The following is a 115,343-nucleotide window of genomic DNA, read 5'->3' on the forward strand; positions in this document are numbered from 1 at the left end:
TATAAATGATCTCCCAGTAACTGGCGCCCATCGCTTCGGCGGCTTCAATCACACCAGGATTGACTTCACGAAAAGCAATTTCCACCATCCGAGCATAAAACGGCGCAGCCGATAAAACTAATGCTGGGATCGCTGCTTTTGCCCCTAGGAACGAACCGACTAATAATGTTGTAAACGGAATGATCAAGACCATCAAAATCATGAATGGCGTTGAGCGAAAGGCGTTACTGATGATGGAAACCACATTATAGAAAATGTTGGCTCCCGCCGTTTGTTTACGCCCTAGTGAATAAAGCGCCAATCCTAGAAGCAAACCGATCACAACCACTAAAACCATTGAGAAAAAAGTCATAAACAAAGTGTCCAGAGTGGCTTGCTGCATGTTGGTCCAGTCGACTTTTTCAAAATTAAAATAGGTTTCTACAAATGACTTATCCACGCTCAATCACCTCCACGCCTACTTGCTGCTCTTTGAAAAAGGCGATCGCTTTTTCGACCTCACTTGCTTCACCTGTCAATAAGACCGTCAAGCCGCCAAAGGATCCTTCATTGGTTTGTTGGATCTTTCCGTAAACGACATTGACATCGATCTGAAAGCGGCGGATCGCTTGTGAAATGACTGGTTCATTGGCGTTGTCTTGTGTAAAGGTCAAGGTCACTAAATGCCCTTGCGGATTTTCTCGTAAGAAGGCTTGCCGTAGTTCTTCAACATCTTCTTCTGGTTCCAAATCTTGCTGAACAAAACGTTTGGTCACTTCTTGCTGCGGGTTACGGAAAACCGATTGTACTGATCCTTCTTCAACGATCTGCCCATGCTCCATCACCGCGACCTTGTTGCAGATTTTGCGAATGACGTTCATTTCATGGGTAATCAGCACGATCGTCAAATGCAATTTTTTATTGATAGAAAGCAAGAGATCCAGCACTTCTTCTGTTGTTTGTGGATCTAACGCACTCGTTGCTTCATCACACAGCAAAATTTCTGGTTCATTCGCTAATGCACGAGCAATCCCGACTCTTTGCTTTTGTCCGCCAGACAATTGTGCCGGATAGGCAGTTTCCCGTCCTTCCAACCCAACTAACTTGATCAGCTCTTGCGCCCGTTGCCGTCGTTTTGCTTTTTCAACGCCTGCCAACTCCAATGGCAATTCGATGTTCTCCGCCACCGTTCGAGACCATAATAGATTAAAGTGCTGAAAAATCATGCCGATTTTTTTACGGAAGTTTCTCAATTCTTTGTTTTTCAATGCCAAAATATTTTGACCGTTAATGACTACATCTCCTGCTGTCGGCAATTCTAAGCCGTTCAACAAACGAACTAATGTACTTTTCCCAGCACCAGAGTAGCCAACGATTCCATAGATATCGCCTTTTTCCACTTGCAGTGAAACATCATTGACGGCGTGGACAGCCGTTTGCTTTTTGCCGAATGACTTTTTTACATGCGACAATTCGATTAATGCCATGTTATTCCCATCTTTCCTCTTTGGTTGGTTAAACACAAAAAAAGCTTTCATCCTCTGTACATTATACTGTTACAAAGGACGAAAGCACAACTTCCGCGTTACCACCTTGATTTACTGTCGATTCACATCAACAACCTCGCTCAGTACTTGAATTGCTTCGCATACTGCTGCACTGTAACGGGTGCCTCCCGTGATAGGCTTGTTTCCACTCACCTATCATGCTCAAAGACCATCTTCCATCCTCTCTCCGTCGCCCATTTACACCAAACAGGGCTCTCTGTGTACGTTAAGAACATGTACTCTTCTTTTCAAAGCATTCATTTATTGAGCAAATTATAGCAACGTCTTATCCGACTGTCAATTCTTTTTGAAAAAATAGTCGTTTTTACAGATTTGACTTACAAAGCTTCAAATTGACTTGGGTCAACCTCTTTGAAGCTGACCAGCCAAGCATTCATTTCGTCTTCATCATTTAAGGTATCAATGGATTGATCGATTTTTTCATTTACGGAAGAAATCACGCCCGTCAATGGACTTGGAAATTCACTGACTGCTTTTTCCGCTTCTAGCTCAACAAGGGTCTCTCCTTGTTTTAAAGCAGTTCCTGCTTTTTGAATCGAAGCAAACGTGACCGTACCAAGTTCTTCTTGCGCTTCTTTTGTTAAACCGACACAATATTCTTTCCCGTTAAACAAAACCCACAAATTATCTTTTTTTCTTAAGCATTTCTTTTCCATGATTCTAGTAAGACTCCTTCATATTCATTTTCTTTAAATCCATTAATCAAAAAGCGGTCGCCGCTAACTAGCAGTGGGCGCTTGATCAACATACCATCGGTTGCCAGCACGTCGGCTGCGTCTTGGGCAGTCATGGTCGGCACTTTTTCTTTTAATTGCAATTCACGGTATTTCATGCCGCTTGTGTTAAAGAAACGGGTTAACGGTGCTTCGCTTGATTGGATCCAAGCCAGCAATTGTTCCGGTTGAGGCGGTGTGGTCACCATATCGATCGCTTCAAAGGGAATCTCGTGCTCTTCTAACCAACGCTTCGCATTTCGGCATGTACTGCATTTTGGGTACCAATAAAATGTAATCATGTGAACTCCTTAAAGTGTTTTTGGTGCGGTCTCAGCTTGATAGCGCATCGATAAAATCAAACCGATCCCAATCATATTGCTTAATAGGGCAGATCCTCCTTGGCTAATAAACGGCAGTGGAATCCCCGTCAACGGTAAGAGACCGATGTTTGCGCCAATGTTTTCAAACACATGGAAGAGAATCATCATAATGATCCCAGTTGCCAAGTAAGCATAAAATTCATTGTTGGTATCGAAACATACGCGGATCATCCGGTAGATCAAAATAAAATACAATAAAATGACAAACGCGCTGCCAATAAACCCAAAATTCTCACCGATCACTGAAAAAATCATATCGGATTCTCGGACTGGTACATACACATCGCTGACATTAAATCCTTTCCCGAACATCCCGCCAGATGCGATCGCCATCAGAGCGTACGCCAATTGGAAGGATTGCCCTTGGGTATCATGAAAAGGATCTAGCCACGAATCGATACGGGCGAACTGATACTCTTTAAAGATCCCTGTATTGTACAGCAACTCACGACCAACATCGGTGGTCACTAAGAAAATCGTTCCGCCACCGAGAATCACGAATGCCGCAATCACTGGCACAACGATTCGCCAAGAGATCCCCGACATCAAGAAGACCCCACCGAAAATCGCCAGAAAGACCAGCATCGTACCAAAGTCGTTTTGCAAGGTAATCAGGATCAGTACTGGAATCGTGACGGCCAACATTTTCGCAATCAGCAACCCATCTGTTTTCAAATCCCGTTCCCGATGCTTGACATTGTGCTGCGTGACGACTAACGCCAACATCATAATATAGGCAATCTTCATCAACTCTGAAGGCTGGAGGGTAAAGGGACCAAAACGGAACCAGTTTTTTGACCCTGTCGAGGTAGCCATTGTCCGGTCATAAAATTTCAACAGCGCCAACATGACGGCTAATCCAGCTCCATAAATATAGGGAGTCAATTTCCAGAGCCATTTTGATTTGATCTGCATGATAATAATCACCGCAATAATACCTAACACATACCATAAAGCTTGAAACCCTAAGGTTCGCCACATATTCGGGTTATTTGGATCATGCGTCAACGCCACATACAAGGACGCCACACCAATCAGACATAATAAAAATACGGGTAGAATCACACCGTAGTCAATTCGATTATCGTTCGTTTTTATTCGTGAATTTTCCATGTCCACACTCTCTTCTGTAGAATCTTTATCCATTATAGTGATATTTGAGGAGAAAAGAAAGGATTGTCCATGAGCATTCACAAAAAATTTAGAAACTTTAATGATTTTCGGGAAAAGAGGGTTAAAAATAATTCAAATTGATAAGAATTACAACGAGAGCGGACCTAACTTCTGATTCATATCTGATCAATCAGAGTATAATTACAGTATATCTATTAGACAGGAAGTTCAGAAGCATATTTTTCTATTAAAACTCGCTGAATACGTCTATATCTTATTAGTAATAAATCACTTCATTTCAACTATTCTTCTTTATTTTGATTATTCTTTGCTCAATGTAACCGAAGTAACCGAACAAAGCAACTTTAACTCAGTCAAAAATTGCCACCCTATTTTCATTTCAAAGAAATAGCAACCCGTGACTACTTCTCTTAAGCTGCTCAAAATATAAATTGATGCACGACGAGCCTAATTTACCACATTAATGTGGTAATGAAATGTTATTTACGCCACCACATAATTTCACTAGAATACAATTAAGGAAGCGCTTCCGGAGGTGAACCAATGATTTTAAATGATCGAGAACAACTACTGTTGCAACTACTATTAGAACAAACGGAGTTTCGCCCTGCCTCTTTTTTTCAAAAGCAGTTAAATGTATCCCAAAAAACGGTTTATAACAATTTAACGACTTTAGAAAAGAAACTAAAAGATTCGGGACTAGCTATCAAAAAAGTACCAAGAAAAGGAATCTTTTTATCTGGTTCTGAATCAGCAAAACAGAATGGTTATCGATTGTTAGCAAAAAAAGAGACTAAACTCGAACTATTTTCACCTAATTATCGTAAAATCTTTATTTTCGCTAACTATCTGTTTTCAGTAAAACCAATGCATTATCAGGAATTCTCTGAATATTTTTATATTAGCAACCAGTCAATAAAGAAAGATGTTGATGAAATCGTTGCTTTCTGTCGATTCCATCAAGTATCAACAAAAATGACTACTAGCGGACTCAAGCTAACCTCAGTTGAATCTGCTGCTCAAAACGTATTCAAATCTTTTTTAGAGAAGTATACCGACGCCAAAGCCAGTGAAAATCTTTTGGTCAACAATCTCTTTGACTCTAAGGTTCTCGATTTAACGAAGAAATTTGTCTCAGACATGACTCAAACAATCGGCCATCCAGTCAATAATTATTCTATTGAATCCTTGAAGCTTTCATTGCGAATTTTTCTTTCAAGACTTCTTATAGATAAACACATTGAAAAACAAGAGCAGCTAGTATTTGACGAACTTAGACGAATGAAATTCTATATGATCGCGGTTGATTTTTCTGAAATGATCCAACAGCAACTACCTGTTCAATTTAGTGATACAGATATTCAATATGTATGTTCCTTGTTATTAGCACACGGCATCGAACCTTTTGGTCAAATGGATGAGCCTCACGAATCTACTATCACAAATTGTACGAAACAAATTATTCAAAAAATGTCACATATGTTAAACGCAGATCTGACACAAGATAAATTATTACTGCAAACATTGCTGGCTCATATCGTTCCCATGATCCATCGATCAAAGACAGGAATTTTATTGAAAAACCCACTGATAAAAAGTATCAAAAAACAATACTCAACAATGTATACATTGACCAAATATGCAATTGGAGATTTAGAGGAGCGATTTCAAATCTTATTAACAGAAGACGAAGTTTCTTTTCTGACGATCCATTTTCAGCTAGCCTTTGAAAAGATAAAAATTACTAACCATATACTAATTGTTTGCCAATCTGGTTTTGCTACATCGGAGTTGATTTTTAACCGTATCAAACAGACGATCGCTGCTGATACCGTATTGGAGATCATTCCTTTGAGTAAACTGGCCAGTACATCTCTTGAGGCTGTTGATCTGATCATATCAACTATTCCATTGGACATTACAGCACCGCCAGTTATTTATATTTCGCCGCTTCCTACTACCGAAGAAATAGGAAGAATCTCAGCAAAGATATCTAATCTTAATGAGAATGAGAAAAATTTTTACTCAAAAAAATACCAGAAAACGACTTTATTACAAAAATATTTAGATCCTACTTTCCTTTTTGTCAAAAAAAAGTTTCGAGCAAAAAAAGATGTACTGGATTTTTTAGCAGATGATTATCTGAAAAAAAAGCTTGTTACAACAAAATTTAAGCATTCTCTATTTGAACGAGAGGAACTAGGAAGCACGGGCTTAAAGACGGGAGTAGCCATTCCACATGCTGATCCACATACAGTGAAAGAAACAAAACTTGCTTTTCTCACCCTCGATGCGCCAATTACTTGGGGAGACACAAAAATCCAACTAATTGTTTTGCTTGCGATTGCTGAAGAAAACATGATCGAGGCAAAAGAGTTGATCGCTTCGATTTACGGATTGTTTAACTCAGCCGAAGAAATTCAATGGATCGTTAATAGTCAAACGCAAGAAGAACTGTATCAAAGATTGTTAAGAGGAGGAAATTGATCATGTTTTTTGATCACCAAATCGTGTTACTTGAAAAAGATTCTAAAACAAAAGAGGAAGCTTTTCGACTATTAGCAGACGAACTCATCAAAACTCATTGTGTAAATGATCAGTTCTATCAAAATATCGTACAGCGAGAAGAAACCTTTCCTACAGGTTTAAAAATTAACGGCATTGGGGTAGCGATCCCACATACGGACAGCAAATTTGTTTTACGATCCCAAGTCGCTTTTATGTCACTTGCCTCTCCCCTTTCATTTATTGAAATGGGTTCGCAAGAAAAGAAAATCGATGTATCTCTGTTGTTCATGCTTGCATTGAAGGAACCACATGAGCAATTGGGTATGCTACAAAATCTTATCTCTATGTTTCAAACACCAGGGGTTTTGGAAGCCCTATCCTCAGTAACGACTAAAGAAGCGTATCTTTCGATTATTGAAAAAAATGGACTGCAATAAAAAGGAGGAACAATTATGTTAAATGCATTACAGTGGTTCGTTGATCTAGGTTCAATCGTTGTTTTGCCTATTTTAATTTTTATTTTTGGAATAATTTTGGGAACCAAGCCTGGCAAAGCCTTTACTTCAGCCTTAACTGTTGGTGTCGGGTTTGTTGGATTGAATTTGGTGATTGACCTTCTAAGCAGCAGCTTGGGTCCTGCCGCCCAACATATGGTTGAACGTCTAGGATTAAATTTGACAACGATTGATGTCGGATGGCCTGCCGCAGCGGCAATTTCTTACGGGACGATTTTAGGAAGCCTTGCGATTCCGATTGGTGTGGTCCTAAATGTTTTACTCATCATTTTAGGGCTGACTAAAGTATTGAATGTAGATATTTGGAATATTTGGCACGCAGCCTTCATCTCTTCTCTGATTTATGCCCTCACTGGAGACTTTGCAATGGGGATCGCGGCCACCGTCATCTATTTGATGATGATTCTTTTAATGGGAGATATTTTAGGTCCGATCATTAATAAGTTCTACGGATTTCCTAATATCACTTTTCCTCATGGTACCGCCGCACCCGGATTCATCTTTGCACTACCGATGAATTGGCTCTTTGATCGTATTCCGGGACTAAAAGATTGGAAAGCAGATCCAGAAACCATTCAGAAAAAATTTGGTGTCTTTGGCGACTCCACTGTTATGGGCTTTTTGATTGGTCTCATCATGGGAATACTTGCCGGATATGACACAGCAGGTGTCGGCCAATTAGCCGTCCAAACAGGCGCTGTGATGGTTTTGATGCCTAAAATGGTTGCTTTACTGATGGAAGGACTAACACCTATTTCTGAATCTGCAAATGAGTTCGTCAAAAAACGGTTTCCTGGAAGAGAGCTTTACATCGGTATGGATGCAGCATTATCAGTTGGTCATCCAGCTGTCCTTTCTTCCTCATTGCTGCTAGTTCCGATCACTATTTTGTTAGCCGTAGTTCTACCTGGCAATACGACCTTACCTTTTGGTGATTTAGCAACCATTCCCTTTCTGATTTGCTTGATGGCTGCTGTTTTTGGAGGAAACATCATTCGAACAGTAATTGCTGGAACGATTTATATGGTAAGCATTCTCTATATTACTTCGTGGGCAGCACCGCTTGTCACTACTGCTGCTCGATCCGCAAACTTTGATCTACAAGGAAACTCTATGATCACTGCTATGGCTGAAGGTGGTTTATGGACCACATTCCTTTATGTCGGCTTAACCAAAATATTAAGCTGGGGCGGTTTAGCCATAATTGGTGTCTCTGTTTTGTTTGGATTGATTTATGTAAATAAAATTCGTCCCAAGAAACAACTATCAAAATAATAGGAGGAAATGATAATGAAAAAACTATTGATTATGTGCGGCACAGGTGTTGCAACTTCAACAATTGTAACAAACAAGGTAAAAGAATGGCTGAAAGAAAAAGGGATGACTGATCAAGTGAAACTGTATCAATCCAAAGTGGCAGATGAGATGAATAAAATTGATGACTATGACATCGTGGTGAGTACAACGGTTGTTCCAGACTCAATCAAAGATCGCGTAATTATGGGGCTGCCACTCTTAACAGGGATTGGTACAGAAGAAATGTACGCGGAAATCGAAAAGAAAATCAAAGAATAAGGAGAATGCCCTATGTTGGTCACAACAAAAGAACTATTCGCACATGCAGAAAAACACAATTATGCATTACCTGCAGCAAATTTTTTCGACTTAACTAGTGCAAGATCATACGCGGAGACTGCTGAACGTTTAAACAAGCCTTTGATATTGGCCTTCGCTCAGTCCCATATGAACATGTTGACTTTAGAAGAGGCTGCCATGATTGGAAAATTTTTGGCAAAGAAAAGCACTGCACCTATCGCTCTGCACCTAGATCATGGTACCGATGAAGAGGTCATCAAAAAAGCCATTCATTTAGGTTTTACTTCCGTAATGATCGATGCTTCTGAGGAGCCATTTGAAGAAAATGTCCGCCGATCAAAGGAGATCGCCGATTACGCTCATAAAAATGGTGTCGTTGTTGAAGCCGAAATCGGGCACGTCGGGTCGGAAAACAGTCTGGAATCAGCCGGAAATAGTCAATCTATTTACACAGAACCTTCTGAGGCTGTTGCATTTGCCAAATTAACCGGGGTTGATTCGTTGGCAGTTTCTATTGGCACCTCTCACGGACATTATCAAGGGATTCCCAAAATAAATTTTGACGTTTTAAAGGAAATACACCATGCTGTCAATGTTCCTCTTGTTCTGCATGGCGGATCCTCTTCTGGCGATGAAAACCTTGAAAAATGTGCCTTAGAAGGTATCCGGAAAATAAATATTTTTACTGACTTTGTCACTGCTGCTATGAATGAAATTCACAAAAATCAACCAAATGACTATTTCGATTTACTTCATTCAGCAAGCAATGGAATGTCCAAGACACTCGAGCACTATTTTACAGTCTTTCATACCAAACCTTATCGTGAAGGAGAAAGCTAATGAAAAAAAGAACTTTAAGAACGCCATTCTTTGTCATCAATCCCAAAGCCTATCTTTATGGAAAACAAGCATTGGCATTGGCAAAAGCTGCTGATGAGTTGTCATCTTTGTATGACATCGACATTCTATTTACTGTTCAGCATGCAGACGTTTCTTTAATTAAACAGGCAACAACACATTTATTCGTCACTGTCCAACATTTAGACGGAATCGAAATTGGTCGTGGAATGGGCTATGTTTTACCCGAAGCAGTGGCAGAAGCCGGAGCTGAAGCTACCTTTTTAAACCATGCTGAACACCCCATGACATTGCAAGAACTGACTAAAGCGATTCAGCGCTCAAATGAATTGGGTCTCTTAACAATTGTGTGTGCGAATTCATTGACTGAAGCGAGAGCCGCGGCTTCCCTGAAACCGGATGTGATGGTTTGCGAGCCAACCGAACTAATTGGGACAGGACAAACCAGTGATCTTCAATACATGACGGAAACAAATCGTGTTGTTCGGGAAATTGATCCAGAAATCCTGATTTTGCAGGCTGCTGGTATATCTAGTGCGGCCGATGTTGAAAAAGCTTTGTCGTCAGGTGCTGATGGTACCGGAGGGACAAGCGGCATTGTGCAAGCAGATGATCCCGTTCAAACCCTTACAGAAATGATCAAACAAGCGGTGAAGCATAAAAAGGAGGATTAACACTGTGAAATTTTTAAAAGAGCAACTGACGTTAACTTCTAACGGGAATCGAGTGTCTTACCACAACATCACAGAAGAAGTGAAAACGATGGTTGAAAAAAGCGGAATTTCAAATGGAATCTGTCTCGTACAGTCTCCCCATACGACCTGTTCTGTTATCTTTGAAGAATACATGCATGATACAGACTTTAACGGAGATGAATTTCTTCAAGTTGATTTAAACCGAATTCTCGATAAAATTATTCCTCGTGAACTATCAGAAAATACCGATTATCGTTATCCTGGACCAAAGCATTTAGAATTTTTGATGAGTCTGGACGATCCAAACTACCCAACAGATCCAGCAACGATTTTAAACGGCGATGCCCATATTCGCTCGAGTTTTTTCGGTGCAAGCGAAAGTTTTATTTTAAGTAACGGCAAGCTAGAGATCGGCTCTGTAGGCTATATCTATTTTGTTGATTTCGATCAAAATCGTGTGCGAAATAGGACATGCCATGTAATGCTAATGGGCGAATAAGAACAGTTATCGGGTAAATCAGGAAAAATTGAGATTACTTATCACCTGCAAAAGAAAAACCATGAATCCTCTAAAAGAGGATTCATGGTTTTTCATTTCTTATGCCAGCTGCAGGATTCGAACCTGTGACCTACGCGTTACGAGTGCGTTGCTCTACCAACTGAGCTAAGCTGGCGTTGTATGGCACAAAGAAAATTATATGCAAAAACGGTTGTTTTGTAAAGAGGTCTGCTGAAAAAAATCTACTTACTGAAATTTTCCGAAAATTGTGATATAATAGAAGTATCAAGGAGGTTTTTACATGGCAACATTTGGTAAATTCGAAACAACAATTGTCCCGTCACAAGAAGGTTCAACGTTTGAGGTCGCTACTCCTGTCATGTTCACGTTCCATGGGAAGAAACAAACTGGTACCATCACAAAGCAGTTGAAAAACTCTGCGGTGGTCGAGCTGAACGAAACCCCAGAAAACCAGAAATTAGTTTCGCAAAGTAATGGTGTATTGATCATCAATTACAAACAATTAACCAAACTATAACCCGTTTAATGCAAGGAGAAAATCAGTTGATTTTCTCCTTTTTTCATTGTCTGATTTTATGAAAAGCTAAAAAAAGCCATGGATAACCGATCGAACCGTTTTGGCAGTCGATCTTCTTCCATGGCATCATTGACGAGGCAAAACTTGAAGCAGTTGCCTTTGTCTTATTTGTATTGATTTATTTTGTACCGAATAGACGGTCACCGGCATCGCCCAAACCAGGAACGATATAGCCGTGTTCATTTAGGCGTTCATCAAGATTTGCAGTGTAGATATCAACATCTGGATGGGCATCTTGCAATGCTTTCACGCCTTCTGGTGCAGCAACTAAGCAGACGAATTTCATGTTTGAAGCGCCGCGTTTTTTCAGTGCGTCGATCGCCATGATCGCTGAACCGCCCGTAGCTAACATTGGGTCAACGATAAATAATTGACGTTCATCGATATCTTCAGGTAATTTTACGAAGTATTCGTGTGGTTCTAGCGTTTCTTCATCACGGTACATCCCGATATGACCAACTTTTGCGGCTGGGATCAATTCAAGGATACCATCAACCATGCCTAGACCTGCGCGCAGGATCGGAATGATCGCTACCTTTTTACCAGATAGTGTTTTTTGTGTTGATTCTTCAATTGGTGTTTCAATCACTAGATCTTCAAGCGGCATGTCGCGAGACACTTCATACGCCATCAACATTGCGATTTCATTAACAACTTCACGGAAAACCTTTGTTCCACAGTTCTTGTCGCGGATCATTGTTAATTTGTGTTGGATCAGCGGGTGATCGATTACTTGAAATTTACCCATTTAAAAAAATCTCCTTTGGTTTTTCTCTTATTTTAAAGCAAATCGGCTCTTGTTACAACCATCTGCCACAGGCAATACTGCTTTTCCTCAAAAAAAGGATTGTGTTAGAAGGAAGGAGACAAGACGGCATGTAACACGCCTCTACGTTCATTCTAGCCCCTTTTTCACTTTTGGTGATCAAAGGAGCTGGAGCGTAGGAAAAACGCGTGAGACGTCTTGTCTGACCTTAACTTCTGTCACAGTCCCAATTTATTTGTTTTTGTAAAGTGGATAGTTGTCCGTCAATTCTTTGACTTGCGTCGCTACTTCTGCCAAGACGGCTTCATCATTTGGTTTTTCTAAAACTTTGACGATCAATTTCGCCACTTCGACACAATCTTCTTCTTTAAAGCCACGACTAGTGATCGCTGGTGTCCCCACGCGAATCCCACTCGTTTTGAAAGGACTTAATGATTCGAAAGGAATAGAGTTTTTATTGACGGTGATATTGACTTGATCCAGCAATGCTTCTGCTTCTTTTCCGTTCAAATCAAAGCCACGCACATCGATCAATAATAGGTGATTGTCTGTTGCACCAGAGACCAACCGGGCTTGTGGTGCTTGGTTGAAGACTTTCGCCATTGCTTGCGCATTGCGAATGACTTGTTCAGAGTACTCTTTGAACGACGCATCTTGTGCTTCTTTAAATGCAACAGCTTTCGCTGCAATCACGTGCTCTAATGGGCCGCCTTGAATACCAGGGAAAACGGCACTATTGATTTTTTTCGCTAAATCTTCATCATTTGTTAAAATCAAGCCGCCTCGAGGGCCGCGTAATGTTTTATGGGTCGTAGAAGTCGTGATGTCCGCATAAGGAACTGGGTTTGGATGAAGACCAGCCGCTACTAAACCAGCGATATGCGCCATATCCACCATCAATTTTGCGCCAACTTCATCAGCGATTTCACGGAACTTCGCAAAATCGATCGTACGTGAGTAAGCACTGGCACCGGCAACGATCAGTTTCGGTTGATGCTTGCGCGCCAAAATACGAACGACATTGTAGTCAATGACTTCTGTTGCAGGATCAACACCATAACTAACAAAATTATAGGTCTTGCCGCTGAAATTCACTGGTGAGCCATGGGTCAAATGACCGCCTGCGGAAAGATCCATCCCTAATACTGTATCGCCTGTTTCGATCAACGCTAAATAAGCTGCTGTGTTGGCTTGAGAACCAGAATGCGGTTGAACATTGGCATATGCCGCACCGAAAATACTTTTCGCCCGTTCAATTGCTAAGTTTTCTACCACATCAACAAATTCACAGCCGCCATAGTAACGACGACCTGGATAACCTTCAGCGTATTTATTTGTCAAAATACTACCTTGCGCAGCCATTACACCTTCTGAAACGATATTTTCAGACGCAATCAATTCCAAATTGTTTTGTTGACGATTCGTTTCTTTTTCGATCGCTTGCCACAATTCGGGATCAAACGTTTGATAATCCATGCTTACAACACCCCTTTACCTTAATGGTAGCATTGTATCACATTTCTTCATAAGCTACCTATAATGAATTCTGGTTTTTTGCTAATTTTCTTGAAAGAAACTTTGATTTGCAGCTTTTTTCAACCGATTCATATAAGCAGCCCCTAAGCCGCTTTCTGGAAACGTGGGTGCGAATAAGACATCTAGCTCAGCAATCGATTCATCTAACGCCCGTAACCCCGCAAACAGCCCTTTTGTCGCAGCTTCCACACTGTCATCAAAAAATAAATAGATGGCTGCAGCTTCGAAGCGGACCTGCTCGGCGATCGTCGGTCCAGCTAAAACACCTACCTTAAGCTGCTGTTCTCTCGCCCAAGCCATGGCTGCCGACCAATCTTGGTCATTGACCATCATGACATTGGTATTCGGTGCATAGTGCTTGTATTTCATGCCTGGCGCTTTGGGTGCTTCACTTTCTGTTACTAAATGCTGATCGACGAGGACTTTTGTTTGTAAGACTGCTTCAAGCTGTTCTTTAGAGATTGCACCAGGGCGTAAGATGATCGGCGGTGCCGTTGGGTCACTCAAATCTAAGACCGTTGATTCGACACCGATCTGTGTCACCCCATCGTCCAAGATGCCAGCGATTTTGCCTGCCAGATCATGCTGAACATGCGCAGCTGATGTTGGGCTTGGTTTACCAGATGTATTTGCGCTAGGACCAACCAATGGCTGTTGGGCTTGTTTGATCAACGCTAACGTCTTGGTGTTGTTGGGCATCCGAAACGCCGCTGTGGATAAGCCGCCAGTAACGATGCTAGGTAAGCTGTCTTTTTTGATCGAAAAGATCAAGGTTAGGGGCCCAGGCCAGAAAGTTTCCATCAATTTATCAGCAAAAGGATGCTTGTTATCCACAAACGGTTCCAACTGCTCTGGCTCGGCAATATGAACGATCAAAGGGTTGTCACTAGGTCGTCCTTTGACTTGATACACTTGCGCAACAGCTTTTGGCAAAAGCGCGCTAGCCCCTAGTCCATAGACAGTTTCCGTCGGGAACGCCACTAATCCCCCCTCAGCTAAGATAGCTGCTGCTTCGTTTAACTGTGATTGATCAAAAATTTTTGTTTCCACAATTTATCCACATCCTTTTTTGAGAAGTTTCCACACTTATCAACATTTTCTCGTTTCTTATCCACATTTTGTGGATAAGTCGTTTGTCAAGTGTGGATAACCTTGTTTATAACTCCATTTATTCCCAAATTGTTCATTTCATAAGGTTTTTGCACTTTTTCTGTAGCAAAAAAAAATTATTTATCCACATCTTGTGGATGACTGACGAACACCATCCGATCTTGACCCGCAAGATCTTTTACTACGGTAACTTCTTTGTTGGAAAAAGCGGCTGCAAAAAGCTGTTGAACAGCTTGTCCTTGCTGGAAGCCGATTTCCAGCGCCATTTGCCCACTTGGTGCCAAACACTTCGGTGCTTGCTGTGCTAATTGCTTATAGATCGCCAATCCTTGTTCTTGAGCAAAAAGCGCCATTTTAGGCTCTTTTTCCCGTACACTGATATCCATCAGCGGCCACTCTTCAGCGCTGATATACGGCGGGTTGGAAACGATCAGATCCCATTGCTGATCTGCCACAGGCTCCAAGGTATCTCCTTGGAAAAAGCGGATCTCTGCACCTAAGGCTGTCGCATTTTCTTTAGCAACGGCTAACGCCTCTGCTGAAAGATCCACGGCACTTACCGACCACTGGGGACGTGCCAATTTTAAGGCAATGGCGATCGCTCCTGTACCCGTGCCAATGTCAACGACTCGTAGCGGCTGATCTGCTGGTAGTTTTGCCAGACAGTTTTCCACCAGCTCTTCGGTTTCTGGACGCGGGATCAAGGTTGCAGGGGTCACTTTTAAGCGATGACCATAAAATTCTTCATACCCCAATAAATATTGCGGGGGTTCATGCTGTAGCAACTGTTCAAGATCTGCTGCGATCTGTGCCTCATCTTCCCTTAGGATGGGTTGGTCCATCTGCAGCAGCCAATCGAGTTGCTGCCAGTTTTTTCGCTGTAAAAACAGGTATTGGATCGCATACCCGTCCAGTCCTTTCGTTTCTAAAAAAGAAGAAGCCCGTGAAAGGACTTCTCGATAGGTTTTAGCCATTTTGCATCTCATCTAATTTTGATGTTTGATCGTAAACGATCAGTGCATCAACAATTTCATCGAGTTTTCCAGCTAAAATTTGATCCAATTTTTGAATAGTCAACCCGATACGGTGATCTGTTACGCGGTTTTGCGGGAAGTTATAGGTCCGGATCCGTTCAGAACGATCGCCGGTACCCACTGCTGATTTACGGTTTGCATCGTATTCGCTTTGTGCTTCTTGCTGCATTTGGTCATAGACCCGTGCCCGCAAGACTTTCATCGCTTTCTCACGGTTTTTCAGCTGTGAACGCTCATCTTGCATCGCAACAGCGATCCCTGTTGGCAAGTGAGTCAAACGAACAGCAGAAGCTGTTTTGTTAACGTGCTGACCACCGGCACCAGAGGCATGGTAAATATCGGTACGAATATCTTTGTCTGCGATATCGATTTCGACTTCTTCTGCTTCAGGCATAACCACGACCGTTGCCGTAGACGTATGGATTCGGCCTTGTGATTCGGTAGACGGTACCCTTTGCACTCGGTGGGCGCCGCTCTCATATTTCAATTTTGAAAAGACGTTGTCGCCAGTGATCATCATGATGACTTCTTTGTAGCCGCCGATCCCAGTGACGTTGGCATCCATGACTTCGACTTTCCAGCCTTGGTTTTCCGCATATTTTTGATACATATTGAAAAGATCGCCAGCAAATAAGGCTGCTTCGTCGCCGCCTGCTGCACCACGGATCTCCATGATGATGTTTTTGTCATCATTCGGGTCTTTTGGCAACAACAAAATCTTGATGCGTTCTTCTAAAACGTCTTTTTCTTTTTTCAAGTCAGAGAGTTCTTCTTTGGCCATCTCAGCCATTTCTGCATCTAGGTTTTCCCCAAGCATTTCTTCAGTGTCCTTGATTCCTTCAACGACTTCTTTGTAACGGCGGTAGACTTCCACCGTTTCCCGTGTATTGGCTTCTTCTTTTGAAAGCTGCATGAAGCGTTTGGTGTCAGAGATCACGGCTGGATCACTTAGTAATTCGCCTAATTCTTCGTAACGGTCTTCGATTGCTTGTAACTGATCGTACATTGATTATTCTCCTTCTTTTTTCATTCCCGGGTGAAAGTAATGCTTGCGGCAAACTGGATAATACGCTTCATTGCCGCCGATTTGTACTTGATCGCCCTCGTAAACGGGTTTTCCGTCGATATAGTGCAAGTTCATGGTTGCTTTTTTATGACAGAACCAGCAGATGGTTTTCATCTCTTCGATTTTATCTGCGTAAAGCAGCAAGTATTTTGAGCCTTCAAATAATTCATTGCGGAAATCATTTTTCAAGCCAAAGGCCATTACAGGAATACCTAACTCATCCACGATTTTGGTGAAAGCCAGCACGTGATGCTTCTTTAGGAACTGTGCTTCGTCGATCAAAATACAATAAGGTTTATAACCGAGGTCTTTGATCAAATGAAATAGATCCGTTTCATCAAAAATCGGGATCGCGTCTCGCTCTAAGCCGATGCGACTCGAAACATTTCCCACGCCGCTTCTCGTGTCCAATCCACTTGTCATGATCACGACTGGTTTGTCTTGTTCTTCATAGTTGTGAGCAACTTTCAGTATCTCGATCGTTTTCCCACTATTCATTGCGCCATATTTAAAAAAAAGCTGTGCCATCTCGCCCATCCTTCCTCATACTCCTTTGGTATTATACTTGAAAAAGGAGAATTTTTACAGACTTAAATTCGACACACGCCGCCTTTTACGCAAGAGTTTTACGAAAAGTTAACGGATTTTTTGCTGCCGGTACTTCTTAATCATTTCTGGCTTTTCTGGCCACTTCTGCCAATACTTGACAAGCCAGTGGATATTCTGGATTTTCATTCCCATTGATATCCGTTGCAATGATCACAAAACCGAGCTGCTGGTAGAGCTTGATTGCTGCGTGGCTCCACGTTTGCGTATGAAGATACATCGGCTCGTTGGCTGCCTCTAAGACAGAAACGACTTGCGTGACCAAGCCGCGAGCGATCCCTTGACGTTGAGCTTGCGGCATTACTGCTACCCAATGGACTAGCGGAACCGGTGTACCGTCTTGCTTGGCTTTTTTCCAAGCGGTAGCCGTGCCGACCGGTGTACCTGTTTGATCAATGGCAAAAAACATTCGCTGTCCTAGCTGTGCTTGCTCGGGCATAAATTCTTTTTCAAAATACGCCAATGCCTCTTCCTCATTGTCAAACTCTCCGACGGATGTTTCGATCCGTGCCCAGTGCCTTTCGTCTCCTGCTTGGTAGCTGCGTAGCGAATAGTTATCGGATTGAATGGGCTGGATCGGTGTGCTTTTGTGTGCTCGCTTCATCCAGATTTCTGCATATGGAATTGATTTATCTAACATTGGTTGTGCCTCTCTTTCATTGGTTTCGTCCTTGTTCAACGGTTTCTTTGGGATTCAATCACGTAATTTCTTTACTAGAAAAATTTCTGTTAGCTGATTTTGCGTATGGGCGATTCTCCCGATTTCTTCATAGCCCACTCGCTGATAAAAATCTGGTGCTTGGAAATCAAAAGTCGCCGTCTGGCAATTTTCACAGCCAAATGCTTTCAACTGCTGTTCAAGATCCGTAAGAATCTGCTTGCCATACCCTTTTCCCCGCTCGGATGCTTTGACCCACAGGGTGTCAAGATAGCCGATATGATACATCGAGGCGTAGGCAATGCCACCAGCAATCACCACACCCTCTTTTTTGATTACACTGCTAAAGTTCTGATAGGTCTCTGTTTGTGTAAATGGTTTTTGATGCTTTGTGTATGCTGTTAATGCTGTTTCTAACGCAGCCAATTCTTGGTCTGTTCCTTGTTCAATGATTCGCGCCATATTCAATCACTCCTTCTTGTTTCTTGATAATCTGCGATGATCTGATCGACCGTTTCTGCTATCGTTAGGCCTTCTTTGATCAGTCTTTCCTCTGAAGATCCTTTTGGGAAAAGCAAGTCTCGCTCAAGCCACCATTTACGCATCGCTTCCTCGGATAAATAGTCTCGCTGCATTCGGGTCTGATGTCTTTTGACCGTTTCCTCGAAAGAAAGATCAAAATAATAAACTAGCTTTTTTTGGGGAAAGAGTTTCATTAGAAAGTCGAGAAAGTCTTGGTATTTTTCACGAGAATAAATCCCCTCAACAAGTATCATCGGCACTTTCCCCTTCGCATATAGGACAGCTTCTTTCATCAAACCGCTGGCTAAATTATTAGGGGTATCTTTGACACAAAAAATTTCTCGCCGAAAAACATCTTGTGAAATCAGCACTGCCTCTTCCCCAAAAACGTGCTGAACAGCTTTGGCAATAGTGGTTTTTCCGCTGCCAGAATTCCCCCGTAGTAAAATTAACATGCTTTCCATGGGCGGTTCCTTTCTTCGTTAGTAAGTTATCTAAGCATATCTCTTGTTTTTCTCTACTAGAAGCATACCATAGAAGCAAAGGAGGAATACCTATGAAAGATACGGCAATTTTTGCTGGTGGTTGTTTTTGGTGCATGGTGAAGCCTTTTGATTCACAGCCAGGCATCCTCAAAGTGGTTTCGGGCTTTACTGGCGGCCATGTCCCTAACCCAACCTACCAACAAGTAACGACAGGTACCACCGGTCACACCGAAGCAGTTGAAATCACCTTTGATCCTGAAGTCATCTCTTATGAAGAATTAGTTGCCATCTATTGGCAGCAGACAGACCCCACGGATGCGTTTGGTCAGTTTGCCGACCGTGGTGATTCCTATCGTCCAGTGATTTTTTACAATAGTGAAGAACAAAAAGCGATTGCGGAAAAATCAAAGGCGCAGTTGCAAGCTAGCGGCCGCTTTGACCGTCCGATCGTAACGAAGATCGAACCAGCAGAACCTTTTTATCCTGCAGAAGATTATCATCAAGATTTTTACAAAAAAAATGCAGCCCATTACAATGCTTATAGCGAAGGCTCCGGTCGAGCCGGCTTTATTCGCCAAAACTGGGCTTAACATTTTGGAGAACGTTCCTTACAATTCATCACTAACAGCCGATCTGCCTCGTCAGCAGATCGGCTGTTTTCTGTTTTTTCCCAAAAAGGAAATTGACAGTCAGGGCATTTTCGCGCTACACTGATTAGAAAATTCTGACGATTATAAAGGAGTGTTTGTTTGATGTTAGCTAATGAAGTCCGTCCAGGTCCAAACCGTTATATTACGGGCGATGGGGTCTTAACTGATTTGCCGGAGTATTTACGAGAGTTCCAAGAGGTAGCAGTAATTACTGGGGAGCAGTCATTCGATGTGTTTTCGAACTATTACCCTCATTCATTTGACTACCCGATCTACCGCTACGATGGATCATCGAGTTATGAAAATGCGCAAACCTTAGCTGAAGCGATCCAGCAAGCAGATGCCGTGGTGGCAATCGGCGGCGGCAAGGTCGCTGATACAGCAAAAATCACCGCCCAAACCCTTGGCGCAGAGCTGATCGTGATCCCTACATTGGTTTCCAACTGTGCGCCCTTTACCCCGGTGATCGTCGCCTATTACCCCGATCATACGATTTGTAAAATCGACTATGCCAAAAAAGGTGCCTACATGACGATCGTCGACACCCGTTTTTTACTAGCCACACCTGTTGATTACTTTATCGCAGGGATCGCTGATACCTTAGCCAAATATTATGAAATGGAAGCCATCGTCCGCAACATGGCAGAAGACGACAAGACTGCCTTAGTACGGCTAGGTTTCCAAAGCGCTCTTTTGATCAAAAACTTGCTGATTGCCGATGCGATCCAAGCTGTCAAAGACCTAGAAGCTGGGCAGCTGACACCCGCCTTTGCCCGCATCACCGACGCGATCATTGCTTTGGCAGGCGAAGTTGGCGGTTTTGCAGTAGAGTTTGGCCGCACGTCCGGTGCGCATGCGCTGCATGACGGCTTGTCTTATTTGAATGAGACCCATAGTGTCTTGCACGGCAATAAAGTCGCCTACTGCATTTGGGTCCAGCTTGCCTATACCAATGATTTTGATGTGATTGAAGAATTACGGCCGTTTTACGAAGCTTTGCACTTGCCGATGAAGCTGAAGGATCTCCACGTGACACGCCTTGATCGGGATTACTTCGCCTCGGTTCTGACCTATGCTGTCAAGGAAGAAGAAACCTTTATTTTGATTGATCCTGCGATCACACCCGAAAAAGTCTATCAGGCGATCGAAGCAGTAGAGGCGCTGTAAACCGTACAAATTGCTAAACAACTTTATATCAATAAAAAACTGTTTCCCTAATGCATTTCGGAAACAGTTTTTTTATTTGATCAAACTGACACGCAGTAGCAATCCTGGCTGCGCATGTTCTTAGCGGGCAACAGCAACTGACGCATTGCCCATCACTGCACGGCTTCACCCAGCAACCCGTTTTCTAAGCAGTATTGATAAATACCTTCCTCGGCTACGTGACCAATCACTTCGTCAGCGATCGCTTTTAACTCATCCGAAGCATTGGCCATTGCTAGACCCCAACCAACTGCCTCCAGCATCTCAATGTCATTGTTGCCATCCCCAAAGGCAATGGCTTCGGATTTATCCAAGCCATAGTAAGCCAGCATTTTGGCAATGCCGCTTCCTTTCCCGCTGCTGGCTGGAATAATATCGACTGCCCGATCCCACCAGGCGGTGATTTTCGCCTCTGTAGTATTTGCCATCACTTTGGCGTAGTCTTCTTTCCCTGAACCTAACATCACTTGGAAAATGTCTTGCTGTTGGATCAACTCTTCAAAATCTTCTGCCACGATCACTTCTTGATGAGCAAAGGAAAAATACTCAACTAAATCAGCATCTTTGCCATTGGCAACGGTACGATCCTTCGTTGCGATTGCTACTGGACGCTTGAGCGCCGTCGCATTTTCTATGATTTGCTGAACATCTTTTTTAGGAATAGGGTTTTGGTGGATCCCCTCGGCTTGATTAAAACAATACGATCCGTTAAAGGTCAAAAACGCATCGAAGGTCACGCCTTCAAATTGCGGCAACGCGATGGGACTTCTGCCAGTCGCAATGCACAACAGGATCCCTTGCTTCTTCAAGGTTTTTAATGTGGCTAACATTCTTTCAGAGATTTGCTTTTTGTTCATGTCGATCAGTGTGCCATCAACATCAAAAAAAATAATTTTCACGTTCTTCATGATCTTCCCCATTTCCGTCTCGATTTTCAAAAAATTGATGCGCTTTTCTCTCTATTGTTCCGTGCGGATCGTCGCTGTTATCTTTTATTTCTTTTATCTTCTCATAAATTGCCAGCGTTTTCTTCTGAAATCGTGAAAATTGATCGGAATACTTACCTATTTTTAAGAATCTTAAAGAACGCCTAGACTATCGGGAACAGCTGATCCAATGTGACTAATACTCCATCCTCATCATTTGAGGGACAGACAGCGGTGGCAACGGCTTTGACGTTTTCTGGCGCATTGTCCATCGCATAGCCTCTCTGGCAATAGGCTAACATTTCCAAATCATTGCCGCCATCGCCAAAAGCGACACATTGCTCAGGAGTGATCCCCCATCGCTCTACCAAGCGTGCCAATCCTGATGCTTTGTGGCAGTTAGGCACGATCAGATCCACGGAACCATGCCCACTGCCTGTTGGCACTAGCAAACCAGCTAGTTCTTTTTGAAATAGTTCCGAATAATAGGCCGTTTTTTCGACAGGAACGGTTGGGGCAAATTTCAGGATCGTGTCCTCTACTTGGGCAAAGTCATCGACCCATTGCAATTTGTGGTAATACTTATTTGTTAATTCAAAAAAAGCATCACTGACCGTTCCCCGTTCACAATAAGCACTATTGAGCCCACACATTACATTTTTAACTTCGGAGTATTTTTTACATAAATCTAAGGTTGCGAAAACCGTTTCTCGGGGAATGTCCGCTGCAAAAAGCACTGTTTCTTTGTCTTTGACAAGTGCTCCGTTTTCTGCAACAAAACTCAGCTCGTGATCATAGCCGGGAAATTGAGCCCGCAACTGGTAATACTGATTGCCGCTGGCAACGACAAACTGACAGCCGACTGCTTTCATGCGGGCCAACACGACCTTGAAGCGGGGAACATCATACGTATAATCCGTGCGCATAAAGGTTCCATCCATATCGACAGCTACTAACTTGATATCATAAGGGTTGGCATTCATCTACTTCTCTCCATTCTGGCTTTCTTTATTAAAGAAAGCGTTTTTCTCACATTATTATTTTAACATGTATATACAACTTCCGCATCCTTTTTCTTGCTAAAAAATCGATTGAAGGGATAGTGCCTCTCAAAAAAGAGACTACTGCTTTACACCATTCAATCGTGCCTACCTTTTCAAAAATCCTTACAATGATTGAAGATCATTCAAAGGCAGACCATCGCTGCCAAACACAAGGATTGATTGGCGGCTCCTTTGCCCGAATGAAAAGAATCACTCCAGAAACGTTTCCTTGCGCAATTTCTGCCCCACATAAATTCTATCCTGCTTTCTTTCAAATCTACTTGGTTCTTTGGTATACTGGGGATAGTTTAATTAGTGAGGGGTTTTTGTTATGAACTTTACCCGCTTTGCTCGCTTGACGCAGCGCAGGAGCAAGACGTTTATTTCCCAGAATGTATCTTCAATCCAAGTGATTGTTTTTTATTATATCGTGATGACGGTGGTCTCTTTGGGGCTTTTTTCACTTCCCTTCTTTCGGGAACCGGGCTCTCATGTCGCGTTTATCGATCTGTTCTTTATGGCGGTCAGCACGGTCAGTGTCACAGGGTTGACTACCTTCCCGATCAATGACGTATTTAACGACCGCGGGGTCATTTTATTGGAAGTCCTCTTTCAAGTTGGTGGTTTAGGGATCATGATGATCTCGACCTTTTTTGCGATCGTTTCACGGCGCAAAATCAGTTTAAAGCAACGCCAATTGATCATGACAGATATGAACCAGCCAAAGCTTAGCGGGATCGTTCGGATGATTCGAACGACGTTTACCATCATTTTAGTTTGTCAGTTGGTAGCAGGTACGATCTTCGCTGTTTATTTTCATCTTTACGGGTATTATGACAATTGGCGTGACGCGATCTTTTATGGGTTTTATCAAGCGATCTCTGCTGTGACCAACTCAGGGTTTGATGTGACGGGCAATTCCATCTTGCCGTTTTCCCATGATTATTTCTTCCTGACGTGTATCATGATTTTGATTTTTATCGGGGGGATCGGATTTCCAGTGATCATGGACTTTCGGGAATGGGTCCTTTTTAAAATGAAAAAACAACGCCGCCGCTTGCCGTTTCGCTTTTCTTTATTCACAAAAATTGCTGTTTTGGCTTTCGTGATCCTCTTTGTCGGCGGTACATTAGCGATCTTTTTCCTTGAGAAAGATTATTTATTCAAAGATTACAGCTTTAGTGGTATGTGGATGAACAGCATGTTTTATTCCATGACAACGCGGAATGCTGGCCTGCAGATCCATGACTTAGGCAACTTCCAAACCACGACGTTGATCGTTTTCTCCTTGCTGATGTTTATTGGTTGTAGTCCCAGCTCTGTTGGTGGGGGGATTCGGACGACGACCATTGCCATCATTGGGCTGTACCTCTATGCCTTCTTGAAAAGTGAGGACAATATCAATATCTTCGGTCGCCGCATCGATCAAGATGACGTCCGTAAATCAGTGGTGGTCTTCATGCTTTCGATGGGCATGTGCTTCTTTTGTGTCTTATTCTTGACCGCCATCGAGGATATCCCTTTGATCGCCATCATTGTTGAAGTTTCCTCGGCCTTTGGAACCACAGGGCTTTCTTTAGGAATCACGGGCGATTTATCAACCATCGGCAAACTCGTGATTGCTCTTTTGATGTTTATCGGCCGTGTCGGTATGCTGTACACCTTGATGTTATTCGTACCAAAAGAAACACGTGACTTAGGCTACGAGTACCCAACGGAAAAAATCATTATCGGTTAAAGCAGCAGCAAACCTGGCAGAAGGTTTGCTGTTTTGCTTTTCAAGCCTTTGATCATCGCAAGTAAAAGAGCCATTTATCAGAATGGTCTTTGTAGAAATTTAAAGAATCGCAAAAGCAATTTAACCTTTTTCTTGGTATATGGTATGATAAATTGAATTTGCACAACGAAAGCATTCGCTCTAATGGAGGGTTACATTATGGGAATACGAAGTCATCTGGCTGTTTCAGTCGGTAAGACCTCTCAATGGGTATTAAAGAACTTTTTCAAAGGTGGCTCAAGCCTGCCTGGTAAATTAGCATTAAAAGTTGATCCACATATATTAGATCATTTGGCGAAAGATTACCAAGTCGTCGTGATCACAGGCACCAACGGCAAAACATTGACGACTGCCTTGACTGTCAATATTTTGCGCCAAGAATTTGATGAAGTATTAACGAACCCCACCGGCGCCAATATGGTCCAAGGGATCGTTTCAACCTTTCTATCGGCACGCCCTAAAAAAGGCAAAAAATTTGCGGTTTTAGAAATCGATGAAGCCAGTCTCAGCAAAGTAACGAAGTACATCAAACCGGAATTGTTCGTTTTCACCAATATTTTCCGCGATCAAATGGACCGTTATGGCGAGATCTATACGACCTATAAAATGATCGTTGAAGGTGCCGCAAACTCACCGGAAGCAACGATCCTCTGCAATGGGGATTCGCCACTGTTCAATTCGGTGGCAACTGTCAATCCGCGGAAATACTATGGATTTGATCATTTGCCAGATGAAGAGCAGATGGCCCATTACAATACGGATGGCGTGTTGTGTCCTGAGTGTCATCACATTTTGCATTATAAAATGATCACCTATGCCAATCTTGGGAAATACTACTGCCCAAATTGCGGCTTCCATCGACCAGAATTGGATTATAAACTGACGGAAATGACTGCAATGGACAACACCTCTGCTGCTTTTGTGATCGATGGCAATGACTATCGCATCGAAGTTGGTGGGATGTACAATGTCTACAATGCGCTGGCGGCAACTGCGGTTGCGGAATATTATGGCGTAGCACCTGCAAAAATCAAATCTGGTTTGGCCTATGACGAAAAAGTCTTTGGCCGCCAAGAAGTGATCCGCATCGGGGACAAAGAATGTACGTTAGTTTTAGTTAAAAACCCTGTTGGTTTGAACCAAGTCATCGATATGATCAGCCTGTCGCCCTATCCTTTCTCACTAGTCAGCTTGTTGAATGCCAACTACGCAGATGGGATCGACGTCAGCTGGATTTGGGATGGCGACCATGAAGCGTTTGCCGATATGGGGATTCCTCAAGTGGTCGCTGGTGGTGATCGTCACAAAGATATGGCGTTGCGGTTAAAAGTTGCGGGGATCCCTGAAGAGAAAATCATTGAAACCCCTGAACTTGATGACGTCATCAAGCAAATTGCAGACTTACCAACAGAAAAAGTCTATATTTTAGCGACTTACACTGCAGTCCTGCAGCTACGCAAAAAGCTTGCGGAAAAAGGCTATATCAAAGGAGGAATGAGTCGTGACTAAGTATCAACTGAATGTTGCCCACTTGTATGGAAATCTTTTGAATACTTACGGCGATAACGGCAATCTCTTGATGTTGCGCTACGTGGCCGAAAAACTAGGCGTGACCTTCAACGCAGAAGTCGTCAGCATTCACGAGTCCTTCGATCCTGAAAAATATGATCTCGTCTTCTTCGGTGGCGGACAAGATTTTGAACAAGTGATCGTTTCACAAGATATCCAATCAAAAAAAGAAGCCCTGACCAGCTATATCGAAAATGATGGCGTGATGCTGGCAATTTGCGGCGGCTATCAATTGCTGGGTCATTACTACATCGGTGCCAACGGCGAGAAAATCAAGGGGATCGGTGCCTTGGATCATTACACCTTAAGCCAAGAAAACAACCGTTTCATCGGTGACATCGTGATCCACAATGAAGAATTCGATGAGACCTATTATGGCTTTGAAAACCATAATGGCCGTACTTTCTTAGGTAAAGGGGAAAAACCATTGGGGAAAGTCATCCAAGGACAAGGAAACAATGGCGAAGACCAAACCGAAGGCGTGGTTTACCGCAATGTGTTCGGCTCTTACTTCCACGGACCGCTTCTCGCAAGAAATGAGCATTTGGCAGAGCGCTTGATCCGCACCGCCCTTGCCAATCGTTATGGCAACGTCGAAATTTAAATACACGTACTTAGCAAACAAACCTGTTTTTCGCAGGTTTGTTTTTTTATGGGAAATTTCCCCGCAGTTGCTACCTTTTCTCTTTGTTTGCTTCTACGTTCCTATGCCACCTCGCTTTATTGTAACCGCTATCTTTCTTTTCTATACTGAGGTTGTAGTAAAAATTGAAAGGAGATGTTAAGAAATTATGATGGAAAAAGTTCAGCGGTTTGGCGGTGCGATGTTTACCCCGGTCCTCTTGTTTTCATTTTCGGGGATCATGGTCGCGCTGTGTATTATCTTTAAAAATCCGATGCTTGTGGGGAGCATCGCCACTGAAGGCTCTACTTGGTTCAACATTTGGACGATTATTGAAAACGGTGCATGGACGGTCTTCAACCAAATGGAATTACTATTTGTTATTGGATTACCGATCGGTCTCGCAAAAAAAGCCAATGCGCGAGCGGCAATGGAAGCCTTTGTCGTCTATATTACTTGTAATTATTTTATTTCTGGCATGATCGAATACTTTGGTCACTTCTTCGGTGTCAACTTTGCAGCTGATCCCGGCGGTGAGAGTGGCTTGAAAATGATCGCCGGCATCAAAACATTAGATACTGGTATTATCGGAGCAATTTTTATTTCGGCGATCGTCGTCTATCTTCACAACAAGTTTTTCGATACGAAGCTGCCTGATTTTCTCGGAATCTTCCAAGGCTCTTCCTTTGTCGTGATCCTTGGATTCTTTTTGATGTTGCCAGTCGCTTTCTTGATTGCATTGATTTGGCCGAAAGTCCAAGCTGGCATTGGGTCCATGCAAGGGTTTCTAGCAAGTGCTGGGGTCTTTGGGGTCTGGCTCTATACTTTCTTAGAGCGAATATTGATCCCCACAGGTCTCCATCATTTCGTGTATACCCCCTTTGTTTTTGGTCCTGCTGTCGTCGAAGAAGGAATCTCCAAATACTGGATGGCACATTTACAAGAATTTGCCCAATCCACCAGACCATTGAAAGAGCTTTTCCCTGAAGGGGGCTTTGCTTTACATGGCAATTCTAAGATCTTTGCTGCACCGGGGATCGCTGCTGCTTTTTATTTCACAGCCAAGCCTGAGAATAAAAAGAAAGTCTTAGCGATTTTGATCCCTGCCACTTTAACTGCCGTTTTAGCTGGTATCACTGAGCCATTGGAATTTACCTTCCTCTTTATCTCACCACCCCTCTTTGCGGTGCACGCTGTTTTAGCAGCGACCATGGCGGCAACGATGTTTGCCTTCGGGGTCGTTGGAGATATGGGGGGCGGCTTGATCGATCTGTTAGCGAAGGTCTGGATTCCGCTATTTCAAAATCATCGCAGTATGATCTTCACGCAGTTGGTGATTGGGTTAGCCTTTACTGCGCTTTATTTCCTTGTTTTCCGCTTCTTGATCCTCAAATTTAAGTTGGCCACACCAGGACGGGAAGAAAACAATAGCGAAGTCAAACTATACACCAAAAAAGATTACAAAGAAAAACAAGCCAACACTGGAACTCCAGTGATTGCCGGTGCCAATCGCTACACCGAACAAGCCGCAGTCTACTTAGAAGGGTTTGGCGGTCGCGACAATATCGATAAAGTCACTAATTGTGCCACTCGCCTAAGAATCACCGTCAAAGATCAAGACCAAGTGCTGCCAGATGACATCTTTAAAGGCGCTGGTGCCCATGGTGTCGTTCGCAACGGCAACGCCTTCCAAGTGATCGTTGGCCTGGATGTGCCACAAGTGAGAGAACAATTCGAAAAATTATTAGCTGTATCAGACTAAGGAGGAAACAAAAATGAAAAAATTTTCAATCGTGATCGCTGGAGGCGGCAGTACCTTTACCCCTGGAATCGTCTTGATGCTTTTAGAACACTTGGATCGTTTCCCGATTCGCCAAATCAAGTTTTACGACAATTTGGAAGAACGACAAGAAAAAGTGGCACAAGCTTGCGAGATTTTATTGAAAGAACGCGCACCCGAAATCAGCTTTTTAGCAACCACTGATCCCGAAACCGCGTTTCAGGATGTCGATTTTGTGATGGCGCATATCCGAGTTGGCTTGTATGCGATGCGCGAAAAGGATGAAAAAATCCCTTTGAAATATGGTGTGGTCGGCCAAGAAACTTGTGGTCCTGGCGGGATCGCTTATGGGATGCGTTCTATCGGCGGTGTATTGGAGTTAGTCGATTATATGGAAAAATATTCCCCTGATGCGTGGATGTTGAATTATTCCAATCCTGCAGCGATCGTCGCAGAAGCGACTCGTAAATTGCGCCCTGATGCTAAGATCATTAATATTTGTGATATGCCAGTGGGAATCGAAGAACGGATGGCGCAAGCGATCGGTTTAGCTTCTCGCAAAGAATTGGTCGTTCGCTATTATGGCTTGAATCACTTTGGCTGGTGGACAGATATACGAGACAAAGCTGGCAATGACTTGCTGCCGGAGATCCAAGCGCATGTAGCAAAATACGGCTATTCATTGCCAGAAGAAATCGAAGCGAGCCAACATGCTGATGCCAGCTGGATGCACACCTTTGTCAAAGCAAAAGAAGTGTACGAGGTTGATCCATCCACTTTGCCAAATACCTACTTGAAGTATTACTTTTTCCCTCAAGATGAAGTGGCGCACACCAACCCATCTTTTACACGGGCAAATGAAGTCATGGCTGGCCGCGAAAAACACGTCTTTGGTGAATGCCAACGCATCGTAGAAAACCAGACAGCGACTGACACCACGCTTGAAGTGGATGAACACGCCAGCTACATTGTTGACCTTGCACGAGCGATTGCTTATAACACGCAAGAACGAATGCTGTTGATCGTGCCTAACGAAGGAGCGATCGTCAACTTTGATGAACAGGCAATGGTGGAAGTGCCTTGTATCGTCGGCAGTAACGGGGCAGAACCAATCACACAAGGCAAGATCCCTCGCTTCCAAAAAGGATTGATGGAACAACAAGTCGCCGTAGAAAAATTAGTCGTGGAAGCTTGGGCAGAGGGTTCTTACCAGAAGCTGTGGCAAGCACTGATTCTTTCAAAAGTGGTCCCAAATGCCCGTGTAGCCAAAGAATTACTCGATGAATTGATCGAAGCAAATCAAGCCTTTTGGCCAGAATTACACTAGCCAGCGTTCTTCGCCTCCCCTCCTGGCTTTTCAGCTATACTTAATCAATAAGGAGGGGTTTTTGTGAAATTACAGTATTTGATTCAACAGCACCAAGCAGAGTTAAGTGAACTTGATCGTGGCATTCTGAACTATATTCTTTCCAACGGCGCCACCGTTCTATCTATGGGGATCGTCGAGCTATCCGAGCAGGTTCACGTCTCAAAGTCTTCTATTTTACGGTTGACGAAAAAACTTGGTTTTTCTGGCTATTCCGAGTTCAAATATTTTCTACGGCATCAGCAAGAACAGGCAACAACGATTTCGCAGCAAAAAACGATTTTTGAAAAACAACAAGAGGATATTTTCGCCACCCTCAACTATGTAAAAACGGTAGACTTAGCTGTCCTCAACCGCTTGTTTGACCGCAGCAAAACCATCTACTGCTACCCAACTGGGTTTTCCCAAAAGAAAGCACTGGAGGAGTTTTCCAAAATGATGCTTTCTATGGAAAAACGAGTGATCGTATTGCCGAACAAAACGGAATTTGATATGGTCATGCCGATGATCACTGCCGAAGATTGTGTGATCATCGCCTCACTCAGCGGCGAAACAGAAAACGTCAAAGAGAATCTGACGACTTTTGCGATTCGTCAGATTCCCGTTTTGACATTGAGTGCGCCAGGAGATAATTATTTTGCTCGCCATTCAACGTTTCACCTGACCTATTATTGCGATTTTTTTCAAATCGGTCGCAAGAAAATCCCTAGCCAGTCTTTGATCGGACTGAGCTGCTTGATTGATTATTTGATCCGTTCCTACGGACTATTCACTTTACAGGAGGGCAACCATGACTAAACGAAAATGGGCGTTTCCATTGATTTTACTGAGTTATTGGCTTTTGATCGCCGGTGCTTACTATCTTTATCTTTCCTTGACTGCCTTCAACCATGGGATGACCTTTGCCCAGTACCTCAACTCGCAACCGTTAGCCGCTTTAGGGGTCTTGTTAAGTAGTCTCCTTTTGCTGCAAGGGGCTTGCCTGTACTTTATTCAACGGTTTTCCATGAGTAAAAAAGGCCTTTTGGGACAGTATTTATTCCTGATCTTCTTCCAGCAGTTACTGACAGCGAATGTCATCGGCGCAGGACTCGTCTTTTTTACAAGAAGAAGTCTTTCGAGTCAGGAGGAAAACGCAACCTGGGGCGAAAAGAGTTTTACCTATGGGACATTAGCATTCATTCTTTTATTGAGTTTATTCTTTTTCCTCCTTGTTCGATCAGCGATTTAACTTCCCCAAAAAGAAAAGCAGTGCCGGTTGGCACTGCTTTTTGCTGTCGCTCATGTTAGTTTGGATCTGTTTTTGAAGCAAAAACCACTTTGATTCCAAAGTGATCGCTGACGATTGGAGTACGCGTTCCGTCAAAAACGACTTCATATTCCGTTGCTTGCAGGTCTTTTGATGCAAAAACATAATCGATCCGCAACGCTTCTCGATTGTCTTGCCAGCCATCAATGGCTTTAACGACAGAGGCTTCCCCAATCGTTTCGGTAGCCGTTAAAAAGCTGTCTTGCAGCTGTAAGGAGCTGTCAAGGACGAGTTGATGACCAGAACTGGCCGCATCGTTGTTGAAATCTCCTAGAATCAATAAGGTATCTGCCCGTTCTGCTAAAAATGCTTCTGTCTGTTGCCACTCGTAGGCAAATTTACCGTCTTGCCACCAAGAAAAGTGACAGCTAACGACTTGTACGATCTGCCCATCGGCTTCAGTCACGCCGCTCAGGTTTTTGCGCGTGGTATGATCCCAGACATCCGTGGCTTGTGAAGCAAGATATTCTTTGGCAATGATGGGCTGTTTGGACAATAAGGCATTGCCTTCGTGGTAAATGTCATATCCTACGTGACTGTAGGTCCATGACCAATAGTAGTCACAGTCTAACAGTTGCAGTTCTTCCACTAGGCGTAAAGCAAAATTGTCCTCCTTGATTTCCACCAGCGTATCTGTCGGGCAATAAAGCCCATCAGGAACGATGGTTTGAGCAGCAATCGTTTGGTTGACTTCTTGCAAGGCGATGATGTCATAGTCGCCTGTTGCAATTTCTTGTGCGATCATTTTGCATTTTTCTAGCTGATTTTCTTCTAACCAGCTATGGGTGTTCAAAGTTAATACCTTCATGAATAAGGCTCCTTCTCTCGATTTGCTTGTACGATTCCTTTTAAAAATAAAAGAGAGCGGGTCAACAAAAGAGTCGACCCGCTTGTCATTTTATTATAGTTTTACGATTCCAACAACTGCGGCTGCTTGTTGCTTGCCGATTTGGGTCAATTCAAAGGAATCGATTTGATCGCTGTTGGTCAACACTACAACGATGGTGATGTCTTTGCCAGCAGCACTTACTGCAGCTAGATCCATCTCCGCTAACTTGTCACCGACCGCCACTTGTTGACCTTCAGTGACAGCTACCGTAAAGGGGGCACCGTTTAAGTCAACGGTATCTAACCCCATGTGAACCAATACTTCGATGCCTTCGTCAGAAAGCAAGCCGATCGCATGTTTCGTTGGGAAGATGTTGGTGACTTTCCCGCTGATTGGTGCGACAACTGTCGTCTGCTCTGGACGTATACCATAACCGTCACCCATCATTTTTTCCGCAAACACTTGGTCTTTGACAGAAGTGATCGGCATCACTTCTCCAGTGGCAACGGCAGCTAGTTCAGCTGTCACGCCTTGGCTTTGATGGGTAGTGCTTTCTACGGGTGCTTGACTAGCAGTCGGTTCGGGAATCGTGACACCAGAATCTAAGATATCTTGAATGTCTGATTTTAAGACATCTGCTTTCGGTCCATAGACTGCTTGCACGCCATTGTCTTTTACGATCAAGCCTAACGCCCCTGCGGCTTTCCACGCTTTTTCATCGCCGACCGCTTCTCGATTTTTCACAGAAACTCGTAAACGGGTCATACATGCATCAACGTCGGCGATATTTTCACGTCCCCCTAATAAATGAATGATTTTCACGACTTGCGAATCTGGGTTCAAGTTGCCATCCGCCGAAGCAGTTGCTGGCGCATCGCTGGCCCCTTCTGTTTCATAGTTGCCGTTTCTGCCTGGTGTTGCAAAGTTGAATTTTTTGATCAAGAAGTTTGCCAAGAAATACATCCCGACACCAAAGACGATGGTCACTAACACAAAGTTGATCAAATCCTGTCCTAAGCCGGCATTGATCGCCATTGGGGTACGGGTCAACAACTCGATATTCCCAAAAGAATGGACCCGTAAGTTGACGATATCCGCCATCGCAAATGCCGCCCCTTGTACGACTGCATAAACGATGTAAAGCGGTACGGCAGCAAACATAAACATGAACTCCAACGGTTCTGTTACCCCTGTCAAGAAGACAGCGATGGCAGCTGATAAATACATAGAGGTATATTTGTGCCGTTTGTCCGCATCGACATTGCGGTACATGGCATAAGACAAGCCCATCAAGATCCCAGATGAACCAATCATTTGTCCAACTTTAAAGCGGGCAGGAACAAAGTTTTCCAATAAAAATTGATATTGTGACGTATCGCCAGCATTGCGCATATTCACTAGATCCGTTGCCCAAGCAAGCCATAATGGGTCTTGTCCAAAGACTTGGGTGCCGGCTTGTGCCCCAGAAAGAATCGTGTAGGTTCCACCTAATTCGGTGTAATTGATCGGGATCGTCAACATATGATGCAGCCCGAATGGTAAGAGCAGCCGCTCCAAGGTTCCAAACAAGAACGGTGCTAAAACGGGCGCACTTTCTTGTGATTGCGCGATCCATAAACCGAAGTTGTTGATGCCGGCTTGAATGTAAGGCCAAACGATCGATAATACTAATGCGACGACTACTGAACGGGCAATCACCACGAAAGGGACGAAGCGTTTGCCGTTAAAGAAGGAAAGCGCATCCGGTAATTTGCGGAAATTATAGTATTTGTTGTAAGCTGTTGCCCCCACAAAACCGGCGATGATCCCGACAAAGACACCCATGTTCAAAGCAGGTGCTTCTAATACACTAGTAAAGAAACCGTCGATCATGATCTTTGTCCCAAACAACGTATGGGTAAAGGCGCCTTCTTCGGTTAACATCGCGCTCGTCACGCCAAAGATCGAACCAGTGATCCGGTTGATCAAAATAAAGGCGATCCCGGCAGCAAATGCCCCACCAGCTCGCTCTTTAGCCCAACTACCACCAATAGCTAATGCAAATAATAAATGCAGGTTACCAATAATTGCCCAACCAATGTTTTCAATGACGCCTCCTGTGGTGATCAAGAATGCCCAGTCGGCATTAATCATTGGGATCGTTTTCCCAATACTGATCATCAAACCAGCGGCTGGCATAACAGCGACAACCACCATTAGCGCTTTTCCGAATTTTTGCCAAAATTCGAAGCTCAATAATTTTTTCATCTTCCTTCTTCCTTCCCTGAATCGATTTACGCAATCGGTTTCTTAATAATTTCATTCTAACGGAGAAAAAAGATTTTGTAAACCCAGAAATATCAAAAGGGATTCTATTCGCTTTTCCACCTTTATATAACTGAATCTTTCTTTCTCGATGTTTCCTAATAGGAAATTCTTTAAACGCAACAACTTTCACTTGACGATGCAATCGTTTGCGCTTATGATAGAGATATCAAAAAGATTCTGGAGGGACTTTCATGAAAAAAATCCAACGATTGTTCGAGATCGATCCATGGAAAATCGCGACATCTACCTTAGATAAAGAAAATCGTCGACTGCAAGAGTCGCTAACAAGCATCGGGAATGGCTACATGGGAATGCGCGGCAACTTTGAAGAACAATACAGCGGCGATCATCACTTAGGTACCTATATCGCAGGTGTCTGGTACCCAGACAAAACCCGTGTTGGCTGGTGGAAAAACGGCTATCCTGACTATTTTGGCAAAGTGATCAATGCGGTCAACTTTATTGCAATGGACCTATTTGTCAATGACCAATTAGTCGACTTAGCAAAAATCAGCCCAAGTGATTTCCGTTTAGAACTAGACATGGAAACCGGGATTTTACGCCGCAACTTTACTGTCACTTTGGCAGGTGCAACGGTTAAATTCTCTTTTGAACGCTTCTTGAGCATCGTAAAACGTGAACTTGCCCTCATTAAGATGGATGCTGAGATCATTGAAGGCGACGCTGAGATTAAAGTCGTTTCTAAACTAGATAACAACGTCCATAACGAAGACAGCAACTACGATGAACGTTTCTGGGAAGAATTGGCTCATGGCCAAACCGAAACCTTCCATTACTTGACGACTCGGACCGTAGAAAATAACTTTGACATTGAACGCTTTACTGTCACTTCTGCTATGCGTCATAGCCAAACACCGACTGATTCCGTGAAAAGCGAACTTTGCGTCGCTGATACCTTTGCCTTTTCTGGGGCAGCCGGTGACACCTTCTCATTGATCAAAGAAGTCTTGATCATTACGAGTCGTGATGTTCCCGCTCATGATCATCCAGCAAAAGTCACCGAATTAGGCACTTTATACAAAGCAGATTATGATGCGTTGCGTGCAGAACAAGTCGCTGCTTGGAAAGCCCGCTGGGATTTAGCCGATGTGATCATTGAAGGCGATGCTGCGGCGCAACAGGGGATTCGTTTCAACCTGTTCCAATTGTTTTCAACCTATTATGGCGAAGACGAGCGCTTGAACATCGGACCGAAAGGCTTTACTGGTGAAAAATATGGCGGTGCGACTTACTGGGATACCGAAGCCTATGCAGTCCCATTGTATTTGGCATTAGCAAAACCAGAAGTGACCCGCAACTTGTTGAAATACCGTCACAACCAATTGCCGCAAGCCCATATCAATGCACAAAAACAAGGCTTAGCAGGTGCCCTTTACCCAATGGTGACCTTCACTGGGATCGAATGCCACAATGAGTGGGAGATCACTTTCGAAGAAATCCACCGAAATGGTGCCATCGCTTATGCCATCTACAACTATACGAATTATACTGGCGATACAAGTTACCTGAAAAAAGAAGGATTAGAAGTGTTAAGCGCGATTTCACGTTTCTGGGCAGATCGTGTCCACTATTCAAAACGTCAGCAAAAATACATGATCCATGGCGTCACTGGACCAAACGAATACGAAAACAATATCAATAACAACTGGTACACCAATAAAATGGCTACTTGGGTCTTAGCTTATACCTTAGCCAGCTATGAAGCCTTCAAAGACGAAGCGACTGTCACGATCTCTGACGAAGAGCAAGCCAAATGGCAAGACATCATCGACAATATGTACTTCCCAGAAGACCAAGAGCTTGGAGTCTTCGTCCAGCATGATACCTTCTTAGACAAAGACTTGATGCCCGTTTCCGATCTTGATCCAAAACATTTGCCGTTGAACCAAAATTGGTCGTGGGATCATATCTTGCGCTCTTGCTTTATCAAGCAAGCCGATGTTTTGCAAGGGATCTACTTCTTCGGCGATCAATTCAGCAAAGAAGAAAAACAACGGAACTTTGATTTCTATGAGCCGATGACAGTGCATGAATCTTCCCTTTCTCCAAGTATCCATGCGATTTTAGCAGCGGAATTAGGCATGGAAGAAAAAGCGTTGGAAATGTATGAGCGGACTGCTCGTCTTGATTTGGACAATTACAACAATGATACCGATGATGGCTTGCACATCACTTCTATGACCGGCAGCTGGTTAGCGATCGTTCAAGGCTTTGCTCAAATGAAAACCGATCACGACCACTTAGGGTTTGCGCCATTCTTACCTAAAACGTGGAGCCGCTATGCCTTCCACATCAACTATCGTGGACGTCTGCTCTTTGTTTCCGTCAATGAGTCGACGGTGACTTTGAAAAAAATCAGCGGTGAGGCATTGCCAATCAAGGTGTATGGCAAAGACTATGTTTTAGAAGACGAAATCAGTACAGCGATTAGCTAAACAAGCCTTCTGAAAGAAGAAATGTCTGCATTTCTTCTTTCTTTTGATTGGCTCTACCCTTGTGCCGACACTTTGTGATACTATAAGCTAAAAAAGGAGGGAAATCAGTGAGCATTACGGTCAAAGATGTCGCCAAAAAGGCTGGCGTCGCTACATCCACGGTTTCTCGTGTCGTAAACGATCATCCCAGTATCTCTGAAGATACTAAGAAGAAAGTGCGCAAAGTAATGGCAGAAATGGGCTACGTCCCCAATCTTGCGGCTCGAAATCTCGGCAAACAGATATCTAGTGCCATCGGCGTGATCTTGCCGCCCCTTGATTCGAAAGAACGACTAGGAAACCCCTTTTATTTAGAAACGATCGAAGCCATCAATGAAGAGGCCCGCCATCATCAAATGACGGTTGCCGTTGCCTCCGCCCGTGACTTTGCTACATTACTAAAAAACGTGGAACGAATGCACCTGCAAAAACAAGTAGATGGCTTTATCTTGGTCTATTCCGATGAAAAAGACCCCATCATCGATTATCTGGTCGAAAAAGAAGTCCCCTTTACCTTGATTGGTCAACCATACAGCAATGAAGACAAAATCGTTTTTGTCGATAATGACAACCAGTTGTTAGGCAAGCAAGCAACCGAGCATCTGATCGCCCAAGGGCATACGAAGATTTTATTTGCTACTAATACGACCCATGAAAATCTGTATTTCGAGCGTTTCTTCGGCTACCAAAAAGCCATGATGCTGGCAAATCTCCCCTTTTATCCAGCATTGACCTTTGAAAAAGCGGAAGATTACGTCACGTTTGAAGAAACGATCAAAGAATCCCAAGCAACGGCCATCGTCGTGATCGATGATCTGTTCGCTGTGCGGATCATTCAATTAGCGACGATGTATGGCTACAAAGTCCCCGACGATTTATCCATCATCAGTTTCAACAATTCGATCTTTGCTACTTTGACACATCCGTATTTGACTAGTATCGATATCAACGTGTTGTCCTTAGGAAAAATCGCTACCGAACGGCTGATGGCGCAATTGAATCATGAAGATTCAAACGGCGTACAGCTGGTCGTACCACATAAGCTGATCAAACGAGAAACAGTCTTGAACCGCAACCAGTTGAACTGATCCGCTGTGTCTGGTCCACTTCCCCCACACGCAAAAGCACCCGCTGTCCCTAGGGATAGCGGGTGCTTTTCATATTTTTATTTATACTCTTTGCTTTCCAGGCGGAACAATGGACTCATTGGTGTATTTTCGTGAATGCGGCGAACGGCTTCCCCCATCAATTCAGCACAAGAAATGTAGTGCAGTTTTTCTGGATGGCGTTCTTCGCTGGTCCAACAAGAATCGGTGACACAAATCCTTTCAATCGCTGATTGATCCAAAATTTCTTTAGCTGGCGGCGAAAGTAAGGCGTGAGACACACAAGCATACACTTCGCTGGCACCAGCTTCCTTCAACAAGTCTGCCGCTTTTGCCAATGTATGGCCGGTATTTAAAATGTCATCAACTAAAATACATTTTTTCCCAACGACATCACCAATCACATAGCCGCCATCGGCTTCATCTTGATCGACGATCGCGATCGCTGTATCTAAGTATTCTGCCAAACTACGGGTCCGTTGGACACCGCTGTTTTTTGGTGAAACAACGACATAGTCGTCACCAGTCATTTTTTGTTCGCGATAATAATGGGCAAACAATGGGATCGTAAAGAGATTATCCACTGGGATGTCGAAAAATCCTTGAACTTGGACGGCATGCAGATCAAGCGTCAAGATCCGAGAAGCCCCTGCTTCCACCAGCATATTGGCAATCAATTTTGCAGTAATCGGCTCATGCGGGTTGGCGGTTCGGTCTTGCCGCGCATATGCGTAATAAGGCAAAACGACATTGATGGTCTTCGCACTAGCCCGTTTCATCGCATCGATCATGATCAGCAACTCTAAATAATGATCATTGACGGGTTCATTCGTCGATTGAATGATATAAATATGGTCGCCCCGCACACTTTCTTCAATATTGATGGCAATCTCTCCATCACTAAACTGTGTCACTTTTGACTTCCCTAGTTCTGTACCGAAAACTTTCGCAATGTTTTCTGCTAATGGTAAATTTCCATTTAAACTAAAAATTTTCAACGAACTATCTTTATAACTTTCGCCCATGATTGCCTCCAATGAATGTGGTTGTTTTCTTCTATTCTAGCACAAAGTGACTGTTTTTTTAACCGTCTCGTTCAAGGAAGTGTGACGGTACCGTTTACCCAACTGGCGGGAATTACTTTTTTGTAGTTGCCCCAGTTGTCATGAACTTTAAAATAGCGTTCTCCGCTGGCGGTTTCGGCGTAGGCGTAAGCCACGACCCAATGATTGCCATATGTGCTGCCTAAAGGCTTCAAAATACCGATGATCACCGGTTTGCCTTCGTCGATTCGTTTGCACGCTCGATGCCAACCGCCAACAACGGTCGCACGTCCGCGGTAAGGCAATTGGAATTGATCGAAAAACCGAGTCAAACCATGACTGACTTGCCAAGCGATCGTCGGCAACCCATGAGGCTGAATCAGCACACGCAGCATTTCCGTCACTACTGTCAGATCCCGCTGTTTTTTTCGACGAAACGCTTTCGGGATGATCGTTTCATCGATGTAATCTTGATAGTAGGCCAAAAAGACGGCTGCCGCATAGGTGCCGCATAAATACCCTGAAGGAGTGACCCACTGCTTATACGGACGAAACCGCTCTTCGGCGATCCCTTTCCACTCTACTTGTTCCATCTCGTTCACCTGCCTTTTTTCTTATTATACCTTAGATTCTCCTCCTACTTGGATCAAAACCCTTTTTCGTCTAGAAAACTTTTCTTTGCGTCCTTACAGATTTTGTTTCATAATAGTAGAAAGCGAGAGGAGCGAAAGACATGACAACCTTGTTAAAAGATGATTTTTATGACTATGTAAATGGCGAGTGGCTGGAGACCGCTGTTATTCCAGCAGATAAACCCGCTACGGGTGGATTCCAAGATCTCGTTGACGGAATCGATTCCTTAATGATCGCAGAATTTGAAAATATGGCACACGATCCCCATGCTACGCCAAAAGGCCGCATGAAGGATGCTGTGGCTTTTTACCGCTTAGCCAGCGATTTTGCCCAACGAGAGGCAGCTGGCGCTACTGAAGCAAATGCACTATTAGCAAAAATCGAAGCGTTGCGTTCTTATGAGGAATTGAATCAGCAACTGGCAAGTTTCGTTTTAGATGGCATTGCCTTGCCTTTCCAACTGGATGTCGATGCAGACATGAAAAATGCGCAAATGAATACTTTGTCGGTCTATCCGCCTGCTACTATTTTGCCGGATAAAACCTATTACACAGAAAATCCCCAAGCAGGCGAAATGCTGCAAGTCTACTTTGAGATGGCCGTCAACGTTTTAGTTGCTTACGGAAAAGACCAAGCAGAAGCGGAATCGTTGGTAGAGCAAGCGATCGCATTTGATAAATTGATCGCCCCTCACGTCCGCAGTGCGGAAGAAAGTGCGGATTATAGTAAAAACTACAATCCTCGCTCCTTGGAGGAATTTGCAAAGCAAGCTAGCAAGATCGATTTTACACAACTCTTGACAGCCCTTTTACCAGGTACACCAGAAGAGCTGATCGTAACGGAACCCGCTTACTTTGAAGCCTTTGACATTATTGTTTCTGATAGCCATTTTGAACTCTTGAAAGGCTGGATGATCGTCAACCAAAGCTTGCGCTATACTAGCTATCTGAGTGAAGAATTGCGTCAGTTAGGCGGAACCTACAGTCGCTACTTATCAGGGATCGATGAAGCGGCTCCCCAACAAAAAGCGGCTTATTACTTAACGATGGGTCATTTTAGTCAAGTGATCGGTGATTATTATGGACGCAAGTACTTTGGGGAAATGGCGAAAAAAGACGTCAAACACATGGTGGAAACAATGATTGCTGTCTACCAAGATCGTTTGCGCAACAACACGTGGTTAAGTGAAGAAACCCGCCAAAAAGCGATCATCAAATTGAATCGTTTAGGCATCCATGTCGGGTACCCTGATCAAGTTCCTGCTATTTATGATCAATTGCATACCGATGAAGAGAAAAGTCTGCTGGCAAATGCCCTGCATTTCAATCGTTTGTTCCGAGAAGATGGCTTCAAAAAATGGCAGCAGCCCGTGGATCGCGAGGAATGGGAAATGTCCGCCGCTACCGTGAATGCCTACTATCACCCATTTAAGAACGTGATCGTTTTCCCAGCCGCAATCTTACAAGCGCCCTTTTATAGTTTGGAACAATCCACCAGCGCAAATTATGGGGGGATCGGCGCGGTCATTGCTCATGAGATCTCCCACGCCTTTGACAACAACGGGGCAAAATTTGATGAATATGGTAATTTAAACAATTGGTGGACAGAAGAAGATCTGGCCCACTTTGAACGCTTAGCTCAAGCGATGATCGACGAGTTTGATGGCCTGCCCTTTGCCGGCGGTACCGTCAACGGAACATTGACTGTTTCTGAAAACATCGCCGATGCAGGCGGACTAAGCTGTGCGCTAGAAGCAGCGCAAAAAGAAAGCGATGTTTCTTTAACAGACTTCTTCACCAATTGGGCGAAGATTTGGCGTACAAAAGCCAAAGAACAATACCAACAGCTCTTACTGGCGATCGATGTCCACGGACCAGCGAAACTACGGGCCAATATCCAAGTCCAAAATATCGATGAATTCTATACAACCTTTGATATCAAACCTGGTGACCCTATGTATCGTGCACCAGAAGATCGTGTGCAGATCTGGTAAACAAAAGCGTAAGAAAAAGACAAACCATAGATAGCTAGGGTTTGTCTTTTTGCTATGGATTTTTTAGAAGTGATAGATGAACGAGACAACTAACGAAAGAACCCCCAGGAGAATATGAATGATACCTATGCCTACGAAAAAACAAAGCAAGACATGGTACATCCTGCATTTTCTATCTTCATAATAAAAGGCTTTATAATAGTCGAATGCCAATACACACCGCAGTAAAACATAGAACATCATAAAAAAATGAAGAAAGTAGAGCCGTTCCAGATGATAGGTGATTTTCTCTAACGGTATCGTTCGAGATAGTAAACCAATCAAGGGATCGGCAGTGAAAATCAAGATAAAAAAACCGGCCAAGAAGAAGAAAACGTGCTCAATTCCAGCGAGATGCTTTTTGTATTCAGGAACAAGCTCATGACGGTTTAAACTTGAAGTTGTATTCCAGGCTAGCAAAAGTATCATTGCGGTTACTGCTGTCAACCCAATCGCGCGAATATCTGAATTTCCAAGAGTTCTTATAGGTCTAATCGAGAATCTACGAGGCCAAATTTGGGAGCTATGATATGCTTCAAGTAATATTGCAGCCCCCATAATTATATGATCAATAAGAGAATAGATCTTCCCTTTTCGCTGATAACTATCAAGGGGTTGATATCTTTTTTTCAAAACATTAAAAACCTCCTCACAATTTAAATGAAGCAATCCTGTAACAAACTTATGCGATTGAAAGACAATCTTTTAATCACCTAAAGCTTATCTTTTGCTAATGGATTCTTCTTTTAGAAGGGTTGAATAAATGAGACAAATTAAGTAAGAGCTGCACGAAGAATACGAATGACACCTACTCCCACGAAAAAACAAAGCAAGACATAATACATCCTGCATTTTTTATCTTCATAATAAAAGGCTTGATAATAATCGAATGCCAATACACACCGCAACAAAACATAGAACATCATAAAAAAATGAAGAAAGTAGAGCCGTTCCAGATGATAGGTGATTTTCTCTACCGGTATCGTTCGCGATAGTAAACCAATCAAGGGATCGGCAGTGAAAATCAAGATAAAAAAACCAACCAAGAAGAAGAAAACGTGCTCAATTCCAGCGATATGCTTTTTGTATTCAGGAACAAGCTCATGGCGGTTCAAACTTAAAGTTGTCTCCCAAGCTAGCAAAAACACCATTGCGCTCACAGCCGACAACCCAATCCCACGAATATCTGATCTCCCACGAATTATAGGTCTAATTGGGGAGCTATGATATGTTTCAAGTAATATTGCAGCCCCCATAATTATATGATCAATGATGGAATAGATTTTTCCTTTTCGCTTGTATAACGTCACTTGATCCGTTTTCCCCAATACAAAGCCCCCTATTCTATTCATAACTGAGTATATTTTTGAAAAAACTTTTCCTATGGCAATGAGGTATGGACGTAAACTCCGAAGACACTATTTGCGAAATAAAAAGTTTATGGACATGATCCACATATAGAAGAGTGCACCTCCTACTAGAAATAAAAAGCTGTATACATAAATATAGCCCATGTAGCATTTTCTTTTTTTGTAATAAAAGGCTTGATAGTAATCAAAAGCGAATAAACACCGTATCAAAGCGAACAGTAACATAAGTAGATTGAGAAAATACAATCGATCTAAGTGATACATAATCTGTTTCAAAGGTAATTGGTTTCGAAAAAGCAAATGATTAATTAAGCTTTCTGATCTGAATAAAAGCAAAATAAAAGAGACGAGTAAGCCGAGAAAAAAACTGATTTCTATACTATGTTTTTTTTCTTTAGGAATGTTTTTATGCGCATTCAACAAATAGGTCTTATAAAGAGAGTAGGACATTAATACGCTAAATAAGCCACCTACCATATACTCGTTCGTCCCCGGAATATGTAAATACTTAGGAATCGTAAGCGGAAAAGAATGATATGCACTAAAACAAAGGGCTGAGGTGATCACTAGATAATCAATCAAAGCATACAATTTTCCTTTAGTTGTATCATCGTCGAATATCTTGAATTTTTTCACTTCCCTCCTCATTTAGCAATCAAGGTTATCTGCTTAGGGATACCTCCAAAAATTAAGACGAAATAACTAATCCTACATTTTTTAAACAAATTAATCAAATTTAGATAAAATAATTCATTTTTGTATTTTTATATGATAAATTTAACTTGTATAACACGTGTTGTCAAACTTTAATTATGAGGAGGAATTGAAATGAAGCAAAAATATTCAGTTATATTGTTACTTGTCGTTTTACTGAGTGGTTTTTTCTCACCAATCACGGCATATGCTGTCAGTGAGAGTGGCAATTTTGCAGATGTTCCTGATGACCATTACGAAAAAGCGAATCTATTGGTCGCCCTTGAAGAAGAGCTAGTAGAAATCGGTTTATCTTTGGAAATCTTTGCTAATACGAGTATCGATTTTGAAAATTTACAGTACCAGTCACTATTGCCAGCAGAGGAGCGTTCAGAAAGAAGTCTACCAGCTGTTACGCCGGTCGTTCCTTTTGAGTTTCCTAAAGTCAAACAATTTGCCACTAGAATTTACGGGAACAATCCCACCAATGATCAACTTATGCACACATTTATGCTTTATTATTTTGATGTGCATGATTATGATCGCAATGCTGGGCTGGTGGGTGACAGACTTCCCCTTCGTTACTACCCTGAGTATTACACCTTCAATGACACCAATGCTTACAATGCCTTCCTTAGAACCACTACGGGAACCAAGTACTTGAATTTCGCGTTATCATCTTATGATACGGTAATTAGTCTTAAAGATTATTTTTCAAATCTAGATATCTATAACCTTAAAAATCATGTCTCTAATGTAAAAAAATCCATTGCGGGTTACAAGACCTTAGAACATGGAGCCTCTTTCATTGATGCTATTCATAAATATTTCACTGAAGAAAAACCTTCATTAGAATCCATAAACTCCCCAGAAAAATTCATGGAAGAAATTTCCAAAATAATCGATACACAAGAAACCATCGACCAAGCTTCGAAAAAAGCTTTAAAAGGGATGTATGACACCGTTTTAGACTCTGTCTTTCTTCTACTTATGGGTGCAAATCCAATTGGGATAGCGGGAATCGCTACCATGTATGTTACCGCTATGGCGACAATGTACGTATCTATTATTGATCTTGCTGCCATCAATACTTTAGCGGGTACACGAAACAGCCGTCTAAACTTTAGACAGCTTAATAACTGGGGTATGTGGTAGCAAATAAAAATCAATTTGTTACCTATCCCCACCACTTACTATATGAAGAAGGAACCTTCGGAAATCAGTTGATTTTCGAAGGCTCCTTCTTCTATCGTTGTTTATTTCTGTAAAGCTTTTTTCATCATACTAATCACAGAATCGAATTGAGAATGCTCATTGACGACTTTATCGGCTTTTTGTCGATTGGGGCGGTCTTTTAGAAAGTCGAAGATTTGGTTTTCATTCTGGATTCCTAGTTTAGCCATAAACTCATCCAAGTTCTGAAAATCTGTATACTTTTGTAAGAAGTCATTGTTCAACAACGCCTTCACATCAAGATTCCCTTTTTGATACGCTTGATAAAGGCTAGTCAGTTCACTGAAACTGAAATTTGCTTTTAATTGATCCATCCATCCCATTTATGCTTCCTCCTTCGCAGAAATGATTTTCGCACCAAGGGTATTTTCAAAATGGCGTAGTGCCCATTCATGTCCGACCGCGTCAAAGCTGGCAACGGTATCTGCATCGATCACCAGTTGGTAGCCTAAATTATAGGCATCCACTGCTGTATGCAAGACACAGATGTCGGTACAAACGCCGGTCAGGTACAATTCCGTGATCCCTCTTTCCCGGAGTCGGATGTCCAAGTCGGTACCACTAAACGCTGAGTAATGGCGCTTGTCGATCCAATAGACATTTGGCGCTTCCTGATAGGTTTCATAAAGCGGGGCTAAACGACCATAAAGATGTCGCCCCGCACTGCCCGCAAGATTGTGGGGTGGGAACAAGCGGTTTTCAGGATGATAGTTGTCTGTTTCCTCATGACGATCAATGGCAAAAACGACATACTCACCGGCTTCGATAAAGGCTTGCGTCCGAGCCACTAAGGCAGCTTCAATCGCTTGCCCAGCAGCACCCGTCGTCAATCGTCCCTCATCTGCAACAAAATCAAACGTATAATCAATGGATAGTAATGCTCTCATGCTTCCTTCCTCCTCTTACGGATCGGCTCTCCTGTTTTTTAAGTTACTTTAATGTTTCAACGAATGCCAAGACCATTTCAGCGGAACGCTTGCCAGCTTCTAAGATAAACTCATCAAAAGAGACGGTTGCTGCGTGGTCGGCGGTGTCGCTAATCGCGCGCACGATTAAGAAAGGAATATTGAATTGCTGCGCAGTCTGTGCGATCGCGGCTCCTTCCATCTCACAAGCCAAGGCATCTGGAAAATGTCCTAAAATCTCCTGTACTTTTTGCGGGTCATGAATGAAGCTGTCACCAGTAACGATCAGTCCCTTTTTCACGGTATGATGGGTCGCTTCTGCGGCTTTTGTCATCTCACTGATCAAATAGCGGCTGGCTTCATAATACAAAGGCATCCCACCAGGCAACTGGCCATATTCATAACCAAAGCCCGTCACATCGACATCAAAATAGGCCACTTTATCTGAGATCACTAAATCCCCTACTTGTAAACCGGCACCGATCCCACCAGCTGATCCAGTATTGATCACCATATTGACCCCGTATTGTTGGATCAGTAAACTAGTGGTGATCGATGCCAGAACTTTACCAATACCTGAACGAACGACGATCACTTCATGATTGCCGATACTTCCTGAAATAAATAGTGCGCCGCCGCGTTCCCAAGAAAGCGGTGAAATCAACTGTTCCCGCAACGCCTTGATTTCTTCCTCCATTGCACCAATAATACCAATTTTCATGTGTTTGCCTCCTGCTTCTCGTTTATTTTTCATCCTTTAAAATGAAAAACAACAGAAATTCCCACGTATCTACTGACGTGTTTTTTCTCCTTTCATGATAAACTAGTTTTGACGAAACGAACAGTTTTTTGTCATTATCAAAGGAGGCACTTATGTCTGAAATTTTCAACGCCATGGCAGCAAAATACGATACCCCTGAACGGATCGCGTTAGCACAATTAGTCACCCAAACCCTTGAACCTTATTTTAAAGACAACCAGCACCAAACTCTGATCGATATCGGCGGCGGTACCGGCCTAGTAAGTCTGCCCTTAGCAGCTTATGTCCAGCACTTAGCCATCTGGGATACTGCCCCTGGCATGATCGAGGTTTCTGAAAAAAAAATCAACCAACTGCAGCTGGCCAATGCTTCTGCAACTGTCCACGATCTGCTGCAAGAATCCTTACAAGCAAAAGCAGACGCTGTGCTGCTATCCCTCGTCTTGCTGCATATTCCTGACACAGCCGCTATGATGGAAAAACTATACGCCTTGCTGCAGCCAGGAGGAACCCTTTACCTAGTGGATTTCCTCAAAAATCCCGCCGTGTCTCACCCGCTGGTTCATAATGGGTTTGACCCTGCTGCATTGACTCAACTGACAGAGGCGATTGGGTTTACCGACACTTCCTTTACCGTTTTTCATGAAGCGGATCATTTGTTCATGAATCAGCCAGCGGCCATATTTTTAGCTATTTTGAAAAAGCCGACCGAATAACAAAAAAGCCGCACTTGCAGAAGATGCAGGGGCGGCTTTTTCTTAGTACTAGATGAATCACAACAAAAAGATCGCCAAACCGACGACGACTAACAATAAAGTGACGATCACAATGGCTTTCATTAAAAAACGGTTCAGATCCCGAGATTTTTGGTTCTCACCGGCACGGGTCTTCGTGATTTCTTTGTTTTTCTTGCGCACTTTTCGGTAGTGGTTATCGATTTGTTTTTCTTTTTGTTTCCATTCTTTCTTGCTTTGCTTTTCTACGATTTGCTGATTACGTTCAGACGCCGCTTGTTCTTCTTCGCGTCGGCGTCGAAGTTCACTGCGGGTGATCAATGGTTCTTTAGGCAAGTCCGTTCCTCCGTTTCAATTCCAGCAACTCCCAAAATTGGATCGCAAACACGGTCTTCGCATCACAGATCGTTCCATCAGCGATAGCGGCTTGTGCTTGATCTAAGCTCAATTCATAGACTTCCAGCACTTCGTCTTCGTCTTGCGGTAAGGGATTTGCCACTTTTTCCAGCTCTTTCGCATAATAGACGTGCAAGATTTCATTCGCAAAGCCTGGTGAAAGGTACATAGAAGAAACATGCTCTAGCGTTTTTGCGCGATAGCCAGTCTCTTCTTCCAATTCCCGGGCGCCAGTCAAATCTGGACGTGCGCCTTCTCCTGGATCGATTTTGCCTGCTGGTATCTCTAAAATCACTCGCTCTAATGGCTTTCTGAATTGGCGAACGAACAGCATTTTGTTCTCACTCGTCAAGGCGATCACGGCCACCCCACCTGGGTGGAAGACTAGTTCGCGTTTACTGGTTCCACCATTGGGCAAGGAGACATCATCAACCACCACATCAATGATTTTGCCATGGAAAATTTCATTCCGTTGGATCGTTTTTTCTTCAAAATCTTTAAATTCTAACATCTATCGACACCTAACTTTCCTCATACGTCTTATCTATCAAACACTTTAGCATAATTTAGAAAAAATATCTTCTTAAGAAATAGCAAGAAAGCTTATGAATTTACTAAAAATCGGAAAATCCACCCCAAGTCTGATATTTTTCTTTTAGTGAACATGCTAAAATAAAGATGTCGAATAACCCAATCTACTTGTCCAAGAGATTTTTAGGAGGAGGAAAAATGAAAAAAAACATCTGGCTGATCGTTGGTGCGATCGTCCTCATCAGTATTATTTTTAACGTAGTAGGCGATTCATTTGCGAGCCTATTATTAATCGTCGGTGCGATTTTAGTCTACGTCGGTATCAGAGGACGTAAAGTTCCGGCAGCGGATCCACAAGTTTTGCCTTCTTTAACGAGAGAACGAGAAGCCCATTACTTGAAAAGCGGAATGACTGCTCGTGAGATCGAATTGTTCCGTGAAACGATGAATCAGACGAAACACCAAATCGATAAATACCAAAAAAATATCACTAGCAATAACAAGTTAAAAGCCATTGACTTGCGTCACGATGCCTTGCGTGCCTCAAAAGCTCTTTTCAAAGAACTCGTAAAAGAACCAACTAAACTGCCTTTGGCAAGTCATTTCCTTTATACCCACTTGCCCAATATGGTCGATTTGACCGATAAGTTCATTGAAATCAATAGCCATGAGATCAAAAGTCGTGAGACCTATGATAAAATCGAAGAAAGCACACAAATTATCGAGCAAATGGCTTCCTTGATCGCCAAAGACTACTCCCAATTTGTAGCAGACGATCTTGATGACATGGATATTGAGTTATCCATTGCCAAACAAAGCATAAAACGAGATAATGAATAGGGATAGATTCTGATTGGCAACAAAAAAAGAATCTAAAAAAAAATCTAGCCCAGGCTAGATTTTTTTCGAAAGCAGACAATTATTAGGAGGAGTTATTATGAGTGACACACCAAATCAAGTAAAACCCGTAACGGATACGCTTGACGATTTATTGAACAACCCATTTTCAACCCCTGTCGACACTTTGACCACTACTCAACAAGCGGAGATCAGTCAGCTGAAAGAACAGCAAACAGCACCGCGTTTGATTGACAAATTACCGCCAGAGCGTCAAGCACAGGCCCAAGAATTAGCCAGCAAGATCGATGCAACTGACCAGCAAGCAGTCATCACCTATGGTGCAGCTGCCCAAACCAAACTTGGGGAGTTTTCCCAATCTATGTTGAACCATGTCCAAGCAGCTGATATCGGCCCTGTGGGCGACTCATTGACTGAGTTGATGTATCGCTTGCAAGAAGCTAATCCAGATGAACTGCGTGCAGGTGAAGGCAACTTATTCAAGCGGATGTTTGGTAAAGTAAAACAATCCATTTTTGAAATCACCGCTAAATACCAAAAAATCGGTGCCCAAATCGACAAGATCGCCGTCAAATTGGATAAAGAAAAAGACGGTTTGCTAAAAGACAACCTGATGTTGGAACAGTTGTATCAAAAGAACAAAGATTACTTCGATGCATTGAACATCTACATTGCCGCTGGCGAGTTGAAGATGCAAGAATTGCAAACCAAAATCATTCCTGAAGCCATGAAAAAAGCAGAAGAAACGAATGATCAAATGGACGTACAGATCGCCAACGATTACACGCAATTCCTAGATCGTTTAGACAAACGGACCCATGACTTGCGCTTGGCACGTCAAATCACGATCCAACAGGCACCGCAAATTCGCCTGATCCAAAACACGAACCAAGCGTTAGCAGAAAAAATCCAAGCTTCTGTCAATACAGCGATCCCACTATGGAAAAACCAAGTGGTCATTGCCTTGACTTTATTGCGTCAAAAAGATGCAGTTACGGCACAGCGCCAAGTTTCTGAGACCACCAATGATCTATTGAAGAAAAACTCAGAAATGTTGAAAGTTTCTGCTATTGAAACAGCGAAAGAAAACGAGCGCGGCATCGTCGACATCGAAACATTGCAAAAAACACAAAACGACCTTGTGGAAACGATCCAAGAAACATTACGGATCCAAAAAGAAGGAAAAGAAAAACGTCGTGCTGCCGAAGTGGAATTGGGTCATCTAGAAGAAGACTTGAAAGACCGCTTATTGGATTTAACTAGCAACAAGTAAATTTCACCTATTAAAAGAGGACTTCCATTCATGGAGTCCTCTTTTTTTGAAAAATTTTATTTAAGTGAAAGCAGCGATCCAATCTCAATGAAATGAAACTTCAAAATGATTGACGCCGTCTTGATCCACCGTCAAACTGATTTGCGCCTGCAGCATTTCTGTGATGGCTTTGGCGATGGCTAAACCTAACCCATAGCCGCCGTCTTGATGGTTGCGAGAAGGATCCCCGCGGTAGAAGCGGTCAAAGACATAGGGAATTTTTTCTTCGGGGATCGGACAACCACCGTTGGAGACTTGCAGCACTGTCTTTCGTTGCCCTTCGATTAGGGCCACTGTGACTGTTTCTCCAGCGGGCGTGTATTTCAAGGCATTGTCTACCAATATCATGGTCAATTGCCGCAAGGCTTGCTCATTGCTTTCAAGGCGCACCTGTTTAGCGATCTGTTCCTGATAGTGGATCCCTTTTTCCAGCGCAATCGCCTCCATGCTTTGATAAACACTTTGCACGACTTGACTGGCATCGATCACCGAACGCACCATTTCTTGCTCGGCACTTTCAAATTTGGTCAACAGCAATAAGCTATTTACTAGCTCATCCATCCGTTCGGAACCTAACTGAATGTTTTCCAGCCATTTCATTTGGCTTTCCAAGGTTTCTTCTGGACTGCCAGCTAATACCTCAGCATTGACTTGAATGATCGCCAGTGGTGTTTTCAACTCATGGGAAGCGTTAGAAACAAACTCTTTTTGTTTGCGCCAAGCCAGTTCCACCGGTCGCAAGGCTCGATTGGCCACATAAAAACTAGCGATATAAATACTGGCTAAAGCTAAAACGCCGATGAGCAAAAGCGTGTTTCTTAGATTTCTCAGACTGGTCTTATAATCGGTGACATCAAAAAACATTACTTGGTAATACGGCTCATAGCTATTGATACTGGTAGAGTACATTCCCATTGACTCATTATTGATGGAATAATGGCTGAAAGAAGCTACCAAAAAGAGGGAATAGCGCCAATAACGATCATTCAACTTCACCTCGTTTGGTACTGCTCCTTGCTTCGTTGCTGTATCGACCAAAGCGGCATACAGTTCGCTCTCATCGACACCCTCATCATCACTTTGGATCTCAACGTCGACTTGATCGCTGACAACTAAGCCAATTTCTCTGACGTCACTCGTACTATTGATGACAGTCAAAATCATTGGATATTCTGGGTCTGCCAGTGATTGACGCACTTCTTCCTCATCTAACGGTGCTGCAGCTAGGAGATTTGATTCTTGTGAGATGAGCGATTGGATCTCGTTTTCAATTTGGGTGGCATTCAAAATATAGATAAAGGTAAAGGCACCTAAGACAATGATCGAGATCAGTGCCATATTGAACCACAGCATTTTATTTCGCAATTTTTTTAACATGGCGGCTCCTTGCTCTGCAAAATATACCCCGCATTGCGGATCGTGCGAATGCCGATATCCGCTTCAAGCAGCGTCAGTTTTTTCCGCAGCAAAGACACATAGATTTCAACGCGGTTTTCTTCCACATCGGGATCAAAGCCCCAAATTTTATTGATGATGGTTTCTTTTGATAAGATCACTTTGGGTCTGGCTAAAAATAGCTCCATCAGTTTCATTTCTTTGGGTGACAACACCACTTGATTGCTAGGCGTGGATAACTGCAGCTCATTACGATCTAAGCCCACGTTGCCAAAGGCTAATTGGTCTTCTTGATAATCCAAATCTTTTCTTCTGCCTAGCGAACGAATCCGTGCCAGCAACTCTTTCATTTGAAAGGGTTTCGTCAAGTAATCATCTGCCCCTGCATCCAAGCCGAGTACTTTGTCATCGACTTCGCTTTTGGCCGTCAACATAATGATCGGCGTGCGAATATTTTGCTTGCGTAACGTCTTTAGCAATGTGATCCCATCGATTTTTGGCAGCATGATATCCAAAACGAGAATGTCATATACACCACTCGCTGCATAATCTAATCCGGTTTCGCCATCATACGCCAAATCAACGGAATAATGTTGTTTCTTCAATAAGCTGGCAACCGCTTCTGCGATCGATGGCTCATCTTCTACGAATAAGATCCGCATCGGTCAGTCCCCCTTTTACACTCATCATTTCTTTTTCAATCACTTTTCAGTAAGCACAATCATTCCTATAGACTCATTCCAATTGTTCTCCAATAAAAGGTTCTGTTGAAACGATCCGCATGTGTACACTTGTTTGATGAATCCACATGTGTAGCAACAATGCTACCATACCGCTTAGTAAAAACACAAACAGCTTTTTCCTAAGGTCTTGAAAATTCTCTTGATGACGCATGGGTTTCCTCCTTCTTGCAGGTCATCGATAAATCCGCTCGACTATTCTGGATCAGTAACCGCTGGGGCTGTCTGATTGCCTAAGCTGATATCGAAGGTAATCGTATCTTCTAACGGTAAAAACTGATTGAACTTGCTCATCCCCACGATTGTCCCGTAGGGTTCTGCTGAATTGACATAACGGACTTGATAGCTGATGTTCGCCCCTTTTGAACGGAATTCATCAAAGAAGAGTTTTTGCAGATCCCCTTCAAGGATCTCGCTTCGACGGTAATCTTTGATATAAGGTTGACCTGCCGAATAGACGACTTCAATGCCTTGGTCATCTTTGCTGGTTAAGACGGTCCCGGCGGTCTCACTTTGCGAGATCAATTGTCCATAGGGCAGACTCTGAGTGAACTGCATCCGCATCCGCACAGTGACACCCTCAACAGCGGCCTGGGCATCATCTGGTAAAATCGTTGAAAAGTCTGGTACGGTGACCCCTTTCCCTAGGGAAATCGTTACTTGAAACGCATCCCGTTTCGCGATTTTTTCTTTTGGTGCCACGCTTTGTTCAATGACTTTGCCTTCTTCCACAGTATCCGAAGCCTGTTCTTTGACTTCAAGCTCCAGCTCATGGGCTTTCCCCCATGTTTCTACCTCTGTACGGGTTTTATCACTAAAGTCTGGTACTTCAATATCTTTTTCAAAGGTTTCTTCGCCTTTGGAATAAAAGACTCGTCCGACATCTCGACGATGATAGTTCTCTTGTGAGACTTCTTTATTGGTAAATTCTACTCGAATCGGTGCTTTTTCCTCGATCTCATCGTGGTATTCATCGACGATCGTCAAATTGCTTGCTTGATTTTTTTCGATCCACTCTGCTGCCTCGTCCCTCGTCATTTCCATAAAGTCTGGCAATGCCAATTTCTCTTCTGGATCAGGTCCTTGGCTCACGGTTAGATGCAGAGTGCTTCTTTTTCTGACTCGACTTCTGGCAGCTTCTGCTTGGGCGATCACTTGATTGGCTGGGGCTTCATCATAGGCTGGTGTGACATCAACCGCAAGATCATGTTCCGCTGCCCATTCTCTGACCTCTGAGATCTCTTTGTCCACAAAGTTATCCAACCGGACATACGCCAATTGGAAAAATAAAAAGCCGCTGAGTATAAAGAGTCCAAGCAAGGCAGCTAACCCTAGCAGTCGTTTTTTTCGCCGCTTCTTTTTGAAGGAGGGATCATGTTCGATCCCCTCTTCTAAAGAAGCTGAACCTTTTTCTTTTCGGGAAGCACGGGAAGAAGGTACTTCGGCTGCTGCTGATTCCTTGTCTGGCTGTTTCGGTTCTTCTTCAAACTTCGATAAAAAATCACTCATAGGCCGTCAACGCACCTTTTTTTAAGTAAAAAGTCTGATCTGACTGCTTGGCGATCTCGGTCGAATGGGTCACTACGATGATGCACTTGTTGTGGATCGCCGCTAGTTCTTTAAAAATATCCACGATTTCTTGTTCCATGCCTTCATCCAAATTCCCGGTAGGTTCATCGGCTAAAATGATATCAACGTTGGTCGCTAAAGCACGAGCGATGGCGACCCGCTGCTGTTCCCCACCGGAAAGCTGATTGACGAAACGATCGGCTTTCGTGGAATTGATGCCGATATAGTCCAGCAAACGATACGCAATTTGATCGTGCTGATCCGGGAGTTTGTTGTCTGAAATCGCCATCGAAACAAGGACGTTTTCTAAAGCCGTCAAATAAGGGATCAAGTTGTAACTTTGAAAAATCAGACTGATTTTGTTGCGGCGATATTCTTCATAACCGATCATTTTGATATTTTTTTCTTCAAAAAACACTTCCCCATCGGTTGGCTGATCCAATGCACTGATCAAGGAAAGAAAAGTGGTCTTTCCTGAGCCTGATTTTCCTAAGATCGTGTAAAATTTGCCTTTTTCAAAGGAGATATTGGTTTTATCTAAAATTTTCCGGCGATTCTCGCCATCTTGGTAGTAATACGTCATGTCTTTTGTTTCTAAAATTGCCATGTTCATCGCTCCTTACAGCATGATTTTTTTCGGATTCAACCGTAAAATGTACAACAGCGGCACCACTGCCGAAAGCAAGATCGTCACGATCCCAGTCGCTAAAAAGGCGATCACATAAGATAAGGTATATTGAACGCGAAACGCCTCGTTGATCGTCGCTTGGTCGATTTTCGGTGCCCCCACAAAGAATTGTTCCATCCCTGCCTGGTTTGCCTCTAGCATACTGCTGGCTAACAAAGATTCAGAAACCATCTTGCCCAGCATATTCCCTGTAACCAAGGAGATCAGCATTGCACTGACACCAATCAACAGGAGTTCGATCACAATCTGTGCAAACACGTATTTCCGGCGTTCACCTAACGAAAGGTAGATGCCTAACTCATATTTACGATCACGGGTAAACAACACAATGATCAAGGAGATAATAATCAAGGAAGCAATCACCGCAATCACTACGACATACGAGGAAATTTGTGATAAGCGATTCATACTGGTTCCCACACGGTCATACTCATCCGTAGAAGCATTGACCTTATAGCCATTTGGCAAGAGTGGTGTCACCTCTTGTTTGAATTGTTCTGCATCTTCTGGTTGATTCAAAATAAATTGCGGGGTAAAGAAATCCTCGTCAGATCCGGGGTCTGTCGCTGGAAACGCCGCTTGTCGCCCCGCACGTTCCTCTTCAACAATCGTTTTCACAGCATCATTTGGCATATAGATCCGATTGAAGGGACGATCATCAAAAGCAAACGAGCTGACTCCCCCCTCTTGTCCTTGTTCATTCGCTTTTTCTAAGCTGGTATTTTTAAAGATCCCGACGATTTCGATAGGATAATCATTGCCTTTTTGTTTCTCTGGATCTCCACCAGATGAATAATCGATAAACTGTCCATCTAATACCATGGTGTCACCAACGGTCAAGCCGTTTTCCTGAGCCACCTCTTCAGAAATCAACCCTACACGTTTTCCGGTACGCTGTTCCTCTTCTGTAAAGAAGCGTCCCTGTGTTAAATTCACCGTATCTTCTTCAAAATCCAACGGTTGTAAGAGATTGGTTCCTGTTAAATAGACCCAAGAATCCATACCTCCAGAAACCATGATATTCTCGTTTTCAACTTCTGGTCTAAAACTATAGGGTTTGAATTTATCAACAGCAATCATTGCTTCTCGCAAATAGTCATACTGTTTGACTTCCGAGCGCTCGCCAATTTGTTTGATCAGCTCCTCCGGCAGCGGCTGAATCTCCTCCATACTTGCGCCGCCCTCACTATTTGCCATCAAGGCTTCATAGTCGATATCGATCGTTGCGAGGGAACCTAATTGGTTTTTGATCTGCTTTTCGACATTTTGAGTCGACTGATTGACCGCAATTGCGCCAGCGATCACATTTCCTAAAATTAGAATAACAGCAAACAATATTGCAGATTTTCCTCGCTTTCTCGTCACACTCAGCCATGCCCGTTTCATATAATTCAATTGCCAACATCCTCTCTTTTTTTCTCTAACAAAAGCATACTGGATGAACCTTTAGCGAATCTGTCATTTGGAAAATTTCTCAAAAAAAGCAGATTCATAGAGGACTTTTGATCAAGAAAGACTGTCGTTGCAATGATCAGCACCAGAAATGACCACTATTTGAATAACAAAAAAAGCCTCCTAAAACGCTGCTTATAGGAAGCTCGGCTATATTTACATAAAAAAAGACAAAAACCGCATCCGGGTCTTTGCCTTTTCACAATCCTATTCGTCAATTTTCTCATTTAATTCGCTGTTACGATAGCCATATACAAAATAGATCGCGATTCCGATCACTAAGGAGATCCCAAAAACGATCCAGGTCGCCGTTTGTAGACGGGTCATCAAGAAGAGACAGCTGGCAACGGACAACAAAGGCAATAACGGTACCAGTGGTACTTTGAATTCGCCTTTAGCAGGTGGGCCCATCATCTTCCGCAGCTTGATGATTCCTAAGGACATTAAGATCATATACGACAATGCCGCAATGTTGGTCAATTCTGCCAAGATATTCAATGGGAAAGCTGCCGCAAAGAAGAAAGCAAAAACACCCGCGATGTAGGTCGCTTTCTTTGGTGTTTGATGCTTTGGATCAATGGCTTGCATCGCTTTTGGCAATAACCCATCTTTACTGATGGCATATAACAGACGCGCCAAGGAGTACATCATAGCGATCGTCACTGTTAATAAGGTCAAGATCGCACCCACAGAAATGATTGATCCGACAACCCCATGACCGACATAACGCATCGCAAAAGCTACCGGATCATTGACTCCTAATTCAGCAAACGGAACGATTCCCGTCATGATCAGTGTGACAATGATATAAAGGACAGTTGCGATCGCAATGGAACCAATGATTCCTCGAGGGACATTTTTCTTGGCATCTTCGACTTCTTCCGCCGCCATTGCGACGGCATCAAAGCCAAGAAAAGCAAAGAAAACTAACGCTGCACCATTAAAAACGCCTGAAAAACCAAAGGGCATAAAGGGCTGCCAGTTGTCTGGTTCCACGAAAAAGGCACCAAAGACGATAAACAAGAGGATCACGCCGAATTTGACCCATACCATGGCATTGTTCAAACGTAACGCTTTTTTCGCTTCTTGGCTGACCCACAAGGTTACAAAAATAATGACTAAACCAGCGATCAAATCAATGTAGGTCCCCTTGCTTGGGTCATAACCGCCCGTCAACGCGGTTGGTAAATGGATATCCGCACTGGCCAAAAAGCCTTGCACATAGCCTGACCAGCCAGATGCCACCGAAGAAACGGCCAATAAGAACTCGCAAATCAAAAACCAGCCTGCCAGCCACGCGGTAAATTCACCAAAAACGACATACAGATACGAATAGGCGCCCCCTAAAACGGGGATCCGAGAAGCAAATTCCGCAAAAGAAAGCCCTGATAACACAACAACGATACCAGCTACAACAAAGGAAAGAATCAATGCCGGTCCGGCATACTCAGCAGAAGCAGTCCCTGTAACAACAAAGATACCTGTGCCGATAATGGCGCCGATCCCCAACATAATCAAATCTTTTAACTTCAACTCTTTTTTTAAATTCGTCACACTTTCCCGTTGTATGACTTTTTTTCGAAATAAATCCATAACTCCTCCTCAAAAATATACGTTTATGTTGCTTTCATATACCCCAGCAAAACACCGCCGATAATCACCAGCAGACAACCAATCACCACATACCGCAGTTCTTTTTTGGTTTTCTTTTCGCCGAGAATAAAAATCCCGCCTAGCGTTGAAATGATGATTCCCATCTGCGACAATGAGAAGCCCACCGCTAGTCCGACTTGCTGAACCGTGATCAGCATGCAGACATTGCCGATGCCCCATAACAATCCTGACAAGGTATTTTTCCCTACAAAACGGTCGACCTTCGTCTTTCTTAAAGCAAATAGGCTGGCACCGATCAGCATCCCGACACTTTGTGGCAAAATGATCGCCAATGGGTCCAATCCTGCCCAAGTAATCAAAATTGTATAGGCGCCGTACCCAATCGTGGATGAGATCAATGCCCGAAATCCTTTAGGAAAATCAAGCATCTTGCTGCCGGCTTCTACCGGACTTTCACCATCTTGGCGAGCGGTCAGATAAGCCCCGATCACCAATAAGATCAATGCGCTAACACCTAATGCATAATCGCGGGTCTGGGTCCATTCCGCAAAAAACAATGCACCGGCGACCGTATTTAAAATCAGCTGCATGCCGGTTGAAAGCGGCAGTCCAACAGACACACCTAAATATTTCATGCCATGGAATTGACCGTTTTGACCGACGGACCAAAAGAGACCAGACAAAAGACCGATCAAAATCACCTTTCCATCAATCACTGGCATCGTCACAAAATATACGACCAGAGAAAAGAAAAAGGCACCAATCGTCATTCCTAGCGTTTGCTGGTTCGCATCCCCGCCAAGTTTGGCACTTACTAAACCAATGCTGCCCCACGCAAACATTGGTACTAATGCAACGAGTATCTCCATTTCATTCATCCTTACCATTCAATTTTAAACACAGGCTTTAGTGTATCAGTGAAAACGTTCTAGGGACAAGTGATTTTTGTCAAAAAACACAAAAAGATACTCGAAAAAAAGCAGATTAGCGTTTTTCCTCATAATAACTCAACAAGGGAAAGAACAGCGTCATGGTGGTTCCTTTTCCAACTGTCGACGAAGCCGTTAGCTCGATGCCTAATTCCTTCGCTAAACTTTTCGCTAAAAAGAGCCCTAATCCCGTCGAGTGGGTGTCCGTTTGGCGCCCATTTTCGCCCGTAAAGCCTTTATCAAAGATGCGACGCATGTCTTCTTTAGGAATGCCGATCCCACTATCTTGCAAGTGGAGATAGGTTCCTTGGGCATCTTTTTCGATCCGAATTGTCAGCTGCCCATTTTGTGGTGTGTACTTAACGGCATTGCTGACCAATTGTCGAAAGATAAAGCCGAGCCATTTTTCATCGGTCAACACTTGCTGATCCTCACCTTCAACGGCATAGTGCAGGTTCTTTTGGATAAAATAATTTGCCTGACTGCGTAAAACCGGCTGGATGACGGCTTTCAATGAAATTTCTTGGACCAGATAATCTTTTGAAAAGCTGTCCAAACGGGCGACGTACAAGACTTGCTCGACGTATTCGTTCATGCGGTTCAATTCATTTTCTAGTAAGATGAATTTTTCATCTGGAATATCAAATTCGATCGAATGCAAAAGCAATCGTGATGCGGCTAAAGGTACTTTGATTTCATGGACCCACGAATCGATGTATTCCTTTTGTTCTTCTTGATTGCTGACGACTTGCTGCATCAATTCTTGGTGCTCTCGGATCAACTGATTGATGTAAGATTCGATCCGTTCTTCTTCCGCCGAGCGTGCTCCTTGCAAGTAGTTTTGCAGCAAGCTGTCTCCGGGCTTGGGGGTGATTTTTTGCCAAAAACGCCGCTTAGATAAGTAGCTGATTGCCAAAAAGAACACCATCAAGACACTTTGCATCAAAAAGAGATAGCCGACTGTACCCCAATCCATCGGGGAATGAGGAGTCAGCCAAAAAACTAAGACCGTCAACACGAAAAAGACCAGCCAGCCAATAAACAGCAGCCAACGATCTTTCAAAAAACTGCGCAAAACCCGCCACTTTGTCATGGTACGATATACCCTTGACCAACCTTGGTTTCAATGTAGCCATTCATCCCCGCTTGTTCGATTTTTCGTCGCAAACGATTGATATTGACCGTCAAGGTATTGTCATCTACAAAACGCTCGTCATCCCATAAGGCCCGCAAGAGTTTTTCCCGACTTAAAATCTTGCCGTGATTTTTCATTAAAATATACAGCAGGCGGTATTCGTTTTTGCTAAGATCGATGCTTTCGCCATTGATATACATGCTGCTGTTGTCGATATTGAGGGTCAAACCGTTATGCACTAACGTCTCGCTGCTGCTTTCTACATAGTTGTAGGAACGGCGCAATAAGGCATTGATTTTTGCAATCAGAACGTCGATCTCAAAAGGTTTTGTCACAAAATCGTCCGCCCCCATATTCATGGCCATGATCATATCCATATTGGTATTGCGACTGGAAATAAAAATGATTGGTACTTTGGAAGCTTCGCGGATTTTTTGACACCAATAGTAGCCATCAAAAACCGGCAAATTAATATCCAGTAAAATCAGTTGGGGCTCTTGTTCTTCAAAGTCAGTCAACACTTGATGGAAATCCGTCGTGCCAAAGGTCTCAAACTGCCATTTTTCTAGTTCTTCGATAATCAGTTGGCGAATCACCGCTTCATCTTCTACTACCATTATTTTTGCCATATCCGTGAATTCCCTCACTTTGCGTAATTTTCTCCTCTTTACTTTATCAAATATCAAAAACGAATGCGAACATTAATCGCCGTTTTTAGCAAACCCTAAAAAACCTCTTCACTGTCCTGAGGAATCAGTGAAGAGGCAAACAAAAAACGGACGACTAGGTTACTCGATGATCTCAACAGTCTCAATTAGTAGTTTTCCGATAAACAATAAAATCCCATCGAAAAAAAGCACACTCATGTTGACACCTAATAGCATTGATAACCGTTCAACGACATCGATTTTTGGTCGTTTGTTCAAATAACGAAACAAGAAAAAATTCACACCATACGTCACTGCCATGATCAGCAGCATCAAGATCACCATTTTAGTTCCCTGCTTTTCTTCAAATTTTTGGTTGCTGTGCTAAAAACTGTGTCAGTTTACTTTGATCGATGGCTTCATACTGCGATAGGAAGCGACCGATTGCTTGAACGACTGCCGGTAGATGACCCGCTTCATCATTTTCGATCTGCAGCACCAGCAGTGGTTCGTGCAAGCTCATTCGCAGCAAGAACCAGCCTTGGCCATAGGGCGCTGTCAAGTTGATGCGAATGCCTTCCTCATTTTCTGGATCGATCTGCCAGCCTGGCAGCAAATGATCGGCTAAATCCGCGATCACTTGGCGACCATAGTCTTGATAGTCGGCTTTTTGGATCGCAAAGCGCAATTCTTGGGTCTCGGCGGGTTGTTGCAACGCCGCGATCAGCTCATCCAGTGTCGTGCCTTGCTGTTGCAATTGTGGCAGCATCATCAAGAGCTTGGCGATCACGTACGCCCCGTCATCTAAAAAGAAATTTTCTTTAAACGCGGCATGCCCGCTGGTTTCGATGGCTAACTGTGTGTCCAGTCCTGCTTCATTCAATTCAATCGCTTTGTTGATCACATTGCGGTAGCCAGAAATATAGCGTACTTGCTGCCCTCCCAGTGCTTCGATAAAGGTTTTTAAATGATTAGAGGTTGGTGAATTAGTGACGATACGCGTGCCAGGGTGTTCCGCTAAGATGATCTTGCTTAATACAGCAATCATATTGTTGCGGTTCAAGGGCTCACCGCTTTTGGTCACGACAGCCGAGCGGTCGACATCGGTATCGAAAATAATGCCTAGATCGGCTTGTTCTCGTAAGACGGCTTCACGAATACTTGCCATCGCCTCTTTATTGTCTGGATTAGGGATATGATTGGGAAAATGCCCATCCGGTTCTAAAAATTGCGAGCCATTCGTATCTGCCCCTAGCGGCAGCAACACTTTTTCAGCAAAAAAGCCGCCGGCACCATTGCCTGCATCAACAATGATCTTTAATCCAGCCAAAGGTTTTTCCTCATTGGTTCCCATCCCTTGGCGAATTTTTTGCAGTAGATCTTGGGCATAAGGCGTCAGCAGGTCTTTTTGCTGATAGCTTCCTTTTTCCGCTGCCTCATGAACGGTAGTGTGGGTCAAAATATAGTGGATATCCATTTTTTCGGCACCGCCTTGGCGGCTGAAAATTTTTATTCCATTAAAGTAATAAGGCAAATGACTCGCTGTCAGCATCACACCAGCATCACAGTCGAAATCCGCAAACTGTGTGCTCATAAACATGGCTGGTGTCGTTGCCAAGCCACAATCGATCACTGCCACGCCTTCTTGCTGCAGCTGTGCCATCAACACTTCTTGCAGTGCTTCGCCACTCAAGCGACTGTCACGACCGACTGCCACGCGAAAAGGTCCGCTGCCCTTTGTTTCCAACCAGTTGCGCAAGCCCGAAGCAACTTGCCGAACCGCTTGCTCCGTCAGCGTCACCTGTTCTTTTTCTGTTGCGATCGCAATCCCTCGAATATCAGAACCATTTTGCAAATCAACGATGTTCATTTCCTCCACCCCTTCTTGTAACCGGAATCAATTTTATTATACCAGAGAAAAAAGGAAATGAAATTGCTTTTTAGTATTTTTTACTATAAATAGTTTACTTTCCTTATTCTTTAAACGGAATCCCTTCCAGTTGCAGTAGTCGGCGTTTGGTTGCTAACCCGCCCCGATACCCCGTCAAGCGGCCGTTTTTTCCTAACACCCGATGACAAGGAACCACGATCATCATTGGGTTACGCCCCACTGCGTTGGCGACAGCTCGGACAGCGGTCGGACGTTGAATGCGCAGCGCCAAGTCACTGTACGTAGTGGTTTCACCATAAGGAATTTGGGTCAGTGCTTGCCAAACGGTTTGTTGAAACGGTGTCCCTACAAAATCAAACGCAAAAGTAAACGTCACTGGTTCCCCTGCAAAATAAGCTTGCAGCTGCGTTTCAATTACTGGATCAAGGTCAGCTATACTACTGATTTCAGCCAATGGAAAGAATTTGAGTAATTCATGATGATCCTGCTGCCGACCAAAATACACTAGCCCTTTTTCCGATTGGACCACCTCATACCATTCTTCGTCTAAAACGATCTTTGCCAATGCTAGTTTCATATTTTCACCTCATGGAATCCATTTTCCGCAGCACAACTGCTTACGTGCTGCCGCCGTTCTACGGCTGTCTCAGTGACAGTATACCATTTTTTCGAGCTGCGCAAAAAAACCGACTGGCTTACTGCCAATCGGTCGTTGCAAACAAGGGGAAAATAGGCAGATCGCCAGTCGCTGCAGCTTCAAGCCGTAGCAATGGCAGAATCAATCCAATTCGATTTTCCCAGTATATAGCTGATAATAGGTGCCTTTTTCTGCCAACAGCGTTTCATGGGTCCCCCGCTCAATGATACGGCCATGATCCATCACCATGATGGCATCGGAGTTTTGGATTGTAGACAATCGATGGGCGATCACAAACACGGTCCGTCCAGACATCAAACGATCCATCCCTGATTGGACGATACGCTCTGTACGGGTATCGATGCTTGAGGTGGCTTCGTCTAAGATCATCACTGGCGGATCAGCGATCGCTGCGCGAGCAATTGCCAACAGCTGCCGTTGACCTTGGGAAAGCCCTTCGCCATCGCCCGTGATCACGGTGTCGTATTTTTCTGGCAAATGGTTGATAAACATGTCGGCATTGGCTAGTTTCGCTGCTGCCAGCACTTCTTCATCACTGGCATCCAGTTTTCCGAAGCGAATATTCTCGCGAATCGTTCCAGTAAACAAATGGGTGTCTTGCAAAACGATTCCTAATGAGCGACGGAGGGATTCCAGATGGATTTTTTCAATATTGATACCATCATAGCGAATCTTCCCGTCTTGGATGTTGTAGAACCGATTGATCAGATTGGTAATCGTTGTCTTACCAGCACCTGTTGCACCAACAAAGGCAACTTTTTGCCCAGGCTCTGCATACAGATTGATCTCATGTAAGACCAGTTGATTATCGACATAGCCGAAATCAACATCTTCAAACCGCACGTCTCCCGTCACTTCCGTATAGGTAATGGTTCCATCCTCGTGGGGATGTTTCCACGCCCACGTGCCTGTTCGTTCTTTGGTTTCAACTAGTTGACCTTGCGACCATTTGGCATTGACCAGTGTGACGTAGCCATGATCGATTTCTGGCGTTTCATCTAATAGGTTGAAAATTCGCTCAGCACCGGCTAATGCCATGATTACAAAGTTGATTTGTTGTGATACTTGGCTGATAGGGCCATTCAATGAACGGCTCAGTTGCAAGAAAGAAGCGATCATCCCGACCGTCAGTCCAGAAACACCATTGATGGCAAACAGGCCACCAATGATGGCGATCAAGACATATTGGACATTTAGTAAGTTCATCATGATCGGCATCAAGGTATTGGCATTGACATTGGCTTTAGTGGCACTTTCTTGCAGTTGATCATTTAAGGCATCAAATTCTTCCATGACGATTTTTTCATGATTGAAGATTTTGACGACTTTTTGTCCGTGCATCATTTCTTCGATATACCCGTTGACAGCGCCTAAATCTCGTTGCTGTGCGCCAAAGAAGCGGCCGCTGCGGCGAGAAATGATGCGGATCACATTCAGCATCAAAATAACCGACAGCATCACGAACAGAGTCAATGGAACACTGATGGAGAACATGGCGATAAAGACAGAACAAAAGGTTACCGCCGCCATCATCAAGTTTGGAATACTTTGGGAGATCATTTGACGCAACGTGTCCGTATCGTTGGTAAAGTGACTCATGATGTCGCCATCTGAGCGGGCATCAAAGTAGCCGACTGGTAGAGACTGCATATGTGTAAACATTTGGTCACGGATTTTTTTCTGCGTGCCCTCACTGATCTTGACCATCATAAAGTTATAGATCAGTGCGGCCAAGATCCCAATCAGGTAGATGATCGCCATTTGGACGATCGCCCGAAACAAGCCGCCAAAATCAGGATTGGCTTGCCCTAAAAGCGGTGTGATATGATCGTCGATCACGACTTGTAAAAACAACGAACCACGAACGTTGGCAAAAGCACTTAACAAGATCATAACAACGACGAATAGGAGTTGTCCTTTGTAGTCGCCAAACATCGTTCGCAATAAACGTTTTAATGTGCGCTTGGGATTTGCTGCTTGTCTATTCTTCACCTTCACCAAATCCTTTCTGCTGCGAATGGTACACTTCTTGATAGATGGCATTGTTTGCCAACAATTCTTCGTGGGTACCGATGCCATTGATTTTGCCATCATCCATTACGATGATCCGGTCGGCGTCTTCGATCGAATTGATCCGTTGGGAAATAATGATCGTCGTCGTTCCCGGAATTTCTCGTTTCAAGCCTTCGCGGATACTGCGATCGGTTTTGGTGTCGACGGCACTAGTAGAATCATCGAGAATCAAGATTTTCGGTTTCTTTAATAAGGCGCGAGCAATCGTCAACCGTTGTTTTTGCCCACCGGAAACATTGTTCCCTCCTTGTGAGATCTGCGTTTCATATTTATCAGGAAACTCTTGAATGAAGGGATCGGCTTGTGCAATCGTCGCCACGCGCTGGATCTCTTCATCCGACGCCTCTTCATTGCCCCAACGTAAATTGTCGTTGATGGTGCCGCTAAAGAGTACATTGTTTTGCAAGACCATACTTACTTGGTCCCGCAATGCTTCTAAATCATAGTCGCGAACATCATGACCGCCGACGATGACACGCCCTTCAATCACATCATATAAGCGGGGGATCAGCTGGACGAGGGTGGATTTCCCGCTCCCGGTTCCACCAATGATCCCAATGACTTCACCGGATTCGATGCGTAGATTCGCATCGGTCAGCGCCAACTTGTTTTTGTCATTGGCGTAACTAAAGCCGACATTTTCAAAAATGATGGAGCCGTCTTTGATTTCTTTGACTGGCTCGTCGGGATTTTTCAAGTCACTTTCTTCATCTAATACTTCCACGACCCGTTCTGCCGACGTTCGTGCGATCAAAATCTGCACGAAAGCCATCGACATCATCATCAAGCTCATCAAAATCTGCATCGTGTAGTTGAACATGCTGACTAATTCACCAGTCGTCAGGCTACTTTGTTCCACGATCAACTGGGCACCAAACCATGACAAGAGCAACATACATGTATAGACTGCAAATTGCATCAATGGCATGTTAAAAGAGACGATTCGTTGCGCAAGAGTGAAATTCCGATAAACATCGGTGGACACTTCGCCAAACAGTTCTTCTTGTTGTTCTTCCCGGACATACGATTTCACGACGCGAACCCCTTGTAGATTCTCTTGCACCACATTATTCAAGCGGTCATAAATGCGGAATACTTTTAGAAATAGCGGGTGGGCAAAACGAATCACTAAGGCAAGGCCAATCGCTAAGATCGGTAAAACAACTAAGTAGATCGTCATAAGTTCTGGGCTGATGGTGCTAACCATTGCAAGTGAGAAAATCAGAACTAACGGACTGCGGACCAGAATACGAATAATCATTTGATACGCATTTTGGACGTTGGTCACGTCAGTGGTCAAGCGGGTGATCAAACTGGAGGAAGAAAAGCGGTCAATGTTTGAAAAGGAAAAATCTTGGATTCGGCGAAACAGATTGTGCCGCAGGTTGCGGGCAAAACCAGCCGAAGCGATCGCTGCCGTTCGTCCGCCAAGCGTTCCTAAAAGTAATGCGATCAAGGAACATAAAAAAAGCAAGCCGCCATCTCTTAGAATCACACCGGCGTCTCCTTTTTCGATCCCTTGGTCGATCATCATGGCCATGATCAGGGGCATAATGACATCTAAGGCAACCTCTCCTGCTACATACACAGGGGTCAGCAAGCTATCCTTCTTATAGCTGCCAACATTCGCGAGTAATTTTTTTATCATTTGTTTCGTCCCTTCTATAGATGGCACTGCGGAGCCATTTTTTCTCGTTACCATCAAGTTTACTTTATCGATCCAGTGATTTCAAGCGGCTCGCTCGTGTTTTTTTTACAATTAGTAAGTAAAAACACCCTTCCAAAGAAGGGTGCTTACCTTTTGATGCTGTGTGAAAAAGTGTCAGTTGCGAGATTATTCGGCAGCAGATGAACCAGCGGTACTGACCGGTTCATCCGCCTCCCCGCCATCCTCTGCCGGCGGTGTTTGGGTACTGCCTTGCAGATTGCCGCGGCTGATACCGATGGTGATCCACGTTTCTAGGGGAATGAACTCGCCGTAGCGGCTCATTTCAACGACGGTTCCTTTTGGTTCCGCCGAATCGACATAGTAGATTTCGTAATAGACATTGGCGCCTTTTGATTTGTATTCATCAAAGAATAGTTTTGGCAAGTCGCCTTCCGTTGCTTGGAAACGGATGTCTTTCAAATACGGTCTGCCTAATGAGTAGACGACTTTGACAGTTGGCAAAGTATCGCTTTCGCTGTACTCTTTGCCCGCTTCCTCCGACTGACTCAAGAAACTACCATACGCCACTTGATCGGAATAGACCGTGCTGACTTGCAGCGGGATTTTTGATTCTAGTCCTTGGGCTTCTTCGATCGTGTATTGTGAAAAATCTGGAACGGTCAAAGCTTGGCCTTTTGAGACCTTCACCACAAATTCTTCTTTTTTCGCAAGTTTGCTGCCTTTGACTGGTTCTTGTGAAACGACCAGATCCAGGGCGACACTGTCAGAAAAGACGGTTTCTTCTTTGTATTTCAAGTCATTCTTTTTCGCCCATTCAGAAGCTTCACTTTTGGCTTTTCCTGTAAAATCAGGTACTTCAATATTTTTTTCAAAGACTTCTTTGCCCTTTGAATAGTAGACACTCAAACGGTCTTTGCGTTTGTATTCGGCTAAATCAAGCTCTTTGTTGGCCGCCTCTTGTTTGATAAAAGCTTCTGCTGCTACATTGTCGTCAAATTGTTCGATCAAAGAGAGGTTTTCGGCTTTATTGCTAGCGATCCAATCTTTTGCTTCGGTCACTTGCATCGCTGAAAAATCCGGTAGCTCTAAGCGTTCTTCAGGATCAGGCCCGAGACTCGCCGTCAGTGTCAGTGTGGCACCCTTCTTGATTTTTTTCTCAGGGTCGACACTTTGGTCGATTACTTGGTTGACGTCTTTGTCAAAGTCATATTCTTGCTCCACTTTGATAGCGACGCCTTCTTCCATGCCCCACGTCCGCGCTTCTGACAGATCTTGGGCAGTGAAATCCGGCACCTTCACATGGGTCATCTGATAATAGACGATCCCGATCACGGCAACCGCCAAGGCGGTCAGTAAAGCAATCAGCAAGATTTTTTTCTGCTGACGCTTTTTGTAGGTCGGATCAAATTCCGTTTCTTCTTTACCAAAACGGCTGACTGGTTCCTTTGATGCTACCTTCTCAGTCGCAGAACTCGCCGCTTTTGCTTCAGTCGTCTGTGTTTGTTGACGGGCTGCCGAGCGACTCATCGGCTCACTAGCTGTCGGCTCTTCTGATTGGTGAACCGTCGTTGGCTCCGCTGGTTTGCTCGCTTGCTCCGCGCCTCTTGCATTTTGATCTCCGACAGGTTCGCTAGTTTTTTTCTCGCTATTGCCAGCGGATTTCTTTTTGCCATCATAGTTGTCCGGGCTAAAATTTGATAAAAAATCACTCATGTTTACTCAACACACCTTTACGTAAATACAAGACTTCATCCGCTTGTTGAGCGATCTCGTTAGCGTGGGTCACGACGATCACACATTTGTTGTGGACGTGTGCCAGCTCCTTAAAGATATCGATGATCTCTTGTTCCATTTCTTCATCCAAATTCCCGGTTGGTTCGTCCGCTAAAATGATATCGACATTGGTGGCTAACGCCCGGGCGATCGCTACCCGCTGTTGTTCTCCACCAGATAATTGATTGACGAGCCGATCGGCTTTTTCTTTGGTGATGCCTATATAATCCAGCAAATTGTATGCCACTTCTCGCTGATTGTCTGGCAGCTGATTTTTCGTGATCGCCATCGGCACTAAGACATTTTCAACTGCACTCAAATAGGGAATCAGATTATAGCTTTGGAAAATGATACTGATGTCGTCGCGGCGATAATTTTCATGCCCAATTTTTTCGATATCGGTGCCTTCATAAAGTACTTGACCGCTTTTCGGACTATCCAACGCACTGATCAAGGATAAAAACGTCGTTTTTCCTGAACCAGATTGCCCTAAGATGGCATAGAAAGTCCCTTTTTCAAAAGAAACAGAGGTCTCTTTCAGTATATAGCGGCGCTGATCGCCGTCTTGGTAATAGTAATCGACTGCTTTGGTTTCTAATAAAGTCATCGTTGGTTCCTCCTACATCATGATTTTCTTTGGATTCAAGCGTAAAATATACAACAGCGGTAAAATAGCTGAGAACAAGACGGTTCCTAAACCTAACAGCAGATACGTAATGATGTAGCCTGCTGAGAAGGACACTTGATAGGCATTCTTGATATCCATGTAATCAATATCAGCTGCCATCAAACCGCCAGAATAAACACCGCCCATATCATTTTGATTGCTCATCCAATCGTTTTGCATCAAGGTATTTGAAACGGCACCACCTAATAAGTTCCCGGTCACTAAGGACAATAGCAGTGCGGCTAAACTAACCAGCAAGACTTCAATCACGATCTGTCCAATGACTTTCCCACGGCTTTCCCCTAAGGAGAGATAGATGCCCAATTCTTGTTTCCGATCTCGTAAGAAAAGCAAGACCACTAAGGAAATAATAAAGATGGTTGCGATCGACGCAATGATCACGATGTAATTTGCGATCACCCCTAACCGAGTAAAGCCACCGGCGATCTGCTCGTATTGATCCGTATTAGCAATGATACGATAATATTGGGGCAATAACGCACCGGCTTCTTGTTTAAAGGCTTCGACGTCATCCGTTGAATTTAGGACAAAGATCGGTTGATAATAGGCGTCTGACTCTTCTTCGATCACTTCTTGACCCCAAAGTTTTTCAGACTGCAATTTGTTAAAATCTTGCACTAAATTATTGCTAGCATAAAAGGTATTGATTTGTTCCATCACTTGCCATACCTGATCACTATTTTGTGAATCACTTTGATCTGATGAACTACTTTGATTGCTTTGATCCTTTTTAATTACAGAAAAGATCCCTGCAATGGTCACGGGATAATCAAAGGTCGCGACACGATTGCCACTCTCAGCCGTTTCGTCCGTCGCATCCTCACTATCATCACTTACTCCCTCGCTTGAACCACCTTCCATCATGACTTCTGCCCGTGTATCCCATACCAATTGATCACCGACACTCAGGTTATTCAATTCTGCGATCTCTTTACTGATCAATACCGCGTTCGTCAATTCACTGACATCTTTTTCTGTCAATCCCTCGCCTTCCTCCAAGCGAATCAAGCCTTCTTGCATGTCTAATGGCTCAACCAAATTTCCGCCCTTCAAAGAGAAGTAGTTGCCACCCATGCCGACCGATCCTTCCTCCGGCGTATAGGCTTTCAATTTTGTTGTTTCTAACCAAGCTTGATTTTGGTAATCAAAATATTTCACATAGCTTAATTGACCGATTTGCTCATAAAGATCCAGCGCTGGTGGTTTCGGATAAAAATCTTCTTGTGACTGCTCTTCCTCCGAAGCATCCGCATGGTCTTTTTCAAAACCTTCCCAATCCATTTCCACCGTAGCTACGTTCCCCATTTTGCGTTTCGTCTCTCGCTCCACGTTGGCAGTGGATTGTTGAATTGCTACAGCACCAGCGATCACATTGCCTAAAATAAATAGAACTAAAAATAAAATAAATGATTTCCCTTTTCTTCTGGTGATACTCTTTAATGCACGCTGCCAAAAGTTCATTGTTATTTCCTCCAGTGACATTATTTTTTAACAATTATTCCATACTTCTCCCTCAAGAACAATCGCAATAAAGGATCGTTTTTCGAATTTAAAATATTAAAAAACGGGTGAAAAAGATATTTCCATTTAATAACCCTTATAAAAGAACAAGAAAAAGATGTTAAATAACAAATAAAAGAATGGGATTTTTGCTAACAGTTTTGTAAGATTTCCCGATTTCAACTTAGATTTCACTTGGATTCCATCAAAAATGCTTAGCGCTTTCGAGAGTATAAAAAAAACGAAGGAATTCTCCCACTCTTTTCCAGCGAGAAAATCCTTCGTTTTGTATTCCCTATTTTTCTTTCGTATCGATCACGATCGTCACCGGGCCATCATTGACCAAGGCGACTTGCATATCTGCGCCAAATTTTCCAGTAGCAACAGTGATGCCTTCGGCTTGTAAACCTTCATTAAAGGCTTCGTAAAGCGGGGTCGCAATACTTGGCGGTGCCGCTTGAATGAAACTAGGGCGATTGCCTTTCTTGGTCTCCCCATAAAGGGTGAACTGTGAAATACTCAAGACCGCGCCGTTTATGCTTTCCAGTGACCGATTCATTTTGCCCTCTTCGTCTTCAAAAACCCGCAGATTTTTGATTTTTCTTACGAGATAAGCCACATCGTCGCCTGTATCCTCATGGGTGATCCCCAACAAAACCATGAACCCTTGTTGGATCGCACCGACGATATTGTCCTCAATCGACACGCTTGCTTGACTGACTCGCTGGATCACTGCCCGCATTCTTTCTCACCCCTTCGTACGTCTGACGCTGTAAACATCTGGAATCTGCTTGATTTTATCAACGATCGATTTCAAATGAGTCAAATTCTGAATCGCCACCGTGATACGGATCGTTGCCATTTTGTCTTTATTGGTTTTGGCTTCGACACTCACTAAGCGTTTCGTGACGCTATTGACCGTCTGTAAGACATCGTTGAGCAACCCAGAACGATCATAGCCGTAGATCTCAAGATCGGCATCGTATTCTTTGTTGATGTCGGTGGCATCTTCCCACTCAACATCGATCAAACGGTTCGCTGCCTCTTTGTTTTGAACATTGGGACAATCGCTGCGGTGGATCGAGATTCCCCGCCCTTTAGTAATATAGCCGACGATCGAATCCCCAGGAACCGGATTGCAGCAGCGGGAGATGCGGATCAACAAGTTATCGACCCCTTCAATGACAATGCCGCCTTCGTGACGAACCTTCATTTTTTCTGGTTCTTTTTTCGCCGGTTGATTGATCATCTCTTGGACTTGCTGCTTTTGCTTCTCGATTTGTTTCTCGCGCCGTTCTTCTTCGGTCAAACGGTTGGCTAAGGTCGTGGGACTGACTTCCCCATAGCCGACAGAGGCAAACAGGTCATCTTCTGTTTGATAATTGAATCGTTCGCAAGCTTCCGCCATTTTGCTTTTCGTCAAGAATTCTTTTGGCACAAAGCCCATATCTTGTAAGGTACGAACCACTGCCTCATGTCCTTTGATGATATTCTCATCACGATCTTGGGCTTTAAAAAATCGTTTGATTTTGTTCTTCGCTTTGCTGGTAGCAACTAGTTTGACCCAGTCGCGGCTTGGCCCAAAGGAATTCGGTGATGTCAGAATCTCAATAATGTCGCCATTTTTCAGCTTATAGTCTAATTGGACCATTTTGCCGTTGACCTTGGCACCAGTAGTTTTGTTGCCGATGTCGGTATGGATGCTATAGGCAAAATCCAGTGGACTGGAGCCTTGAGGCAACTCCGTCACATCACCTTTTGGCGTAAATACATAGACTTTGTCGCTGAAAATGTCCCCTTTGACACCTTCCATAAATTCAGAAGCATCATAGCTTTCATCTTGTAGTTCCAAGATTTCGCGGAACCAGCCAACTTGTTGGGTCATCTTGTCGGCTTTGACTTTTTCCGTCTTACCTTCTTTATAGGCCCAGTGCGCAGCAACCCCAAATTCAGCGATCTCATGCATTTCATGGGTCCGAATTTGGATCTCGACAGGATTGCCTTTGGGACCAATGACCGTCGTATGCAGCGATTGGTACATGTTGGCTTTTGGCATAGCGATATAGTCCTTGAACCGCCCAGGCATTGGTTTCCATTTTGTATGGATCGTTCCCAAAACCGCGTAACAATCTTTGATGGAGTCAACGATCACTCGGATCGCCAACAAATCATAAATTTCATTGAACTGTTTCTTTTGGTCCTTCATTTTGCGATAGATCGAGTAAATATGCTTTGGTCGACCATAGATCTCAGCATAGATATCTAGTTCCTCCGTAGCGATCCGAATCTCTTCCACGGTTTCGGAAACGTAGGATTCCCGTTCTTCTCGTTTGGTCTGCATCAAATGCACGATTCGGTAATATTGCTGTGGATTCAAGTAACGCAAAGAAATATCTTCTAGTTCCCATTTGATTCGGCTGATCCCTAAACGATGAGCCAATGGGGCATAGATTTCCATCGTTTCTTGGGCGATGCGGCGTTGTTTGTCTTCCCGCAGATGTTTCAACGTACGCATATTATGTAAACGGTCAGCCAGTTTGACCATGATGACCCGTAAATCTTGCGCCATGGCGATCAACATTTTCCGATGATTTTCTGCTAATTGTTCTTCATGAGATTTGTACTTGATCTTACCCAGCTTGGTCACGCCATCCACTAGCATAGCTACATCGGCACCGAATTCTTCTTTCAGATCGGCTAACGTCACATCGGTATCTTCGACGACATCATGCAAAAAACCAGTTGCAACGGTATGAGGGTCCATCTGCAATTCTGCCAAGATCCCCGCAACTTGGATTGGATGAATAATGTAAGGCTCGCCGGATTTACGGAATTGTTCTTTATGGGCTTCTGTCGCGTAATCTAATGCTTTTTGGACAAAGGCAACATGTTCTTCACTCATATAATGAGCGACCAATTTGATGACATTGGGCCCGGTCAATATAACTTCTTTTGCCATTCATTCCGCCTCCTGCTTTTCTTTTTTGTGCTATCAAAAAGGCAGACAGAAGTCGCTGTTAACGTTTCGTCACGCACCCAAAGCCTTGCGGACAAACGTTCTAAGCATGGGACTCCTGTCTAACCTGCAGTTCTTATTTAGTAGTATTATTATACAAATTTTTCAGCTATTTTTCAATCGCTGTTGTTCAAAGCACATCGGGTGCCGGCTTGTCCTTAAGCAATTCTTCAAAAACATGATACGAGAGCCCGATTTTCTCGGCGCCGGCAGCCTGTAGTGATTGCATAGCTTGTTCATCTATTGTGTCAGGATTGATCTGGATCGACAGTTGACTGCCACCATCTAAGGAAAACAAGCTCACGTCGTGCAATGCTTCTGCTAGTGGTTGTTTTTGTCCTAACACGATCTTTGGCCATGCTTCTTCTTTCAAGCGTTGTGCCACTTGGATCTTCGTCAATTCATTCATGATCTCGGTTTGCACAGCTAAGCGGATCTCCCCTCCTGTCAAGGTCAAGGAGCGAATCGTTTCGGTCAATTCCGCAAAGCCACGATCATTTTCCATGAAGGAAGAAGCCGGTAGCCAGACTTCCAAAAAATCGGCACCTTCCATAAACGCCCGACCGATTTCAAACGCTACCTTTGCCAGTGTTCCTTGGGCAAGGGGGTAATCGATCACTGCGCCGATTTGTAAGGAAGAGCCTTGTGCCAAGATTTTCGCCCGCCGAATGGCACTAGGCAAAACGACGACTTCCTTTAAAGCCGTTTTATATTGATTGATAAAATCCTTCAAGACCCAGTCGGTCAGATCGGCCGTCAACAAACGGACACTGATTGCTTCTTGGTTCTTATTCATCAACTCACATCCTCTTTAATTCCGTTAGCACACTGACAGCACTTAAAAAATAAAACGGTGCTGTTTCTGTTCGTAAAATCCGAGGGCCTAACCCGCATAATTTAGCGTTGTTTTCCTGGGCTCCTTCGATTTCGGAGGGGGTCAGACCGCCTTCTGGGCCAAAGATCGCTAAAACTTTGCTACCAACGGGCAATTCGGTGATCACTTGCAGCAGCATCGCTGCTTCTCCTTGCTTGGCTGATTCTTCATAAGCCACTAGGACCGCATCGTACTGACTGAGGCTTTGCCAAAATGCTTTGGCGTTATCCAGCAGTGTGATGGCTGGTGCGATCTGCCGTTGGGATTGCTCCGCCGCTTCTTGGGCGATTTTTTGCAGCCGCTGCTGCTTTTTCTGTAACTTCTTTTGATCCCATTTCACGACCGAAGTTTGCGCAGGAAAACCGATAAATGCTGCCGCCCCAAGTTCCGTGCCTTTTTGAACGATCAAGTCCAGCTTGTCGCCTTTCGGGTAGCCGCTAGCGATCGTGACCTGCAGCGGCAATTCCTTGTCCTGCTGTTCTTTTTCGACTTCCTCTAAGTAAACCGTTTCTTCATCGGCCTCTTTGATCTTGGCGATGATCGCCAAATGATCCTCAAAAACTAAACCGACTTTCGTGCCGGGAGTCATGCGCATCACTCGGATCATATGGTGGAAGGGTTCTCCCGAAACGGCAAACACCGCTTTTGCTTCATAAGGCTCCTGTAAAAAATATCGCTGCATCTTACTCTACCTCTGGTTTTTTAAAGGCGATCGCATACCAGTCTTTTTGATTGAACAATTGATCGATCTCAAAGCCTTGTGCGATCATGGCATCGATCACTAATTGTTTTTTCGTCTCAATGATCCCAGAAACGATCAAGGTGCCCTCTTGCTTCAATAAACGCCATGCATCAGGGATCATCAATAAAATGATATCCGCTAAAATATTGGCAACGATAAGATCAGCAGGGACCGTCACCCCTTGCAAAAGGTCATTGGCTTGCACGGTCACATCGTGAGCAATGGGGTTCATCGCCATATTTTCTTGGGCGGACCTCACAGCGACTTCATCTAGATCATAAGCAAACACGTCTTTGGCACCTAAATATTTGCTGGCGATACTTAACACCCCTGAGCCCGTCCCGACATCTAAGACGGTTTCACCGCCCCGCAAGTAGACTTCTAGGGCTTGTAATGTCAAGCGTGTCGTAGGATGCGTGCCGGTCCCAAAGGCCATTCCCGGATCAAGGGTGATGATCTTTTCATCTTCTTGCAGCGGTTGATAGTTTTCCCAGCTCGGCACGATCGTCAGATAGCGGGAGATACGGACTGGATGGTAATATTTTTTCCAGGCCGTTGCCCATGCTTCTTCCACGACCTCGCTCGTTGTGATGGTGTTTTTGCCGATTGCCAAACCATACTCCGGCAGACGGTCGATGGCTGCTTTGATCGTCGGCAGCACTTCTGGCAAAAAAATCGTCTCTGGGAAATAGGCACTGACTTGCGCACCTTCTTCTAAGGTCGTATAGGTTTCTTTATCCAAAATTTCGCCATACGCATCGCTTTTAAAATTTTCGACATCTAAAACGTCCTCGATCGCTACCCCACTTGCTCCGTGTTCCATTAAAATATTGGCGACTGCTTCCACTGCTTCGCTAGCTGTCGCTACGGTTACTTCATTCCATTTCATGTTCGTTCTCCTTAGTAACTAGGGTACGGGATCATGGTTTCCCCAGCCCCGGCTTGATAGTTCGTCATTTTCTCCACAAATGCTTCTTCGTTGAATCGCAATTCAAAGATCGCTTCTTCACTGTCATCGTTCAAGAAATCAAGCAGATCGCTTTGGCCTTCTTCTAAAATTTCTTGAATGTAATCAACCAATCCGTCTAACAACGCTTTTTGGATCCCTTTTTTTCCTGCATAAGGAATCGTCGCTAAATAATCTTCTTCATCAAACGTTGATTTTTGTGGATCATACAACAAAATCCCATCTTCAAATTCAATGATCGCTTCCTCTGATGCCACACCTTGCGCATCGTCGATTTGGACTTGTTGAGGATTTTCGGCAAACAAGCGCAACACCAATTCGATGGTATGATTTTTGGCATCCCAATCGATCGCCACATCATAATCGGAGATTTTTTTCGTTAATCGCTGATCTAAGTAAGTCAATATCGTTTCTTTCGCCATCACTATTCCTTCTTTCTAGCCAGCCATGATCTTGCTGAACAGCGGCTTTTCGTATATTTGTTAAATAAGGATTACCAGCTACCGCAAATCGAAGCGGCATCTGAGTCCACTCCCCTTTGTTCGGGATACCAATTCGAGGCAATGCCAAAATTTCTTTTGGGGTACGTCGGCGCTCAGGAACCAAATGCAGCGGACTCGTAAAAACCGATTCTCCGTAAAGCTCAGCTGGGATCTGTAGTGCCTGTACTAGTTTCCCGGGGCCATTGGCTACATCCGGTCCCGTTTTTTGTCGCTGTTGTTCCATCAAGTCAATCCCATCCACCGGTTCTAGCCCGCGAATCATGATTCCTTGTGGGATGCCTTTTGGTTGCGTAATAAAGTTGACGATTCGATGCGTATGCATCGTATATAAATAAATCGTGCCGGGTTCCTGATACATCGCCCGAACCCTAGGTGTGTTTCGCATGCCCACACTATGAGCCGCCAGATCATCGGGACCTAGATATGCTTCACAATCCACGATATACCCACCTAATTTTCCGTTTGGGGTCTCATGTTCCAAATACATCCCTAATAAGGCACGCGCGATGGTCGTTGTCGGCTGTGTCGCAAAAAGTGCCATTAATTCATCCATTCTCATCACCCTCTTTATTCTACACAATTCTCGGTCAACTTACTATCTTTGACTACAGAGTTGCGGTGATCTCAACGATTTCTTTTCAACGAACCTGTTTTTTGCTGACTGAGTGGAAAATACGCGCCCTTTTGTTTTCGTAAGGACGCAAATCAGCTTGTTTATGAGAATGTACGTTCTTATGTTATACTTACAGGAAAAGGAGAGGATCGTTTTATGCAGCAGCCACTTGCTTATCGAATGCGGCCACGGAACTTAGATGAAGTCGTCGGACAGCAGCATTTGGTTGGCCCGGGGAAAATCATTCGCCGAATGGTCGAAGCCAAAATGCTTTCTTCGATGATCCTATACGGACCGCCGGGAACCGGAAAAACCAGCATTGCCAGTGCGATTGCCGGCTCGACACGCTATGCGTTTCGCATGCTGAACGCCGCCACAGATACAAAAAAAGACCTGCAAATCGTGGCAGAGGAAGCCAAAATGAGCGGTACTGTCATTTTATTGCTTGATGAAGTCCATCGACTAGACAAGACAAAACAAGACTTTTTACTGCCCCATTTAGAAAGCGGCAAGATTATTATGATCGGTGCCACGACGGAAAATCCCTACATTACGATCAATCCAGCGATTCGCAGTCGGACACAGATTTTTGAAGTCAAACCGCTCCAAGAAGAAGATATTTTGACCGCCATTGATCAAGCTTTAGCAGATGAAACTCGCGGACTTGGATCAGAAACCATCGTATTGACCGATGATGCCCGCTTGCATCTTTCGCGAGCGACCAACGGTGATTTACGAAGCGCCCTCAATGGCTTAGAACTCGCTGCCCGTTCCACACCAAAAGGACCAGACGGCATTATTCATTTGACCTTAGCGATCATCGAAGAGTGCGTACAGCGCAAAGCATTGACCCATGATAAAGATGGGGATGCGCACTATGATGTGATCTCTGCTTTTCAAAAATCGATTCGCGGCAGCGATGTGGATGGTGCGCTGCATTACTTAGGTCGTTTAGTAGAGGCAGGCGATTTGGCGATCATTTGTCGGCGCTTGATGGTCATCGGTTATGAAGACATCGGTTTAGCTAACCCAGCAGCCGCTGCTCGAACCGTCAATGCTGTGTTAGCCGCTGAACGTTTGGGCTTGCCGGAAGCTCGGATCCCTTTGGCCGATACGGTGGTCGATCTATGTTTGTCACCAAAATCCAACTCGGCCTACATGGCATTGGATGCAGCGATCGCAGATATTCGTAGCGGTAAAGCTGGAGATGTCCCGGATCATTTACGAGACAGTCATTACAAAGGCGCCGAAAGCTTGAATCGAGGAGTTGGCTATCAATACCCACATAATTTTGATGATGCATGGGTCGATCAGCAATATTTACCTGATAAGCTAAAAGGTACCCACTATTATCAACCGAAAGCCACCGGTAAATATGAGCAAGCGTTGGGCCAACGGTACCAACAATTGCAGCAACGAAAGAAAAAAAACTAGGTGCTTAGAAAAAATAGTGACTTTTTGGTATCGTTTTCAAACAACTTTATTGCACCTTCGTCATTCCTATGCTACTATAAGGGTGGGAATTCTGTGATGTACGAGTTGTCCCTTTTGTGTGTTGACCGAACATTTTTATTGATATCTTGGGATCCGTCTTGTGTCAATGCTGGTAACATGCCTTTTCCTTTGGTAGTTCGAAGCTTAGACCGTGGAACCCACCTGCTAGAATTTGCGGGATCAATACTATGGGAAAAAGAACGGCATCAACGGATATTACCCATTCTTTTTAGAATGTGCCATCTGTTTTTAACAGATGGCTTTTTTGCGTTTTCTAGCCGTTAGAAACCGTGCAACGTCCTCCATCTGATATCAAAGTAAGGGTGGCTTTTGCTATTCTTTCTAGGGTTCGCTATACTAAACCTATCAACTTAGAATAGGATGGCGTATGTTTATGATTCTTCTATTATTTACGATCGTGGCACTCGTATTATTCGGCACCAGTTATTTGCTTTATGCCAAACAAGCGATTTTTTTCACTTTGATCCCTACTACTGAGGCGAATAAAGTCTTCTTAAAAACCTATAGTCTCATTCATTTCCTTTTAGGCGTAGTGGCATTGGTTGTGGGCTTGGTCGATAGAGAGCTGATTGCCTTGTTTTATTTGGCGTTGTTGCTGCTCTCTTCCGCTTCATTCAGCATCTTGCTGGCACAAAAAATGAAAAAAAAGGAAGATTAGGTTTTCTTTTTCCAGAAAAAAGCATTACAATAAAAGTAGAAGATAACAGATGGGAGTGTTTCTTATGTTACAACAATATCAACGAATCATGGTAGCCGTCGATGGGTCTAGCGAGTCAGAATTAGCCTTCAAAAAAGCCGTGAACGTGGCACAGCGGAATGATTCTGAATTGGTTTTAGCACATGTGATCGACACTCGGGCCTTTCAAACCGTTTCTTCTTTTGACGGCATGCTTGCTGAGCAAGCAACCGAAATGGCCAAACAAACTTTGAAAGACTATGAGGATTATGCCCGCAAACACCAAGTAACTGCAGTCAAAACAGTGATTGAATACGGCTCGCCAAAACCGATCATTGCCAAACAATTGCCCGAAGATCACAACATCGATTTGATTATGATCGGTGCCACTGGTTTAAATGCCGTGGAACGAATCTTTATCGGTTCCGTGTCTGAGTATGTCATTCGCCATGCTGGCTGTGATGTGTTAGTTGTGCGGACAGATCTAGAAAACAAATTACCAGAAAAAGACCACACCAAAGCTTGATAGCTAGACGACCTGCCGACGAACGGCAGGTTTTTTGTGCAAAAAAAACCGTGACAAAAGCAAAAGAGTCAACGAGCACTTAGGTCTCATTGGTCTTTTTGCCTTTGGTCACAGCTCTTTGACAAGTCGGTTATCCAAACTTGTACAGCAAAAAATGAAAGCAAAGTAATAGGTACTCCTATCTAACCATGTTTCCTTTTGATTGTAAATAGTTTTTCTGAATTTTCTGAATAAATAGTTAATTTACCCATCCTTAAATAAAAAAAGCAAAGCGTCGCTTCCCTTAGGAAAAACGACGCCAAAATCTATGGTCATAGTGGGCTATCCAAAGGACGCTGGTCAAGAGGATCACAAAGAAAACCGGACCATTCAATAACCAAAAATCAATCGAAGTCGCAGCAAAGCCATAAAGGATGATAACAATGACGGAAAGAAATAGCGTTGCGACTGTTCCAATGGCTAACCCAAGACTCCCCGCCCCTCTCGTAAACAATTGACTGATATTGGTCCAATCCAAAAGCAGCAATCGATAATCCCGAGCAAAATATTTCAAGCACAAAAGAAAACTGCTCCAAAGTGCTCCTACTAGGAAAGAGATAGCCAAAATCAGCGGCATTTTGAATAAAAGCACTGCTGCCAGCACGATGACTGCCGTTAAGCTCAGCTGCAAAACGACGCCAAAGCGGAATTTTTCCCGCAAGTAGCGCTTCATCGATAGCGGCAAGGAGCGGACAAACAAGAAATTCTCCTGATCCAATGAAATCAAATTACTGATAAAAGAAGTCGGGTTGACCATCAGTGCCGCCAAGGCGATCCCCGCCACGAAAACAACACCGATAAATCGCTCATCCAATTCACTTAACTGAACCACCCCAGTAAACACAAAGGACACTAAAAAAATGATGGGCATCAGTAACGAGGAAGAAAAGACTTGCATGATCAAATTCGGATCACGGATCAACTGCGAATTGTAATTAAACAACAGCTGGCCCAAGCCTTGATTGGGTTTATGTTTCCGACGAACACTCCCTTGGTTAGGCGCCGCGGCTGCCACTTGCTCATAAAACTTCGGCAAGATCAACCGATAGAGGGCAAAAAGCAACACGCCTGCTGTGGCGATGATCCCTAGCAAGCTAAGCAAACCAGTTGTTTGAAACGGCGCCACCATCACATAATAAAAGGGCAATAAAAAGCTGATCGCTCCTCGGTCTACCACGTCTGCCTCGTAGGTATTCACCTGATTCATCATTAAGACCCCGATCACAACAACCAGCATCGTCACGCCTAGCAATAAACTAGTGACCAATTTTTTATGCTTCAAGAAAAACTTGGTGCGGGTCAGGCTGAAGACGATCAAGCTGCAAATGCTGAAGATCAGGACTAAAAACAAGCCGAATAGCAAGAACGCCCATAAGACCGTCAGCAAGAAAAAGACATTTGCCCGAATCCCTGTCAGAAGAAACAAGACCAGCAGGGGAAAAATAAACGGCGCAACGGTAAGAAATACCACCACGATCTTTGCCAGAAAAATTTCACTCTGTCGAAAGGGCAGCGGCAAATACGCTGGCAGATCTTGACTTTCGAAGAAGACATTGTAAATGGACGAAATCCCTTGGGAAAAGCCTAAGATTCCGAACAAAGCGACATAATAGGTAAAAAAGCCCGGCATCTGACTAAAATCCAATGTGATCATCGTCAAACCATAGACTAGCAGAAACACCACTCCAGAAAGCGCATATTGAAACAACAGATAACTGGTCAAGGTCGAACCAGCCTTGCCTTTTTTGCGGGCTTTGTCTGTCAGTTGGGGATTGGCATACCGCAAATTAACGGAGGTCAGCGTCAGAAATTGTTGTTTTCGCATCTACGCTTCCTCCGCTTCTGCAAGAATCGCTTCTTCTTGACTTCTCCCAGTCATTTGCAGATAGATCGTTTCCAAAGAAAGCGACGGATGCTGTGCCAGCAAATCTGCCACTGAGCCATTGTACAGCAACTCACCTTTTTTCAAAATCGCCAATTGATCGCACAACTGCTGGGCGGTGTCCAAGACGTGGGTGGAAAAAATCACGGTCTTACCCTTGGCAGCGTGCTGTTTCATCATTTCTTTTAAATCATACGCCGCTTGAGGATCTAAGCCTTGTAATGGTTCATCCAAGATCCAAATGTCCGGATCGGGGATCAATGCCCCAATCAGCAGCGTTTTTTGCCGCATTCCATGGGAAAAGCTGGCGATGGTCTCTTCTTCATGAGACAGCATATCAAACAAGCGCCCTAATTTTTGCAAACGCTCGGCCTTTTCCGCTGCTGGCACCTCATACGCTGCGGCAATCAAGTCCCAATACTCCCCTGCTGTTAGCTGTAAAAATAAATCTGGCGTGTCCGGCACATAGGCAATTTGTTTTTTTATCGCTTCCCGATGTTCCACGAGGGATTGACCGTCAAAAAAGATTTCCCCACTCGTCGGTTGCAAAATACTAACTAAGCTTTTGATCGTTGTCGACTTCCCTGCCCCGTTGTGTCCCAGAAAGCCAAAGATCTCCCCTTGACGAATCGTCAGGGAAAGATCAGACAATGCTTTTTTGGGTCCATACTGTTTCGTCAGATTCTTGATCTCAATCATTTTCCTGCCTCCTTATTCCATACCTATTGTTATCTTACGCTGAAAAGCAGTAAAAGAAAAATGTTTATTGCCATTTTTATCAAATCAATTGACAGGAGCTGCAAAAACAAAGATAATAAGAACACTTTAGGGGAGTAGCACATGGATCGTTCCATGATCTTAGATCAACAGCAAGCGGGAATCCGCTGGTTTAAGATGTTTCTTGCAAGACCTAAGTGGCAAGGGGCCGCTTAGGTCTTTTTGCAGTTTAAAATGGAGGGAAAACAGTCAATGAGTTCAAGTAAAATGAAAAAAGTGACCGCCGGCGGACTTTTAGTCGCCATGGGGGTGGTCTACGGTGATATCGGTACGAGCCCACTTTACGTAATGAAAGCCCTGGTGGAGGATAATGGCGGACTCCGCACCTTAACGCCCGATTTTATCTTAGGCAGCGTCTCACTCGTCTTTTGGACGCTGACCTTGTTAACGACGATCAAGTACGTCTTGATCGCATTAAACGCGGATAACCATGGAGAAGGCGGGATTTTTTCCCTTTATACCTTAGTTCGTAAAAACAGCCGCTACTTGATTATTCCAGCGATCATCGGGGGCGCAGCCCTGCTAGCAGATGGGGTATTGACGCCAGCCGTGACCGTAACCACTGCCATCGAAGGATTACGGGGGATTCCAGCCTTTTTTGATCGCTTCGGCAATGACCAATCGATCATCGTCGGCATCACCTTAGCAATCTTATTGGTCCTCTTTGCCCTGCAGCGCTTTGGGACTGAGTTTGTCGGCAAAGCCTTCGGACCGATCATGCTAGGCTGGTTCACCTTCTTGGGCATCGTCGGTGTGATGAACTTTGCCGGTGACCTTTCGGTGATTCGGGCCCTTGATCCCCGGTATGCGATCAATCTGCTCTTTAGTCCCGATAACAGCGCTGGTCTCTTTATTCTCGGCAATATCTTTTTGGCGACTACTGGTGCGGAAGCCCTCTACTCGGACTTAGGTCATGTGGGCAAAAAAAACATTTATGCCAGCTGGCCCTATATCAAAATCTGCTTGATGCTGAATTACTTTGGTCAAGCGGCGTGGCTGCTGCAAGTCTATCAAAACCCGACTTATCAAGAAATCGAAAACTTGAACCCATTTTTCCAAGCATTGCCGCAAGGGTGGACAGTCTTTGGTGTCAGCTTCGCCACACTCGCTGCCATCATTGCTTCGCAAGCTCTGCTGTCTGGCTCCTTTACCTTGGTTTCTGAAGCCATCAAGTTGAAACTATTGCCGCGGATGCAAATCATCTATCCGGGGGCGTCTATCGGGCAAATGTATATTCCTGCCTTGAACACCTTGCTGTGGATCGCCTGTTCCGGCGTGGTCTTATTCTTCCAGACCTCTACTCGGATGGAAGCCGCTTATGGATTGGCCATTACGGTAACGATGTTGATGACCACTATTTTGCTGTATTTCTACTTGCACCAAAACAAGAAGACCCGTTTCTTGGCACCGTTCATCACGCTCTTTTTTGCAGCGATCGAAGGCATTTTCTTTATCTCTAGTGCGACGAAATTTTTCCATGGCGGTTACGTTGCCATCTTATTAGCCAGCGTGATCATCGGTGTGATGCTGATTTGGGAATGGGGCAATCGTATTCAAGAAAATGCTGCCGAAGAAGTTGCACTTTCTACCTACATCCCTCAATTGAAACAGTTGCGGGAAGATGATTCTTTGCCATTATCTCAGACGAACGTCGTCTTCATGGTTCCTAAACTGCAAGACGATCAGATCGGTCAGCAGTTCATCTATTCCATTTTAGACAAACGGCCGAAGCGTGCCAAAGTGTATTGGTTCGTCAATGTGGAAGTCACCGATGAACCTTATACGAAAAAATATGAAGTTTCGATGGCAGATACCGATTTTATCGTTAAACTAAAGCTTTATCTCGGCTTTCGGGTGCCGCAAGAAGTCAATCTCTACATTCGCCAAATCATTCAAGAATTGATGAAAGATGGTCGCTTGCCGCTGCAGCCGCAACGCTATTCCTTAACGCCTGGACGCAATGTGGGTGATTTCCAATTCGTGATGATCGAAGAAGAGCTGTCGAATGCAACTGCATTAAGCAAATGGCAGAAGCAAGTCATGCAGACGAAGCTTTTTATCAAACGCCATACTATTTCACCTGAACGCTGGTTCGGCTTAGAATACAGCGATGTGGTTCATGAGACCGTTCCTTTGGTCATCGGTCAGATGAAAGAAAGCTCTCTGACAGAATTACGCATCGAGGAACGCTAAGAAACCGCCAGTACTGGTTGAACTTTCTGATACTTTCAGGTACACTGAAAAGACAAAGACACAAAGGAGGGAAAACGACCATGATGCGCATGACTAAAATAACAAGTAATGAAAATTACCAACGATACCATATCGCATTTAGCCATGCAATTGGTTTTACAGTTGCTGTTGACGGGACGAGTCTGTCCAAAACAGTTAAATTTACGTAAAATCAATGGCCATCTCAAGGTATTTTTCTCAAAAAAATCTGAGTTTAAATAACACTGGCCATGGATATCCATGGCCTTTTTGAGTGGTCTCAAGGAGAGAGATCATGATCATACAAGCAATTGCTATTAAAAAAACCATCGGCGGGAATCCGTTATTTGAGGAGTTATCCTGCCAAATCGAAGCTGGGGAAAAAATTGCCCTAGTCGGCATCAACGGAACGGGCAAATCAACCTTTTTACAAATCTTGACTGGCAGTGAAGGTGTCGATAGCGGCGTTATCAGCCGCCAAAAAGGCTTGAGGATCGGGACGGTCGAGCAAGAGCTGACAGTTTCTGAAGCAACCGTTACCCACTACCTGCTCCATTCTGCAGCTAACATTCAAGAACTCAAACAGCAAATGAGCCATTACGAAGCCTTGATGGCAGAACCCGATACTGATTTAGAGAAGTGTCTGATCCGTTATGGCGAGCTGCAGCAGCGCTTTGAAGAGCTGGGCGGTTATGGATTAGAAGACCGAATTTCCGCGATCTTACAAGGGTTAGGAATTCCCCATCGGCAGGACGCACGGTTAACAGACCTTAGCGGGGGTGAACGGGTCAAAGTCGCTTTAGCCAAAGTGTTAGTCACCGATACTGACTTGCTGTTACTGGATGAACCAACCAATCACTTGGATCTTTCAAGTATCCGCTGGTTGGAAAATTATTTACAGAATACGAAAAAAGCGGTTCTAGTCGTTTCTCACGATCGACACTTTCTCGATCAAGTCACCACCAAGACCTGGGAACTGGAAGAAGGCGCCCTGATTGAGTATCCTGGGAACTATAGCCGATTTCGTGTCTTGAAAGAAGCTCGCTTGGCGGAGCTGACCAAAAATTACGAACTGCAGCAAAAAGAAGTCCAGCGACTGAAAGTCATGATTCGTCGATTTCGTCAGTGGGGCCATGAAGGAGACAATGAATCCTTCTTCAAAAAAGCCAAAGAATTGGAACGCCGCCTAGCGAAACTTACACTGGTCAAACCGCCAGCGCCCCCGAAAAATCGGCTGCAAGGCTTGGCAAATGGCGGAAAATCAGGTAAAGAGGTGTTCATCGTTCGCGACTTGCACCAGCAATATGCCGATCAGCTCCTATTCAAAGACAGCAGTTTTGCAATCTACCGTGGGGAGCATCTAGCCATCATCGGCGACAATGGTACCGGAAAATCAACCTTACTCACATTACTTCTCGGTGAGGAGCTTCCTAGCGGCGGCACTATCAAGCGCGGCAGCAGCTTACAAATCGGCTATTTGCCCCAACAGCTACAGTTTGCCGATACTGAGAGCCGCTTGTTGGCCTACGTACAGACGTTGACAGGAAACGAAGAGGCTGCTCGTCGGCAATTGGCCAAAAGTGGGTTTTATCAAAGTGATGTGGCCAAACGAATCAAAGATTTATCTGGTGGTGAAAAAATCCGTTTGGCGTTACTGAAACTCTTTTTAGAAAAAATCAACGTCCTGATTTTGGATGAACCAACCAATCACCTCGACAGCTATGCCCGAGAAGAAATTGAAGAAATGCTGCAAGATTATCAAGGGACCCTGCTGGCAGTCAGCCATGACCGCTACTTTTTGCAGCAGCACTTCCAAGAAGCCCTGGTCATTGCACAGCAGCAGATCACACGCCAGCCACTAAGCCCATTGATTGACTAAGACATTGATTCGCAACAAAAAAAACTTGATTTTCCTACAGTAAGCATGGGTTGTTCAATCCATGCATAGGCGGAAAATCAAGTTTTTATTTTTTGATCAATGAATGTTGCCGATCAAGTTGCGGATCGGTTTTCTAGCTAAATACAAGATGATGCCGACAACAACGGCTACTCCGCCGACGATGCCATAGTACATCCCTTCTGTTTGTGGTGTATAGAACCGAGCGATTTGCGCATTGATGGCTTGTGAAGAAGCGTCTGCTAACAACCAAATCGCCAAGGTTTGTGCTTCGAAAGCTTTCGGCGCTAGTTTGGTCGTCACCGACAAGCCCACCGGTGAAAGACACATTTCCCCTGCAATCATGATGAAGAAGCTCAATACCAACCATAATGGGCTGACCCGTTCTTCTACTCCAAACAAGAGGCTTGGCAGCATTAGCAATAGAAAGGACAAACCGGCTAAGACTAAACCGATGGCAAACTTCACTTCTGTCCGTGGCTGACGAGAGCCTAGTTTGGTCCACAACCAGACAAAGACAGGTGTCAGTAAGACGACAAAAAGTGGATTTAAGGTTTGATACAAACTTGCTGGAATATTGATGCCGAATAACGTTGATTGCGTACGGTCAGCAGCAAACAATGCCAAGATCGATGAGCCTTGTTCTTCTAAGGACCAAAAGACGATCGCTGACAAGAACAGCGGAATGTAGGCCAACACTTTTTTCTTTTCATCTGGTGTGACATCTTTCGAACGCAGCATTTTGGTAAAGTAGTAGATCGGCAAGAAAATACCTAAAACACTGATGAAGTTGATGAAGAAATCAACCGTCAGATGGCCTGTTGCAGCAGCTGCGCCAAATAACACTGCCAATGCGAGAAGAACTAGAACGACTGCTCGGAAGAAGGTTTTCTTTTCGGCTGCCGATAAGGGATTCGTTGGCGCGATCGCTACACTTTTCAACGTGGTTTTTCCTTGCACATAATACTGCACCAAACCGATAAACATCCCGATAGCAGCAATCGAAAAGCCTAAGTGGTAGTTGACCTCTTGTCCTAAGATCCCGACGATGATCGGTGCTAACAAGCCACCGATATTGATCCCCATGTAGAAAATTGAGAAACCAGCATCCCGACGGATATCGTCTTTGCTGTACAAATGCCCCACCATACCCGACACGTTGGATTTCAAGAGTCCGGTTCCGATGACGATCAGCATCATGGACACAAACAACGCTGGAATCCCTAAAGGTGTTGCCAAGACGATGTGTCCTAACATGATCAAGATCCCACCATAAAAGACGGATTTATTTGATCCTAAAAGACGGTCCGAGATCCAACCGCCAACAATACTTGACATATACACTAAGGAACCGTAAATCGACATGATCGCCACAGCCGTTCCTTTTGGCAACCCTAAGCCGCCGTTGGCAACTGCATCGTACATGAAGTACACCAAAATCGCCCGCATACCATAATAACTGAATCGTTCCCACATTTCCGTGAAGAATAACGTCGACAGCCCTCGCGGCTGACCTAAGAATGTTTTTTCTTTTTCCATATGTAATGGCCCCTTATAAAAATTAATGAAAATAAAATAGCGGAATTTTTCTGAAAATTCACAAATGCCAGTTTATTCCCATTTGGCAACTTTTACAAGGGTATTTCCCTGAGAACATCTTGTAAAAAAGGAAGGAAATTTAAATTCAAATGAAAGCAAAATGAGAAGCCCTCCACCTAGGTGCAGTATGAGCCAATTTTCATATGTATAATTATTAAATTTTCTGTTTAAAAAATTAGAAAATGGTCTTCACCAATTTTTCTCTCTAGTCCCGTTTTGCGGACTTTCCTACAAAAAAACACATGCAAGCATTTCTCTTGCATGTGTTTCAGCTTCTATTCTAAGAAATGTTTTCGCTTAGCCGCGTAAACGTTCCACATCACGAGCGATCATTAATTCTTCATCTGTTGGGATCAAAAGTACTTTGACTTTTGACTCTTCAGTTGAGATCACTAATTCTTCGCCGCGTTTTGCATTTTGATCGGCATCTAATTCGCAACCAAACCAAGTCATACCTTTGATAACTTCGCTGCGGACGTGGGCATCATTTTCACCGATACCAGCAGTAAAGACGATCGCATCGACACCGTTCATGGTCGTTACATAGCCACCGATGTATTTACGGATGCGGTCAGTAAAGACGTCATAAGCAACTTTGACTTCTTCTTTGTCGTAGTTTGCTTCTAGATCGCGCATGTCGCTGGAAATACCAGTTAAGCCTAATAAACCAGATTTTTTGTTTAAAACATCCACCATTTCATCGATGTTCAAATCTAATTTTTCCATTAAGTAAGGCAAAACAGCAGGATCGATGTCACCAGAACGTGTTCCCATCGTTACACCAGCTAACGGCGTGAAGCCCATTGATGTATCTACTGATTTTCCGCCGTCAACTGCAGTGATCGACGCACCGTTCCCTAGATGGCAAGTGATGATTTTTAATTCTTCGATTGGTTTGCCTAACATTTCTGCCGCACGCTCAGAAACATAACGGTGGCTTGTACCGTGGAAGCCGTATTTACGTACTTTAAACTCGTTATAGTACTCTAATGGCAAGCTGTATAGGTAATTGTGTTTTGGCATCGTTGCATGGAAAGAAGTATCAAAAACAGCGACACTGATGATTTCAGGCAAGATTTTTTTGAAAGCAGTGATCCCCATCAAGTTTGCTGGGTTGTGTAATGGCGCAAATTCAGCCAATGCTTGGATGCGTTCCATCACTTCGTCTGTGATCACAACTGAATCAGGGAAATCTTCTCCGCCGTGAACGACGCGGTGACCGACGCCAGTGATTTCATCATAAGCACCTAAAATGTTTAATTCGATCAGTTGATCCAATAACATTTTTACAGCTACTTCGTGATCGTTGATATCGATGATTTGTTCGAATTTTTGATCTTCCCCATATTTGATGGTAAAGATAGAATCTTTCAAACCGATTCGTTCAACGATTCCTTTAGCGACAACTGTTTCCTCTGGCATTTGATATAATTGCCATTTTAAACTTGAACTTCCAGCATTGATTGCGATTGTTTTTGACATGATGATCTCCTTATCCGAATTATATTACAGATTTGCTGCTTTCCAAGCCGCAAATTGTTCAAAAAGTTTTGTGATGTTCTTTGGTTCTTTCAGTGAGGCTAGCTTGACCAGCAAGACTTCTTCTGCTTGTTTGCTTGTCCCTCCGTGGTTTTGTAAAAGCAATATACTTTTACGTGAATGTTCATTTTTAAAGAGTTCTTCAGGAAGCTGAATCATTCCTTGCAAATAAACCTTTTCTTTCAGCCATTTTTTCAAAAATTCACTCTGTTCCGTTTCCAAGAAATTGCTTGGTAGTAAGAACAAACCGTAACCGCCAGCTTTGACATAGTTCATCGCTTGTTCCATCAACAAATGATGGGCGTAACTGTGTCCTTCTGGAGCCGCCGTAATAAAGCTGCGGGCTTTGTCATCTTGTGGGTAATAGCCCACCGGTAGATCGCTGATCGCCAGATCCATCGGTTCGATCAAAAGCTCTTGCAAGCCATCTTGATGGAACAAATGCAAGGGCGCTTTGGTCCATTCGCCAGTTGCAGCTGCGATCGCCAACAAGGTTTCGTCAATATCCACACCGGTTCCTTCTACTGGACGCTTGGCTAATTGCAGATTCAGCAAGACTGTCAATAAGAGATTCCCCATGCCTACCGATAAATCAAGAAGTTTCACTGGTTGATCGGCACTACTCAACTGCTCGATCAAATAGACGAATAAAAACCCAAGACTATCTGGTGTCAGTTGGTGATTGGCCTGCAGGCGCTCCGTTTGGCTGCCTTTCAACAAAACCAACTGCGCAAGCTTGCGTTTTTCTTCTGCCGATAGTTCCATTGCTCGAATTTCTTGATAGATGGTTTCTAAACGAGCAGCAGTTGCTTCATCTGGTACCCCATCGATCACGCGAACTTGGTATTGATCAACAAAATTTTCGATCGTCTCTACGTAAGCATCAAAAAAAGACGTTTCCAATGCGTTTTGAAGCAGTTGGATCGCTTCAACGGTCAAATGAAAAGACGTTTCCATTTTTTCTGCGGACATCTTGCACCTCTTTTCAAAACTATAACAACATATATACCTGTTTAATTTTAGCCGATTCATCCAAAATAATCAATCGCTTTCGTTTAGAATAATTTGTGAAGCTGTAAACATTCTTTTTCTATTTCTGTATGAAAAAGGATGGTCGAAACAACCATCCTTTTCCTGTACTATTCTTCTTGGTCATCTGTGTCTATTTCAGGCTGCTCTTCAGGCAACAAAAAGGTAAAAGTAAATCGCCGACTTTTGACATAGCATTCGATCTGTAAGCTCTGTCCTTGCCGTTCATAAGTCAACTTTCCTACATTATAAAACCGTGTCCCTCGATCTTCCAACTCGTTTTGCAAGAATTCCGCATGGAAAAGTTCACTCATAATACGGGCTTCATAGGTTTCAATGGTTTTTGTATAAAAAAGGGCTGTTGTGCGGCTGTTTTCTAACACCAGCAATAACATCAAGCTCAACAGCTGCACAAACAACAATGCTGTGAGTAAAATACCGCCTTTATGCCGCCTCTTGTGAGTGTATTTTCCATTGTCCAATTTTCTGGTCTCCATTCTCAAAGGAAACGGTAAAGCGGATCGCTGCGCCAATTTTCTCAAAAGACACATCTGCCACTTCTGTCAACAACGGTTGATAGCCATTGTTGTCCCGTTTCCGCAACACGCGGTTGATGCGATCGATCGTTACCGAATTGTTTTGACTGCTTCGCAAATATAGCGTGTTCTCGCTGACTGATAGATAGACACAGGTACTTAATTCCCGTTCCAACTGAAACAAAAAAACATGCCATTCTTGATCTTTGCGAGCCATGATCTGCTGATTGACCGGTGCGAGGTGCTTGACGATCCCGCTGATCATCAATAAGCAGATCGCCAATACCCATAAAGACAACAGACACTCCAACAAAGTAAAGCCTTTACTCTTCATACACAATCTCCCAGAGCTGTTCGCCACTTTGGATGCGTGCCTGTTGATGCTGCGCTGCTTGCCAAAAGCGAACTTGATAGACCGTCTGACGCTGCGTCGTGTAGGTAATGGTTGACGCATCAAAGGAGTGGTTCTGGACTTCTTCATACAGCACCCGCAGCATTTGGGCTTTTTCCTGCAATGCCGCACTTTGCGTCAGTGAAGCGGTCTGCATCGCTAAAAACAATAACACACAGGTTGCCAACACCCCAAAGCCAATCAGGCTTTCTGCTAAGATGAACCCGCTATTCAACGATTTTTTCATAGCGTCCGCTCCCAAATAAAAACTTATAGCTGATGGTTTGCTTTTTCTCCTGCCAATAGAAAACGATCCTTCGCAGACTGCTATTGTTGCCGGACTGACTACTAAAAAGAATATCGGGAAACGCCTGCATCGCTAGTTGAGGAGGGACTTCGATCTTGGTGACCGGCTCAGTTGCAGCGCCATAAAATGAAACAGTTGGCGTTGGCGCTGCTTGATAAACGGCTCGGGTTTGTGTGTTATCGATGATGGCCGATTGCTGTATGGTATAGAGGCCTTTTTCTAAGCGTGCACAAAAGCCTAAGACTTCAGCAGATCGTTGATAGTACTCGATGGCCACGACGGGAAAAAAGAGAAACATACTACTGACCATGAGGACCAAAAGGCTTTCTATTAAAGTAAAACCAGCAAAAGAGCAACGTCGACAGCCCTTAGTCCCCTTGCTCATAAATCGCATATTGCTCCTCAGATACATACCCTTCAGCGATCAATTCTTCTCTGGAGGGCTCCCGATTTTCATTCAGACGAAAGAGTTCGATCTGGGTTTCCACCACTTTCACGATGGCCGCATTTCCTTTCTCATCAATGATTCCTCTTTGCTTGGCAAGATTTGGGACAAACAACAAAACCAAAATACTGATCACTAATAAAACAACCAACATTTCAACCAATGTAAAGCCTTTTTTGACACGCCAAATCCCCTGCTTGCGAGAAGATGCGACTTTCTTTTCTATCATTCGATCACTCCTTGGATATTTCCATAGATTGGTAAAAACATAGCGGCATAGATCCCAACGATCATTAAAGCAACCAACAAAAAAATCAGAGGCTGAACCCAGTGAATAGCTTTTTCGATTCGTTGAAACAAGCGATCCATCAATAATTGACTGTATAAAAAAAGCTCTTCTCCTAACTTTCCCCGTACTTCTCCTTGAAAGACGATCAAAGAAAATTCTGGTGTGAGAAACGAGAAATGACGAAGTTTTTCTGGGAGTTCTCCGCCAAGTGTCAAGGTCACTCGCAACTCTCGCGCTAATTCTTGGATCAAGGTAGCTTTATTGGTGTGCTCCATACACTCAATGATCTGTTGGATATCTAACCCTTGCTGAAACAACTTGCCCCATTCCAATGCGAAAAAACTCGTGTGATAACTCGTGTACAATGCTCCGAACAATGGCAGGTGGCTGAAGAATACAGCTTTTTGCAAGGCAGTGCGGCGGGCAAATACCCAGCGGCTGATCACAAAAAGCAGCACACTTACCAACAAGAAGAGGATAAGTACTGCTGGTGCCCAAGTGATGGCGCGAATGCCCCAATGACCTTCGTCGATCATGCCAGAGGCTAACAATTGAGGCATTAAAAAGCGATGCATGCCAAAGAGAGCCGCCACTAAAAAGACCAGTAGCAAAAGCGGATAGGCCGCTACTTTGTACAGCAGCTGTTTTTGCTTGTTGACCAATTTGTGGTAGTCGACCATCCGCCGCAAGGTCGTCGTGAGATTCCCATGACTTTCTGCTAAATAAAGCTGATTTTTTTCGGTAGCCGATAAAGACAACGGCGCTACTGCTGCTGCCAAGCTTTGCCCTTGGGCAAGATGGGCAATCAGCTGTTCGATCACAGGTTCAGAAAACTGGCGACTGCGCAGCAACACTTGGAGGCTTTCTTGTAGGGAAAAGCCACTCTCCAATAACACCGTGAAGGTGACCAAGAGGGCTTCAGTTGCACGGCGTGGTAGCTGGGGCTTCTTTTTCATAAACTTCATCGGTGATCCACCCACTTTCTTTCACTCGTTTTAATACGTGCTGCCACTGTTTTTCCACTTGCCCCTCATAAAAGTGATACGCCAGCAATCCATGGGGTTCGTTGACTTCATTCGGCAACAATCGCTGATAAACGATCCCTTGCAACGCGTGCGCCAGAAGATCGTCTGCCCCTAGCAATTCCAGCAGCCGTGTCTTGGTTTCTGCTACGCCTCGTGCATGGATCGTGGCAAATACTCGGTGACCTGTCAGAGCGGCTCGTACAGCGGCTTGCGCCGTCTCTTTGTTACGGATCTCGCCAATCAAAAGCAGGTCCGGACGATGCCGTAAAGACAAGCGAATCAATTCATCATAGTCTTGTCCGATTTTCAAATTGGTCTGCAGCTGCAAAAAATGCGGCTCTTCAATCTCCACAGGATCTTCGATGGTAATGACTTGTCCCTTGGTTGCCCGTGCTAATTGATACATGAGGGTCGATTTTCCTGAGCCAGTGGGACCAGAAAATAAATATAGGCCTCTTTGTTTGGTTGTCTGTTGGATCTGCTGGACGTCTTCTGCAAAAAAATAGCGCAGATGCTCCTTGTTCAAAGGATAAAGAAACCGCATCACGAGACTTTCACGCCCTTGATAATCACCCACCGTTGAGACGCGCAACCGCTGTAGCTGATCGCCTAACAGATAGCTGACTGCGCCTAACTGAGCTTTGCGCCGTTCTCCCACCTCCATTCCTCCTAAAAATTTGAAGCGGGTGATCAGCTGCTGAGCTTCTTCGTTGGTCAGTACTTGATAGGTCTTTCTGAGATAGCTTTTACTGAAAATCACCTCCATCTGTGTACCGCTAGGCAAAATGGTCAGATCCTGCATGCGTTCTTGTCTTCCATAAAGAATCAACTCGTCTGAGAATGCTCGAATATCCACGACTTATCCCTCCTAAAAAGAAATACGCAAACGCTTTGAGAATAGAAAAAAAAGATGAAGCAAATTTGCTTCATCTTTCATCATTCGTTTATTTCTGTGGTTCTTTTGCCACAAATTGGGCTTCCACCCGATAGATCCGCTGCCCGCGGCTTGAGAATTTTTCTTCATATTCCGTCATGATATTGTTCTCAAAGGAACTGTTATGCAAGTCCAACCAAACTTGTTTGATAATCATGCCGTATTGAGAAAAGCTCGCTAAGGAATACTCAAACAATCCTTGGTTATCCGTTTTGAAATGGATCTCGCCGTTGGGACGTAAAATCTGCTCGTCGACTGCTAAAAAGGCTTTGGAAGTCAAACGGCGCTTCTCATGCTTCTTCTTAGGCCATGGATCAGAAAAATTCAAATAGATCTGGTCTACTTCATTGTCTGCAAAATAGTTGGTCAATGCGGAACCATCGACATGCAGCAGTTGCAAGTTCGGGATCTCCTGCTCGATCATTTTATCTAATGCGATCGAAACGACACTAATCTGCATTTCCACACCAATATAATTGATCTCGGGATGAGCTTTCGCCATTTCCGTAATAAATTGGCCTTTTCCCATTCCAATTTCGATATGCAGCGGGTGATCATTGCCAAAGCGTTCATGCCAACGCCCTTTCCATTCAGTAGGCTCTGCCACAACGTATTCTGGATGAGCGTCAATCAGCTCTTTTGCACCTGCACGTTTTCTTACTCTCATGTTTCTTCCTTTCCGAAAAAACAAGATGGAACCAAATTGCCTCGCTCCATCTTCTCTTCATTCGCTATAAATTCGTTTTAATTGTAAAATCTCTGCATTCATGGCTTTGTAATCGCCTCGCAGATAATATTTTTTGACCTCTTGCAGCATACTCAACAATGCGTACCAATAAATCTTTTCGATCACTTCGCTGCTGCTGTGGATACCATAGCGCACGAGCCAATGAGACCAGCCAGATAATGGCACATAGTGACCTAAAATAGTGCCGATATCGATTGCCGGATCTGCAAACATCACGGAATCCCAATCGACTAAATACAAATAGTTTTGACAAACTAGCCAATTTCGATAATTGACATCGCCATGGACGACCGCGGCTTTCTGCTCGTCAAAAGCTGGAATATTGGTTTTTAAATACTCGGTGACCAAATGAATAAAACGGTTTTGGGCGACCGCAGAAGGCAGCTGATCCTGATAATCCATCAGCATCTGTTCAGGCGATCTGACTTGTCCGCCGATTTTGCTTAGCATCTGTGCCAACGTTTTTGAATGATGCAAGTGATACAACACATCAATGACATCATTTCTTTGGCCGATTTCATCGGGATCTAAGACCCGTCCATCCAGCCATTCTTGTGCGGAGAGCGTATCCCCATTTCCCGTCCGTTTCGTCCAGACGAGTTTGGGTGCAATGCCCTCTTTAGAGAGTGCCGCAAGCATCGGGGTCGTATTTCGTTTGATAAAGACTTTGTCGTTGTCCTTGAGCCCGATATAGGCTTTCCCGGTGTCGCCTTTGATTGGCCGCATACGCCAATCTTGATCCAAGCGAATATCCATCCTAGCTTCTCTCCTTATTTCGCAGTACCTCTTATTCTAGCTTCCTAATGGGTCGCCGTCAAGCGCATATGCGTTCGCTTTTTGTAAGAGAGGCCACTTGTGGATCAGGCGTGCATTTTCTTTAATCGCCCTGGCAAGTAGATGCCTAAAAAAAGACCCGCAAACCCTAAGAAGCCAAGAAACGCGATACCGCCTTGCCAAACAAAAGGCAAGCGCAAGCAACAGATCACGCCGAAAAGAACTGCGGTCACCAGTAAGAGTGCCCCAAGAATTTTTTTGATCGCTGCGGCTTTTTGTTTTTCTGGCACGGGATACAGATGTGTCAAAACCATGTATTGAAACTCATTGATCAAAGGAATCAGTTGGAAACCGATCAGATAAAGAAACAAGCAGCCGATCAGCAGACTGATCCAAAGCTCATCGACAAAGAATAAGACGAACCCACCAATCAAAGTCAAACGGACATAAAGCCCGCCATATTGCCCCCCACGGATCACTCGGCGCAAGTAAAGATAGAGGTACGTATTGCTGTGCACTGGTTTGATCTTTGCCAGCAGCCAGTCGAGGTATTTGCGCCGTTTGGCTTCCGTCGTGATTTGGGGAACATCTGTAAATAAGTTGATAAACCGATAGATACGCATTAAGCGCGACTGTTCGGCTTGGATCATATAGTCCCAATCCAAAAGCTGGCTATTGGCTTTCAGTCCAAAGAGGAACCAGATTGCTTGGAAGATGCTGATCCCCAACCCTAGCCAAGGTGCTACATAAATACTGGCAAGTGTGGCAGCTAACGCACTTGCGAACCAGATGCCTCGCTGCTGTTTGACTTGCTGCTGAGTTTCTTGATACAAACGAATCCGTTGTAGTGAAAGATCCCCCAGTTTTAAGAGCCACATCATCCCTAAAAAGTATGGGAATGAGGCAAAGGTGCTGTTTGCTGTGACCACGACCAAAGGCATCGTTGCCCCTACGGTTAAAAATAAAACCCCAAAGGGCAGCCAGAGGGAATAACGTAACGCTTGGCTGAGATAACTTGTCATTTGTCCTTCTTTGGCTAACAGAAAAATCAAATCTGCCGGTTTCGTCAGTGTCGCTAAGCGTCCCAGCGGTAAAACAAAGAGCCAAACAGCGACCACGATGATGCCGCCTAATGGAAACGGCCGCGGCAATGTTTTTAGCAATTCAGAATAATAGAGCCCCAGACCTCCGACTAAGAAGGTGCTGATCAAAGCAAAATGATCATTGAAGACATAGCGCAAATAGCGTGTCATCTGTTTTTGATGCCGCTGTAAGCGTTGCGAGAAAAACTGCTTCATGCTTGACTCTCCTTTGTCAGTGCGAGGTACAGATCATCAAGGGAGGCTTCTGGTGCTTGAAATTGGCTTCTTAGTTCCGCCAATGTCCCTTGTGCGCGGATCTCACCGTTATGCAAGAGGATGAATTTGTCACAATACTTCTCTGCGGTTGCTAAAATGTGGGTGGACATCAAAATAGATGCCCCGGTTTGTTTCATCTCATTCATCAGTTCCAATAACGCATTGATCGCTAAAGGATCTAATCCTAGAAAGGGTTCATCAATGATGTAGACACTCGGCTCAATCAAAAAGGCACACAGTACCATAACTTTTTGTTTCATCCCTTTTGAAAAGTTTGCCGGGAACCAATCGAGTTTGTTTTCTAAGCGAAAGGTTTTTAGCAGGCGTTCTGCTCGCTTCATGGCTTCTTCTTGTGGAAGATCGTAGGCCATCGCCGTCACTTCAATGTGCTCTCTTAAGGTCAATTCTTCATATAAAGAAGGGGTTTCGGGGATATACCCGATTTGTTTGCGGTATTGCTCTGGGTTTTCTTTAAGGGTCAAGCCATCGATCGTGATGGTGCCGCTATGAGGTTGCAGTAAACCGATGATTTCTTTGATCGTCGTACTCTTCCCTGCCCCGTTCAAGCCGATCAAGCCAACGAGCTCCCCATCGCCGATCGTAAAATCAATATTTTTTAAGACTGGCAGCTGATTGTAGCCGCCTGTCACGTTTGCTACTTGTAAAGTCATTTTTTCCCTCCGATTCGCCTGATTATGGCTCTTTGTCAACGTAGGCTCTTTTTGTTCAATTCAGTCAGCTGGCAAAACAGTTGTTTATTTTTCTTTATTCGTGACTTGCAGGATAAATTCATTTTCTCCCACTGTAATGATTTCTTGCGCTAGTTCTTGGCTGCCAAAGCGCTCTTGCCACGTTTGTGCTTCGCTGGCTGGAAAGACGACCATTTGGATGGCACCAGCGGCAAGACGGGTGGTAAAGGCTTGGACAGCGGCTGGTTCGGCATAAGAAACCAGGCTGATCCGCAGCTCTTCTTTTTGATACCCTTGATCTATTGCCCATGCTTCAACGGCTGCTTCCAATTCACTTTGCACCGCAGGGTCCATTGCTGTTTCAGTGACAATGGCGGCATTGACTACTTCTTCTTGCGGACGTGTCAGAGAATAAGTGATTGAACCAGCAAACACCACAAACAGCGTGATCGCGATCAACCACTCTTTATAGGCATAGGCTAAGTAGCGAAGCTTCGCTGAAGTCGTTGTTTTTTTCTGTAAGGTTTCTTTAATGATCGGTTTCATAGGTTCCTTCTTTCCAAATGATTTCTGATATTAAGTCTAGGGTTGTTGGAATCTAAATGCAAGCGTTTCTCGCTTGCTTTTCGCATTTCTTTAAAAAAGCGCCTTTGTTGAAGGAACAGTTGCCTTGTTCCGACTTTTTCAAAGAGGAAACCAGACGAAAAAAAGCAAAATATGGTAAAGTAGAGGTAATAGATCAAGGAGGTTTTTTACAATGGAAAATTGTATTTTTTGTAAAATCAATAATCGTGAGATTCCTAGCTACAAAGTCTACGAGGATGAGCAAGTCTATGCCTTTTTAGATATTTCCCAAGTCACCCCTGGTCATACATTGGTCATTCCCAAAACGCATGTGACGGATATTTTCGAGTACGATGAAACGTTGGCAGCAGCGGTTTTTGCCCGTATCCCTAAGATTGCTCGGGCGATCGAAAAAGCATTCCCTGAGATCGAAGGCTTAAATATCATCAACAACAATAAAGAATTGGCGTACCAATCCGTCTTCCATTCCCATGTCCATTTGATTCCTCGCTACAGCAAAGACGATGATTTCAAGATCCATTTTGGCAATCATGCAGAGAATTACACGGGGGAAGAGCTGGCGGCAATCGCCGAAAAAATTGGAAAGCAGGTGAACTAAATGATCGGTAATTTTCTTAAAGGACTTTTGTTCGGTTCCATCGCCGGCGGCTTAGGCGGTTTGCTTTTTGCACCAAAAAGCGGCAATGAAACCCGTGAAGAATTGATTCGCTATTTAGATGACACGACAGAAGCGACCTTAGAATTCAATGACAGTGTCAAACAGCTCAAAGATGCTGTGATGGTAACCCGCAAAACGATCGACGAAACGATCCCAGTTGTGACCGAATCTTTCACGAAAGATTTGGAAGCCTTCAAATTCCAAGCACAACCGCGCCTTGCTCGGATAAAAACCCAAATGGAACAATTGAATCAGCACATCACGACGATTCAAGCCCAAAGCGCCGAGGATGACAAACAAATCGAAAATTTGTAGTTTTTATGAATTTTGTTTGAAACATCCGCTGTTTTCTTTCCAACCATTTCTAGAAGTGGTATAGTAGGTGCAGTGATTATTATGAATCTTTTTAGAATTAGGAGTGCTTAAACGAATGAAGAAAAAATTAATTTTAGTAGCAGTCAGTGCAATGAGTCTTTTTGCATTAGCGGCTTGTGGTAACTCAAGTGAGGAAATCGCAACAATGAAGGGCGGTAAAATCACTGTTCAAGATTTTTATGACCAAGCAAAAACAAGTTCAGAAAATCAACAAGCGTTGCGTCAAATGATCGTCTTAAAAGTGTTTGATGAAAAATACGGTGATGACGTAACAGAAGAAATGATCGACGAACAATTCAATAATGTGGCTGAACAATATGGCGGCAGTGATTCCTTTGAATCAACATTGACTGCCTCTGGTTATACGGTGAAATCTTACCGTGCAGAATTGAAACAACAACTTGCGTTACGTGAAGGCTTAAAAGCCAACATGGATATCACTGATGAAGACATGAAAACTGCTTGGGATTCTTTCCACCCTGAAGTAGAAGCACAAATCATCAAAGTAGCAAGTGAAGATGATGCCAAAGACGTCTTAGAAGAAGCGAAAAAAGATGATGCAGACTTTGGCGAAATCGCTAAAGAAAAATCAACGGATGCGGCAACAAAAGAAGATGGCGGAACGATCAAATTCGATTCTACTTCATCAGCTGTACCAAGTGAAGTAAAAACAGCCGCTTTTGACTTAAAAGATGGTGAAATCTCTGAAGTGATCTCTGCAACCAACACGTCAACTTACACGACGGAATACTATATTGTGAAAATGGTGAAAAACCAAGACAAAGGCAACGATATGGATAAATACAAAGATGAATTGACTGAAATTGCTCAAAACACTTTGTTGAATGATTCAACCTTTATGGCAGCAACGATCGGTCAAGAATTGCAAGCAGCTAATGTGAAAATGAAAGACTCTGACTTAGCAGACTTGCTTTCTGATTACATCACAGCGGCCGAAACAGAAGATTCAACTGCTGACTCTTCTGCTAACGATGCAACGGACAGCTCAGCGGCAGATTCTTCTGCTACTGATGCAACCGATGATTCTACTGCAACGAGTGAAAGTGCTACAGATTCTTCTGCTGAATAAACGAAAAAAGAAGTGCCGTCGTAGCGGCGCTTCTTTTTTTATGCTAATTAGGTTAATATTGCCGATTCAGCTACTTTTTCCAACATCTGAAAAACCACGCTAAGCAAGCCTAGCGTGGTTTTTGTTCTTTCCGTCATTCACTTTGGTTGATCGTGCTACAAGGTCACGGCTACACTTCTTTCGGTACATAAAAACTCCGATTGTCCATGCCAAAAATTCGGTCTGTGTATTGACCTGGTTCCGTTAAACGAATCGACGTCAGCATCATTTGCATGGAAGCATCCAAATTATCGATCTGATGGAGGATCTCCGCTTCCATTATGCGGGGGCGAACAGGTGACCCATATTCTAATAAGCCATGGTGGGCTAAAACCATATGCCGCAAAACAACGATATCTTCTTCTTTGTCATCAAATTTCAAAGCCATACAGGCTTGCGTGATTTCTTCATCCACTAAGACCAAATGCCCTACTAGATTCCCCGCCAAGGTATACTCTGTCGTCATCGGACCTGTCAACTCGATCACTTTTCCTAAATCATGCAAAATGATACCCGCATACAGTAGTGAAGCATTCAATTCAGGATACTCTTTGACGATTGCTTTTCCTAACCGCAGCATAGTGGTCGTATGATACGCCAATCCACTAGCGAAGGCATGGTGATTGCGCTTCGCAGCTGGAAAGTCAAAGAATTCCTTTTTATACTTGTTCAGTAAGAAACGGACGATCCGATTCCAGTGAGGATTCGTGATCTCAAACAAGGTTTGACTGATTTCTTCTTCCATCTCTTCTTTTCGCAAGGGTGCTTTTTCCATGTATTGGCTTGGTTCATGGGGCTCTTCCGGTTTCGCTAAACGCAAATGCATGATTTTAACTTGCGGATTGCCTTGGTAGACCTCCCGTTTTCCATCTAGCAGTACTACTTTCCCGGGTTCAAAACGGGCGATTTCTTCATCTGATGCATCCCAGAACTTTCCGTCGATCGTGCCGGATGTATCTTGAAAGGTGAAGGCAATAAATTTTTTGCCGTTTTTCGCGATCCGCACATCGGCATTCTTGATCAGCAAGAAAAGTTGAAACGTTTCATCAACAGTTAATTCACGAATTTTTTTCATGGGCTTATTTGGCCGATCAGCCAAATCTTTCACTTCCTTTACTCAGATCCTGGATAGGCTGCTGGTACTTCTGATAATAGCTTACCATTTCTTGGTCAGAAGACAAACAAATTACTTGATAACTTTGCCCAAACTCTTTTAACAGTGCGGCAAAGCGTTCCTTACGAACACTGTCATAATGCAACCAACCATCATCAATAATGATTGGACACAATGGGTGATTTTTTTGCAGCGCTAGATAACCGAAGCGTAACGCCATGATTAACTGATCCTTCGTGCCTGTGGACAGGTCGATGATCGAAAACGTCTCGCTGGCATTTGCCGCTACCAACAAGCCATTTTCCAAAAGAATCTTTTGATAACGTCCGTTTGAAAGCTGTTCAAAATAGGTTGAAGCAGCCGACAATAGCTGCGGCAATTGCTGTTCTGACAACTCGGTCGTAACATCCGTTAAAATCGAAGCCGCCAACTGACGACTCCCCCATGCCACAGCAAGTTCTTCAATGACCGCCTTTAGCTCACTTTCTTCTTGATAAAGCTGATTCAAGGTGCCATTTTTTTGACTAGCTGCTGCTTCTAATTCCAAACGCTGTTTTTGCTCCGTCAACTGCTGTATTTGTGCCTGAAGCTGTGTTTGCTGCTGCTTGATCTGGTCTTTTTGCTGCAGCAATTCTGCTTGCGTCACTGGTTCAGGATAAATCGGTGTTAACATCACCGCCAATTCTTCTGCTCGCTGCTGCGTGCGTTGCGCCGCTTCCCATTGCTTCAACCAGAGGCTGATTTCTGCAGGGTGATCTAAGCCTTGTTGCTGTAAGAGATCACTGGCCTGGGAAAGCAGCTGGTCGCGTTCATTGCGGGTGCGGGTCAACTGTTGGGCCAGCAGCGTGCTAGGTTGTTGCAGTCGTGAAAGCTTGATTGTTTGCATCTCTTCATTAAACCTCTGCAAGATCGCTGCTTTTTCTAACAAGGTTTTGTTTTGCAACGGCAGCCACTCAGCATAAGGTCGGAACTGCTCGTCAAAGGGTGCCAGTTCTTCTGCGACGGCTTGCCGTTCTTGATAGGCTTGTTTGCGCTGCTGTGAGTAGGCTTGATAGCTAGCAACATCTTCATCATAGGCTAATAAATACGACTGCCAGCTTTCCACCGGCAAATTACCAAAAAAGGGTGTCAGGGCTTGGTGGGCACGATCGATCTGCTGCTGCTTTTGCTGCTGTTCATTTCCCAGCTGCGCCAACTCTTCTCCCAGCAGATCCAGCTGCATGAGAACCGTCTGCCATTCCTGTTTGATGCCTTGCTGTTTGTTTGGCGCTGCTTTCATCAACGGCAAAACACTGCCAATGATCGCTGCGATCCCTACACCTAGAGCAAGCCAGCGCCACGGACTCGGCAAAAAGATACCGATCACTACTAGCAGCCCACCGACGATCCCTAGCGGCCATAGCGGGCGAGAAACCGGCTTGCGGCCAATCAATTGAGGATGCTGCTGTTCTAAGCGAGCTGCGTTGGCTTGCAAAGGCTGCGCTTTTTCTTCTAAACGCATCATGCGCTTTTCGAGCTCTTCTAACTGCACACGTTCTTGTAGTAAACGTGTGGTTTGTTCATGGATCGAAGCCGTTACTAGCGGCGGCGATTCTCTGCTCCATTGGCGCTTTTCGACCAAGCGATTCAGTTCCGTGATGGCGACGGCTTCTTGATGATTGGCCGCTGCTTCACGATCTGCCAAACGCGCCATCGTCACTTGCTGCTGCAGCAAGTGATTGATTTGGTGCTCGTGATCAAGGTAAAAGAAATACTTATCTGATTCTTTTCCTTGCTCCAACTGATCTAATTCAGCTTCTTTTTTGCGAATTTCTTCCGTCAGCTGCTGATACTGCTGATAAAACTGTTTGATGGCTTGGACTTGCTGAGGATCGGCTAACGTATCTGCTGGTGCCATTTGCTGCCACTCTTCATAAAGCCCCCAATGACTCAGCTGCTGCTGATTTTCCTGATAGGCTTCATTCAATGCTTGAAACTGGTGTCGCAAGTCTTGGATCTGTTCTTGCAACTGGGCGATCTGCTGATACTGCTGTTGGATGCGGCTTTCTTCGCTTTCTTTTTCCGCAATCGTTTTTTGCAGTTTTTCTAATTGTTTTAACGCCTGATTCAAAGGCAGCTTTTGCCCCCGTGGCTTGTATTGCTGCTGATTGATGGTTTCATATTGTGCCACTTGCTGCAGCATTTTTTGACTGCCGCTGATTCCCAGAGAAATCAACGCTTGGTGCAGCTCATTTTCTTCTAGCTTATCGATCTGGGTCAATTGCTCTTGCTGAAAGGTAAAGACATCGAAGAACAATGCTCGATTGAGGGGCTGCAGGTGTTGTGCCAGCCATTGCTCATCGACCGTCTGACCAGCGACATGGACTTTGGCACGACCGCGGTCTACATGCCGATAGCGTTCCACGATCACTTCGCCGAAGGGTTCCAGCGCCAACCATAACTTGCCACCGTAAGCTGCACCGTTTTTGGGGGTATAGTCTTTTTTCTTGGCTGTCTTTTTCGGAAAGCCAAATAAGATGGCGGCAATAAATTGATACAACGTCGATTTTCCGATCTCGTTGTGCCCAAAGAGCAGCTGATTTTGCGGATGAAAGGCAAAGCTTTGTTCATGGTATTTCCCAAAACCGGTAATCTCTGCTTTTAAAATTCTCATGACTGCTCCTCCCATTGAAAGTCGTCTTTCAACAATTGCTTGGCTTGCTGCAAGACTTCTTCTTGAAATGATTCATGGGTGATCCCCCGCTGGATCAGCGGATGCTGCAATAGATCGGACAGTCGGTCCGCAAAGATCTCTGGTGACTCATACATCGCTAAAAACTGCAGCATATAGTCTTGTGGTACCGCCAATGCGATCTTGTCTTCATTGGCTTGCTCGACTTCAAGGGCATAGATTACTTGCAGCGGCTCTGTTTGTGCCAACCGTTCATTGAGGTAGGTCAGCCATTCATTTTTTTCCGCAGCTGGAAACCAATCTGGCGGCAGCTGCTGCACATCGGTCAACACCAGATGCAGCAAGCGCGAACGAGGACTTTTTAAGCGCTCGATGATCGCTGGCAATACGGCATTCGAGGCGGTCACATCCGCTAAGGAGACCACTTGCTTTTGCCAAGCGATTTCCGCGATCTCCAAGCGCTCGATTGTTGGTCCTTGTGGCGATAATTCTGCCAAAATCACCCCAGTCGCCTGCTCTTTCTTGGTCTTTCCTTGAGGCGTACCGGGATAGAGGATCGGTGGTTGCTCTGAGAGCGTCTTAGGTACATGGATGTGCCCCAAGCCCCAATAATCATAGCCTTTTTGCTTCATTTCACTGATTGAAAAGGGGGCATACCGTTCACCGGCTTGATCCCCGTGGTAAAGCCCAATATGGTAATCCACCGCTGCTCTTGCGGGAAATTCTGTTACTTTATTTTCAGCGATCCAAGGATGTTGGTAGCTAAATCCACTGATTGCATAGGTTTCACCGTTTTTCGTTGTTCCTTGTACCGTTTGAACTTCTTCCGATGAAAAGAGAATGACGTTTTCTGGAAAAGCAAACCAATACCGTTGCGGATCATAATAATCATGGTTGCCGAAAATCATATAGACTGGGATCTCTGCTTCTCCCAGTCGTTGCAGTTGGGCAAAAAAGTCATGCTGCACTTTTAGACTCGGCCGTGCTTGATGGAATGTATCCCCAGCCAGCAAAACAAAATCGACCGCTTTTTCTAAAGCAACATCCACCAAATTACGGATGATTTTTTGATTGATAGCAGGGAGTTGGGTCTTCACTTTTTCAGATAACAGATGGACCCCTTCAAATGACCGGTCGATATGCAGGTCTGCACTATGTAAAAATCGCATTTCTTTCTCCCTCCTTAATGCTTCTATCATAACATTTATCAGTCATTTCGTCAGCAAAATACGAAAATTTGTTCGCCTTTTTCATAAAAAAAACCAAAGAAGCGCTTTTGAAACTTCTTTGGAAACGACTCTTGCAGTTGCAGCCGGTTTCTCTGAAGTTTCACTTGCTTCTTTGGTCTTTGTTTGTTGGCGATTACGCTTCGTATAGATCTCTTACAGGACCCATGATGATGCGGTTCAAGTCATTGGCTACTAAACTGAAGGCTTGCTCTTTTTGCATCAAGTCAGAAACGATGCCGTCTTGTTGAATTTTTTGCGATAATTCTTGGGCTTTTTGCGCTTCTTCTTCCGTCATTTCTTCGCCAGCCATCATTTTTTGTTGCAGGCTTTGTTGCAACTCTTGAAACTCTTTGAATAACGCGTACGCTTCTTCATTTGCTTTCAAACGGTCGAAAGAACCTTTCAGATCTTGAAATTGTTCTGACTCCCGTAATTCACGTTCTAATTGATTTGCTGTATCATAAATATTTGCCATTTTGACGCCTCCTCTTTTTTTCTAGTATACCATTCTTCTCAGGTTCTAGACTAGCAGTTGCCTAATTCCTTTAATTTCCACTAATGGAATTCCACAAGCCGCCAAACAATTCTTTCGTTCCTTCTTTGATCTTGCTGCCGAATTCCTTCATACCTTCTTTGGCGCTTTCGGCAAAGTCATCGATGGTTTGTTGCCAATCATTGCTATTTTGTGACGTACTGCTATCAGGATCTGGTACCTCATCGGCTGCCATTAATTTTCCGCCTGTCCAATAAGCGTCTGCAACTTGGAATTGGGTGCCTTGACTATAAGGCAGTAAGCTTTCGGCCTCTGCTTTAAATATTTTCCCAACAACTTGTCCGCTAGTTCCCGTTAAGTAATGATCTTCACTCACATGTTCAAATCCTAGCCAGGTTGACAGAACCATATCAGGAGTATAGCCGACGATCCATTGGTCATTGACCTTAGAAGCATCAAAGTTGGTCTCTGTCGTACCCGTCTTACCGGCGATCGTAAAGCCGTACGGACTAGCACTAACCCCCGTCCCGTTAGAGAAGGTTCCTAGCATCATGCTCGTCATTTTATCAGCGGTCTCTTTAGAAATCACGCGTTTGCCTTGCACAGACGTATTGTCAACGATCACGGCACCAGTTGAATCAACGATTTTGGTGATCAAATGCGGTTTGTAGTAATACCCGCCATTAGCGAAAACGCCATACGCTGCTGCCATCGTCATTGGAGATTCCCCTTTTTCCAAACCACCTAATGCTAAGCCATAATATTTGTCGGATTCGGTCAAGGAAAGACCGAATTCTTGTGCTTTGCTATACCCGCGATCTAAGCCGATCTCATGCAGCAGCCAAACTGCTGGCAGATTCAAACTTTGGGCGAGGGCTTGATACATGACTGCTTCGCCAGCATAGGTCCCGTCAAAGTTTTGAGCATCATAAAAATCAAGAGGCTCGTCTTTCAGGACACTGTCCGGTTCAAACCCAGCTTCTAGGGCAGGGGCGAAGACGCTGATCGGTTTGATCGTGGAACCTGGTGAACGTTTCATTTGCGTGGCAAAATTAAATCCTCTAAAGACGTGCTCACCACGACGACCCACCACCGCTTGCACCCCACCGGTATTCGGATCAAGTGCGACAGAGCCAGATTGCACCATCGTGCCATCAGCGGCATTTTCAGGGAACAAGGCATCGTTTTTATAGGCAGCTTCCATTTGTGCTTGGTAGTTTTGATCCAGGGCTGTATAGATCTTGTAGCCGCGATTCATGACATCATCGGCGTCCAACCCATAGGATTCGGCTTCGTCGATGACCGCATCGAAATAATAAGGATACTTATAGCCAGATTCTGAATTGCCAAATCCATCATAAAGTAAATTGGCTAAGACAACTTGTGATTCTTGGTCAGCAACGGACTGGTCCAACTTGCCGTTATCCACCATCAAACTCAAGACGGTGTCGCGACGGTTCGTGGCGTTTTCCAGATTGTCGATCGGGTTATAGATCGAAGGACCTTTGAGCATCCCCACCAACGTCGCAGCTTCTCCCACGCTTAGTTCAGAAGCATTGACACCGAAATATTTTAGCGAAGCATCTTGAATGCCCCAAACCCCGTTACCGAAATAGGAACTGTTCAAATACATTTCTAAAATCTCATCTTTAGAATATTTCTTCTCGATCTCGATCGCTAAGAAAAGCTCCTTGGCTTTTCGACTAAAGGTTTGATCCAAGGACAGATAGGCATTTTTAGCAAGCTGCTGGGTGATCGTACTTCCCCCACCGCCTTCGGCACTGCGGTTGACCAGCATACGTAGGGCTGCCCGAGCGATCCCTTTGATATCAAACCCGTGGTGATTATAGAAGTTGCGGTCTTCGGTTGAGATCAAGGCGTTGACCACATCACTGGAGATGGCATCAAGAGAAACGTACGTGCCTTTTTGCGAGTACAACTGCCCTGCTTCATCACCATTGGCATCAAAAATCACCGTCGATTCTTTCAGACCTGACTCTAATTCACTGACTTTCGTATTTTTGGCGATATAAAATAAATACCCGCTCATGATTAAGATAGCAACTAAACTAAGTAAAATAAAAATTTTATTTACGTGGTATTTTTTCCAAACCCGCTTGCGCCATTGATGAAATTGCTGCAAATACGGTTTTAACCAGCGCCAAAAGGTCAGCCAACCGGTCTTTATTTTGTGAAGGATGTGTTTCCAATCCATTACTTCACGCTCCTTTGGTTAAGTGTAGCATAAATGACTTTCTTTGTTATACGGCTCTAGACGTAATTTCATTCGAAAAGAATGCTTTATTATTCTAGCATTGAATACTCTGTTTTTTATTGTTTTTTTTATAAGAAAAGCTTAAAGATGCTATAATAGTCGGTAGCGAATAGCAAAGAAAGGACGTTATTATGGAATACACCATGACTTTACCCGAAAATCACCCGCCCATGCCGCTTCGCGATTTGTTGGAACAGGAGTGGCTCGTTCCACGAAAAGTGCGCCATTTTCTGCGCACACGGAAAAATGTGGCCGTCAATCAGCAGCCCGCGATGTTTCATCAAGAAGTTCGTGGGGGTGATCAAATCACTTTGATCATTGAATACAGTGATTACAGCTACCAGCCGATCCAGTTAGGCCAAGCGGACAAAGTCGACGTACTTTTTGAAGATGAACACTTATTGGTGCTGAACAAGCCTGCCGGGGTCAAGACGCACCCAAATCAGCCATTAGAAGCAGATACTCTGTTGAATGATGCAGCTGCTTACCTTGCGCCGAAACAGCAGCAGCCTTATGTGGTCCATCGTCTAGACAAAGAAACCAGCGGTGTGGTTTTATTTGCAAAAAATCCTTTGGTGTTGCCGATCTTGGGCCGAATGCTGGAAAACAAACAGATTTTCCGTCGCTATCAAGCCACTGTTTGGGGGAAACTTACGCAAGATCAAACGATCGCCAAAAAAATCGGTCGTGACCGTCACGATCGTCGCAAGCGGATCATTGACTCCCGCAACGGTCAGTCAGCCGTCACCCATGTAACCATCGCTCACGCCCAACAAAAGACAACCAATGTGTATTGTGTGTTAGAAACTGGTAGGACCCACCAAATTCGCGTCCACCTTGCCAGCATCGGTCATCCAGTCGTTGGCGACCCGCTTTACCAAAACAAACCAGCGCCACGTTTGCTGCTGCATGGCTACGAATTGCATCTAGAGCATCCTTTTACCAAAGAACAGTTAGTGATCATCGCTCAACCGGGCTTGTGGTAAGCAACCAAAAAGCATGACGACTTGAGGAATCCCTCTTGTCAGTCATGCTTTTTGGTTTCAGATGATTTTCTCCATGCTTCTACTTGGTATTTTGGTTTATAGCGGTAAGTAAGCTGCTGGATCAACGAATTCTGACCACAACGTCTTACTCAGTCCAAAGTGCAGATGGACGCCTGTCGAATTTCCAGTCGTCCCCATCGTACCGACTTGGTCGCCGACTGCAACGGTCGCCCCCTTTGAGACACTGACAGCTGTTAAATGAAAATAATACGAGTAAAAGCCATTATCGTGAGCCAAAATCACGTAATTTCCAGTGCTTGGGCCATAGCCAGCATCTTCTACCTGTCCATCACGAGCGGCGACGATTTTCTCCCCCGCTTGACCTGTGAAGTCGATCCCGTCATGCTGCGTCCCTGAAAAACCAGTCGGGTCTGCTCGAGTACCAAAACCGCTGGAGATCGACACGGAGCCAGTGATTGGCAGTGAAAATTCACTGGCTGCCGCTTTCTCCGCTGCTTCTTTGGCTTTTTGTTTCGCTTCTTCAGCTGCTTTTGCTTCTTGCTCCACTTTTTCTTGTAGGTCTTGCACTTGGGCTTGCGTCTGCTGCAGCTGCTCTTGTTGGGACTGCAATTCTTTTTTGGCTGTTGCTAATTGTTCTTCGCTATGTACTAATTGGGCTTGCGTCAAGGTTTGGTACGAAGTGATTCGTTGTTGTTCGGCTTCTTTTTCCGCCAATTGTTGGTTCACTTCCCGTAAAGCCGCTTGTTGTTCACTAAACTTGCGTAGTTGCTGGATCGTGGCTTGCGGTCCATCGACTACCAGACTGCTTTGCGCTTGGCTTCCTTGGTGCTGGGCTTTTTGATCATTTAGTGCAGTGATCTGCGTTTGAACTTCCTTGCTTTCTTCTGCCAGTTGGCTTAATTCTTCCTGATAATCCGCTAATTGACTTTCCAACGCTGTGACTTTCTGTTGGCTGGTGGTGACTTCGTCTTCATAAGAGGCTAGTTCTGTGGTCAAAACCGTCAGTTCCTCGCTGCTCTTGGTTTCAGCAGCATAACTGATAGCTGGCTGGAAAAGCGGCAACGTAAGGGCGAGCAATAAAAAAATCTTTTTCTTCAATGAGGTAACTCCTTCTTTTTTTAGTAGCTTGGCTACTTTAACATGCTTATTCATGAAAAAAAAGAGGGTTTTTCCAACAGTTTAAAGTCTATTGTTGCAAACTTTCATGTAAATCACCTATAAAACGGGCTTTTTTTACAAATATTGCAGCCGAATAACAACTTTCATAAGAATTTCTTTAGCTCGCCGATCGTCTTATCCTCGCTCTTGCAGCTTCGCCAATTCCTCAGGAGTCAATTCCCGATACTCGCCTAATGCCAAATCATCTGGCAGGGACAGGCCTCCCATGCGAATCCGTTTCAAATAAACGACTTCTTTTCCTACTGCATGGACCATCCGTTTGACTTGATGAAACTTGCCTTCATGGAGGATCAGTTTGATTTCGCTGCGCGTTTCGTCTTCATCGACGTTGAGGATCTGCAGTTCAGCCGGCAAGGTCCACTCGCCGTCTAATTTGATGCCTTTGGCAAAGGTTTTTTGATCCTCCGCTGTCATGATTCCCTCGACTTGGGCATAATATTCTTTTTCCACATGCTTCTTAGGCGACAATAATTGATGCGCCAATCCGCCATCGTTCGTAATCAGCAAAAAGCCTTCGGTGTCTTTATCCAACCGTCCTACTGGAAACAAATCTTCGCGAAACGCTTCTTCAGAAAACAAATCTAAGACCGTCTCTTCATAGGAATCGACGGTTGCCGAAATCACTCCAGCGGGTTTATTCAGCAAATAATAAAACTGGCTTTGATAGACGATGGGTTCCCCCTCAAAACAAACGGTATCTTGTGTTTCTAGTACTTGCGCTTTGTCACTCTTGATGACTTGTCCATTGACGGTCACGAGACCTTTTTTGATCAACTGTTTCACTTCTTTGCGGGAGCCATAACCCATATCCGCTAAAAACTTGTCTAAACGCATCGGTTTCTTCCTTTCATATAAAACAGCCGCCAAGGTCTCACAAAGGAGGCTCAGCGGCTGCTTCTAGTTTTATTTGATGTGTAATTTCTGGCGTAAACGAACCATTGATGAGCCGAGTAGTTTTTCAGCTAAACGCAATTTCAGCGCAATGTAGATGTACACACTGCCACCGACTCCTGCTACTAGCAAGCTCAAGATAAAGGCTTGGACTTTTCTTTCAGAGCTAAAGATGAGACCAAAGAGTTGGCGGGCGATCAACGCTGCGATCACCATAATGATCGTCATCGCGCCAATCAATAACGTCCGTCGCAACGTTAAGTTTACATTGAAATGGCCTTTGCGTATCATCTTGCGAATGTTCAGCCAGCAGACGATCCCTAAAGCAATCGTCGTGGAAACTAATGGGCCATAAACTTGGAACAACCGAATCGCTGGATACTGCAGGATCAACTTCACCAGCAACCCTACAAAGAAGAAAACAACGGCTTCTTTGTTGTGGTACATTCCTTGCAGCATACTAGAACTAAGCATAAACAAGCCCAAGACCAGACCAGACAGACAGGCAGCGACTAAAACGCTCGCTCCTAACGCATCTGGACGATAAAACAAGGTGTATAAGGGATAAGACAGCACGATCATCCCAAAGGTCGCTGGGAACATTACAAAGGAATACAATTGTAAGTTATTGCTGATCAATTTAGCTAAGTTCTTTTTGTCTTTTTTGGCGACTGCTTCACTGATCAAAGGCAAGCCTGTTGAAGCCATGGAAGTAGCTAATCCGATAACCACCATCGTCAACTTATCAGGGTTGCTACCGAAAATCGCCATTAATTCTAAGAGCTGATCATTTGAAAATTCAGTAAAACTACTCATGATCCGCACAAAGGTGTATTGATCCACCAATTTTAAAATCGTGATCCCAGAACCAACGATAATAAAAGGGATCGCTTCTTTGATGGTCGCTAAAACCAATTCTTTGGTTTGCAACACGGTTTCTTCTTTGCTCATATCGACTAAGACGTCCATCCGTACCCGTTGCTTTTGGAAGTAATAGCCTAAAACCAAAATACTGGCTAAGACACCGATAAAGGCGGCAAAGGTCGATTGCGTCACAGCCGCCGTGTATTCGCCTTCGATAACCCGCATAATGATGAAGGTCGCCAAAAGCATATAGCAGACGCGGGCGATTTGTTCGACAACTTGCGAGATCGCAAAAGGTTTCATGTCTTGGTTTCCTTGGAAGTATCCTCGCATAACACTCATACAAGGAAAGACCAATAGTGCAATGCTCAATGAGCGCATTGCAGGAATCAATTCTTCCCCGCCACCTGAAGCCGTTGCCAACCATGGGGCTGCCAAATACATGATTCCGGCGGTCACCACGCCAAAGCCTGCCATCAATTGGAAGGCCCTTAAAAAGAGCTTCTGGCTGGTGCGGTATTCTTGGCGAGAATTATAAAAAGAAATCTGCTTGGCAATTGCCGATGGGATCCCAGCAGTTGAGATCATTAAAAATAAGGCGTAAACATTATAGCCCATCCCAAATAACGCATTTGCTTTATCGGCATTTGCCCCCATCCAATAATACCAAGGTAAAATGTAAATGGCGCCAAGCAAACGTGAACCGATATTGCCCATTGTCATCCAAGCAGATCCTTGAGCCATTTTTTCTTGTGTAGTTAATTCTTTTGACACTGAACGCATGTGATTATCCATCGCCATTATCTCCAACTTTCTACAAACATATCCCTTCCATTTTAATTCGAAAAAGAGTTGGTCGCAATCTATTTTTGCAACATCTTAAAGTTTCTTCAAAATAAGAAGAAAAAAAAGAAAACTTTTCCCTCCTAAACGGCGGTTTTTAGGAGTTATGCTATAATAAGAGAAATCTTTAGAGGAATGAAGGAGAACAACGATGCAAAAGGAACTCATTACCGTGCCACAGATCCGCAAACTCTTATTGCAGGAAAACCTATTAAAAGAAATCATCACCCCCACTGATTGGGTTTATACCGTGCCGCAAGAAATGACTGATATTGCCTTTACCTCCTTAAGTTACGACTCGCGAACGGCCGATGCGGCAACGCTTTTTTTCTGTAAAGGGGCTTCTTTTAAAGAAAGCTACCTAGCCGCCGCCATTGATCAAGGCATTCAGTGCTACATTTCAGAAACACCTTATGACAACTTCGCAACCTACGGGATCATTGTTACGGACATTCGAGAAACGATGGCAGTGATCGCTCAAGCATTTTATGGCAACCCGCAAGAACAGCTGGTGACCATCGGCATCACTGGCACCAAAGGCAAAACCAGCTGCGCCTATTTTGCTCGGGCGATTTTAGCAGAATCGACGGGTCAAAAAGTAGCATTCTTTTCATCTGAGGAAAACTCAGTCAATGGAAAAACCTTTAATGAAGCAGTGTTGACGACTCCCGAAACACTGGATCTTTATAAAATGATGGCTGAGGCTGTTGCAAACGGCATGACCCATCTTGTAATGGAAGTTTCTTCTCAAGCGTATAAAACCAAACGGGTAGCCGGCATTACCTTTGATATTGGCGCGTTCTTGAATATTTCGCCTGATCACATTGGACCGGTGGAACATCCAACTTATGATGATTATCTTTACTGCAAACGGGAACTGATTCGCAACAGCAAACAAATGATTTTAAATCGTCAAAGCGATCACTACCACTTGCTGCGAGAAACTTGTGAAGTCCATCAAGTTCCTTATATCACCTACGGACGTTCAGATGCCGATTATGTCGTTCAAGAAGGAATGGACCTAAAGAGTTTCGCCCTGACAGCTGCTTCTGATGTCTTGCAAGTCTCTGGTGAATATCAACTGGGGATCTTAGGTTCTTTCAACCATGAGAACGCCGCAGCGGCGATTTTGGCTGCCTGCTTAGCGGGTGCCTCTCGTGAGGACGCTCAGAAAGTCCTGCCGACAGTGATCATCCCTGGACGAATGATCGTTTTAGAAAAAGAAAATGGCGCCGTCATGATCGTTGACTATGCCCACAATTACCTGAGCTTCCAATCATTAAGTGAACTTGCCCGTCAATTACGACCAGATGGCCGCCTGCTTTTTGTCACTGGCAGTGCTGGCGGAAAAGCCCAATCTCGCCGAGCAGATATGGGACGAGCGCTAGGAGAAT

The 115,343-nt window shown here is 44.1% G+C and carries 111 protein-coding genes, 1 tRNA gene, 1 other RNA gene and 1 other annotated feature (2 of these 114 only partly in view); of the genes, 35 read left to right on the top strand and 78 right to left on the bottom strand.

Features of this window, described 5'->3' with window-relative positions; genetic code table 11:
* The 5 genes from IGJ74_RS15740 to IGJ74_RS15760 form a co-directional block, all read right to left on the bottom strand.
* Window positions 1-439, bottom strand: partial view of a methionine ABC transporter permease gene (locus tag IGJ74_RS15740; protein WP_005233617.1) — the 5' portion only. 248 nt of this gene lie to the left of the window's left edge; 439 of the gene's 687 nt are visible here — the first part of the coding sequence; the start codon lies at window positions 437-439; its stop codon lies off the left edge, out of view.
* Window positions 432-1,466: a methionine ABC transporter ATP-binding protein gene (locus tag IGJ74_RS15745; RefSeq protein ID WP_008379383.1), complete on the bottom strand. Its 1,035-nt coding sequence runs from the start codon at window positions 1,464-1,466 to the stop codon at window positions 432-434. Before IGJ74_RS15745 ends, IGJ74_RS15740 begins: the two co-directional genes overlap by 8 nt.
* A 71-nt stretch (window positions 1,467-1,537) precedes the next feature.
* Window positions 1,538-1,787: a binding site (T-box leader), on the bottom strand.
* 77 nt (window positions 1,788-1,864) lie between these two features.
* A complete protein-coding gene (locus IGJ74_RS15750) occupies window positions 1,865-2,203 on the bottom strand; it encodes a glycine cleavage system protein H (RefSeq protein ID WP_087664570.1) in 339 nt (112 codons plus the stop codon).
* The gene (locus tag IGJ74_RS15755) at window positions 2,185-2,562 is read right to left on the bottom strand and encodes an arsenate reductase family protein (RefSeq protein WP_005233612.1); all 378 of its coding nucleotides are present in this window, start codon (window positions 2,560-2,562) and stop codon (window positions 2,185-2,187) included. Before IGJ74_RS15755 ends, IGJ74_RS15750 begins: the two co-directional genes overlap by 19 nt.
* A 9-nt stretch (window positions 2,563-2,571) precedes the next feature.
* On the bottom strand, window positions 2,572-3,756 hold the full coding sequence (locus IGJ74_RS15760; protein ID WP_008379376.1) for an FtsW/RodA/SpoVE family cell cycle protein: 1,185 nt from the start codon (window positions 3,754-3,756) through the stop codon (window positions 2,572-2,574).
* A gap of 564 nt (window positions 3,757-4,320) precedes the next feature.
* Here IGJ74_RS15760 and IGJ74_RS15765 point away from each other — a divergent pair.
* Genes IGJ74_RS15765 through IGJ74_RS15795 form a run of 7 tightly spaced genes read left to right on the top strand, consistent with a single transcriptional unit; the run spans window position 4,321 to window position 10,448 of the window.
* Window positions 4,321-6,264, top strand: a complete 1,944-nt coding sequence (locus IGJ74_RS15765) for a BglG family transcription antiterminator (RefSeq protein ID WP_005233607.1) — start codon at window positions 4,321-4,323, stop codon at window positions 6,262-6,264.
* 2 nt (window positions 6,265-6,266) lie between these two features.
* The gene (locus IGJ74_RS15770; RefSeq protein WP_005233600.1) at window positions 6,267-6,722 is read left to right on the top strand and encodes a PTS sugar transporter subunit IIA; all 456 of its coding nucleotides are present in this window, start codon (window positions 6,267-6,269) and stop codon (window positions 6,720-6,722) included.
* 15 nt (window positions 6,723-6,737) lie between these two features.
* On the top strand, window positions 6,738-8,075 hold the full coding sequence (locus IGJ74_RS15775; protein WP_005233598.1) for a PTS galactitol transporter subunit IIC: 1,338 nt from the start codon (window positions 6,738-6,740) through the stop codon (window positions 8,073-8,075).
* Between the two features lie 15 nt (window positions 8,076-8,090).
* Window positions 8,091-8,375: a PTS sugar transporter subunit IIB gene (locus IGJ74_RS15780; protein ID WP_008379369.1), complete on the top strand. Its 285-nt coding sequence runs from the start codon at window positions 8,091-8,093 to the stop codon at window positions 8,373-8,375.
* Between the two features lie 12 nt (window positions 8,376-8,387).
* Entirely contained in the window at window positions 8,388-9,236 is an 849-nt protein-coding gene (locus IGJ74_RS15785; protein ID WP_005233590.1) for a class II fructose-bisphosphate aldolase, read from the top strand.
* Entirely contained in the window at window positions 9,236-9,928 is a 693-nt protein-coding gene (locus tag IGJ74_RS15790) for a triose-phosphate isomerase (RefSeq protein ID WP_005233588.1), read from the top strand. The genes IGJ74_RS15785 and IGJ74_RS15790 overlap by 1 nt, the downstream gene beginning before the upstream one ends.
* Before the next feature lie 4 nt (window positions 9,929-9,932).
* A complete protein-coding gene (locus IGJ74_RS15795) occupies window positions 9,933-10,448 on the top strand; it encodes a YjbQ family protein (protein ID WP_005227898.1) in 516 nt (171 codons plus the stop codon).
* Between the two features lie 102 nt (window positions 10,449-10,550).
* Here the strand turns inward: IGJ74_RS15795 and IGJ74_RS15800 are convergent.
* Window positions 10,551-10,623 (bottom strand) — tRNA-Thr (locus IGJ74_RS15800).
* Between the two features lie 126 nt (window positions 10,624-10,749).
* On the opposite strand from IGJ74_RS15800, the gene IGJ74_RS15805 reads away from it, so the two are divergent.
* A complete protein-coding gene (locus IGJ74_RS15805) occupies window positions 10,750-10,986 on the top strand; it encodes a hypothetical protein (RefSeq protein WP_005227896.1) in 237 nt (78 codons plus the stop codon).
* 178 nt (window positions 10,987-11,164) lie between these two features.
* On the opposite strand, the gene upp is transcribed toward IGJ74_RS15805, so the two are convergent.
* The 9 genes from upp to IGJ74_RS15850 form a co-directional block, all read right to left on the bottom strand.
* Entirely contained in the window at window positions 11,165-11,794 is a 630-nt protein-coding gene (gene upp / locus IGJ74_RS15810) for a uracil phosphoribosyltransferase (RefSeq protein WP_005227894.1), read from the bottom strand.
* A 249-nt stretch (window positions 11,795-12,043) separates the two neighbouring features.
* Window positions 12,044-13,288 (bottom strand): serine hydroxymethyltransferase, encoded by a 1,245-nt coding sequence (glyA, locus tag IGJ74_RS15815; protein ID WP_005233585.1) that lies wholly within the window; start codon window positions 13,286-13,288, stop codon window positions 12,044-12,046.
* Window positions 13,289-13,369: 81 nt separating this feature from the next.
* Window positions 13,370-14,398, bottom strand: a complete 1,029-nt coding sequence (locus IGJ74_RS15820; RefSeq protein WP_086298302.1) for an L-threonylcarbamoyladenylate synthase — start codon at window positions 14,396-14,398, stop codon at window positions 13,370-13,372.
* Between the two features lie 176 nt (window positions 14,399-14,574).
* Window positions 14,575-15,432, bottom strand: a complete 858-nt coding sequence (prmC, locus tag IGJ74_RS15825; protein ID WP_016621930.1) for a peptide chain release factor N(5)-glutamine methyltransferase — start codon at window positions 15,430-15,432, stop codon at window positions 14,575-14,577.
* Window positions 15,425-16,498 carry a peptide chain release factor 1 gene (gene prfA, locus IGJ74_RS15830; RefSeq protein WP_005227884.1) on the bottom strand — a complete coding sequence of 358 codons (1,074 nt, stop codon included), beginning with the start codon at window positions 16,496-16,498 and terminating at the stop codon, window positions 15,425-15,427. Before prfA ends, prmC begins: the two co-directional genes overlap by 8 nt.
* Before the next feature lie 3 nt (window positions 16,499-16,501).
* Entirely contained in the window at window positions 16,502-17,086 is a 585-nt protein-coding gene (locus tag IGJ74_RS15835) for a thymidine kinase (protein ID WP_005227882.1), read from the bottom strand.
* Between the two features lie 136 nt (window positions 17,087-17,222).
* Entirely contained in the window at window positions 17,223-17,804 is a 582-nt protein-coding gene (locus IGJ74_RS15840) for a GNAT family N-acetyltransferase (RefSeq protein ID WP_042890675.1), read from the bottom strand.
* Window positions 17,805-17,858: 54 nt separating this feature from the next.
* A complete protein-coding gene (locus IGJ74_RS15845; RefSeq protein ID WP_005233566.1) occupies window positions 17,859-18,284 on the bottom strand; it encodes a GNAT family N-acetyltransferase in 426 nt (141 codons plus the stop codon).
* A 2-nt stretch (window positions 18,285-18,286) separates the two neighbouring features.
* A complete protein-coding gene (locus IGJ74_RS15850; protein ID WP_005233565.1) occupies window positions 18,287-18,808 on the bottom strand; it encodes an AAA family ATPase in 522 nt (173 codons plus the stop codon).
* Window positions 18,809-18,900: 92 nt separating this feature from the next.
* Here IGJ74_RS15850 and msrA point away from each other — a divergent pair, with 92 nt between their 5' ends.
* Both msrA and IGJ74_RS15860 read left to right on the top strand, forming a co-directional pair.
* Window positions 18,901-19,419 carry a peptide-methionine (S)-S-oxide reductase MsrA gene (msrA, locus tag IGJ74_RS15855; RefSeq protein ID WP_016609916.1) on the top strand — a complete coding sequence of 173 codons (519 nt, stop codon included), beginning with the start codon at window positions 18,901-18,903 and terminating at the stop codon, window positions 19,417-19,419.
* A gap of 162 nt (window positions 19,420-19,581) precedes the next feature.
* Complete coding sequence (locus IGJ74_RS15860; RefSeq protein WP_005233563.1) at window positions 19,582-20,646, top strand: iron-containing alcohol dehydrogenase family protein; 1,065 nt, start codon at window positions 19,582-19,584, stop codon at window positions 20,644-20,646.
* Window positions 20,647-20,798: 152 nt separating this feature from the next.
* On the opposite strand, the gene IGJ74_RS15865 is transcribed toward IGJ74_RS15860, so the two are convergent.
* Together IGJ74_RS15865 and IGJ74_RS15870 are read right to left on the bottom strand one after the other, a co-directional pair.
* Window positions 20,799-21,593 (bottom strand): HAD family hydrolase, encoded by a 795-nt coding sequence (locus tag IGJ74_RS15865; RefSeq protein WP_369596796.1) that lies wholly within the window; start codon window positions 21,591-21,593, stop codon window positions 20,799-20,801.
* 182 nt (window positions 21,594-21,775) lie between these two features.
* Window positions 21,776-22,594 carry a Cof-type HAD-IIB family hydrolase gene (locus IGJ74_RS15870; RefSeq protein ID WP_016621934.1) on the bottom strand — a complete coding sequence of 273 codons (819 nt, stop codon included), beginning with the start codon at window positions 22,592-22,594 and terminating at the stop codon, window positions 21,776-21,778.
* Between the two features lie 391 nt (window positions 22,595-22,985).
* Between IGJ74_RS15870 and IGJ74_RS15875 the strand changes: the two genes are divergently transcribed.
* From IGJ74_RS15875 to IGJ74_RS15905, 7 genes are all read left to right on the top strand, one after another.
* Window positions 22,986-24,392, top strand: coding sequence for a TrkH family potassium uptake protein (locus IGJ74_RS15875; RefSeq protein WP_008379338.1), 1,407 nt, complete (start codon window positions 22,986-22,988; stop codon window positions 24,390-24,392).
* 198 nt (window positions 24,393-24,590) lie between these two features.
* On the top strand, window positions 24,591-25,940 hold the full coding sequence (locus IGJ74_RS15880; protein WP_042890677.1) for a Mur ligase family protein: 1,350 nt from the start codon (window positions 24,591-24,593) through the stop codon (window positions 25,938-25,940).
* On the top strand, window positions 25,933-26,604 hold the full coding sequence (locus IGJ74_RS15885) for a type 1 glutamine amidotransferase (protein ID WP_087664569.1): 672 nt from the start codon (window positions 25,933-25,935) through the stop codon (window positions 26,602-26,604). Before IGJ74_RS15880 ends, IGJ74_RS15885 begins: the two co-directional genes overlap by 8 nt.
* Window positions 26,605-26,791: 187 nt before the next feature.
* Window positions 26,792-28,384, top strand: a complete 1,593-nt coding sequence (locus IGJ74_RS15890; RefSeq protein WP_005233553.1) for an alpha-glucoside-specific PTS transporter subunit IIBC — start codon at window positions 26,792-26,794, stop codon at window positions 28,382-28,384.
* A gap of 13 nt (window positions 28,385-28,397) precedes the next feature.
* The gene (locus IGJ74_RS15895; RefSeq protein ID WP_087664568.1) at window positions 28,398-29,729 is read left to right on the top strand and encodes a 6-phospho-alpha-glucosidase; all 1,332 of its coding nucleotides are present in this window, start codon (window positions 28,398-28,400) and stop codon (window positions 29,727-29,729) included.
* 63 nt (window positions 29,730-29,792) lie between these two features.
* Window positions 29,793-30,566 (top strand): MurR/RpiR family transcriptional regulator, encoded by a 774-nt coding sequence (locus IGJ74_RS15900; protein WP_087664567.1) that lies wholly within the window; start codon window positions 29,793-29,795, stop codon window positions 30,564-30,566.
* A complete protein-coding gene (locus IGJ74_RS15905; RefSeq protein ID WP_008379328.1) occupies window positions 30,559-30,999 on the top strand; it encodes a hypothetical protein in 441 nt (146 codons plus the stop codon). The genes IGJ74_RS15900 and IGJ74_RS15905 overlap by 8 nt, the downstream gene beginning before the upstream one ends.
* 55 nt (window positions 31,000-31,054) lie before the next feature.
* On the opposite strand, the gene IGJ74_RS15910 is transcribed toward IGJ74_RS15905, so the two are convergent.
* Window positions 31,055-31,885, bottom strand: coding sequence for an endonuclease/exonuclease/phosphatase family protein (locus IGJ74_RS15910; RefSeq protein ID WP_060791568.1), 831 nt, complete (start codon window positions 31,883-31,885; stop codon window positions 31,055-31,057).
* 93 nt (window positions 31,886-31,978) lie between these two features.
* Window positions 31,979-34,153, bottom strand: a complete 2,175-nt coding sequence (locus IGJ74_RS15915) for a PTS transporter subunit IIBC (protein ID WP_087664566.1) — start codon at window positions 34,151-34,153, stop codon at window positions 31,979-31,981.
* 251 nt (window positions 34,154-34,404) lie between these two features.
* On the opposite strand from IGJ74_RS15915, the gene IGJ74_RS15920 reads away from it, so the two are divergent.
* Entirely contained in the window at window positions 34,405-36,669 is a 2,265-nt protein-coding gene (locus IGJ74_RS15920; RefSeq protein WP_087664565.1) for a glycoside hydrolase family 65 protein, read from the top strand.
* A 107-nt stretch (window positions 36,670-36,776) separates the two neighbouring features.
* On the top strand, window positions 36,777-37,796 hold the full coding sequence (locus IGJ74_RS15925; RefSeq protein ID WP_005227844.1) for a LacI family DNA-binding transcriptional regulator: 1,020 nt from the start codon (window positions 36,777-36,779) through the stop codon (window positions 37,794-37,796).
* 77 nt (window positions 37,797-37,873) lie between these two features.
* On the opposite strand, the gene IGJ74_RS15930 is transcribed toward IGJ74_RS15925, so the two are convergent.
* Together IGJ74_RS15930 and IGJ74_RS15935 are read right to left on the bottom strand one after the other, a co-directional pair.
* Window positions 37,874-38,839: a ribose-phosphate diphosphokinase gene (locus IGJ74_RS15930; RefSeq protein WP_005233536.1), complete on the bottom strand. Its 966-nt coding sequence runs from the start codon at window positions 38,837-38,839 to the stop codon at window positions 37,874-37,876.
* Between the two features lie 71 nt (window positions 38,840-38,910).
* Window positions 38,911-39,450 carry a C39 family peptidase gene (locus IGJ74_RS15935; protein WP_005233534.1) on the bottom strand — a complete coding sequence of 180 codons (540 nt, stop codon included), beginning with the start codon at window positions 39,448-39,450 and terminating at the stop codon, window positions 38,911-38,913.
* A gap of 140 nt (window positions 39,451-39,590) precedes the next feature.
* Here IGJ74_RS15935 and IGJ74_RS15940 point away from each other — a divergent pair, with 140 nt between their 5' ends.
* A complete protein-coding gene (locus IGJ74_RS15940) occupies window positions 39,591-41,483 on the top strand; it encodes a M13 family metallopeptidase (protein ID WP_016612961.1) in 1,893 nt (630 codons plus the stop codon).
* Between the two features lie 63 nt (window positions 41,484-41,546).
* Here IGJ74_RS15940 and IGJ74_RS15945 read toward each other — a convergent pair whose 3' ends face one another.
* Window positions 41,547-42,155, bottom strand: coding sequence for a hypothetical protein (locus IGJ74_RS15945; protein ID WP_008379316.1), 609 nt, complete (start codon window positions 42,153-42,155; stop codon window positions 41,547-41,549).
* A gap of 140 nt (window positions 42,156-42,295) precedes the next feature.
* Complete coding sequence (locus IGJ74_RS15950; protein ID WP_008379314.1) at window positions 42,296-42,850, bottom strand: hypothetical protein; 555 nt, start codon at window positions 42,848-42,850, stop codon at window positions 42,296-42,298.
* Window positions 42,851-43,720: 870 nt separating this feature from the next.
* On the opposite strand from IGJ74_RS15950, the gene IGJ74_RS15955 reads away from it, so the two are divergent.
* On the top strand, window positions 43,721-44,740 hold the full coding sequence (locus IGJ74_RS15955) for a hypothetical protein (RefSeq protein ID WP_087664563.1): 1,020 nt from the start codon (window positions 43,721-43,723) through the stop codon (window positions 44,738-44,740).
* Window positions 44,741-44,841: 101 nt separating this feature from the next.
* Here the strand turns inward: IGJ74_RS15955 and IGJ74_RS15960 are convergent, their stop codons facing one another.
* From IGJ74_RS15960 to IGJ74_RS15970, 3 genes are read right to left on the bottom strand one after another with little or no spacing between them, the layout of a single operon-like run.
* On the bottom strand, window positions 44,842-45,141 hold the full coding sequence (locus IGJ74_RS15960; RefSeq protein WP_087664562.1) for a hypothetical protein: 300 nt from the start codon (window positions 45,139-45,141) through the stop codon (window positions 44,842-44,844).
* A complete protein-coding gene (locus tag IGJ74_RS15965; protein WP_008379309.1) occupies window positions 45,142-45,705 on the bottom strand; it encodes a cysteine hydrolase family protein in 564 nt (187 codons plus the stop codon). It abuts the gene before it with no gap.
* A 43-nt stretch (window positions 45,706-45,748) separates the two neighbouring features.
* Window positions 45,749-46,444 carry a 5'-methylthioadenosine/adenosylhomocysteine nucleosidase gene (locus tag IGJ74_RS15970; protein ID WP_005227823.1) on the bottom strand — a complete coding sequence of 232 codons (696 nt, stop codon included), beginning with the start codon at window positions 46,442-46,444 and terminating at the stop codon, window positions 45,749-45,751.
* Between the two features lie 152 nt (window positions 46,445-46,596).
* Here IGJ74_RS15970 and IGJ74_RS15975 point away from each other — a divergent pair, with 152 nt between their 5' ends.
* On the top strand, window positions 46,597-47,199 hold the full coding sequence (locus tag IGJ74_RS15975) for a class I SAM-dependent methyltransferase (protein ID WP_087664561.1): 603 nt from the start codon (window positions 46,597-46,599) through the stop codon (window positions 47,197-47,199).
* A 57-nt stretch (window positions 47,200-47,256) separates the two neighbouring features.
* Here the strand turns inward: IGJ74_RS15975 and macP are convergent, their stop codons facing one another.
* Together macP and IGJ74_RS15985 are read right to left on the bottom strand one after the other, a co-directional pair.
* Complete coding sequence (gene macP, locus IGJ74_RS15980; protein ID WP_005233519.1) at window positions 47,257-47,553, bottom strand: cell wall synthase accessory phosphoprotein MacP; 297 nt, start codon at window positions 47,551-47,553, stop codon at window positions 47,257-47,259.
* A complete protein-coding gene (locus IGJ74_RS15985; protein WP_087664560.1) occupies window positions 47,546-48,124 on the bottom strand; it encodes an NUDIX hydrolase in 579 nt (192 codons plus the stop codon). Before IGJ74_RS15985 ends, macP begins: the two co-directional genes overlap by 8 nt.
* Window positions 48,125-48,342: 218 nt before the next feature.
* Between IGJ74_RS15985 and IGJ74_RS15990 the strand changes: the two genes are divergently transcribed.
* Both IGJ74_RS15990 and IGJ74_RS15995 read left to right on the top strand, forming a co-directional pair.
* Window positions 48,343-48,984, top strand: coding sequence for a 5-bromo-4-chloroindolyl phosphate hydrolysis family protein (locus tag IGJ74_RS15990; RefSeq protein ID WP_008379306.1), 642 nt, complete (start codon window positions 48,343-48,345; stop codon window positions 48,982-48,984).
* Between the two features lie 97 nt (window positions 48,985-49,081).
* Window positions 49,082-50,275: a toxic anion resistance protein gene (locus IGJ74_RS15995; RefSeq protein WP_005233515.1), complete on the top strand. Its 1,194-nt coding sequence runs from the start codon at window positions 49,082-49,084 to the stop codon at window positions 50,273-50,275.
* Window positions 50,276-50,359: 84 nt separating this feature from the next.
* Here the strand turns inward: IGJ74_RS15995 and IGJ74_RS16000 are convergent, their stop codons facing one another.
* The 25 genes from IGJ74_RS16000 to IGJ74_RS16120 form a co-directional block, all read right to left on the bottom strand.
* Complete coding sequence (locus tag IGJ74_RS16000) at window positions 50,360-51,691, bottom strand: sensor histidine kinase (RefSeq protein WP_087664559.1); 1,332 nt, start codon at window positions 51,689-51,691, stop codon at window positions 50,360-50,362.
* Window positions 51,685-52,371: a response regulator transcription factor gene (locus tag IGJ74_RS16005; protein ID WP_087664558.1), complete on the bottom strand. Its 687-nt coding sequence runs from the start codon at window positions 52,369-52,371 to the stop codon at window positions 51,685-51,687. Before IGJ74_RS16005 ends, IGJ74_RS16000 begins: the two co-directional genes overlap by 7 nt.
* Window positions 52,372-52,444: 73 nt before the next feature.
* Window positions 52,445-52,603, bottom strand: a complete 159-nt coding sequence (locus IGJ74_RS16010) for a hypothetical protein (protein WP_016621946.1) — start codon at window positions 52,601-52,603, stop codon at window positions 52,445-52,447.
* Window positions 52,604-52,644: 41 nt separating this feature from the next.
* A complete protein-coding gene (locus IGJ74_RS16015; RefSeq protein ID WP_087664557.1) occupies window positions 52,645-53,958 on the bottom strand; it encodes a PASTA domain-containing protein in 1,314 nt (437 codons plus the stop codon).
* Complete coding sequence (locus tag IGJ74_RS16020; protein ID WP_034878273.1) at window positions 53,951-54,625, bottom strand: ABC transporter ATP-binding protein; 675 nt, start codon at window positions 54,623-54,625, stop codon at window positions 53,951-53,953. Before IGJ74_RS16020 ends, IGJ74_RS16015 begins: the two co-directional genes overlap by 8 nt.
* 12 nt (window positions 54,626-54,637) lie before the next feature.
* Window positions 54,638-56,092 carry an ABC transporter permease gene (locus tag IGJ74_RS16025; RefSeq protein WP_005233505.1) on the bottom strand — a complete coding sequence of 485 codons (1,455 nt, stop codon included), beginning with the start codon at window positions 56,090-56,092 and terminating at the stop codon, window positions 54,638-54,640.
* Between the two features lie 273 nt (window positions 56,093-56,365).
* A complete protein-coding gene (locus IGJ74_RS16030; RefSeq protein WP_005233503.1) occupies window positions 56,366-57,751 on the bottom strand; it encodes an APC family permease in 1,386 nt (461 codons plus the stop codon).
* A gap of 23 nt (window positions 57,752-57,774) precedes the next feature.
* Window positions 57,775-58,641, bottom strand: a complete 867-nt coding sequence (locus IGJ74_RS16035) for a GRP family sugar transporter (RefSeq protein WP_008379298.1) — start codon at window positions 58,639-58,641, stop codon at window positions 57,775-57,777.
* A 115-nt stretch (window positions 58,642-58,756) separates the two neighbouring features.
* On the bottom strand, window positions 58,757-59,794 hold the full coding sequence (gene sapS, locus IGJ74_RS16040) for a two-component system sensor histidine kinase SapS (protein WP_016621950.1): 1,038 nt from the start codon (window positions 59,792-59,794) through the stop codon (window positions 58,757-58,759).
* On the bottom strand, window positions 59,791-60,465 hold the full coding sequence (gene sapR, locus IGJ74_RS16045; RefSeq protein WP_005227794.1) for a two-component system response regulator SapR: 675 nt from the start codon (window positions 60,463-60,465) through the stop codon (window positions 59,791-59,793). The genes sapS and sapR overlap by 4 nt, the downstream gene beginning before the upstream one ends.
* 159 nt (window positions 60,466-60,624) lie before the next feature.
* Window positions 60,625-60,828 (bottom strand): hypothetical protein, encoded by a 204-nt coding sequence (locus IGJ74_RS16050; RefSeq protein ID WP_005227790.1) that lies wholly within the window; start codon window positions 60,826-60,828, stop codon window positions 60,625-60,627.
* Window positions 60,829-60,847: 19 nt separating this feature from the next.
* Window positions 60,848-62,353 carry a phosphoglucomutase gene (locus IGJ74_RS16055; protein WP_005233485.1) on the bottom strand — a complete coding sequence of 502 codons (1,506 nt, stop codon included), beginning with the start codon at window positions 62,351-62,353 and terminating at the stop codon, window positions 60,848-60,850.
* A gap of 103 nt (window positions 62,354-62,456) precedes the next feature.
* Window positions 62,457-62,951 (bottom strand): methylated-DNA--[protein]-cysteine S-methyltransferase, encoded by a 495-nt coding sequence (locus tag IGJ74_RS16060; RefSeq protein ID WP_005233483.1) that lies wholly within the window; start codon window positions 62,949-62,951, stop codon window positions 62,457-62,459.
* A gap of 201 nt (window positions 62,952-63,152) precedes the next feature.
* Window positions 63,153-65,075, bottom strand: coding sequence for an ABC transporter ATP-binding protein (locus IGJ74_RS16065; RefSeq protein ID WP_228085046.1), 1,923 nt, complete (start codon window positions 65,073-65,075; stop codon window positions 63,153-63,155).
* Window positions 65,014-66,753: an ABC transporter ATP-binding protein gene (locus tag IGJ74_RS16070; protein ID WP_008382065.1), complete on the bottom strand. Its 1,740-nt coding sequence runs from the start codon at window positions 66,751-66,753 to the stop codon at window positions 65,014-65,016. Before IGJ74_RS16070 ends, IGJ74_RS16065 begins: the two co-directional genes overlap by 62 nt.
* A gap of 186 nt (window positions 66,754-66,939) precedes the next feature.
* On the bottom strand, window positions 66,940-68,487 hold the full coding sequence (locus tag IGJ74_RS16075) for a PASTA domain-containing protein (protein ID WP_087664554.1): 1,548 nt from the start codon (window positions 68,485-68,487) through the stop codon (window positions 66,940-66,942).
* Window positions 68,480-69,154: an ABC transporter ATP-binding protein gene (locus IGJ74_RS16080; RefSeq protein WP_005227776.1), complete on the bottom strand. Its 675-nt coding sequence runs from the start codon at window positions 69,152-69,154 to the stop codon at window positions 68,480-68,482. The genes IGJ74_RS16075 and IGJ74_RS16080 overlap by 8 nt, the downstream gene beginning before the upstream one ends.
* A gap of 12 nt (window positions 69,155-69,166) precedes the next feature.
* Entirely contained in the window at window positions 69,167-70,717 is a 1,551-nt protein-coding gene (locus IGJ74_RS16085) for an ABC transporter permease (protein ID WP_087664553.1), read from the bottom strand.
* Between the two features lie 313 nt (window positions 70,718-71,030).
* The gene (gene dtd, locus IGJ74_RS16090) at window positions 71,031-71,477 is read right to left on the bottom strand and encodes a D-aminoacyl-tRNA deacylase (RefSeq protein WP_008382058.1); all 447 of its coding nucleotides are present in this window, start codon (window positions 71,475-71,477) and stop codon (window positions 71,031-71,033) included.
* A 6-nt stretch (window positions 71,478-71,483) separates the two neighbouring features.
* The gene (locus IGJ74_RS16095) at window positions 71,484-73,694 is read right to left on the bottom strand and encodes a RelA/SpoT family protein (RefSeq protein WP_087664552.1); all 2,211 of its coding nucleotides are present in this window, start codon (window positions 73,692-73,694) and stop codon (window positions 71,484-71,486) included.
* Between the two features lie 187 nt (window positions 73,695-73,881).
* Window positions 73,882-74,547 carry a hypothetical protein gene (locus tag IGJ74_RS16100; protein WP_005233460.1) on the bottom strand — a complete coding sequence of 222 codons (666 nt, stop codon included), beginning with the start codon at window positions 74,545-74,547 and terminating at the stop codon, window positions 73,882-73,884.
* 4 nt (window positions 74,548-74,551) lie between these two features.
* Window positions 74,552-75,307, bottom strand: a complete 756-nt coding sequence (locus IGJ74_RS16105) for a 16S rRNA (uracil(1498)-N(3))-methyltransferase (RefSeq protein ID WP_016612975.1) — start codon at window positions 75,305-75,307, stop codon at window positions 74,552-74,554.
* 1 nt (window position 75,308) lies between these two features.
* Entirely contained in the window at window positions 75,309-76,256 is a 948-nt protein-coding gene (gene prmA, locus IGJ74_RS16110) for a 50S ribosomal protein L11 methyltransferase (protein ID WP_005233456.1), read from the bottom strand.
* Between the two features lie 11 nt (window positions 76,257-76,267).
* Window positions 76,268-76,756, bottom strand: a complete 489-nt coding sequence (locus IGJ74_RS16115; RefSeq protein WP_034872159.1) for a DUF3013 family protein — start codon at window positions 76,754-76,756, stop codon at window positions 76,268-76,270.
* Window positions 76,692-77,390, bottom strand: a complete 699-nt coding sequence (locus tag IGJ74_RS16120) for a DNA-3-methyladenine glycosylase (RefSeq protein ID WP_061053359.1) — start codon at window positions 77,388-77,390, stop codon at window positions 76,692-76,694. The genes IGJ74_RS16115 and IGJ74_RS16120 overlap by 65 nt, the downstream gene beginning before the upstream one ends.
* Before the next feature lie 216 nt (window positions 77,391-77,606).
* On the opposite strand from IGJ74_RS16120, the gene IGJ74_RS16125 reads away from it, so the two are divergent.
* The 4 genes from IGJ74_RS16125 (at window position 77,607) to IGJ74_RS16140 (ending at window position 80,167) form a co-directional block, all read left to right on the top strand.
* Window positions 77,607-78,884: a replication-associated recombination protein A gene (locus tag IGJ74_RS16125; protein WP_008382049.1), complete on the top strand. Its 1,278-nt coding sequence runs from the start codon at window positions 77,607-77,609 to the stop codon at window positions 78,882-78,884.
* A gap of 85 nt (window positions 78,885-78,969) precedes the next feature.
* Window positions 78,970-79,164: non-coding RNA, 6S RNA (gene ssrS, locus IGJ74_RS16130), on the top strand.
* A gap of 168 nt (window positions 79,165-79,332) precedes the next feature.
* Window positions 79,333-79,623, top strand: a complete 291-nt coding sequence (locus tag IGJ74_RS16135; RefSeq protein WP_087664551.1) for a hypothetical protein — start codon at window positions 79,333-79,335, stop codon at window positions 79,621-79,623.
* 64 nt (window positions 79,624-79,687) lie between these two features.
* Window positions 79,688-80,167 carry a universal stress protein gene (locus IGJ74_RS16140; protein ID WP_061053361.1) on the top strand — a complete coding sequence of 160 codons (480 nt, stop codon included), beginning with the start codon at window positions 79,688-79,690 and terminating at the stop codon, window positions 80,165-80,167.
* Window positions 80,168-80,450: 283 nt separating this feature from the next.
* On the opposite strand, the gene IGJ74_RS16145 is transcribed toward IGJ74_RS16140, so the two are convergent.
* Together IGJ74_RS16145 and IGJ74_RS16150 are read right to left on the bottom strand one after the other, a co-directional pair.
* Window positions 80,451-82,031, bottom strand: coding sequence for an ABC transporter (locus IGJ74_RS16145; RefSeq protein WP_087664550.1), 1,581 nt, complete (start codon window positions 82,029-82,031; stop codon window positions 80,451-80,453).
* Complete coding sequence (locus IGJ74_RS16150) at window positions 82,032-82,787, bottom strand: ABC transporter ATP-binding protein (protein WP_008382046.1); 756 nt, start codon at window positions 82,785-82,787, stop codon at window positions 82,032-82,034.
* 270 nt (window positions 82,788-83,057) lie between these two features.
* On the opposite strand from IGJ74_RS16150, the gene IGJ74_RS16155 reads away from it, so the two are divergent.
* Both IGJ74_RS16155 and abc-f read left to right on the top strand, forming a co-directional pair.
* Window positions 83,058-85,058: a KUP/HAK/KT family potassium transporter gene (locus IGJ74_RS16155; protein ID WP_008382045.1), complete on the top strand. Its 2,001-nt coding sequence runs from the start codon at window positions 83,058-83,060 to the stop codon at window positions 85,056-85,058.
* Between the two features lie 313 nt (window positions 85,059-85,371).
* On the top strand, window positions 85,372-86,955 hold the full coding sequence (gene abc-f, locus IGJ74_RS16160; protein WP_087664549.1) for a ribosomal protection-like ABC-F family protein: 1,584 nt from the start codon (window positions 85,372-85,374) through the stop codon (window positions 86,953-86,955).
* Between the two features lie 96 nt (window positions 86,956-87,051).
* On the opposite strand, the gene IGJ74_RS16165 is transcribed toward abc-f, so the two are convergent.
* The 15 genes from IGJ74_RS16165 to IGJ74_RS16235 all read right to left on the bottom strand — a co-directional run bounded on the left by IGJ74_RS16165 (window position 87,052) and on the right by IGJ74_RS16235 (window position 99,182).
* Entirely contained in the window at window positions 87,052-88,512 is a 1,461-nt protein-coding gene (locus IGJ74_RS16165; RefSeq protein ID WP_005227746.1) for a peptide MFS transporter, read from the bottom strand.
* Window positions 88,513-88,869: 357 nt separating this feature from the next.
* Entirely contained in the window at window positions 88,870-90,054 is a 1,185-nt protein-coding gene (locus IGJ74_RS16170; RefSeq protein ID WP_005233419.1) for an acetate/propionate family kinase, read from the bottom strand.
* Between the two features lie 24 nt (window positions 90,055-90,078).
* Complete coding sequence (locus IGJ74_RS16175) at window positions 90,079-91,083, bottom strand: class I SAM-dependent methyltransferase (RefSeq protein WP_005233418.1); 1,005 nt, start codon at window positions 91,081-91,083, stop codon at window positions 90,079-90,081.
* A 167-nt stretch (window positions 91,084-91,250) separates the two neighbouring features.
* Window positions 91,251-91,622, bottom strand: a complete 372-nt coding sequence (gene comGG / locus IGJ74_RS16180; protein ID WP_008382038.1) for a competence type IV pilus minor pilin ComGG — start codon at window positions 91,620-91,622, stop codon at window positions 91,251-91,253.
* Window positions 91,585-92,010 (bottom strand): competence type IV pilus minor pilin ComGF, encoded by a 426-nt coding sequence (comGF, locus tag IGJ74_RS16185; protein WP_005233416.1) that lies wholly within the window; start codon window positions 92,008-92,010, stop codon window positions 91,585-91,587. Before comGF ends, comGG begins: the two co-directional genes overlap by 38 nt.
* Complete coding sequence (locus tag IGJ74_RS16190) at window positions 92,000-92,314, bottom strand: hypothetical protein (protein ID WP_005233415.1); 315 nt, start codon at window positions 92,312-92,314, stop codon at window positions 92,000-92,002. The genes comGF and IGJ74_RS16190 overlap by 11 nt, the downstream gene beginning before the upstream one ends.
* Entirely contained in the window at window positions 92,295-92,759 is a 465-nt protein-coding gene (gene comGD / locus IGJ74_RS16195) for a competence type IV pilus minor pilin ComGD (protein ID WP_005233414.1), read from the bottom strand. Before comGD ends, IGJ74_RS16190 begins: the two co-directional genes overlap by 20 nt.
* Window positions 92,743-93,048, bottom strand: a complete 306-nt coding sequence (gene comGC / locus IGJ74_RS16200) for a competence type IV pilus major pilin ComGC (RefSeq protein WP_005233413.1) — start codon at window positions 93,046-93,048, stop codon at window positions 92,743-92,745. Before comGC ends, comGD begins: the two co-directional genes overlap by 17 nt.
* Complete coding sequence (gene comGB / locus IGJ74_RS16205; RefSeq protein WP_016612983.1) at window positions 93,045-94,073, bottom strand: competence type IV pilus assembly protein ComGB; 1,029 nt, start codon at window positions 94,071-94,073, stop codon at window positions 93,045-93,047. The genes comGC and comGB overlap by 4 nt, the downstream gene beginning before the upstream one ends.
* Window positions 94,027-94,989 (bottom strand): competence type IV pilus ATPase ComGA, encoded by a 963-nt coding sequence (gene comGA / locus IGJ74_RS16210; protein ID WP_061053364.1) that lies wholly within the window; start codon window positions 94,987-94,989, stop codon window positions 94,027-94,029. The genes comGB and comGA overlap by 47 nt, the downstream gene beginning before the upstream one ends.
* Before the next feature lie 88 nt (window positions 94,990-95,077).
* Window positions 95,078-95,734, bottom strand: coding sequence for a tRNA (guanosine(46)-N7)-methyltransferase TrmB (gene trmB / locus IGJ74_RS16215; RefSeq protein ID WP_005233410.1), 657 nt, complete (start codon window positions 95,732-95,734; stop codon window positions 95,078-95,080).
* A 57-nt stretch (window positions 95,735-95,791) separates the two neighbouring features.
* Window positions 95,792-96,571, bottom strand: a complete 780-nt coding sequence (locus tag IGJ74_RS16220) for a phosphotransferase family protein (RefSeq protein ID WP_005233409.1) — start codon at window positions 96,569-96,571, stop codon at window positions 95,792-95,794.
* Window positions 96,572-96,675: 104 nt separating this feature from the next.
* Window positions 96,676-97,887 carry an ABC transporter permease gene (locus tag IGJ74_RS16225; protein WP_087664548.1) on the bottom strand — a complete coding sequence of 404 codons (1,212 nt, stop codon included), beginning with the start codon at window positions 97,885-97,887 and terminating at the stop codon, window positions 96,676-96,678.
* Window positions 97,884-98,618, bottom strand: a complete 735-nt coding sequence (locus IGJ74_RS16230) for an ABC transporter ATP-binding protein (protein WP_005233406.1) — start codon at window positions 98,616-98,618, stop codon at window positions 97,884-97,886. The genes IGJ74_RS16225 and IGJ74_RS16230 overlap by 4 nt, the downstream gene beginning before the upstream one ends.
* Window positions 98,619-98,702: 84 nt before the next feature.
* Complete coding sequence (locus IGJ74_RS16235) at window positions 98,703-99,182, bottom strand: hypothetical protein (RefSeq protein WP_005233404.1); 480 nt, start codon at window positions 99,180-99,182, stop codon at window positions 98,703-98,705.
* 211 nt (window positions 99,183-99,393) lie between these two features.
* Here IGJ74_RS16235 and IGJ74_RS16240 point away from each other — a divergent pair, with 211 nt between their 5' ends.
* The 3 genes from IGJ74_RS16240 (at window position 99,394) to IGJ74_RS16250 (ending at window position 101,344) form a co-directional block, all read left to right on the top strand.
* A complete protein-coding gene (locus IGJ74_RS16240) occupies window positions 99,394-99,819 on the top strand; it encodes an HIT family protein (protein WP_005233401.1) in 426 nt (141 codons plus the stop codon).
* Window positions 99,820-100,194 (top strand): YtxH domain-containing protein, encoded by a 375-nt coding sequence (locus IGJ74_RS16245; protein ID WP_005227717.1) that lies wholly within the window; start codon window positions 99,820-99,822, stop codon window positions 100,192-100,194. It abuts the gene before it with no gap.
* Between the two features lie 115 nt (window positions 100,195-100,309).
* On the top strand, window positions 100,310-101,344 hold the full coding sequence (locus tag IGJ74_RS16250; protein ID WP_218193034.1) for a peptidylprolyl isomerase: 1,035 nt from the start codon (window positions 100,310-100,312) through the stop codon (window positions 101,342-101,344).
* Window positions 101,345-101,513: 169 nt separating this feature from the next.
* Here IGJ74_RS16250 and IGJ74_RS16255 read toward each other — a convergent pair whose 3' ends face one another.
* From IGJ74_RS16255 to IGJ74_RS16275, 5 genes are all read right to left on the bottom strand, one after another.
* Window positions 101,514-102,458 (bottom strand): 3'-5' exoribonuclease YhaM family protein, encoded by a 945-nt coding sequence (locus IGJ74_RS16255; protein WP_034872173.1) that lies wholly within the window; start codon window positions 102,456-102,458, stop codon window positions 101,514-101,516.
* 16 nt (window positions 102,459-102,474) lie between these two features.
* Window positions 102,475-105,150, bottom strand: a complete 2,676-nt coding sequence (locus tag IGJ74_RS16260; protein WP_218193035.1) for an AAA family ATPase — start codon at window positions 105,148-105,150, stop codon at window positions 102,475-102,477.
* Window positions 105,147-106,337 carry a metallophosphoesterase family protein gene (locus IGJ74_RS16265; RefSeq protein WP_223347129.1) on the bottom strand — a complete coding sequence of 397 codons (1,191 nt, stop codon included), beginning with the start codon at window positions 106,335-106,337 and terminating at the stop codon, window positions 105,147-105,149. The genes IGJ74_RS16260 and IGJ74_RS16265 overlap by 4 nt, the downstream gene beginning before the upstream one ends.
* 193 nt (window positions 106,338-106,530) lie before the next feature.
* Complete coding sequence (locus IGJ74_RS16270; protein WP_005227708.1) at window positions 106,531-106,872, bottom strand: YlbF family regulator; 342 nt, start codon at window positions 106,870-106,872, stop codon at window positions 106,531-106,533.
* Between the two features lie 70 nt (window positions 106,873-106,942).
* Window positions 106,943-109,105 carry a PBP1A family penicillin-binding protein gene (locus IGJ74_RS16275; protein ID WP_061053370.1) on the bottom strand — a complete coding sequence of 721 codons (2,163 nt, stop codon included), beginning with the start codon at window positions 109,103-109,105 and terminating at the stop codon, window positions 106,943-106,945.
* A 191-nt stretch (window positions 109,106-109,296) separates the two neighbouring features.
* On the opposite strand from IGJ74_RS16275, the gene IGJ74_RS16280 reads away from it, so the two are divergent.
* The gene (locus tag IGJ74_RS16280) at window positions 109,297-110,151 is read left to right on the top strand and encodes an RluA family pseudouridine synthase (protein ID WP_218193036.1); all 855 of its coding nucleotides are present in this window, start codon (window positions 109,297-109,299) and stop codon (window positions 110,149-110,151) included.
* Window positions 110,152-110,247: 96 nt separating this feature from the next.
* On the opposite strand, the gene IGJ74_RS16285 is transcribed toward IGJ74_RS16280, so the two are convergent.
* The 3 genes from IGJ74_RS16285 to IGJ74_RS16295 all read right to left on the bottom strand — a co-directional run bounded on the left by IGJ74_RS16285 (window position 110,248) and on the right by IGJ74_RS16295 (window position 113,901).
* The gene (locus IGJ74_RS16285; RefSeq protein ID WP_194188305.1) at window positions 110,248-111,324 is read right to left on the bottom strand and encodes a M23 family metallopeptidase; all 1,077 of its coding nucleotides are present in this window, start codon (window positions 111,322-111,324) and stop codon (window positions 110,248-110,250) included.
* Between the two features lie 141 nt (window positions 111,325-111,465).
* Entirely contained in the window at window positions 111,466-112,185 is a 720-nt protein-coding gene (locus IGJ74_RS16290; RefSeq protein WP_008382017.1) for a pseudouridine synthase, read from the bottom strand.
* A 69-nt stretch (window positions 112,186-112,254) separates the two neighbouring features.
* Window positions 112,255-113,901: a putative polysaccharide biosynthesis protein gene (locus IGJ74_RS16295; protein ID WP_008382016.1), complete on the bottom strand. Its 1,647-nt coding sequence runs from the start codon at window positions 113,899-113,901 to the stop codon at window positions 112,255-112,257.
* Window positions 113,902-114,100: 199 nt separating this feature from the next.
* On the opposite strand from IGJ74_RS16295, the gene murE reads away from it, so the two are divergent.
* Window positions 114,101-115,343: the 5' portion of a UDP-N-acetylmuramyl-tripeptide synthetase gene (gene murE / locus IGJ74_RS16300; protein ID WP_218193037.1), read on the top strand. The gene runs 278 nt beyond the window's last position; the window shows 1,243 of its 1,521 coding nt (coding positions 1-1,243); its start codon is at window positions 114,101-114,103; its stop codon lies beyond the right edge, outside the window.

Source organism: Enterococcus sp. AZ009 (genome assembly GCF_050548785.1).
Lineage (GTDB): Bacteria > Bacillota > Bacilli > Lactobacillales > Enterococcaceae > Enterococcus_D > Enterococcus_D entomosocium.

Coding starts and splice junctions, on each gene's coding strand:
- IGJ74_RS15745 (WP_008379383.1), bottom strand. CDS start 1,466: ATGGCATTAATCGAATTGTCGCATGTAAAAAAGTCATTCGGCAAAAAG.
- IGJ74_RS15750 (WP_087664570.1), bottom strand. CDS start 2,203: ATGGAAAAGAAATGCTTAAGAAAAAAAGATAATTTGTGGGTTTTGTTT.
- IGJ74_RS15755 (WP_005233612.1), bottom strand. CDS start 2,562: ATGATTACATTTTATTGGTACCCAAAATGCAGTACATGCCGAAATGCG.
- IGJ74_RS15760 (WP_008379376.1), bottom strand. CDS start 3,756: ATGGAAAATTCACGAATAAAAACGAACGATAATCGAATTGACTACGGT.
- IGJ74_RS15765 (WP_005233607.1), top strand. CDS start 4,321: ATGATTTTAAATGATCGAGAACAACTACTGTTGCAACTACTATTAGAA.
- IGJ74_RS15770 (WP_005233600.1), top strand. CDS start 6,267: ATGTTTTTTGATCACCAAATCGTGTTACTTGAAAAAGATTCTAAAACA.
- IGJ74_RS15775 (WP_005233598.1), top strand. CDS start 6,738: ATGTTAAATGCATTACAGTGGTTCGTTGATCTAGGTTCAATCGTTGTT.
- IGJ74_RS15780 (WP_008379369.1), top strand. CDS start 8,091: ATGAAAAAACTATTGATTATGTGCGGCACAGGTGTTGCAACTTCAACA.
- IGJ74_RS15785 (WP_005233590.1), top strand. CDS start 8,388: ATGTTGGTCACAACAAAAGAACTATTCGCACATGCAGAAAAACACAAT.
- IGJ74_RS15790 (WP_005233588.1), top strand. CDS start 9,236: ATGAAAAAAAGAACTTTAAGAACGCCATTCTTTGTCATCAATCCCAAA.
- IGJ74_RS15805 (WP_005227896.1), top strand. CDS start 10,750: ATGGCAACATTTGGTAAATTCGAAACAACAATTGTCCCGTCACAAGAA.
- upp (WP_005227894.1), bottom strand. CDS start 11,794: ATGGGTAAATTTCAAGTAATCGATCACCCGCTGATCCAACACAAATTA.
- glyA (WP_005233585.1), bottom strand. CDS start 13,288: ATGGATTATCAAACGTTTGATCCCGAATTGTGGCAAGCGATCGAAAAA.
- prmC (WP_016621930.1), bottom strand. CDS start 15,432: ATGGCTAAAACCTATCGAGAAGTCCTTTCACGGGCTTCTTCTTTTTTA.
- prfA (WP_005227884.1), bottom strand. CDS start 16,498: ATGTACGATCAGTTACAAGCAATCGAAGACCGTTACGAAGAATTAGGC.
- IGJ74_RS15835 (WP_005227882.1), bottom strand. CDS start 17,086: ATGGCACAGCTTTTTTTTAAATATGGCGCAATGAATAGTGGGAAAACG.
- IGJ74_RS15840 (WP_042890675.1), bottom strand. CDS start 17,804: ATGTTAGATAAATCAATTCCATATGCAGAAATCTGGATGAAGCGAGCA.
- IGJ74_RS15845 (WP_005233566.1), bottom strand. CDS start 18,284: ATGGCGCGAATCATTGAACAAGGAACAGACCAAGAATTGGCTGCGTTA.
- IGJ74_RS15850 (WP_005233565.1), bottom strand. CDS start 18,808: ATGGAAAGCATGTTAATTTTACTACGGGGGAATTCTGGCAGCGGAAAA.
- msrA (WP_016609916.1), top strand. CDS start 18,901: ATGAAAGATACGGCAATTTTTGCTGGTGGTTGTTTTTGGTGCATGGTG.
- IGJ74_RS15860 (WP_005233563.1), top strand. CDS start 19,582: ATGTTAGCTAATGAAGTCCGTCCAGGTCCAAACCGTTATATTACGGGC.
- IGJ74_RS15865 (WP_369596796.1), bottom strand. CDS start 21,593: ATGAAGAACGTGAAAATTATTTTTTTTGATGTTGATGGCACACTGATC.
- IGJ74_RS15870 (WP_016621934.1), bottom strand. CDS start 22,594: ATGAATGCCAACCCTTATGATATCAAGTTAGTAGCTGTCGATATGGAT.
- IGJ74_RS15875 (WP_008379338.1), top strand. CDS start 22,986: ATGAACTTTACCCGCTTTGCTCGCTTGACGCAGCGCAGGAGCAAGACG.
- IGJ74_RS15880 (WP_042890677.1), top strand. CDS start 24,591: ATGGGAATACGAAGTCATCTGGCTGTTTCAGTCGGTAAGACCTCTCAA.
- IGJ74_RS15890 (WP_005233553.1), top strand. CDS start 26,792: ATGATGGAAAAAGTTCAGCGGTTTGGCGGTGCGATGTTTACCCCGGTC.
- IGJ74_RS15895 (WP_087664568.1), top strand. CDS start 28,398: ATGAAAAAATTTTCAATCGTGATCGCTGGAGGCGGCAGTACCTTTACC.
- IGJ74_RS15905 (WP_008379328.1), top strand. CDS start 30,559: ATGACTAAACGAAAATGGGCGTTTCCATTGATTTTACTGAGTTATTGG.
- IGJ74_RS15910 (WP_060791568.1), bottom strand. CDS start 31,885: ATGAAGGTATTAACTTTGAACACCCATAGCTGGTTAGAAGAAAATCAG.
- IGJ74_RS15915 (WP_087664566.1), bottom strand. CDS start 34,153: ATGAAAAAATTATTGAGCTTCGAATTTTGGCAAAAATTCGGAAAAGCG.
- IGJ74_RS15920 (WP_087664565.1), top strand. CDS start 34,405: ATGAAAAAAATCCAACGATTGTTCGAGATCGATCCATGGAAAATCGCG.
- IGJ74_RS15930 (WP_005233536.1), bottom strand. CDS start 38,839: ATGGGCGAAAGTTATAAAGATAGTTCGTTGAAAATTTTTAGTTTAAAT.
- IGJ74_RS15935 (WP_005233534.1), bottom strand. CDS start 39,450: ATGGAACAAGTAGAGTGGAAAGGGATCGCCGAAGAGCGGTTTCGTCCG.
- IGJ74_RS15940 (WP_016612961.1), top strand. CDS start 39,591: ATGACAACCTTGTTAAAAGATGATTTTTATGACTATGTAAATGGCGAG.
- IGJ74_RS15955 (WP_087664563.1), top strand. CDS start 43,721: ATGAAGCAAAAATATTCAGTTATATTGTTACTTGTCGTTTTACTGAGT.
- IGJ74_RS15960 (WP_087664562.1), bottom strand. CDS start 45,141: ATGGGATGGATGGATCAATTAAAAGCAAATTTCAGTTTCAGTGAACTG.
- IGJ74_RS15965 (WP_008379309.1), bottom strand. CDS start 45,705: ATGAGAGCATTACTATCCATTGATTATACGTTTGATTTTGTTGCAGAT.
- IGJ74_RS15970 (WP_005227823.1), bottom strand. CDS start 46,444: ATGAAAATTGGTATTATTGGTGCAATGGAGGAAGAAATCAAGGCGTTG.
- IGJ74_RS15975 (WP_087664561.1), top strand. CDS start 46,597: ATGTCTGAAATTTTCAACGCCATGGCAGCAAAATACGATACCCCTGAA.
- IGJ74_RS15985 (WP_087664560.1), bottom strand. CDS start 48,124: ATGTTAGAATTTAAAGATTTTGAAGAAAAAACGATCCAACGGAATGAA.
- IGJ74_RS15990 (WP_008379306.1), top strand. CDS start 48,343: ATGAAAAAAAACATCTGGCTGATCGTTGGTGCGATCGTCCTCATCAGT.
- IGJ74_RS15995 (WP_005233515.1), top strand. CDS start 49,082: ATGAGTGACACACCAAATCAAGTAAAACCCGTAACGGATACGCTTGAC.
- IGJ74_RS16000 (WP_087664559.1), bottom strand. CDS start 51,691: ATGTTAAAAAAATTGCGAAATAAAATGCTGTGGTTCAATATGGCACTG.
- IGJ74_RS16005 (WP_087664558.1), bottom strand. CDS start 52,371: ATGCGGATCTTATTCGTAGAAGATGAGCCATCGATCGCAGAAGCGGTT.
- IGJ74_RS16010 (WP_016621946.1), bottom strand. CDS start 52,603: ATGCGTCATCAAGAGAATTTTCAAGACCTTAGGAAAAAGCTGTTTGTG.
- IGJ74_RS16015 (WP_087664557.1), bottom strand. CDS start 53,958: ATGAGTGATTTTTTATCGAAGTTTGAAGAAGAACCGAAACAGCCAGAC.
- IGJ74_RS16020 (WP_034878273.1), bottom strand. CDS start 54,625: ATGGCAATTTTAGAAACAAAAGACATGACGTATTACTACCAAGATGGC.
- IGJ74_RS16025 (WP_005233505.1), bottom strand. CDS start 56,092: ATGAAACGGGCATGGCTGAGTGTGACGAGAAAGCGAGGAAAATCTGCA.
- IGJ74_RS16030 (WP_005233503.1), bottom strand. CDS start 57,751: ATGGATTTATTTCGAAAAAAAGTCATACAACGGGAAAGTGTGACGAAT.
- IGJ74_RS16035 (WP_008379298.1), bottom strand. CDS start 58,641: ATGGAGATACTCGTTGCATTAGTACCAATGTTTGCGTGGGGCAGCATT.
- sapS (WP_016621950.1), bottom strand. CDS start 59,794: ATGACAAAGTGGCGGGTTTTGCGCAGTTTTTTGAAAGATCGTTGGCTG.
- sapR (WP_005227794.1), bottom strand. CDS start 60,465: ATGGCAAAAATAATGGTAGTAGAAGATGAAGCGGTGATTCGCCAACTG.
- IGJ74_RS16050 (WP_005227790.1), bottom strand. CDS start 60,828: ATGGTGATCTTGATGCTGCTGATCATGGCAGTGACGTATGGTGTGAAT.
- IGJ74_RS16055 (WP_005233485.1), bottom strand. CDS start 62,353: ATGAACATCGTTGATTTGCAAAATGGTTCTGATATTCGAGGGATTGCG.
- IGJ74_RS16060 (WP_005233483.1), bottom strand. CDS start 62,951: ATGAAACTAGCATTGGCAAAGATCGTTTTAGACGAAGAATGGTATGAG.
- IGJ74_RS16065 (WP_228085046.1), bottom strand. CDS start 65,075: ATGCCATCTATCAAGAAGTGTACCATTCGCAGCAGAAAGGATTTGGTG.
- IGJ74_RS16070 (WP_008382065.1), bottom strand. CDS start 66,753: ATGATAAAAAAATTACTCGCGAATGTTGGCAGCTATAAGAAGGATAGC.
- IGJ74_RS16075 (WP_087664554.1), bottom strand. CDS start 68,487: ATGAGTGATTTTTTATCAAATTTTAGCCCGGACAACTATGATGGCAAA.
- IGJ74_RS16080 (WP_005227776.1), bottom strand. CDS start 69,154: ATGACTTTATTAGAAACCAAAGCAGTCGATTACTATTACCAAGACGGC.
- IGJ74_RS16085 (WP_087664553.1), bottom strand. CDS start 70,717: ATGTCACTGGAGGAAATAACAATGAACTTTTGGCAGCGTGCATTAAAG.
- dtd (WP_008382058.1), bottom strand. CDS start 71,477: ATGCGGGCAGTGATCCAGCGAGTCAGTCAAGCAAGCGTGTCGATTGAG.
- IGJ74_RS16095 (WP_087664552.1), bottom strand. CDS start 73,694: ATGGCAAAAGAAGTTATATTGACCGGGCCCAATGTCATCAAATTGGTC.
- IGJ74_RS16100 (WP_005233460.1), bottom strand. CDS start 74,547: ATGAATAAGAACCAAGAAGCAATCAGTGTCCGTTTGTTGACGGCCGAT.
- IGJ74_RS16105 (WP_016612975.1), bottom strand. CDS start 75,307: ATGCAGCGATATTTTTTACAGGAGCCTTATGAAGCAAAAGCGGTGTTT.
- prmA (WP_005233456.1), bottom strand. CDS start 76,256: ATGAAATGGAATGAAGTAACCGTAGCGACAGCTAGCGAAGCAGTGGAA.
- IGJ74_RS16115 (WP_034872159.1), bottom strand. CDS start 76,756: ATGGCGAAAGAAACGATATTGACTTACTTAGATCAGCGATTAACGAAA.
- IGJ74_RS16120 (WP_061053359.1), bottom strand. CDS start 77,390: ATGGATGAATTAATGGCACTTTTTGCGACACAGCCGACAACGACCATC.
- IGJ74_RS16125 (WP_008382049.1), top strand. CDS start 77,607: ATGCAGCAGCCACTTGCTTATCGAATGCGGCCACGGAACTTAGATGAA.
- IGJ74_RS16135 (WP_087664551.1), top strand. CDS start 79,333: ATGTTTATGATTCTTCTATTATTTACGATCGTGGCACTCGTATTATTC.
- IGJ74_RS16140 (WP_061053361.1), top strand. CDS start 79,688: ATGTTACAACAATATCAACGAATCATGGTAGCCGTCGATGGGTCTAGC.
- IGJ74_RS16145 (WP_087664550.1), bottom strand. CDS start 82,031: ATGCGAAAACAACAATTTCTGACGCTGACCTCCGTTAATTTGCGGTAT.
- IGJ74_RS16150 (WP_008382046.1), bottom strand. CDS start 82,787: ATGATTGAGATCAAGAATCTGACGAAACAGTATGGACCCAAAAAAGCA.
- IGJ74_RS16155 (WP_008382045.1), top strand. CDS start 83,058: ATGAGTTCAAGTAAAATGAAAAAAGTGACCGCCGGCGGACTTTTAGTC.
- abc-f (WP_087664549.1), top strand. CDS start 85,372: ATGATCATACAAGCAATTGCTATTAAAAAAACCATCGGCGGGAATCCG.
- IGJ74_RS16165 (WP_005227746.1), bottom strand. CDS start 88,512: ATGGAAAAAGAAAAAACATTCTTAGGTCAGCCGCGAGGGCTGTCGACG.
- IGJ74_RS16170 (WP_005233419.1), bottom strand. CDS start 90,054: ATGTCAAAAACAATCGCAATCAATGCTGGAAGTTCAAGTTTAAAATGG.
- IGJ74_RS16175 (WP_005233418.1), bottom strand. CDS start 91,083: ATGTCCGCAGAAAAAATGGAAACGTCTTTTCATTTGACCGTTGAAGCG.
- comGF (WP_005233416.1), bottom strand. CDS start 92,010: ATGAAGAGTAAAGGCTTTACTTTGTTGGAGTGTCTGTTGTCTTTATGG.
- IGJ74_RS16190 (WP_005233415.1), bottom strand. CDS start 92,314: ATGAAAAAATCGTTGAATAGCGGGTTCATCTTAGCAGAAAGCCTGATT.
- comGD (WP_005233414.1), bottom strand. CDS start 92,759: ATGAGCAAGGGGACTAAGGGCTGTCGACGTTGCTCTTTTGCTGGTTTT.
- comGC (WP_005233413.1), bottom strand. CDS start 93,048: ATGATAGAAAAGAAAGTCGCATCTTCTCGCAAGCAGGGGATTTGGCGT.
- comGB (WP_016612983.1), bottom strand. CDS start 94,073: ATGAAGTTTATGAAAAAGAAGCCCCAGCTACCACGCCGTGCAACTGAA.
- trmB (WP_005233410.1), bottom strand. CDS start 95,734: ATGAGAGTAAGAAAACGTGCAGGTGCAAAAGAGCTGATTGACGCTCAT.
- IGJ74_RS16220 (WP_005233409.1), bottom strand. CDS start 96,571: ATGGATATTCGCTTGGATCAAGATTGGCGTATGCGGCCAATCAAAGGC.
- IGJ74_RS16225 (WP_087664548.1), bottom strand. CDS start 97,887: ATGAAGCAGTTTTTCTCGCAACGCTTACAGCGGCATCAAAAACAGATG.
- IGJ74_RS16230 (WP_005233406.1), bottom strand. CDS start 98,618: ATGACTTTACAAGTAGCAAACGTGACAGGCGGCTACAATCAGCTGCCA.
- IGJ74_RS16235 (WP_005233404.1), bottom strand. CDS start 99,182: ATGAAACCGATCATTAAAGAAACCTTACAGAAAAAAACAACGACTTCA.
- IGJ74_RS16240 (WP_005233401.1), top strand. CDS start 99,394: ATGGAAAATTGTATTTTTTGTAAAATCAATAATCGTGAGATTCCTAGC.
- IGJ74_RS16245 (WP_005227717.1), top strand. CDS start 99,820: ATGATCGGTAATTTTCTTAAAGGACTTTTGTTCGGTTCCATCGCCGGC.
- IGJ74_RS16250 (WP_218193034.1), top strand. CDS start 100,310: ATGAAGAAAAAATTAATTTTAGTAGCAGTCAGTGCAATGAGTCTTTTT.
- IGJ74_RS16255 (WP_034872173.1), bottom strand. CDS start 102,458: ATGAAAAAAATTCGTGAATTAACTGTTGATGAAACGTTTCAACTTTTC.
- IGJ74_RS16260 (WP_218193035.1), bottom strand. CDS start 105,150: ATGAGAATTTTAAAAGCAGAGATTACCGGTTTTGGGAAATACCATGAA.
- IGJ74_RS16265 (WP_223347129.1), bottom strand. CDS start 106,337: ATGCGATTTTTACATAGTGCAGACCTGCATATCGACCGGTCATTTGAA.
- IGJ74_RS16270 (WP_005227708.1), bottom strand. CDS start 106,872: ATGGCAAATATTTATGATACAGCAAATCAATTAGAACGTGAATTACGG.
- IGJ74_RS16275 (WP_061053370.1), bottom strand. CDS start 109,105: ATGGATTGGAAACACATCCTTCACAAAATAAAGACCGGTTGGCTGACC.
- IGJ74_RS16280 (WP_218193036.1), top strand. CDS start 109,297: ATGGAATACACCATGACTTTACCCGAAAATCACCCGCCCATGCCGCTT.
- IGJ74_RS16285 (WP_194188305.1), bottom strand. CDS start 111,324: ATGAATAAGCATGTTAAAGTAGCCAAGCTACTAAAAAAAGAAGGAGTT.
- IGJ74_RS16290 (WP_008382017.1), bottom strand. CDS start 112,185: ATGCGTTTAGACAAGTTTTTAGCGGATATGGGTTATGGCTCCCGCAAA.
- IGJ74_RS16295 (WP_008382016.1), bottom strand. CDS start 113,901: ATGGATAATCACATGCGTTCAGTGTCAAAAGAATTAACTACACAAGAA.